This is a genomic window from Haloarcula marina, from assembly GCF_024218775.1.
GTDB classification, from domain to species: domain Archaea; phylum Halobacteriota; class Halobacteria; order Halobacteriales; family Haloarculaceae; genus Haloarcula; species Haloarcula marina.
This window is the reverse complement of the sequence record NZ_CP100404.1, coordinates 1,046,504-1,156,982: the sequence shown is the minus strand read 5'-3', so window position 1 is coordinate 1,156,982 and position 110,479 is coordinate 1,046,504. Positions and strand designations below refer to the sequence as shown.

Sequence of the window (110,479 nt, the reverse complement as noted above, 5' to 3'; positions counted from 1 at the left end):
GTGGACCACGTCGGCTTGGGCCTTCGCGACACCGGCCGCGATGGTCCCGATGCCGTCCTCCGCGACGAGTTTCACGTTGATGTCGGCCTCGGGGTTCGAGGCCTTGAGGTCGTGAATCAGCTGTTTCAGGTCCTCGATGGAGTAGATGTCGTGCAGCGGCGGCGGCGAGATGAGGCCCACACCGGGCGTCGCGTAGCGCACGTGGGCGATCATCTCGTTGACCTTCTTCCCGGGGAGGTGGCCGCCCTCACCGGGCTTGGAGCCCTGTGCCATCTTGATCTGGAGTTCGTCGGCCGCGGTGAGGTACTCCGAGGTGACGCCGAAGCGACCGGAGGCGACCTGCTTGGTCGTACACTCCTTCTCGGTGTCGAACCGCTCGGGCGGTTCGCCGCCTTCGCCGGTGTTGGCGTTGCCGCCTAGGCGGTTCATGGCGATGGCGTTGTTCTCGTGCATCTCCGGGGAGAGCGACCCGAGCGACATCGCCGCCGTCTCGAAGCGCGTGACGATGTCCTCGACGGATTCCACGTCCTCGATGGGGATGGACTCGCGGTCCGAATCGAGTTCGAGGAGGCCGCGAAGCGTCTGGAGTTGCTCGTTCTGGTCGTTGACGAGTTCGGCGAACTCCTTGTAGATGCCGTAGTCGCCCATGCGGACGGCCTGCTGAATCTTGCCGACCGTACTGGGGTTCCACTGGTGGTGGATGCCGTTCGAGCGGAACTCGTACTCGCCCTGCCGGGGCATGTCGGGTTCCTCCTCGCTCCACGCCACGTCGTGACGCTGGAGGAGGTCCTCTTCCACGTCCCCGATGTCGATACCTTCCGTCCGGCAGGTCGTCCCTTCGAAGTACTCGGCGATGAAGTCCGAGGAGAGGCCGACAGCCTCGAAGATTTGCGCGCCCTGGTAGCTCTCGACCGTCGAGATACCCATCTTCGCCATCGTCTTCAGGAGGCCGTCCTCGACGGCGGTGATGTAGGCGTCGATGGCCTCGGCGAGGTCCGCCCCGTCGGGACCGGCGACGAGGTCCTCGATGGTCTGGTAGGCCAGATAGGGGTTGACCGCGCCCGCTCCGTAGCCGATGAGCGTCGCGAAGTGGTGGACCGCACGCGGGTCGCCGGACTCGACGACGAGGCCGACGTGGTTGCGCAGTCCGTTGCGGACGAGGTGGTGGTGGATGCCGCCGACCGCGAGCAGCGACGGAATCGGGACACGGTCCTCACCGGCGTTCCGGTCGGAGAGGACGATGATGTCGTGTTCCTTTGCGGCGGCGTCGGCCTCCGCGCGAACGTCTTCGACGGCCTCGCGGAGGTCAGTGCCGCGCTCGTAGGTGATGTCGACGACTTCGGTCGACATGCCGTTGGCGTCTAAGTCCTTGATGCTGGCCGTCTCCTCGTCGGTGAGGATTGGCGAGTCGAGGACGAGTTGGCGCGCGTGCGCCTGACTCTCGTCGAGCAGGTTCCGCTGGTGGCCGAGTCGGGATTCGAGCGACGTGACCAGTTCCTCGCGGATGTAGTCCAGCGGCGGGTTGGTCACCTGCGCGAACAGCTGTTTGAAGTAGGTAAACAGCGGGCGGTTGAACTGCGAGAGGACCGACAGCGGCGTGTCGTCCCCCATCGACCCGACCGGGTCCTTGCCTTTCTCGGCCATCGGTTCGATGAGGTGGTCCACCTCGTCGTAGGTGTAGCCGTACATCGCCTGCTGGCTCCGGAGGCCGCCCACGTTGTGCAGGGGCGTGTTGTCCTCGCGGTCGGCCACGTCTTCGATGTCGACCTGTTCGTTCGCGACCCACTCGCCGTACTTCTCGTCGGCGATGTCCTCGAACACTTCGGCGTCGGGGATGACGCGACCTTCCTCGGGGTCGGCGAGGAAACACTGGCCGGGCTGGAGGCGTCCGCGCTCCGTAATCTCGCTGGCGTCGTGGTCCAGCGCACCGGCCTCTGAGGACATGACGAGCGTGTTGTCTTCGAGGATGTCGTACCGGCACGGGCGCAGACCGTTGCGGTCCAGCACCGCGCCGATTCGCTCGCCGTCGGTCGCCGCGACCAGCGCGGGCCCGTCCCACGGTTCGACCAGCGAGGCGTGGTAGTCGTAGAAGTCCCGGCGGTCGCCGGAGACGTTGTTCATGTCGCCGCGCCACGCCTCGGGGATGAGCATCCGGAGCGCGTGCGGGAGGTCACGGCCGCCCTGCAACAGGAGTTCGAGCGCGTTGTCGACGCTCGCGGTGTCGGACTGCTCGGGGTCGTCGATGATGGGCTTGATGGCTTCGATGTCCTCGCCGAAGCGCTCGCTCTCGATGTCCGTCTCGCGGGCGCGCATCCAGTTGATGTTGCCCTGAATCGTGTTGAACTCGCCGTTGTGGATGATGCGGCGGTACGGGTGCGCGAGGTGCCACGCGCCCAGCGTGTTCGTCGAGAAGCGGGCGTGGACCATCGCGAACGCCGAGGTGAATCGCTCGTCGGAGAGGTCGGGGTAGTAGCCCGGGAGTTGCTCGGCCTTGAGCAGTCCCTTGTAGACGACGACGTCCGTCGCGAGAGAGACGACGTAGAACCGTTCGTGGCCCTCTGGTCGGGCTTCCTCGACGGCGTTTTCGAGGACTCTGCGGCCGACGTAGAGTTGGTTGTCGAGGTCCTGTCCCGTCTCGCCGGACTGAGACGTGACCGCGAACTGCTCGACGCGGGGTTCCGATTCGAGCGCCGTCGCGCCGAGGTCGCTGTTGTCCGTCGGGACCGTCCGCCAGTCCAGCACATCGAGACCTTCGTCGGCGAGTTCCGACTCGACGAGTGCCTTCAGGTCCGCGGCGGTGTCGTCGTCCTGCGGGAGAAAGAGCGTGCCGATAGCGTACTCGCCCGGCGCGGGCAGGTCCGCGTCGAGTTCGTCGGCGAAGAACTCGTGAGGAATCTGCAGCATGATACCGGCCCCGTCACCGGTGTCCTTCTCTGCGCCCGTCGTCCCTCGGTGTTCGAGGTTTTCGAGCAAGTCCAGTCCGTCCGATACAGTCCCGTGGTCGCTGTCGCCGTCGAGGTCCATCACGACCCCGACACCACAGTTCGACCGTGCGTCTGTGGGGTCTACGAGCCCGGCCTCACTCGCAGACTGGTCAGTGGTGTGTCGCTCAACCATGTGTGCGCGCTTCTAGATGGAACTCCCATAAGAGGATGTTGATGAAGGTATTAGTGTTCTTTACCTCCACTCTAGGACATATATATTTATAACGAACGTTGGCGCTGTATGGCGTTTGACAGGAGATTGCGGCGGTTTTTCGGCTCGCTTCGACGGCGATGACGCGGCGATATTTGCGCCGGCAACCGGCGTTCAGGCGGGTGCGCGCGCCGGGTCAGTCTCGCCGATACCCGACAGGTAGGCGGTCAGGTCCGTCGTCGTCACCATTCCGACGACGCCCTCCGTCTCGTCGACGACCGGGAGGTGGTGCGTCCCGTGTTCGATGAGGCGCGTGGCGACGGCCTCGATGGACTCGTTGGCCGTCGTCGTCACGAGGTCCGTGCTCATGAACTCGGCGACGGAGGCGTCGACGGCCGACTCACCCTCGGCGGCGACGGCGACGAAGTCCGTCGAGGTCAGGATACCCTCCAATTGGTTGTCCTCGTCGACGACGACGACGGAACTGATTCCCTCGTCGAGCATCAACTGGGCGGCCGTCTCCGCTGGGGTGTCGGCGGCGACAGTAGTTACCGGTGAGGACATCAGTCGTCCGACGAATATGTCGTCCATGTCTATGAGTGACATACACATAGACATAAGGCTGTTGCTACCTGCAGAGGACACCGCCTGCATGCGGACTGTTCACAGATATCCACGTGAACCTATCCGAAACGTGCCCTCCCCGCAGATAATGTCAGTACGGTCACTAATACCGTCGCCGTCTGCCGTTTGTATGCCCCGAGTCTGACGCCGATTTATATGCACCCGTCTCACAGTCGACATCGGGGGCACGGAGAAAGTCACACGCTCCCTCGGCCCCATTCCGTTTTCCGACGCACCGGTCGTCACACCGAGTCCGTCCGCGCCGTGGGTACAGTTAGTTCGACTGTCGACCCGTCGGTCGTCCCCTCGATGTTCACCTCGCCGCCGAGCGAGGTGACGCCCCAGTACACCAGCCAGAGACCGAGACCGCTAGTGTGTTTCAGCGCCGTCTCTTCACCGTCGCGGATCGGCGTGATTTCGCACTCGGGGATGCCCGGTCCGTCGTCCGTGACCGTAATCCGGACCTCGTCGGCCACCGCGACCACCTCGACGTGAACCGTCGGCGTCGGTCCGGTGTGGACCACCGCGTTCTCGACGACTTCCGAGAGCACCATCGAGAGCAGTTCCCCGTTGGTCTGTCCGCTCTCGACGTCGACGGACGCCGTAATCGTCGTGTCGGGGTACCGCTCGGCGAACGTCGACACCAGTTCGTCGACGAGTGGGGGAAACGCGACCCGTTCCGTATAGCCCGCGCCTTTGAACACGCGTTCGACCTCCATCGCCTTCTCGCTGGTCGTCGTGAGTCGTTCGGCCTGCGTGGCGACGGTATCGGCCAGCGCCGCGACGTCGCCGTCCGCTTGCGCCTGAATCTCACCGGCCGCGCCGAACATCACCGTCATGCTGTTGCGGACGTTGTGCCTGAGGACACGGTTGAGGACCTGTAGCCGCTGTTGGCGGCGGTCTAACCGCGTCACGTCTCGGACGACCAGCGCGTAGCCGATGGTTCCCGACCGCCGCCCGGACATCGTCGAGGTGGTGGCGAGGAACGTCCGTCCGTCCCGCTGAAACCGCTGTGGGAGTTCGTCGAGGTCCGAGACGCCGATTCGCTCGAGCACCGGACAGACCGACTGGCCGACCAGTTCGTCGGCGCCGAAGTACGACAGGGCCTTCGGATTCGCCCGCAGGACGACTTCGTCCTCGCTGACGACGAGGATGCCCTCGTCGAGTTCGTCGAAGACGGTCCGTTCACCGATGCGAGCGACGGCCGGGACCAGACGGAGGAACTCCCGGCGGAACACCGCATACGCGAGTATCACCGACTGTCCGCCGACCGCCAACTCGATGAGCGGATAGCCCGCCACGGGCACGACTCCGAGTACCTGAAGCGCCCCCGCCGCGACGCTCACGAACGACCCGACAACCAGCGCGATTGACTGTCCCAGAAAGAACTCGTTCCCGTCGCGGACCATCTTCAGAATCACGGCGAACCCCCCGACGAAGACGCCGTAGAGGTACACGCCGAGCGCACCGCCGACTGGTCCAATGGTCGCCTGTACCACCGTTCCCGCCGAGATGGTCGTCTGCGTCACCTCCTCGATGAGGGGTGGCCACGTCGGCGAGAACACGTAGGCGAGCGACCCGGCGACGAGCGGTGCGGCGACGAGGCCGAACGGGAGCGGTCGGAGCCACCACTTGCGGCCCGCGTAATCGAGGACGAACGCCAGCCACCCGACTCCCGCGAGGAGGCTCAATCCCGTCGCGACGCCCCAGACGCGGAGTCGGACCGGCCCGGCGTCGAGCAACAGCCCCACGGCCGTCGTCAGAATCCACACCGCAGAGATTGCCTGTAAGACGGCGAAAAGCAGGCCTCCCGGTGTCGTCCGGTTCCGCCAGCCGACGGCGGCGAGACCGGACAGTGTCATCACGATACCGACGAGGACGACGACTGTCACGCTCATCCCACTTCGCCTCGACCAGACGTTTCACTTCGAGATACTTATCCCTTTGTCGTCATTTACACGCATCCGGAACGTGGAGACGACCCCGCCCGAATTCGGGCGAACCCGTCGGCGAAAAAGGCTGGCCCTCCCTCCGCTCGGGCCAGTACGCCCTCAGTAACTCTTCGCGAAGTACGCCGTCTCCTCCGCGTCCTCACCGCAGATGGCGCACTCGTCGTGGACCGGTTCCTCGTCGCGGTCCAGCGGAACCATCACGATTTCGGCGGCGATGGCCTCCTTGATTGGCTCCTCGCAGTCCTCGTCGCCGCACCAGCCACACTTCACGTAGCCGCCGTGTTGGCCGATGGTGCCGAGAATCTCCTCGCGGGACTCGGCTTCTCGAATCTCGCCTTCGAGCGTCTCCTCGGCGTCGGCGAGCAGTTTGCCGTGGATGGTGTCGAGGTGGTCGGCCGCGGTGACGTCGATACCCTCTCGGTCGACCGTCTCGCTCTCGCCGTCGGGGCGGTGGACCAGCGTCGCCTCGCCGTCCTCGACCTCGTGCGGGCCGATTTCGATGCGAAGCGGGACGCCGTTGAGTTCGTGTTCGTTGTACTTGAAGCCGGGGTTGCGGTGGTCGCGGTCGTCGAGTTCCACGCGGATACCCGCCTCCTCCAGTTCCGCGGCGAGGTCGGCGCTGTACTCCAGCACGTCGTCTTTCGTGTCCTCCTGCCAGATGGGGACGACGACGACCTGCGTGGGCGCGAGGGCGGGCGGGAGAACCAGGCCCTGGTCGTCCGAGTGCGTCATGATGAGCGCGCCCATCGCGCGCCACGAGAGTCCCCACGAGGTCGTGTGGGCCGTCCGCTTCTCCTCGTCCTCGTCGGAGTACGTGATGTCGAACGCCTCGGCGAAGGAGGTCCCGAGGTAGTGCGAGGTGGCTGCTTGCACGCTCTTGCCGTCGGGCATCAGCGCCTCCACCGTCGTCGTGGTGTGCGCGCCCGGGAACTTGTCGTGAGCGGGCTTGCGTCCCTTCAGCGGCGGCATCGCCATCACGTCGCGGTAGAGCCGTTCGTACTGGTCCAGACGGGTCATCGTCTCGTCCCACGCGTCCGCCTGGTCGGTGTGTGCCGTGTGGCCCTCCTGCCAGAGGAACTCCTTGGTGCGGAAGAACGGCTTCGTCTCGGTTGCCTCCCACCGGACGACCGAACACCACTGGTTCAGCCGCATCGGCAGGTCGCGGTGCGAGCGGGTCCACTGCGCCATGAACGGCGCGATGATGGACTCGCTCGTGGGCCGGACCGCCAGTCGCTCTTCGAGTTCTTCGTGGCCGCCGTGGGTCACCCACGCCACCTCGGGGTCGAACCCCTCGACCACGTCCTTCTCCTTTTCGAGGTAGCTCTCGGGGATGAAGAGGGGGAAATAGGCGTTGTCGACGCCGGTGTCCTTGAACCAGCCGTCGAGATGGCTCTGGATGCGCTCCCAGATGGCGTAGCCGCGCGGTCGTGTCACGATGAACCCGCCCATGGGGGCGTAGTCCGCGAGGCCTGCCTTCTGGACGACCTCGGCGTACCACTCGCCGGGTGAATACTCCTTGCTCTCGGTGATGCCGAGTTCCTGCTCGCCGCTCATTAGGGGAATCGTGGCCCACGCCGCTAATAAACTCCCCGAAGGGTCGGGACGATGTGTCACTACGCGCCGAGGGTCGCCAGGGACGCGACGGAGTCGGCGACCTGTCGGCGCATCCCCGCCCCGGCGAACGTCGGCGCGGGTGTCGCGCGCAGGGCGTACGTCTCCCCGTCGCGGTGCGCGAAGTCGACCCCGACCGCCCGGGCGTCGAAGCCGTCCAGCAGTTCCCGGACGCGGGTGGCGGTGGCCACGTCCACATCGGTCTGTTCGACGACCGGTTCGGTCCCCGAGAGCGAGGAGCGAATCCGCAGCGCGCGGACGTGCGTTTCGCGGCCGTCGTCGACCGCGTAGTACCGGTGTTCGACCGGGTCGTCCGCGACGGCTTCGACGTAGAGCGGTCCGACCGTCGCCGGGTCCTCGCCCCACGCATACCGGCGTGCGCGAACGTACTCCTCGTCCGGGCCCTCCGCGCCCATCTCGAAGCGGACCGCCGGGACCCGACAGCCGACGGCTTCCAACGCCTCGAGGGCGACGAGACGGGCGGACAGCGCCGTCGTCGCGGCGAACCCGTTCCACGTGGGGACGCCCGTCCGGTCGGCGTAGCGGAGCGCGTCGAACGCTTCGGGGTGGAGTCGCCCGTTGACGAGGGCCGCGAGGCCGTCGATATCGGCCCGCGAAATCGGGTCTGCCGGTCGGAGGAACTCCACGTCGAATCCCCGCGCCGACAGGCGTTCCGCGACGGGCCAGAAGGTCCCGTGGTCCGGTTCGCAGACGAACCCGAGCGTGTCCATGGCGGTAGGTCACAGGGAGGCAGTAAAAAACTCCGCTCAAACCGAACGAGTCAGGGGGCTTCGTGTCGTACGTGCGGGCATGAATCGGGCGCTCCACATCGGCGTCCACGTCGGCGAGTTACACGTGGACTTCGCCGCCCTCCTCGCGGTGTCTGCCGTGGCGACGGCGGCGCTCTGTGCGCTCGGCGTCGCCGTCTACCGGCGTCGCGGCTCGCGGTCCTATCTGTTGGTGGCGCTGGCGCTCGGTGCGCTGGCGATTCGACCGCTATTGGGCGGCCTCGCAATGGTCGGCGTCGTCGGCCCGGAAGCACACCACACCCTCGAACACGGGGCCGACGCGCTACTGGTGGTCCTCGTCCTCGGCGCCGTCTACTACGCGCGCACCGTCGAGAAGCAGCTTGAATCAGAGGAGGAAGACGTATGAGCGAGACGCGACGGCGCATCCGCGACCGAATCGAGCGCGACCCGGGCATCCACTTCCGGGCGCTGACGCGCGCACTGGACCTCGCGACCGGACAGGTCCAGTACCACCTGCGGCGACTCGACGACGTGACGGCCGAGACGGTCAACGGCCGAACCCACTACTACCCGCCGGGCTACGACGCGCGGGAGCGGCGCACGATGGCCCTGCTCCGCCGCGAGACGGCCCGCGACGTCGTGGCGACGCTGTTCGAGCGGGACACCGCCAGCCCCGCCGCGGTAGCCGACCACCTCGATATCGCGCGGAGCACGCTCGAACACCATCTCGACGGACTCGTCGCACAGAACGTCGTCGAGAAGCGCCGCGGCGACGGCGGCCGCGTCACCCTCGCGCTCGCTCGCCCCGAGGAGACGGCGACGCTTCTGCGGGCCGTGGAACCGAGCCTCCCGGAACGGCTCACCGACCGCTTCGAGCGGTTGGTCGACGGCTTCCTCGACGGGCCGGACGCCGACGACTGACGCCTCGAACCCGCGGGCGCGTTCGCTCAGTGTACCAGAATGGACTAAGGCAAGTACTCCTTAGGCGGCTTCGATGAGTAATCGCGGCATCTCCCGACGCGAGTTCGCCAAGAGCGCCGTCGCCATCGGCGGGGCCGCCGCCCTCGCGGCCTGTCTGGACCGCGGCGCGCCCGACGTGCCGACGGGGACCGACGACCCGGCGACGCTCCCGGCACGACAGCACGGCTGGAGCGAGTCGCTGGCGACGGACGACGCCGGGAACACCCGTCTCTCGCGCCACCACGTCCTCTTGTTGCTCGACTACGAGGGCGACGGGACGCCGACGGACGCCGACCGACGACAGGTCGAAGACGCCCTCAGGTCGCTCGAACGCGCCTACGAGTGGAGCACCGAGGGACTCCTCTTTACGCTCGGCTACAGCCCGGCGTACTTCGAACGGTTCGACGCCGCGCCCGCGGGCGCGGACCTCCCGGCCCCCGAAGCCCTCGCACCGTTCGAGGACCCCGAACTCGACACGCCCGACGCGCTCCTCCACCTCGCCAGCGACCACGAGAGCGCCGTCTTGGCCGCCGAGGAAGCACTGAAGGGGAACCGCGAGACGGTCAACGACGCCGAGATGGCCGCGACGTTCGACGGCGTTCTCTCCGTGACCGACCGCCGGACCGGGTTCGTCGGCGCAGGCCTCCCGGCCGAGAATCAGGACGTGGACGGTATCCCCGATTCCGCCCCCGTCCCGGAGGAATCACCCCTATTCATGGGTTTCAAGTCCGGTTTCGAGGGCAATCAGGCCAGCGAGGACCGCGTGACCATCGACACCGGTCCGTTCGCGGGCGGCGCGACCCAGCACCTCTCGAAGATTCGCCTGCACCTCCAGCAGTGGTACGACCAGGACACGCGGGACCAGCGCGTCTCCAAGATGTTCTGTCCGGCCCACGCCGACGAGGGAACAGTCGAGGGCGTCGGCGAGAACCTCGGCACGGACAGCGGCATGGACGGGTGCCCCGAGGACGTGGTCGAGAGCAGTCGCCGCGAGGGCGTCGTCGGCCACTCGCAGAAACTCGCTCGCGCCCGCGAGGACGGCAGTCCGACCATCCTCCGTCGGGACTTCGACTCGACGGACGGCGGCCAGGCGTCGGTCCACTTCCTCTCGCTCCAGCGCTCTATCGCGGACTTCGTGGCGACCAAGGAGGCGATGAACGGCACCGACGTGGCCGAGAACTCCGCCGTGGGTCAGCGCGTCAACAACGGCATCCTCCAGTACATGACCGTCGAGCGCCGCGGGAACTACCTCCTGCCGCCCCGGGAGTACCGCGCCCTGCCGTCGCCGAATCCCTCCTGAATGGGCCTCCCTCCCTCGATTCGCCCACCGTACCAGAACCGTCTTTGACGGGCCACGGCTAGCGGCGTGCATGAACCGCCGCCGCTTTCTCGCGACGACGGGCCTCGCTGGCGCGTCGCTGCTGGCCGGGTGTGGGTCCGTGCAGACGCAGTCGACGCGCGCACCGCCGCTGGTGGAAGGCCGACCCGACGCGACGTACCGCCCCACACACGTCGAGGGGATGGGCATGGCCGGGATGGCCGAGGCGGGCGACTACATGGTCGGCCTGACCTACTCGTACCCCCACCGCTTCTGGACCGTGACCGGCACGGACGCCGCACAGGTCGACATCCAAGACGGCGACAGCCTCCACCTGATGGCGACGGTGTGGGACCCCGAGACAGAGATGGTCCTCCCCGTCTCCGCTGGCGTCGCCATCACCGTCGAACGCGACGGCAAGACGGTCGACGACAAGTCCCCGTGGCCGATGATTTCCCAGAACATGGGCTTTCACTACGGCGACAACTACCAACTCGACGGCGACGGCCGCTACACGCTCCGGGTCCGCGTCAACGGCATGACCGAGCGCCGACTCGGCGCGTTCTCGGGACGCTTCGGCGAGAGCGCCGAGGCCAGCGTCAACTTCGACTTCGCGGCGGCCGCCGTACAGGACCTCTCCTACGAGGAGTTCCCCGAGACGCAGGGCGAGCGCGCCGCCGTCGACCTGATGGAGATGTCGATGCTGCCCACCTCACAGGCTCCCGCGACGGACGCCCTGCCGGGCACGCTACTGGGAACCCAGACCGGGAGCGACGGCGTCTACGCAGCCTCGTGGCTCTCGCCCAGTGACGCCGCCTTCCTCGCGGAGGGCGAATCCTATCTCGCCATCTCGCCACGGACGCCGTACAACCGCGTCCCCCTGCCGATGATGTCGCTGGACGCCACCGTCCAGCAAGACGGCGAGACGGCCTTCGACGACGCGCTCACCGCGGCGGTCCACCCCGAACTCGGCTACCACTACGGCGCAGTCGTCCCGACCGACGGGAGCGAGCCATCGGTCACCGTCGACGTAATCGCCCCGCCGCAGGTGTCCCGCCACGAGGGCTACGAGACGGCCTTCCTCGGAACCCCGTCACTCTCCTTCTAACGCGAACGGACTCGGTCCCTCCTGCCAGGGCCACCCCGGCAGGCGCGTCTGAACGCCCGCCGCGAGCGCCGCGTCGAGGTCGTCGGCGCCCGCCGCCTCGGACTCGTCGCCGTGCGTGCGAACGTCCGCGACGTGGAACGTCGCCTCAGCGAGCAGTCGGAGCGGTTGGTCGCCCGCGAGCATCCCCGCGAGTTCCCGACCCAGCAGTTCGTCGACGACGAACCCCGGGTAGTCGCCTTCGACATCGAGCGTTCGCAGGAGGCGAATCAGCGCCGCGACGTTGACCGCCCGGTCGCCGTCGGCGAACACCGCCGCCATCGTGTCCCGATACGCCGACCCGTCGATGTGGGCCACGTCGACGCCGAAGGTGTCCCCGAGATGGTCGCGCGTCTCGTTGACGAGAGGGACGACTACGTCGGCCCGGTCGCGCACCCACTCGTACTCCTGTGCGACGACCGCAGGTGTGACGTGCATGGGCACTTCTCGTCCGCCGACGCCTTCCGTGTGACGCCGGGCGAGCGTGGCATCGTTGCGGCGGGTCGGTCGCGTCCCGAACACGAGACTTATTCCGCTCGCGTTGGCAGGATGTGGCGACGATGGTCCCTCCAACACGCCGTCGCGTCCTCCACGGAGCCGTTGGCCTCGCCACCGCCTTGGCGGGGTGTGGCGACTTCTTCGCCGCCGAGGAGCGGACGCGATCGACGCCGACCGCCAGCGAACGGACGTTCGCCGACAGCGAAACCGACCCCGAGACCGTCGCCCTGCGAACCGACACCGACCGGCCGCCCGTCTGGTTCCGCGACGAGGACGAGACGGGCGACGAACGCCCGACAGAAGGGGAGCGGGCCTACTTCCGAACGAACGGCCTGCTCGACGGCAGCGAGGCCGTCCAGCGCCTCGGAATCGCAGACGTATCCGGTGCCGACGGGGTCAGGCAATTCCTCGACCAGACGGACTTCGATAGCGAGACGGTGTACACCGAGACCCGGCGACTCCCCGAGTGCTACCGACTGCAACTCTGTCGCGTCGCGTGGACGCGAGACAGCATCCGCACCGACTACGTGCGGACCCTCCGACCGTACGACGAGCGCTGTCGCGACGACCGGCAGGTGTACGAAACGCGCTTCGTCCGGATTCCGGCGGCGCTGGACGCCGATACGGTCAGGTCGTTCGCGTCCTCCGGCGGGACCGGTGGCTGTGACCGGCCTGGCCGTGCGAAAATGGCGTCCGGCGACGAGACGAACGACGCGAGCGCGAACGAGTCGGGAACGACGGCTGCGGCGGGTGAGCAGTGATGCCGGTCGGCGACGACCTGACCCGCCGCGGCGTCCTCGCGGCGGTCGGTGCGACGGCGCTCTCGGGGTGTAGCGCCATCGACCGCTTCGGGTCCGATGACCGGCCGACCATCGACCGGTACGGCCTGCCGTCCGTCGACGACGAGCAGACGCGGCCAGCGGTCGCCCCCGCCGTCCCCGTCGCTATCGCCGACGACCACCTCGGGGCCGCCCGCGACCGAACGACCGCACTCCTGTCGACGCTCCCCACGCCGCTGGGGCCGGGCGAGATTCCGAACGGCCACGTCCGCGAACACATCCTCGATTCGGCCGCGGAAGCGACGGCGGCCCTGGACGAGGCCCGCCGCGCCCGAACACAGTTCGCGGCGCTCGAAGCGCTCCGCCGGAGTCGAGAAGCCGCCCGATACGCCGCCGCGGGGTGGGCGTTCGCCGCGGGGACACAGTCGACGGACGCGCTCCAAGACGAGTCCTGGTCCGCGGCACAGGCCGCGCGGTCGTACCGCTCGTCCTACGAGTACCCCGGTGCGGACCCGGTTCGGGCCACGCTGGTCCACGCCCGCGTCGAGCGACTTCTCGACCGCGCCAGCGACACCGAGAATAGCCCCGGTGGACACAGTGAATCGGCGCTCCTGACGGCCGCCGAGACGGGCGAGACGGCGGAGTCGACACAGGCGCTCCTCGACGACGCGCGACACCTCCGCGAGCGATTCGACGCGTCGCTCCCGACCGACACCGGGTCGGTTGAAGGGCGACTTCGCCGCGCCGCCGAAACCCTGCTCGCCGACCTCCGCGACCGCCGAGCGACGCTCCCGCCGGAACCGACCGTCGACGACTGGGGCCTAACCGAGCGGACCGTCGACCGACTCCGGTCCGACGCGGCCCACGGAACCGAGCGACTCGCAGACGCGCCCGGACCCGCGAGCGCCCTCGTCGACGGGACCGAACGACTCGCCCAGTTCGACGCGCTCGGCGAAGTGCAAGCGCGCGTCGACGCCGGTGAGCTACCCGTCGAGAGCGCGGACGACGTTCGCCGGTACAGACAGGCCGCACGGGACGCGCTGACGGCGGCGCTGACCGACGACACCGCTCCCGGTCTGACGCGGACAGTCGTCGTCGACGCCGCGCGATACGTCTGGAGCGCGGACAGCGAACTGGCGCGACTGCGTGACGGCTACGGCGGCGACATCAGCGCCGAGCGATTGGCAGACCCCGTCTCGCGGTACGTCATCGCCGCCGAACTCGCCCGTGCCGCGCCAGCGGCCAGCGAGCGGACGGTCAGGGCGCTCGAGTCGGCCTGAGTCAGTCGAACAGTCACCCTGCCCGAGTGCGAAGTCTTTAATAATTCGAGCGGGGTACTCACGACTACAATCGGTTTTCCGGACCGTTCTTCGTCCGGAGGTCACTCACCGAACCACGGATAACTGTATGACCGTACGATACCCTCGGGCAACCTCACACCGCGGCGGACACGCCGACAGCAGGCCGCCCCTCTGACAGCATGAGCACCGTAGACAAACAACTCGAAGACGTACGAGCAACGATAGACGAAGAGGTTCCGAACCGCATCACCATCTCCGACGTGACCTACGAAGGGCCGGAACTGGTCATCTACACCCGCGACCCCAAGGAGTTCGCCTCGGACGGCGACTTGGTCCGACGGCTTGCGTCGAAACTCCGGAAGCGAATCACGGTTCGCCCCGACCCGGACGTGCTCACGCACCCGGACACCGCCGAAGACGAGATTCTCGCACTCCTGCCAGACGACGCTGGCGTCAGCGACATGGAGTTTCTGGCCGACACCGGCGAAGTCCTCATCAAGGCCGAGAAACCGGGCCGCGTCATCGGGCGGCGCGGCGAGACGCTCCGCGAGATAACCAAGGCCGTCGGCTGGACTCCCGACGTGGTCCGGACGCCGCCCATCGAGTCGCCCACCGTCTCGAACGTCCGCAGTTTCCTCACCCAGGAACGGGACGACCGGCGGGACATCCTCGAACGCGTCGGGCGGCAGATTCACCGCGACCCCATGTCCAAAGAGGAGTGGGTCCGCGTGACGACGCTCGGCGGGTGTCGCGAAGTCGGCCGCGCCGCGTACGTCATCTCGACGGCCGACACGCGCATCCTCGTCGACTGCGGCGACAAGCCCGGCGAGCGGACCGAACAGCCCTATCTGGACGTGCCCGAGGCCATCGGGTCCGGCGCGTCGTCGCTCGACGCCGTCGTCCTCACCCACGCCCATCTGGACCACTCGGCGCTCGTCCCGCTCCTGTTCGAACACGGCTACGACGGCCCCGTCTACTGCACCGAACCGACGCGCGACCTGTTGGGTCTCCTGACGCTCGACTACATCGGTCGTGCCGATTCGGCCGGACGAAAGCGTCCCTACGAGACCGAGATGGTCCGCGAGGCGGTCAAGCACTGCATCACGCTGGAGTACGGCGACGTGACCGACATCGCGCCGGACGTGAAACTCACGCTCCACAGCGCGGGCCACGTCCTCGGGAGTTCCGTCGTCCACTTCCACATCGGCGACGGCCTCTACAACGTCGCCTTCTCGGGCGACATCCACTACGACAGCACCCGCCTGTTCGACGGCGCGGTCAACGAGTTCCCCCGCGTCGAGACGCTGGTCCTCGAATCGACGTACGGCGGCCGGAACGACTACCAGACCGACCAGGACGATTCCGAGCGAAAGCTCAAACGCCTCGTCTCGGACGCCGCCGACGCCGACGGCACCGTCTTCGTCCCCGTCCACGCCGTCGGCCGCGCACAGGAACTGATGGTCGTCCTCGAAGAGGCGATGCGCGACGGCGACGTGCCCGAGATGCCCGTCTACCTCGACGGGATGGTCTGGGAGGCGACGGCGGTCCACACGACCTATCCCGACTACCTCCGCGACGACCTCCAGAGCCGTATCCACGACGCCGACCGCAACCCCTTCCTCGCGGACCAGTTCACGCCCGTGGAGGGCGGCGACGAGGCCCGCGAAGAAATCGCCGCCCGAGACGAGGCCAGCGTCGTCCTCGCGCCGCCGAGCATGCTCACGGACGGCCCGGCCCGGACCTGGCTGAAACTCCTCGGCGAGGACCCGGACACGACGCTCACGTTCGTCGATTATCAGGCCGACGGCACCCTCGGCAAGCGCATCCAGAAGGGGCGCTCGGAACTCTCCGTCGACGGCGAGACGATTCCGCTGAACCTCCGCGTCGAGACGGTCGACGGCTTCTCCGGCCACGCCGACCGGCAGGGCCTGGAGAACTTCGTGAAGACGATGCACCCTCGCCCCGAGAAGGTGCTCTGTGTCGACGGGAGCGAATCGGCCACGCAGGACCTCTCCTCGTCGCTGTACCACGACTACAACCTCCGGACGTTCACGCCCGAGAACCTGGAGACGTTCCGGTTCGTCTAGAGTACCACTTTTCGTTTGGAGGGGATTCCTCGGGCCTCCGGCCCTGCGGGAACCCGCCGTCTGCTCACGGGCGCTTGCGCCCGTTCGCATGGTTGCTCGATTGCAAAAACATGGAAATCGCGAATCACCGTCGGCGATTTGCGTAGTTTTTCGCGAGTACCGCGAACGCAGTACTTGTCACCGCTTCGCGCTGACGGTGAAACCGCTCGCTGCGCTCGCAGTAAGCAGACCGCCGCTCCGCCACCCGCTGTTCCCCCATACTGAACAGTTCGTCGGCAGATGCCGTGACCGGGCGCGATTCCCGTCGTCGATAGACGTGAGAACGGCGAACTCGTCCCGAAACCGGGAACGCCCCGAGAGCGCGTTCAGCGTGGCCGAAACCGGCGTCGATTGCCGAGCGCCACAGCGGTTTTTAGCGTCCCCCACGTTGGCCCGTACATGGAGTACACACGACTCGGGTCCACCGGGACGACAGTCTCACAGGTCTGTTTCGGCACGTGGCGCTTCGGCCGCGAGACCAGCGGCGTCGTCGAGACGGACCGCGAACAGGCCCACGAACTGCTGGACGCGGCCTACGACCGCGGCATCAACTTCATCGACACCGCCAACGTCTACGGGACGCCCAACGGCAAGAGCGAGGAGTTCATCGGCGAGTGGCTAGAGGATTACGACCGCGAGGACGTGGTGCTCGCCTCGAAGGTGTACTTCCCCTTCGACGGGTGGGGCGAACCCGGCCCGAACGACTCGGGACTCGGGCGCAAACACATCCGCGCCCAAATCGAGGGGACGCTCGACCGGCTCAACACGGACTATCTCGACCTCTACTACATCCACCGCTGGGACGACGAGAGCGACATCGAGGAGACCCTGCGAACGCTGAACGACCTCGTCCGCGAGGGGAAGGTCCACTACCTCGGCGCGTCGACGATGGCCGCGTGGCAACTGACGAAGGCCCTCTGGAAGTCCGACGTGGAGGGGCTGGAACGGTTCGAGGTTACCCAACCGCTGTTCCACGCTGGCTACCGCGACGACGTGAAAGACTACCTCGACGTGTGCGCCGACCAAGACATCGCCGTCTGTCCGTACTCGCCGCTGGCGGGCGGATTCCTCACCGGGAAGTACGAGCGCACGGACGACGACGACCCGACGGCGTTCGAAGGACCGGAGGGCGCACGCGGGTCGCTGGACGACCAGTTCGACGACTACTACCTCTCCGAACGCGGTTGGAAGGTCCTAGACGAGATTCGCGCCGTCGCCGACGAACTCGACGCGACGCCGGCACAGGTGGCGCTCCGCTGGGGCATCGAGCAACCCGACTTCACCTGCGTCCCCATCGTGGGCGCGCGGACCGTCGACCAGTTAGACGAGAACGTCGGCGCGACGGACATCTCGCTGTCTGACGAGCAGTTCAACCGCATCGTCTCCGCCCGGTACGCCGAGGACGGCGAGCGCTGGGGCCACCGGCGCTAAATCGGGGACGGCGACCGAGTCTTTTTCAGCACGGGTGACACAGGTGGCGTATGGCGACCATCGCGGAGTTCACCGTTCCCCCGCGAACGCTCGCGCTTGGGACGCTGTTCCAGCGGTTCCCCGAGGCCGCTCTCGAGATAGAGCGCGTCGTTCCGACGGGGGCGGCCGTCTTGCCGTACTTCTGGGTCGAGGGCGTCGACGGCGCGACCGCCTGCGAGTTCCTCGAATCGAAGGCGATATTCGAGGACATCACGCTGGTCGACGCCATCGACGGGCGAACGCTGTTTCGGTGTCGGTTCGACACCGAGGACCAGGGGCTCCTCGGTCCCGTCGTCGACAGCGGCGTCACCCTCCTGTCCGCGACCGGGACGGAAGATGGCTGGACGATACACGTCCGCGGCGACGAACAGAAGGCCGTCGCGGCGTTCGACACGGCCTGCCGCGAGAACGGCATCGCCCCGACGCTGGTCGAGATGCACGACATGGGGTCCGCCGAAAAGAACAGGCCGGTAGAGTTGACCGACCACCAGCGAGAGGCGCTGGTACTGGCCTACGAACGCGGCTACTTCGACGAACCGCGGGCGGCGACGCTCGACGAGATCGCGGGGGAACTCGACATCTCCAGACAGGCGCTCGCGAGTCGGTTACGCCGCGGCTACCGCACCCTAGTGGAGTCGAGCGTATTGCGGACCGAGTAACACCGGTTCAACGACATGAATTCCTTACATAGTCAACCCGTTTGTCTATGCGTCTCTACGGACTTCTCAACGATAATGGACGAGAGTATACGTTCGGAACAGGAGAGCGACGGCGGACGCGCTGAGGGGACTGAAGGGGTATCACACCCGACGAACGGCACGTCGACGCTCGCGGATTTCGACCCGCGAGAGACGCCGTCGAGCATCCTACTCTCCGAACTCGTCGCGGAACGGGAGGGCGTCGACCCCTGTTCCCTGCCACCGGTGTACGAGAGCGTTGAGCCAGAAGCCTTGGACAATCTGTTCACCGACGACCGGAGCAGGCGCTCGAACGTCGCGGTCACGTTCGAGTACCTGGGCTACGACGTACACGTGAGTCCCGGTTCGATGTCCGTGACGCTCGGCGAGTGATTCACTCCGACGCCTCGGCGGGGTCTACGACCTCGCCGCTGGCCGGGTAGACCCCGACTTGGTCACAGTGGTCCGCGAGCGGACACGCCTCCGGATCGTCCAGACAGGCCGGTTTGCGCGCGGTGCAGTACTCTCGACCGAACTGTATCATCGCGGTATGTCCGAACCCACATTTCTCTGCGGGCACGTCACGTTCGAGAAACTCGCGGACCGTCTCGTGGTCCGCGTCGGCGGGGGCCAGCCCCATCCGCCGGGCGATGCGGTGGACGTGCGTGTCGACGGGAAAGACGCCGCCGCGGCCGCCCGAAAAGAGGAGGACGCAGTCGGCGGTCTTCGGCCCGACGCCGTTCATCTCCAGCAGGCGGTCCCGCACCGCGTCGGGGTCGCCGTTCTTGACGAACTCGTCGAACCCCGCCGCGCCCCCGAACTCCTCGCAGATGTCGTCCGCGAGCGCGATGATTCGTTCGGACTTCTGGTTGTAGAGATGTGATTAGTGTAGACTTCGTATATACGCCCTTCCCACCTACAATCACCCGGGTGCGTAGCCTATCCCGACTCAAGACGACGGTCTTCGAAGCCGTAGATCGGGGGGTTCGAATCCTTCACCGCCTGCTACTTCCTTCGACCTCTCTACCCGCGAGCCAGCAGTGTGGCACACAGACGTTTAAGTAGGGGTACTGTCACAAGTGGAGATACAATGTCGAAGCCAGACGATATGACGTGGCAGAAGTACATTTACGACGCGTCGGAGGACGAGGAAGAAATCAAGTCCAAACAACCGGCGTTCGTTGAGTACCTCGTTCTGGAGACCGAGGAGGCCCTCACCGAGTCGAACGAGTTGGACGAGGGGCGTTTCGATGTGGCTGAAAGTAACCGTTGGGTGACGCTGGAGGCTGATGGGTGGCAGATGGATGATCAGGACGAGGCGGTGCGGATTCGAGACGCACTCCGCGAGCAAGATATCGGAGACGAGTCGGTGAGAGTGCGTGTTATGCCGTGGTGTGCAGAAGATGATGGGCCGGGGGCGCTGCCACCGGGTGACGCTTACGAGTATAGTGTGCAGGTGGAGTTGATGCGTGAGAGGCAGCTTTTTCAGGGGGCTGTCGAACAATCGAAGTTCTGACTGGTTTAGTCGTCGCGGTGGGATAGCCAGAGGTGCTTCGGTTCGTCGACGAGTTTGTGGGCGTGACTCTTGAAGCGGAAGTCCTCGTCGTCAGGCTGGTGGATCACCCCCTCGTCAACGGCATCGGCCACCTCGTCGATGTCTTCGAGGAGGATGTACCTGATCAAACGAGATGTCACCAAAATCAACAGATTGCGGGACACGTGAAACGTACCCCTCTTCCGAGCAGCCCACCAGCGCCGGCATTCAAGTGTGGATCGCGACGTCGAACATAACGGGTGGTGGGCGAGCAGGGTAACTCGCCCCGGGAGGGACGACCGTTCCACTCACGTGGGGCTAGGGAGGCCCCACACAGGACTCTCTTCTCCGAGGTCAGTAGCTGAGGAACGGAGTGACCGCCCACGCACGCACGTGGCCGATGACTCCCCAAGTCCACCGCCGGAAGCGGCGGCATCACTACCTGTCGTACGCCTGTACGAAAAGTGCTGCCTCGGAGGTCAGTCGTCGGCTGGTGACTCGTCGGGCCAGATGATGGCGAACCCTCTACCGATGGTGGCACCACGGTCGGCAGCCCGGTACGCCTCACGTCGGTCAAGGATCTTCCCCACGGTGTTGTGTGCGATTCCGGCTTCGCGGGCGACGGCGCGTTCACTCATCCCACCCTCAACGTTCTCGATGGCGTCGATGGCGTCGCCGATCTCCTTCTCGTCGGCGACGAGATACTTGCCGTGTGGCCCCATCGTGAGTCCGTACGGGATACCACCCTGCCAGTGGCCAGCGTCGACGCGCTTCTCGACGATCTCTCGGGCACGCTCCATCTCGGCCATCTTCGACAGGTGATCCATCCCCGCCTTCATCGACTCCATAATCGCACCTTGGATGGAATGAACGTCGGCTGGGCCACCCTCCTCAGCGACGTGAAGTTCCACTCCGTTCTCTCGGAGAGTGACGAGCAGACGAAGACGTTCGTCGAAGTCGCGGGCCAGACGAGCGCGGTCGCGGACTACGACCGCATCCAGTTCGCCGTTCTCGATTTTCTGACGGATGGTCTGGTACTTGCTCCTGTCGTCGTTGAACCCGCTCGTGTACTTCCCGTCCGAGAGGATGGTGACGAGGCGGAGTTCGTCTCGTCGACGGCAGTACCGCTTCAGCTTCTCGCGTTGATCCTCGATGGTGTCCTCTCGCCCGTCCTGACTCAGGCGGACGTAGCCCCACGTGTTGAGTTGCCCATCACTCATCGTCCTCCAGTTCGAATTCGACGACGATGTTGCGCGTCTCGGAGTCGATGCGCCACACCACTTCGACGTCTTCATCGACGGGGACACCTCGGGCGGCGAGGATGGGTTGGGGGATTGTGGTGGCGTGGGAGTTCTGCGAGCGTTTCCAGAGTTTGGTTCGGAAGGTGAGTTCGTTAACCATATTCTCTAAGTGAGTTGTCGGGTATCCAGAGGGGGTTCGGAGTGAATCTCCGATGCTCTACTGTGTGCTATATCACGTGCTATACTTTTTTATATTCTTGTGAGGATGCTGCTGAGGGTGCGAGATACCGGTCACGCTACCAACTCTCGTTGAGTCCCAACAGACAAGGTGGCAAGAGACCCATAGACCGGTATGGGTGAGGATGACAGGGATTTTGTTGATTTGATGGACGAGATGGGCGAACACGAATACGAAGGGGTCTCCAACAAACTAAGCGACATCCGGATCGTCCTCCATACACTTGAACGAAACTTCGAACTCCTAAGCAACTTCGTAGACGAGTACGTCCTCAACGAAGAGTACGTCCTCGATGCACCCCTGAGCCACAGGATGAGGGTGAAAGAGGAACTGTACCGACTCCTCCACAACTACCTCTCCGCATACGAGTCCCAGTACGAGTACACGAAAAGCCTCCGCGACCGCCGATTCAGCGAGGAGGGGAAAGACGAGTACAACCGACTGTTGCGCGAACACGACATCCGCCCAACCTCGGACTTCCTCAAAACGATGCGGAACCTCATCCAAAAGCACGTTCTCGTCAACGCAAACACGGTCTACTCGTGGAAAGCAGAGGATGCGGATGAGCGAGTCTCATTCCTCGTCTACCGAGAAGATATTGAGGAATGGAAATCAACGGGAAACTACTGGAGTCCGAAGACAGGCGAATTTCTCGAGGGGTACGGGGACGACAGAATACCGCTACTCAGTGTAATCGAGGAACACCACACAGATTTAATGGCGTTCCACGATGATTTCAGAGGCCTCGTGATCGATGAACACGAGGAAGAACTTGACGAGTACCTCGAGCTGCAGGAGAGAATGGTTGAGGATGCAAAGAAGACCCTCGGAACCGATGAGTCCTCGTGACAACGGCCTACCCCGATACCCTATCAGAACCAGAGGCCGGGGAGCCTATTCTCGCCGTGCTTCTGCACGAAGTCGCCACCGGGGTGACTACTCTCGGTTCGTCACAATGTGACTAATCCCACCAATCGAGTAACTCGTCTCGGGCGCGGTCGCTAATCTCGCCCTCATCGTATAGCTCTTGCACGACCGCCTCGAACGTCTCGTCCTCGTCCCAGCCCGGATCAACCACCCCGTTGGTCTCGTCGAGGTTCGCGGCACCGCGATACTTGAACTCTCGTTCTTCCATGTATCACGCCACTCACTCCCCCCAAATAGTCATTTGCGTAAAGTATTATGTGGGTGGGGGGTCAGACGAGGAGCACTTACCCCAGACACGGCCTCGACTCCCACATGTGATCGAAGCAGTCGAATCGCCCAGAGCGAAACTCGTCCTCCTCTACCTCGACGAGCGAGGCCCAGCCACACCCCGAGAAATCGCCGACGCGCTTGACCTCCCCCGACTCATCGTCCTCGAAGCCCTCGAAGTCCTCGGCGACGAAGGCCTCGTCACCCAAGACAGCGCAGATAGGATGCACGTGGCCACGCACGTGCAGTCCAAAACAGATGTTTGACTGAGTATCTACCACCAGTACGGAACCCATTTCTAAACTGTTTCTCGGAGCCTGAGCAGGTCAAACCCGTTATTCGCGTAGTGTGTACTTCAACACACGGAGAGCACAACACGGGCAAAAACGCCCTTTCCAACCCACACAGTTAAGGTGGTTGCGCAACTACGCCTTCAACAAGATGAGTCAATTAGTCAAACTCGAAGTCTCGGGCGACAATCCCACCGCTCACGCTCGCCGCATCCTTGACCAGTACGCATCCGACGAGACAATCACATCGGTGTCCATCACGATCAACACAGCCGATAGCAGCGATCAAGAGATGAAACAAGCCACAACCACGGACTACACCACGGACGCCTCCAACGAGCAAACACGCGAAGAGCGCGAAGCCGAGAAAGAGGCCAAGCGCGAAAAGGGAAACATCAAGACTAACACCAGTCACCACCGCGTCCTCGGCGAGGTTGCGGAACGGAGCAACAACGGCAGCACGTCCGTCTCCGGCAAGGAAATCAAGGAGGGGGTCGAAGGCGTGAACGAGTCCAGCATCTATCCCGCCCTCACCCAGCTGTGGGAGCGCAAGATGCTCGAACGCGAGCGCGTCGAGGACGTGGCGAACCCGTACTACAAGTACTATCTCACCGATCACGGTAAGCACACGCTCGAAGACCTCGGCAAGCCCGAACCACCGGAGGACGAGTAGCCACACGTGATTGGGCGTCTCAAGGAGGGCGACGAGGTCACGTTTGCCTGCATCGACGGAGAAGGATCCACACGTATCCGCGGCACCGTCCGCGAACGCGCAGGCAACTACGTCCGCATAACCGTCCACCAACCCCACGACTACCCCAGCGTAACGCTGGAAACCGGGACAGAGTATGGCCCGGGTATCACCGTGTGTCGTGACTATTCGATGGGCGTGCTGGGCCACGCGCCCTACGTCAACGTCGCCGGCGACGGCTACGAGACTGTAATCCACGCAAAGTGAGTCCACCCATGAGCTACATCACACACGTCAACTTCCGCGCCGACGACATCACCGACGAAGAGTACGAGGCAGCAATCTCGGAGCTGGAGGCGGTCGACGGCGTCGAAGTCGAAGAGCGGAAGCAAGACGCGGCGATGGTGGCCAACTCCGATGCTGGTGCTTCGCTTGCCCTGATGGCGGGCACACTCGCGGTCACGAGTGTCGATACGCTCGTCAACATCTACAAACTCGCCCGCTCCAACCCCGCGTTCTACCACATGTGGACGAGGAACGAGGATGGTCACCAGATCGAACCGTGGGCCGAAGATAGGATGGAGATGTACAGGGTAGAGGAGGACGACGAGATAGTACTCGCCAAAGTCGAGGGCGACAACAACGACGTCGACGTCCAAATCGACGGCCCGGTGTACTTCGTTGACTCGAACGGGGCGAGTATGTTTCCGGACGATGAGGCGGAGGAGGAGGACTGAGGATGGCGTACGGACAACCGGCGAGTGACCCCGATCCAACGACGGCTCAAGGAGTTATCGCTGGCTTCGCTGAGGGGATCGCACTCGCCTTCCTCAACAAGATCGTCGTCGTGGTGTTCGCCCAGCTCGCCGCCGTGCAGCAGACGCTCAACCCGGAACAGACGCTCGTAGACCTCGGCACCATCTTCACCGCGTGGGGAATCGTCTACTTCGTTCTCGCCTACATCGCACCCGTCCTTGCCGCCTACGTGTGGGCCGACAAGGCGGGTGTGGCCGTGTACTTCATCGGTTGGATGGGGACGACGCTCTTCCTCAGCGGTTCGTTCACGGTCGGAATGATCTTGCTTGTCGGCGCCTGCTTCCTCGTATTGCTCGTGGACGTGCTCAAGAACGCCGGTGGCCGCAACAGGCGACACCCACCGATCAGATAACAACCACATCAAATGCCGGAAATAGTCAACGTCGTCGCATCGGGGAATCTGGGCAGAGAAATCGAAGTTTCCAGCGTCGGCGAGGACGTGAACGCCATCGTCAGCTACCCCGAAAAGGACTACACAAACGACGTGGTGTACCTCCGACGCGACGAGGGCAGTCCGATGGTCACACTATTTCGCTCCGGAAGCTACCACATCACCGGCGGCAACAGTCTGGACGAGACGGAACGGATGAAGGACTGGATGGTGGACGTCCTCGAAGACCTTGGCATCGAAACGACGCCAACATTCGCCATCAAGAACGTCGTCCAGACCGGAGATCTCGGCCGTGAGGTCAACCTGAACGCCCTCTCCATCGGCCTCGGACTGGAGCAAACAGAGTATGAACCGGAACAGTTCCCCGGAGTCGTTTACCGCCCACCCGACATCGACTGTGTATTCCTCATCTTCGGGAGCGGCAAAGTCGTCATTCCCGGTGCATCAGACGTTGAAACGGGGACTGAAGGATTCGATATACTCAAGTCACGAATCGAAGACCTCCTCGATTAGCCCCGACTCACCAGACCTCGAGGAACTCTTCGACAGTGTTCTCGTCGGTGTCACCGAGCCCGTACACGTCACGAAGCACTATCTCGTCCAACTCGTCGCACAGTCGGTCGAACTCCTCTTTCAACTCCTCAATCCGTTCCATATCGCCGAGGTACTCGTCCATCAGCTCGATGACGGACTCTCGGGACGGAGTGTCCATATTGATGACTTCGGAACGGGAGAGCCGCCGGTTCTGGGCAGTCAGCAACTCGAACACGAAGTCTCGCACCCGCTCGTCACCGAACTCAATCTCGTGGTTCTGCTTCATCACCACCTGATACACCTCCTTGGTGGTCTCCACATCCATCTTCGCGTCCTTGCGAATAGGGCCCTGTCGGTAGTCGTCACCGTCGAGGTTGATGGACTGTGCGAGATCGAGAATGGAACTTTCCTTCTCGTAGTCTGGCAGGTAGTTGCGCACGTCGCTCGTCTTGTACTCCAAGTCCGTGCGCTCCGCACGGGAGCTCTGAATGTCCTCGGCGTACTCCGCCACGGTATCCTCCGGGACATCATTGGGGAGAGCGATGGGATGCGGCTCCAAGTACCTCTTGTTGTACGAGTAATACTTCCCGCCGAAGATTGGGGCGATGTGCTTGTGGTAGAACTCCAGCACCGAGGAGTTGAGGAGGGCGACGTAGTACAGGTGATCCTCAGACGTGGGTGCGTATTCGTCACGCAACTGAATCCCGTATCCGCCGGCATTTCCACCGCCGACGAAGTAGTACTCGCCCTCCGTGTCGGCGACGAATCGGTTGTAGCTGCTGAGGATGTTCGTCATAATCTTATCCGGATCGAACTTGGTGAGGTTCTTCGGATAGATGTAGCCGTACCAGTCGTCCTCACCCCTCATCTTGCCGGACTCCCGCCCCTTCAGCTTCTCCTCGTATTCGAGGAAGAAGTCCCACGCGTGCGGCATCTCCTCCTCCAACACAGACTGTGGAATCACGTCGAAGTCGTCGGCCGACACTTCGTAGGGCAGAATCATCCAGAGACCCTCCCAGTCGACGCCCCATCGGTCGATCTCTTTGCCCTTCAGCACGCGAGTAAGGATCTCCTCCTCGATGAGATGCGTCTCGTCGTACCCGCTCGGTGCGAACTCGACGACGCCCTCCTCGTCGGTCTGACCGACAATCTCTCCGATGTAGACCGTGTTCGCACTCGTCTGCGTCCCGACAAACACCTCAGCCGAAATCTCCCCCACCCGCATATCTCCCTGCTCCTCAATCTTGTCGAACAGACGACGTTCCGAGTCCGGCATCGGCTTCCAACTCGGTAGGTAATCGTCCGCGTTGTCCGCCCGCATCTGCTCCTTCTCGTAGGTGTACAGATCGTAGGCGTCGACGTCCGGGTTCTCCCAATCGTCTCGCCGGTGAATCTCTTCGAGTATCCTGTCTCGCTCCTCGGCGAACCTCGCGCACTGTACCGGCTCTTCCGGCGAGCGGTCTCTATCCACGGTGAAGATACACGGGTACGGAGTCGCCGCATCGAACACCTCCACGTCCTTGAAGTCGATAATGTGGGTGAGCGGCTCCTCGGCGAGTTGGTCACGAATCAACTCGCTGTACTCGTGAGAGAGCACGCGGTTCGGGCAAATGTACGAGAGGTTCCCGTCATCCTTCAACCAGTCCAGTCCGCGCTCGATGAACGGCACGTAGATGTCAAAGTTGCTCTCGACAGACGAGTACCGGGCCACGTAGTCCTCCTTCGGCCCGTTGATGTTCTGCACGCGGACGTACGGCGGGTTCGCAATCACCACGTCGAACTCCATCTCGTCCTTGATGCGGTCAACCGCGTCCCTGTCGTCAAGGAACGACTGCGCACGGCCATTATACTGGGCGAACTGGCCGATTTGTGACTGCTTCCCCTCGTCGTCAGTACTCCCCTCCTGCTGCTCCAACACGGTCGGCGTCAACGTGTCCGCGACGTGAATCTCGAACCCATCCATCGTGTAGGACGGGTCTTGCTCCGTCACCTTGTCGTAGAGATCGACGGTGCGGAACAGGAGGTTAATCTGGGTGATGTGGACGGCAAACGGGTTGATGTCGATGCCGTACACGTTCTCCTCAACACGCTCCAAAATCGTCCGCGCCTCCTCCGCGTCGAGGTAGTGAATGCTGGTCTTGCCGAACTTGTCGATGTAGTGCTGGATGAGTCGTTCCGTCGCCTCGGTCAGGAAACCACCACTCCCACACGCCGGATCGAGAATCTTCTGCCGGCCGATTCCCTTGTTCGCCTTGTACCCGGTCTCGTCCAACATGTACCGGATGACCTCGATGGGTGTGTAGTACTCCCCGAGTTCCTTCCGTTCCTCCTGCGGGAGGTAGTCCTCATAGACGTGGCCGAGAATGTCACGGTTGACGTACTCGAAGTCGAAGCGGTTCAATCGCTTGAATACCTCGCCGAGTCGGTAGTCCAGATCATCCTCGAGATCCTCCTGCTGACTTTCCTCGTCGGAGTCGAACCGCTGACGTTTGTCCCTCGACACCCACCACCAGTCGAAGATACCGAGTTCGTACAGGTCTGAGTAGTGATCGTCAATCCTGTCGTACGTGTCCATCAACGCCTCAAGATACGGACGCTCATCATCCTGATCGAGTGCGTCGGCCATCCCACGCCCGGACAGACGCGTGTTGCCAACGATTTCCTTGTCCTCGGCGATCCGCGCGAATAACGCCCGGTTCATCAGGATGTACGCCGTCTCCCGGCAGAACGTCTGCTTCGCGTCGTCGCTCTTGCCGGTGTACTCCCTCCAGTCCTTCCAGTCGGGGAAGGTCGTTTCCAGAAACTCCTTCGGGTAGGAACCATCCGGCCGATCACTGTAGTTGTCGAAGAATCGCTCCATTACGCTGGACAACTCGTCCAACGATTCCTTCACGGCCTCAAGGAACAGATCGTATCCCTCGTCATCCGTACCCGGCTGGTACTGAACCGGCACCTCCTTCGCTCGGTCACGGAAGTACTCCGCGTCCCCGACGTTCGTATAGCGGTCACGACGGAAGTACTCCAACTCGCCGAGTGCCTCCTGCTGCTCGGCGGTCAGATTCTCAACCGACTCCGAGTTGGCCACGAGGCCGATGTCGAAGTCGTTGATGGCGGATAGCGAACGATCATCCGCGGAGTACTCGTAGATGCGGAACTCGTGACCGTTCGTCAGAATTCCGTACTCTGCACTCCCAATGCCCACCATGTACGTCTCCAACTGCTCGACGTCGCCCAGTTCAAGCTCGTGAGAAGGTCGCTTCGTCTCGCACGCGATGACTGGGAACGGCGGATTACTGTCGTCGTAACAGAGGACGTCTTTCCTGTCGTCCTCGAAGTTGACGTGCCCCTCGCCCTCGGTGCGTGACCAGCCGAGTGCGTCCGTAAACAGATGATCGACGAGACTGTATCTGAAGTCGAATTCGCTCCCCTCGGAACGAATCTCGCCACCAATCTCTTGGAAGGCCTCGTGAATATCGACGAGGAAAGTATCCGGCATTAATTCCCCATTCAGATACAACCTTCTTAAAAATTCACTTACATCGGGACGACGGAGTGGATGTATGGAAGATGTTTCCTAGCCCACGAACGAACCTTACTCGGAGGGTGACGAGGTGCGGGCCTACCTCTCGGAGGATGATCCCGGCTCTAGCCACCACGGGACGGTCGGAGACGTGGTTTCAGCATCCTGACTTGGTGCCGGCTAACGGTGCGTAGAATAGTTCTCGCGACTGCCTGCACCGGAAACGATGGGGTGTCAAGCCTTCACTGTCGTCCAGATAATCGCGTCCCTCGGCGCACCCCGGGCAGAGGTACTCCCAACGGTTCTCGCTGACCTCGTACGCGAGACCACGCCAGTCCTGCACGTGACGTTCGCACTCGTCGCACGTGTCGCCAAACGGTTCTACCATCACTAACAAGTATGTCTATTGACAATTTAAGCGGCAGCCCGTGAACCTCACGACATCACACCGATAACCGCGTGACTCCGTCAACCCCACCCAGCGCCCTTATAACCGAGGAGGGGCGCTGAGCACGTATGGCGACGATCACCGACACGTGCGACGACTGCGGGCGAGAACAGAAATGGAACGTCGAAGGAGCCGGCGGTCGTGTGGACTGCCCCGAGTGCGGCCAGACACATCACGTGTGGAAACCGACGGCCACCGCCGACGAGGTGGGCCACGTTCCAGAGAGGAAGAAGGAGACGTTGGAGAAAGCACGCGAGGCGATGAACGCGTGACGGTCGCCGAGAAACAGCGGTTAGGTCAGTCGTCGCCGAAGGTGAACTCATCAGCCACGAGACCCGGGTTCTCGATCTTCTCGTCCATCTGGTACAGCTTCGTCTCCATCTCCTTGAGCCGCTCCTCCATCTCCTTGTTCCGCTCTGCCATCTCCTCGGCCTTCTCACGCATCTTCTTCGCGTTCTCCAACGCGCTATTCTTGACCGCCTTCGCCTGATTCAGCTCCTCCTCCAACTCGTCCACCCGCTCGCGGAGTGCGTCAATCTGCTCAATAGCCTCGTCGAGATCCTCCGGTTCAGGGCGATGAACCGCCCAGTACTCATCCGGAGTAATTGCCGCCTCAATCGCTAGTTCCACAGAGACGTTGAGGGCGATACATTTTGGCTCCTTGGCAGCACCTCGGTTGTCCCATCTCACCTCGTCAAGGACGTTGACAACGAGCCCAGCCGAGTGTAGTTGCCGCAGGTCACGGATGAGCTGTTTAGACCAGTCGATGGCATCACAAGCCCGTTTCACTTCCCCGGTGGTCACGCTGTCCTCCTTGACGGTGGTCTGCCACATCTTCTCGCCATCATCCATCTCGATGCGCTTCACAACGTGGTGAAGTACGAGCCGTTGCCGCCCGCTCAGTTCGACTCCGTTGAACGTGGTTGACAGTTCATCTTGTTCCATACCCCCACTAATTGATAGGTTCTGGACGTGTAAAAACCCCATCAGAACCCCGGACTACTCCCCGACACGTCAGGGTGAGCAGAGCGACTGCCTCTCAAAACCGCCTCGACATCCCCCCATCCACGTCAGGGAGCCGTCAGGGACAACGACATACTAAGAAACAAACGGTACCTGAATCCACCACCGGGGGTCTCCCGGGCCGCATGGCCTCGCCGCGAGAAAGGGCGCTCAGCGAGAGGAAGGCCGCGCCCCCAGTTCACCCCGGGCCGAACAGAGCATCCTCGAAGAGAACAGCGGCCCGAGACTCCAGTGGAACCACAGGGGTTCCGCGTCGCCGAGAAGGCTGGGTTCCCGATCACGAAGAGAGGATTTACATCGGAAGTCGAGGGGGAGGGGTTCCCCGACATCGACACACAGACAGGGTTCCCACATCGTCGCCGAGCAGAGCATCGACGTCGACGCCGAAGACAGGTTCCCGGCGACCGACGAAAAACACACCAACGAGCACACGCGCGCGAGACACCGAGAACAGTTTACATCGGAACCGAGGGGTGGGGGTACATGCCGTCCCTCGGCGCCGATAGAGAACATGGAATTCATATCGACGACGGTGTCTGATGCAATCCCGGTGACGAAACTCAAACACTCACTATCGCCGGGAAGGCACTCTCTACAACCACTTTACATCGGAACCCAAGGGGGTGTCTCTTAACTCGAAGTCAGGTGTCCCCCGAAGGTAGATTTACATCGGAAGTCGAGGGGGTGGGTTCCAGAAAGCCCACGACGGAGAACAGGGGCGCATCACCACGCGGAAGCACAGCGCCCACACCATCTATGGATAACAAAGGGTACAGGCGCTGAAACGCGAGAAAACCGCAGAAACGCTTAACTGGGTGGCGCGGCGCGACAGCCATATGACAGACGACAATTTCAATCTCGAACCCGCGTCTGGGTTCGCACCGCGCGAAGACTTCCGGAGCCTCTTACATCTCGTCCGAGAGACGCGAGAGGCGGTCGATGACGGAGACCTCGATCCCGAAGACGCTCTCACCGAACTGGAGCAGAAAGTCGAACACGTGTTCTCAGGCATCGACGAACGAGAACGGCGAGTTGGGGACGGACTGACCGAAGAAGAGAAAGCCCAACGTGAAACTCGAACGATCACGTTCAACGGACAAGAGTACGAGTTCCCGAAAGACCTGTAGTCACATCCTGACTGAACAGGCGAGACAGGCGGACGCGTCGCTTCGAGTCGCCCGTGGACAACACGACGGCGGAACACGTCGAACGCCGACAGACGCCGCCGTCCTCGCGGAGGCCGCGTCGAACGCCGCAGACCTCTCGCGGGTTGTCGGGTGACTCCCCGGAGGTTTTGGGAATCTCCTTTGGGAATCGTCGTTTGGGAATCCTCGGCTGTGAATATATTATCCGCGTCGTCTCGGTCGCTCGGTACACCCCCGCCGGGGTGTCGCGGTCAAACTCGCGGTCTCACGCCCTCAGCCCGCCGTTCTCTCGCCGGGCCTCTCCTCTTCCCTCTCCCTCCTTCTCGATCGTCCTACTACTACTGTACAAAGTCTACATTTTGTGTGTGTTGTGTTAGATGGGTGGGGAGAATATGACAGTTTACCGAGGGGTATTTACACACAGAGTGTCTACACCAGCGTGTAGATGGGTGATCGTACCCCTTACCGACAGCGAGTCGATGAAGACCTGCAGGAGTTCGTCGATGGCGTAGCAGAACAGACCAACCTCTCGAAAGCGGACGTGATGGACACGGCTCTTCGACGGCTGAAAGAGCAGTCCACGGTAACTGACGATGGAGCGTTCGAGATTGACGATTACGAGGTTGATGGTGATGGTGCTGGCCGCGACCGTCTCGACGAGATGCTCGATCAGCAGCGTGTGATGATGGAGAAACAGGACGAGATGATGGAGATGGTGGGGGGCACCCCATCCGACGACGACACCAGCTCGGATAATATATTCTCAGCCGAGGATTCCCAAACGGATTCCCAAACCGAGGATGGCGAAGACGTAGAGTCCGACATGCTCGCGACCGTCTCCGAGGACGACGAGGCGTCGCGACCGCCGGATGTGCTGGAAGCCTCCGAGACTATCGAGTCCATCGACGGGGAGATGACGACCGACGAGAAGGTTGACCCAGATGTCGTACGAGACCTTGAGCTGAAGGAGGACATAGCGAAGACGCACGAGCAGTGCATCCCGACGATCCGAGCGATGGTCAACCACATCGACGACGAGATGGATGACAGTCGAGTCGTCGGCGGTCAGACGGACTGGGATACACTAGAGCGTCTGATTACGTCCGAGTTGGGTCTATCCAGTTACACTGCTCGGTACAGTTACCGACCGATGATGGAGGCCGAGGGCGTGATTTACTCTCATCCTTCCTCGGACGACGAGATCGTCGGCGAAGAGGCCTACGAGGACGTGCTGTCGTTCGCTGTGGACAAGTGGGGTGACGTGCATCCGTCGGAGATTGAGCATCCTGAGTGCTATCCTGACGACGTGATAGGGTTCGTCAGTTGGGCGATGCCAGCGACTAACTGGGATCTTGACTCGCTGTACGTGGACGAGGAGGCGTATCTCGAGCAGGTGTGGGCAGTCGCCGAGGAGATTATCCGCAGTATCGCGGCGACACAGCCGAGCGACAACCGACCGTACGGTGAGAAGATGACTGCGAGCGAGAAGATTCGTGGGGCGAAGCGTGTGGTGGTGTTGATGGCGAAGCGTGCCGAGCAGCTCGTTGGCCGCTTCGACTCGCACCCGGTCATCGCTCTCGTCTCGGAGGCGGCAGACACTGACCCGTCGTCCGAGGATGATGTGGCGGAATTTGTCTCGGATTCGAGTGAGTACGTGGAGCAGATCGAGGAGATGGTGTTCGAGTCTGGTGACGACGATACCGTCGAGATTGACCGAGACGAGGTGGCCGGGGTTGTCGGTGTCTCGCCCGATGCCTCTGATCAGGAGCTTCACGCGGCGGCAATCCGGGCACTGAAGGAGCGACACCCAGACAAGGCGGAGTCCGATGATGAGGCGCTCGGGCCGGCGGAGATGGAGGTGGTGATGGACGCGATGCACGCCCTGTAGATTCGCAGGACGGCGCTACCCTTCTCGCAAGTCATTTAAACTGCTTGACAACTTACGTTTAGTTAGGACAAATGAAGTTTAACAAGTCCGTCATCGTGTGTGAGCGGTGCGGTGAAGTCCACATCGTCCGTGAGGGCGTTCTTGGATGTGACTGTCGCGAGGCCCCCGCGGAGGTGGCCAAGTTCCACACGATGCTCCCCGAGGGGTGGCGGGCTGACGGTCGTTTGTCGGTGTAATCTCACCTCGGCGAAGGCGGATTCGTGGTGCGGTAGTGGGGTGGTCTGCCCGTTTTCACCGGGTTTCTTGTCGGCGACGTTCATCGTCGTCACTATATGACTGCTGACGAGGAGTTGGTGGAAGAGTTGGCAGGTCTAGTTCCGGGCGCGACCGCCATCGTCGACGCTGGCGAGTACGAAGACGTGGAGATGATGATTGAGGGCGTTCAGTACCTCGAACCGACGAGGGACACGTATGGTTGGGATGAGGGGGAACTGTACGTCACCGCCACTGTCGATCAGGAGACCGCTGGGGGGTACGGGTGGGTGATGTGCGAGGTGAGTATAGTGAGCAAGACCGATCGGGGGGAGTGGCGACCGCCGACTGTCGAGTTCGCCGAGGAGTGGGCGGGGAACATCTCTTCGGCGGAGGAGGCCGATGACCCGTACACTGACTGGACAGGGGAGCAACTTGAGATCCAGAGTAGTCACATTGTGACTGCTGAGGCGACTCGGTACCGTCGTGAGGCCCTTCGCGCCACTGGGCCTGTCCGTCCGCAGTCGATGCGTAGGCTGGTGATGATAGACGCTGTGGTGCGTTACGTGGCCAATGAGGGCCGTGGGGATGTGTGGGCCGCATACGAGGAGGATGTGGAGGAGGCGTCGCTCTCGGGCCTGTTGGAGTGGTTGACGGCGGAGGGTCTGGTGCGGCTGTTGGAGGAGGAGTTCGAGGCCGTGTTCCCCGACCGGGTGGAGATGATCGACTGCACTCAACGGGTGGTGAGGGACGTGTTGCACCAGTTGCGGTACTTCCGTTCGTGACGAGATGGGTCAGCTCGCCGAGGCGGTTCGTCTAAACATCGGGCGCGTTCCGGTGCTGAGCTTCCCGCATCTTTTCATCTCGGAACTGGAGGTAGGTCTGCGTGGTGCTGATGTCGGCGTGCCCCATCAGATTCTTCAATGTCATGATGTCCGTGCCGTTGCGGACGTGAGTGACGCCGTACGCGTGCCGCAGTGCGTGGGGAGTGATTCGATTTCTCTTTCCCCCGCCCGCGTCCGTGTACATCGTCGACTGGATACCCGCTCGTTCAGCGGCTTTCACCACCATACTTGTCACACTCTTCGGCTTCAGCTGTTCCGAGCTGCGAGAGGGGAATAGGTAGTCTGAATCGTCCGAATAGTAGACCGGTTCGCGCTCGGTGTCGATCCAGCGGCGCAGTGGCCGAGCAATCCCGGATCCGAACCACATCTCACGACCGCTGTCACTCTTGACTGGGGGTGTCATCAGCTTGCTGTCATCGAGATTGATTGCCCCATAACGGTCTTGATGTTCCATTTGTGGAGTGATTTGGAGTTCGGCGACTTCCGACCGCCGCAACCCCATCCCGCGGAGCATTTTGAGGATCAGTTCGTTCCTGAACTTCGGCTCGGGCACGTTCTGCTTCAGCAGCTCGTACTCCTCGTCTCGCACCCAGACAATTCCGCCCTTCGCGTTCATCTCCTCTTCCTTGCGCGTCTTGCCGCGAGTGATGTACTCCGTGATGTCCAGATGTTTCGCATCAGTTGGGAGCACGTCACGGTCGCGGAAATACCCCTTACGAGCCTGCAGCCAAGCGATGAACGTGCGCAGATGGTTGTAACGTGTCTTGATAGACGACTCGGCGTACTCATCCACCATCGAGCTGATCCACGCGTCGATGTCCGTCCAGTCCACGTCCTCGAGCTCCGTCTCACGCTCGTCGAGGAACGTGAGGAATCCGTCGGATGCGACTCTATACCCCGTCAGCGTCTGGTTCTCGCTCTTGTTCCGCCGAGAGACGACGAACTCGTAACCCAGTTCGTGATTGAACTTTTTTCGGGTGATGTTCTTCATCTAAGCCACCTCGAAGAGAACGTCGTACTTCGTCGCTGTGACGTGCTCGACGCGCGATGAGTAGTCATCCAGCCGCTCAATCGCCTGTCTCATCTCGTACTCGTCTGCGCCCAGCATCCGACGATACGCCTCGACGATGGCATACCCCAGTTCGGGTTCCTCCTCGGCGAGGTCAGCCAGCGACCCATCCTTCTGTTCGAGCCAGTAGTCCGCGTCCTCGATGAAGTCGCGCGCCGCGCTCACCACCGTTTCCCGTTCGTCGAGTTTGCGGCGGGGGATGATGTCGTAGAGGCGGTCGGCCATCTCGTCAATCTCCTCGGAGTCGGCGAACTGTCCGGTCTCCAGTGCGTCCATCTGGGCGGCCATCGTGGACACGGTGTCGTCCAGTTCTTCAATCCGAGACAGCAGGGGAGCGAGGTCAACCTCGGCGTCTTGGGCGGATTCGGGTGAGTGGGTTCCCGCCATCTCGCGTTCGACTGCGAGGCGCATCAGGTGGCTCAGTGAGGTGTACTCCGCGCTCTCTTCTGCGTACTCGCACCAGTCCTCCTTCTTCGTCTCGTCGATCCGGATGTTGACTTGCGTCTTGTCGCCCATTTTCCGCTGCAATCGACATCACTGCTCGTATATAAGCTTCATAGACGGCACTGCAACTGTTATAGAAGGTTTCTACCCGGCGAAATCGTACAGAAGAGTGCTATACTGATTTGACCACTTCTGGTTGTAGAGGCCCGCCGACGAAATGGTCTCGGCGAGCGTCTGCTGGTCTGCGGCGGCGAGTGCGGCCGCGAGGTCGCTCTCTCGCGGGTCGGTCCCCCCATACCGCACCATCAGCGAGTCGTGGGCGGGTTGACTCGCCTTGTCCGACGTGTTCTGGCTGAGGACGGTCCGGACCAGACACTCGAAGGCGGGGCGGCCGCCGTAGGTCTTGGTCCAGTAGATGTCGCCGAGTCGGTCGATGACGGCTTCCGCGCGGGTTCCGGCGGTCGCCGGATCGAACGTCGCCGCGCGGCCGCCGCCCGACTCGCCCCCGCTGATGTTCTCCTCCGGTTCCGGGTCTGGCATGTGTGAGTCGTGGGGCTAGACCGTCTAAACCCCTTCACCGAACAGTGTGGGGACCGCGTGCGCGACGAACATCCCGGCGGCGGTCAGGCCGGGTCGACCGTCAGCGTCATCGTGAGGGCCGCCCCGTCGGCGAGTGCGGCCACGAGCCCCCTGTCCACGTCGCCCGCGGCCGCGTCCGCGCCGACCATCACCGTCCGGTCGTCGACGTAGTCGCTCGTACGGATGACGTGACTTCGGTCGCTCTCGAAGGAGAGGTCCGGGTGGCCCGACCCCTCGACGGTGACGCGGTGGCCGTCCGCTTCGAGCGTCGCCGTGACGGTCGCGTCGGCGTCCCGGCAGGCGGCGACGAACTCGTCGTCGAATTCTGCGGGAACGGTGTCGGCCTCGATGCCGAGGATACAGTCGCCCGCGGGAGTGAGGAAGTCGTCGCTGGTGACCTCCAGCGTGCTGGAGTGCTGTCCGCTGACGTGTTCGTGACCCTCCGCGCTGACGACGACTTCGAGTGACATAGCCGTCGATAGCCGAGCGGGGTACTTCAGCGGGACGACTCGGGGCGGGCGACGGTGACCGTCACCGAACCGCACGCACACTCGTGGGCCTCGCGACGGCCCGCGTCCGTCTCGAACACCAGCGCTGGCTCACCCAACGGGCGGTCGCAGTCACCGGCGTCACAGGTCGGCGTCGTCGCGTCGCGCAGGTCGCCAAACATACCTCCACGGAGGGACCGAACCCACCTTAATCCGACCCGTCCCCGGAGTGAAAGTGAAAGTAAAAGACGGCGGGCGCGTGACATCGCGGACTGCCGGGAGTGACGGGGGTAAAGGATATGCCCCCAGCGGACGGGCCACAAGGTATGTCGCTGGAGTGGCGCGGCGCGGCGGTACCGCCGGACGATGAGATGCCGGACCCCGACGAGTGGGACCCCGTGACGGTTCCGGGGCGGCCGACCGAACTCGTAGACGCCGATGCCGACGCCGTCGCCTACGAGACGACGTTTTCCGACCCCCGAGACGGCAACGACGCACACGCGGCGCTGGTTCTGCGCGGGGCGTACGCGCACACTCGCGTCTGGTGTAACGGCGAACGAGTCGCGACCCACGACAACTACGCCGCGCCGCTCCGCGTCCGTCTGCCCGACGCCGAGGAGTACCGCATCGTCGTGCAGTGTCGCGCCCCCGAGGACCGATTCGGCGGTCTCCACGCGACCGATGCGCTCCCGACCGAACGGTCCGTACCGGGAATCTGGTGGGACGCGGCGCTCGAAACGTATCCCGACCCGTACGTGAGCGCCATCCGCGCCCGGCCGCGGATAACCGACGACGGAGCGGCCGTCGACGTGACCGCCGAAGTCGTGACGAACGAGGCCATCGACGACCGACTGACGCTGACGCTCCGGCCAGAGGGGAGCGGCCGAGGCGGCGGGATGATGGACCGCACTCGGGTGGCGACCGGGTCGGGCCACACCACGGTCCAACACACCATCGACGTGCGCGACCCCTCGCTGTGGTGGCCGCACGACCGAGGCGACCAACCGCGCTACGTCGTCAGGGCGAAACTCGACGACGCCGCGAACGAGGTGACGACCGGCCTCCGGTCGGTCACCCGCGATGGCGACGGCTTCGTGGTCAACGGCGAGCGAGTCCCCGTCAGGGGCGTCACCCTGCTCGACCCGACCCCCGAGGACGTACCCCGCGCCGTCGCCGCGAACGCGAATCTCGTTCGCGTCCGGGCGCAAGCGGTTCCGCCCGCCGTCGCCGACGCCTGCGACGAACACGGCGTCCTCCTCTGGGCGGACCTGCCGCTCACCGGTCCCGGCGGGTTCGACGCCGACCGCGGGGCAGACCTCGCGACGGAACTCGTTCGAACGAACGGCAACCATCCGAGTCTGGTGGCCGTCGGCGTCCACGACGAACCGGTCGAACCGTACGCGAACGGCCTCGGGTCGGGGACGCTCGACCGCCTGCGCTTCCGGTGGCGGGCGTGGCGGGCCGACTACGACGACGCCTCGGCCCAGCGAGTCGCCGACGCCGTCGACGACCTACCGACGTTCTCCGTCGTCGGACCGCCGGGAATCGACCCCGACGCGGTGACGCTGTATCCCGGCTGGCAGTACGGCGGCGTCGGTGACCTGCCGTGGCTCTGTGACCACTTCGGCGTCGGTGACGTGGTCGCCGGTTTCGGTGCCGGGTCGCTCGGGAACGAGTCGCCGACCGACGAGACGGGGTTCGACCGGGCAGTCCACGACGCCCGCACCGACGGCGGAACCGCCGACTCGCAGGCGTATCAGGCCCGAGTCGTCCAAGCGCTCGCGGGACAGTTCCGCCACCGCGAGAGCGAAGTCGTGATTCTGGACAGCCTACGGGACGCCAGCGACGCGGGGATGGGCGTCGTCAACCAAACGGGCGTCGAGAAGCCCGCGTACGACGAACTCAGCGACAGCTACCAGCCCACGCAGGTCGTTCTCGCGTCGCCGAGGCCGGGCGAGAGCGACGTTGTCCTCTGTCACGACCGACCGGAGCGAGCGACGGTGACCGTGGAGTGGGACCACAACGGCGACCGCGAACAGGCCGAACACACCGTCGGCGCGTTCGGTCGGGTCACCGTCGGGTCGCTGAATCTCGCTGCTGGCGACGACGTGACGCTCGCCGTGGCCGTGGGCGACGGCGCAGTGAAAAATCAGTACGAAATCGCGGATATATAACCTCGCTCGAATCCGTGTGAACGCTTCACGAGGCCTGAAACGGGTGTGTGAGGGCGAGCCACGGTATCGAGTGCACCGGAATATTTAAACAATATCCCCGGGTACTATGAACTACCAGAACGCTTCCGCGTTCAGGCAGTATCGCTTCGCGCCCAACATGAGAGGGAATCATTGTTATTGGCGTCAGCCCCTCAGTAGCGGCGCATCTGCCTGCGCGAAGGCGGTGATGGCATAGAGGTTTCAACAATGGCAGACTCGATAGAAGAATCGAAGAACGTTACAGTAACAGAAGAGGATCTCGAAAACAAATCGAAAGGCGAGCTCATCAAACTCGCCGGTCAGCTCCGCGACCGACGGAACGAGCTGAACCAGATGGCTTCCGAGCGGGCCTCCAACCGCGACGACCTGAACGCGAAGACGCGCGAAAAGGTCGACGAGGCACAGGAACACCGCGAGAAGCGCGACGAGCTCAACGAGCAGGTCCAAGAACACAAGGACCAGCGCAACGAGCTCAACGCCGAGGCCAACGAGCTGTTCGACAAGGTCGACGGGATGAAAAACGACCTCGAACTCGACGAGGGAAAGTCCGTCGACGAACTCAAGGACGAGATTGAAGACCTCGAGTTCAAGCAGCAGACCGAGGTTCTCTCCTCCGAGGACGAGAAGGAACTCATCGAGAAAATCGAGGACAAGCGCGAGAAGCTCCAGCAGAAACAGGAGAAACTCGACCAGAGCGGTGACCTCGAAGGGCTCAAAGAGGAGGCCGAAGAGGTCCGCTCGGAAGCCTCGAAGCACCACCAGAAGGTGACGGAACTCGCCGACGAGGCCCAGAAGCACCACAACCAGATGATCGAGGCCTACCGCGAGGCCGACGAGATTCGCGACGAGGCCGACGAGATGCACGAGAAGTTCGTGGAGGCCCAAGAGGCCGCCGACCAGCACCACGAGGACTTCGTCCGCGTCCAGAAGCGCCTGCGCGAACTCGACAAGAAAGAGGAGCAGCAGGAGCGCTCCCAGCGCGAGGAGAAGCAGGAGGCCGCCCGCGAAGAGGCCGAGGAGATTTATCAGAAGTTCAAGGAGGGCGAGACGCTCGACACCGAGGACCTGATGAAGCTCCAGAAGGCTGGCAAGCTCTAATCGCCGCGACTATCTCTCTCTGTTTTCTAGGACCGTAGATGCATCACTGGCTCCCCCCGCTCACGAGTCACCCTGACGGACTCGCCCTCATTCCGACGGCCGTCGGCGGTATCGTCTTCGGACTCGCGTTGGCCGCGCCACCGGGGCCGATGAACGCCGTCATCGCCGAGGAGAGCGCGCTGCGCGGGTGGCGGGCGGGCCTGTTCGCCGGACTGGGTGCGATGACCGCCGACGCCTGTTTCTTCGTCCTGTCGCTCGTCGGCGTGACGACGCTCGTCACCGAACTGCCACTCCTCAGGGCCGCGATGGTCGGTGCGGGCGGCCTGCTGATGCTGTGGTTCGCCTACGGGGCCGTCGAGGAAGCGAGCGCGTTCACCGGTGAAGATGGGGTCGACACGGCAGATACCGAAAGTCGCGGATTCCGGAAGGCGCTCGTCCTCGCACTGACGAATCCCTATCAGGTCGTGTTCTGGCTGACCGTCGGCGTCGGCCTACTCCGACCCGGACGCGTCGACGCGCTCTCGTACCTGCCCGTCGTCGGCGCGGACCTCGCTGGCCTGTTGGTCGTCCGGACGGGGCATCCGGTGCTACTGGCGGGGCTGTTCGGCGGTATCGCCCTGTGGATAACGGGGTTCCCGGCGGCCATCGTCGCCGCGCGCAACCGGGTGGAACGGGTCGCTCCGGTCGTCGCCAGCGTCAGCGCCGTGGTCCTGGCGCTCTCGGGCCTCCTCTTTCTCACCCAGGCGTCGACGGCGCTGTTCGAGGCGGGAACGGCCGCCGTCGACAGCCTCCTTTCGGGACTGACGTAGCCTCAGGAGTCGCCCATGCCGGTCGCCACGTCGTCGAGGCTCTCTTCGGCCGCCATCTCCGAGACTTCCGTCTCCAGCCATTCCTGGAACCACCGCGTTCGCTTGAGTCGCTGGTGGACGATAGACTCCGCCGTATCGCTCTCGACGCGGTCTTTGGCGTCCTCGCCGCGTTCGATGACGCGGTCGACCATCTCGGCGGCGTCCATGTGGGTCCGGGACTCGTAGCCCATCCGCAGGAGCATGAGCGCCGTCCCGTTCGCGCCGACCTTATCCAGGATGTCGGCCTCGATGAGGCACTGCGTCTCCAGCGAGAGGTTCGAGAGGTCGCCTTGGTAGGAATGGTCCTCGACGGCCCGACAGACCTGTTCGATGAACGACTCCGGGTAGTCACCGTGAGTGAGGAGGTACTCGCGTGCGATGCGGGCCCCTGCTTCCGCGTGAACGTCCTGCTCGGCCTCCAGTTTCGCGATATCGTGGAACAGCGCGGCCACGCGGGTCACGTCGACGTTCGCGCCCTCCTTCTGGGCGATGCTCGTCGCGATGTCGACGACGTTGAGGATGTGGTTGAACCGATACTCCGCGGAGTGCCACGGGTACCAGCGCATCCGTCCGCCCTCGTCCTCGTTCTCGACACTGGCGGCGAGGTAGTCGTGGACGAACTCCTGCATCGCTTCGAATTCCTCGTCCGAGACTGGCGACTCCCTAATCTCGACGCCCACAACACCACCTCCGGCGATAGGTTCCGATATTCATCTTACAGATAGAAAGGCACGTTCGACTCTTTAGCGTTACGACAGGGCGAACCCGACAGTTCGATGCAACTATCGGTCAAATTCGATGGATAGCGACAGAACAAACGATTGCCGAGGCAAAGTCCACTGGTTGAGCGGAGCGACCGACCCAGACGTGGACGGTGATGGCGTCCGACGGCGCATCGTGTCGCTCGAGGGTCCCTCGGCAGGTGAGCTGACTCGGATAGGCCAGCGACACAGAAACACATTTAGGTAGTTTTAATCCCAATTACGGTCTTATTCATGAACCACCTTCACGATAACAGTATGTGCGTCCACCGTAATAATACTTTTCTCCATTTTTCGCAACGTTCGTGTTTGTTCGGGGTCGAAGGGGGTCGTGGGCGACGACGCCCGACGTGGTTGCTGTACGTTTATGACAGTTCCCGACCAGCATGACGGTATGGAACTTCGACCAGCGACTCCGGCGGACCGGCCCGCGATCCGGGACGTGGCCCGCCGGTCACTGCAGGCATCGTACTCGCTCGGCCCGCAAGCGATCAACAGCGCCATCGAAGAGTGGTACGACGAGGACCGGTTGGAGGCGACGTTGGCCGACGAGGAACGGCTCTTATTGGTCGCCGAGAAGGCCGGACAGGTCGTCGGCTTCTCCGAGAGCGTCATCTCGGCGGACAACACCGGGACGCTGCTCTGGCTACACGTCGACCCCGCGCACCGCGGCGAGGGTATCGCATCGTCGTTGTTCGACGCGACGTACGACCACCTCCAAGAACGCGGCGCGACCCACCTCCACGGCCGCGTGCTGGCCGACAACGTCGAGGGCAACGCCTTCTACGAGGCGCACGGCTTCGAGAACACCGGGACCGAGAGCGTCGAGATAGACGGCCGAACCTACGTCGAGAACCTCTACTCCGAGAGCGAGCAGTGGGGTCGCGAACCCGTCGAGACGGACGACGGTCGGACGGTGTACGTCGACCACGACAACCACGAGCGCGGCTCTATCGCGCCGTTCCACGTCGTCTATGCCGACGAAGGCGGCGACGAGCGGTACGGATACTTCTGTAGTAACTGCAACACGCTCGCCAACGCGATGGACTCGATGGGACGCATCGAGTGCGACACCTGCGGCAACGTCCGGAAACCGCTTCGCTGGGACGCCGCGTACCTCTAGTTCCCCGCGTCGCCCGTCGTCCGTTTTCGCTCTGTCCGCGCCTGTTCCGCTCGCATCTGTTCGGTCCGCTCCTGGTTCGCCCGAGTCCGCCTGGCCGGTTGGAGTACCAGCCGATAGAACAGGGCGAACAACAGCACTGCGATGCCGATACCGAAGGCCGTGTCGCCGAAGGCCGATCCGGTCGCGAGGTGTCCCGGAACCGGACCGCCAGCGGCAGACTGGAGACCGGTCGCTACCATACGTAAACGGTCGAGTGCTGGATATAAAACGGCGGCTGGTGTTCTCTCTCACTGGGAACGGCTAGCAACGACTCACGGCCGCCCGCGTCGACGACGTGAGTCGACGCCGTCGTCAGGGCTCGACGGACAGGATGTCCGAATGCCGGTCGTCGAGTTCGTACACGTCGGCCCCTTCGTCGTGCCTGAGCACTCCCGCTCGGCAAAGCTTCGGGAGGTGGCAGTGCCACAGGCCGACGCTCGCCTCACGCACCGAGAGCGACCGCTCTCGTCTGCTGACGACGCGTGCTAGTTCTGTGAGCGATTTGCACGAACCGTCGTCGAGCGCATCCACGACTGCGCGGCGATGCGGGTGTGAGAGAGCATCGAACAGTTCAGTCACTGCCTCTTCGGCGCACTCGTCCGTTTGCGTGGCGTCGGAAATCGTAATCATGTCTTCACCATTCGTAGTGGTGTCCAGTAGCGATACTATCTCATCCAAGTACAAATAGTTATGTATTCATCCCAACCATTGCCTGTGGCGTCCGAAGCCCATATTATCGCAAGCGGAGTATAACCGTTAATGAGTAGCGTTCGAGTGGGTCAGGGGCTGCCCGGGAGTGCGTAGATGGGGGGGCAACTCGTCGAGAATCTGCGTGAAATCGGCCTGAACGAGTACCAATCGCGGGCGTACATCGCCTCCGTCGGCTTGGGCGCCGCACGACTATCCACGCTGGCCGAGAAGGCCGAGATTCCCCAACAGCGTATCTACGACGTCGTCGACGACCTCGAGGGTCTCGGCCTCGTCGAAGTCAGAAAGGGGAGCAACGCGAAAGAGGCCGTCCCCGTCCCTCCGACCGTCGCGCTCGCCGAACTGAAAGCGCGACACCTCGACGATTTCAACTCGCACCTCGACGCGGCGACTGACGAGTTGAACGACCTGTTCGACGAAGTCGACAGCGGCACCGGGTCGATCAGTTTCATCAGCCAAGAGACCTCCATCCGCCGCCACATCGGACGCGCGATAGAGAGCGCCGAGTGGTGGCTGTTCGTCTCGCTCCCGGTGTCGTGGTATCCGGAGTTCGAACCCGAGATTCGCGCCGCCGCCGACCGCGGCGTCACGGTCCGCCTCCTCCTCGTCGGCGACGACGAGGACGCCATTCACCGGCGGGACTATCCCGATTCGGTCGCCGTCAACTGGCGGCCCGGTGCCGATACGCTCGTGGCCGCCGACCGAAACTACGGCGTCTTCCGCGCCATCGCCGCCCCGTCGATTTCGCGGCCAGCGCTCGTGACCGACGACAAGAACATCCTCGAAATGTTCCACCGCTACAGCGAGCAGTTCTGGTTGGCCGCGAATCCGGTACGGGCCGCCGAAACCCCGCCCCTTCGCTACCTCAACCCCTGCCAACTCGTGCAGCACCACGCCGACCTCCTCGATTCGACCTCCGACCTCGCCGTCACCGTCGAGGGCCACGCCACGACGACGGGACGGGCCGGGACGTGGCAGGGGACACTTCGGGACTACGTCTGCGAGCCACCAATCTCCGCGAACTCGGGATTCATCCCCCAAGTCGTCAGCCTCGAACTGTCGACGGCCGAGGGACCGGTGACCGTCGGTGGGTGGGACGCGACGCTCGAAGACGTCGCCGCCCACGGTATCGAACTCTCGTTCTCTGAGTGAGTCTACGGGGGATTCACACCGGAGACAGATTCGCGCGGTTCGTCTTTCAGGTCCCGAATCGTCCGTACGGTGCGAATTCGTGGCTCATCGTTCGGTTCGCCACAGAATTAGTAGTCCCGGGCGGATTCGAACCGCGAGGACTCGAATTCGCTCGTCCTCTGAATCCGAATCCACCGTCCGCTATTCGTCCTCACTTCGTTCGGACAGAAATAGTCCCGGGCGGATTCGAACCGCCGTCAAGGGCTCCAAAGGCCCTTATGATTGGCCGCTACACCACGGGACTGCACTTCACTCGTCCCCTGAGACTCGCAATCTCGTCGAGATTGCTCACCACCACGGGACTGCACGTCGTTCGCCTGTTCCGGCCGCGCCGTTCCGGAACGTATCAGAACCAATCGCCGGAACGCACTTGAACGCTTCGAGAATCAGTCGCCGGAAATCTCGGCTTCGACTTTGAGTAGTCCGCAGACGTCGTCCTCGGCGTTGAAGCAATCGGGACACTGCGGTTCGCGGTCGATGATGGTGTCGAGGCGTTCTGCGACCGTCTCGTCGATGACGCCTTCGAGTTGCTTGGCCTCGGTACGGAACTCCTCGACTTCCAGCACTTCGAGCAGGAATCGTTCGATGATGCAGTAGTTCTGGAGGGCGTCGCGGGCCTGTTGGATGCCGTCGTCGGTGAGGTCGACGCCCTTGTACTTCTCGTGGTCCAGCAGGCCGCGATCTTCGAGTTTGCCGATCATCTCGTTGGCGCTCGCCGGACTCACGTCGAGCAAGTCCGCGATTTTGCCGGTCGAGGCGGGACCGTCGGCCTGTTGCTGCGTGAGGTAGATAGCCTTCAGGTACTGGGCTTGCGTGTTCATTGTCGCGTCTCCATGAGGTCTGTCACTTCTTCGACGCCGTCGGCTTCCTCCGCCCGGATGGTCCGGAGGACCTCGAGCAGTCGCTCGCGGTCGATACTGAACGTCGTATCGGAGGCTTCGATGGAGGCGATGAGGTCGTCGTAGAACTTGTACGCCGTCTCCTCGTTGCACAGTTGATCGTACAACACGCCGTCGAAGTCCTTGTCGGCCTCGTACTGGGCCTCGACGAGCATCTGTATCTCCTCGAAGGGGACCGTCTCGGCTTCGAGGTCGTCGACGAGCGCTTCCAGCCGTCGGCGGTGGTCGGCGGACTCCTCGGAGGCGGACGCCAGAAGGGCTTCGAGGGCCGGGTCGGTCGCCTCGTCCGTCTCTTCGGCGTGCTTCCCGGCGCGGGCCTCGACCACCTCTTCGAGGACGATACCGATTTGCAGGAGGCGGGCGAGTTGGTGGTCGGACGCGACCGGTTGCGTCAGACTCACCGTGGCACCCCCGAGCGCGGCGATACTGTCATGCCGTGAGTTCGGAGAGGACCGAACGTAAACCCTTCCCTGTGGCCCGGGAGCGGCGATAGCTTTAGCCCACGGGCACTCGACGTGGATGACGAGCATCATGACGACACATCCCGATTGGTACCGAGATGCAGTCCTGTACTCGCTCGACGTGAAGACGTTCGCCGACGGGAACGGCGACGGTATCGGCGACTTCGTCGGCCTGCGGGACCGCCTCGACTACCTCGACGACCTCGGGGTAACGTGTCTGTGGCTCCTGCCGTTCTACCCGAGTCCGTGGCGGGACAACGGCTACGACGTGGCCGATTACTACGGTATCGACGAGCGACTGGGGACGATGGGCGACTTCCATCGGTTCCTCGACGACGCCCACGACCGCGGGATGCGCGTCCTCGTCGATATGGTATTCAATCACACGTCGACGGAGCATCAGTGGTTCCAGCGGGCGCGCGACGGCGACGAGAAATACCGGGAATACTACCTCTGGACCGACGACCCCGCCGACGCGCCCGAAGAGGACACCATCTTCCCCGGCGAGGAGGAATCTGTCTGGACGTACGACGAGGCCGCCGACGCATACTACTACCACCAGTTCTACCACTTCCAACCGGACCTGAACGTCTCGAACCCCGACGTGCAGGCAGAGATAGAGCGCGTCCTCCAGTTCTGGACCGAACAGGGCGTGGACGGCTTCCGCGTCGACGCGGCGACGCCGATGATCGGCGCGAAAGGGGCCGTCCCCGTCTCCATCGACGAACCCCACGTCCTGTTCAAGCAGATGAAGCGCGCCGTCAGCGAGGTCGACGACGAAACGGTCCTGCTCGCCGAAGCGGACGACGAACCCGCGGAACTCCGGCGGTACTTCGGCGAGGGCGACGAGTTCGACCTCCTCCTGTCGTTCGTTTCGAACGCCCACCTCCTGTGGGCGCTCGCCGACGAGAACGCAGACCACCTCGCCGAGGCGTTCGACCGCCTCCCGGCCTACGAGGACATCGTCGAGTGCGGACAGTGGGCGAACTTCCTCCGGAACTTCGACGAACTGAACCTCGGCCCCCTGCCCTACGAGCAGTTCCAGCGGGCCATCGAGGTCATCGGCGCCGACCACGACACCCGTATCTACGGCCGCGGCGTCCGCCGTCGCCTCGCGTCGATACTCGGCGGCGACACCGACCGTCTCGCCTGTGCGACGAGTCTCTGTTTCGCGCTGCCGGGCACGCCCATCGTCGTCGCGGGCGACGAAATCGGGATGGGCGACGAACTCTCGCTCCCGGGCCGAGACGCCGTCCGCACGCCGATGCAGTGGACCGACGACCCGACCGCCGGGTTCTCCACCGCGGACCCCGACTCGTTCGTCAGACCGCTCGTCGACGGCGAGTACGGCCCCGAGGCGGTCAACGTCGCCGCCCAGCGCGCCGACCCCGACTCACTGCTCGCCCGCGTCCGGGCAATCGTCGAGACGCGCAAAGCCTGCCCGGAACTCTCGCGGGGCCAGCAATCGGTCGTCGACACCGACGAGCAGACGGTGTTCGTCCACCGAAGCGAGTGGGACGGCACCACGCTCCTGACGGCCCACAACGTCGGTCCTGACCCGGTGTCGGTGTCACTCGACGCCCCGGGCGACGTTGCCACGCACCTGCTCGGCCCGGGCGACTACTCACTCGACAGTGACACGCTCTCTGTCGAACTGGGCGGGTACGACTACTGTTGGCTCCGCCTCGGTCAGCCGCGGACCCGGACGGCGTAGCCGTTGCTGGCGGGTCGAGAACGAAAGAAAGCGAGCGTCTCGACGGTTACTGCCGCAGTCGCTCGTAGATGAGGTCGTCTAGGTCCTCGCGGAGTTCGTCGACTTCGACTTCCTCCAACACGGGGACGAAGAACCCTTCGACGAGCATGTTCTTCGCGCGTTCGGGGTTGACACCGCGAGAGGTCATGTAGAACATATCCTCCGCGTCGACCTGCCCGACCGTCGCAGAGTGGGAGGCTTCGGTGTCGTGGTTGTTGATGATGAGTTTCGGCGAGGCGTCGGCCTCGGACTCGTCCGAGAGCATGAGGGTGTTCTCACGCTGGTAGGAGGACGTGTCCCACGCCTCTCGGCCGACGTCCTGAACGCCTTCGTACACCGACCGGGCCGCGTCGTCCAAGACGCCGCGGGTGACGAGGTCGGCGACCGTGTGTTCGGCCTCGTGCCAGACGCGAGCGGCGATGTCGAAGTGCTGGTCGTCGTGGCCGAAGAAGGCCCCGACGATCTGGGATTCGGAGGAGTCACCGAGCAGGCGGGTCTCGACGCTGGACTTCGTGAGCCGCGAGCCGATGTTGCCCTCTATCCAGTTGATGGTGCCGTAGGTGTCGGCGTGGCCCCGCTTGACCTGATAGTTGTAGCTCTCCTCGGAGAGGTTCTGGAGCGTGCCGTACTGGACGTAGGCGTTCTCGCCGGTGACGGCCTCGACGACGCCGGAGTAGTACCGGTCGCCGTCGACGTCGTCGCCGGTGGTCTGGCGTTCGAGGATGGTGACCGAGGCGGACTCCTCGGCGACGACGAGCGTGTAGTTGAACAGCGACTGGCTGTTCATCGTCGTCCGAATCTTCACGTCCTCGGCGTCCACTCCTTCGGGGACGTAGACGACCGTCCCGGCCGAGAACAGCGCCGTGGACAGCGCCGTCAGGTAGTCCCGCTGGGGGTCGACGACGGAGCCGAAGTGGTCCTCGATGAGGTCGCCGTGTTCGTCGAGCGCATCGCTCCACGAGAGGACGTCGACGCCCTCGGCGTCGATTCGGTCTTTCTCCTGGGCGTAGTCGAGCGGGTCGACCAGCGTCTCGTAGTCGAGCGCGTCGAGGTTGGTCCACTTGCGACCCGGCGTCTGGATGACCTCGGGCATCTCGAGGTCTTCGAGCGCCGCGAGGGCCTCCAGACGGGTTTCGAGGAGCCACTCTGGCTCGTCTAGGTCCTCGGAAATCTGTTCGACCTGGTCTTCGGAGAGTGTGGCGTGTACCTGCGTACTCATTGTTATCCGAGCGAACCCTCCATCTCCAGTTCGATGAGGCGGTTGAGTTCGACTGCGTACTCGATGGGCAGTTCCTCCGTGATGGGTTCGATGAACCCGGCGACGATCATCTGCTTCGCGTCGTCGTCGTCCAGTCCGCGCGACTGGAGGTAGAAGACGTCCTCGTCGCCGATTTTGCCGACGGTCGCCTCGTGGGCCACGTCGACCTTCGACTCCTGAATCTCCATGTACGGCATGGTGTCGGAGGTGGACTCGTTGTCGAACATCAGCGCGTCACACTCGACGGACGTCGAGGAGTTCTCCGCGCCGTCGGCGATGTGAACGAGGCCGCGGTAGTTCGTGCGGCCGCCGTCCTTCGCGATGGACTTGGACTCGATGGTGGACTTCGTCTCCGGGGCGTTGTGGTACACCTTCGCGCCGGTGTCGATGTCCTGACCCTCGCCGGCCATGGCGATGGTGATGTGGTTGTCCGTCGCGCCGGGGCCCTTGAGGACGGTGGAGGGGTACAGCATCGTGGCCTTCGAGCCCATGCTGCCCGAGACCCACTCCATCGTGCCGTCGGCCTCGCAGATGGCGCGCTTGGTGTTGAGGTTGTAGGTGTTCTTCGACCAGTTCTGGACCGTGGAGTACTGGACGTGGGCGTTCTCGCCGACGAACACTTCGACGCCGCCGGAGTGGAGATTGAACGCCGAGTACTTCGGAGCGGAACAGCCCTCGATGTAGTGGACCTCGGAGTTGTCCTCGGCGATGATGAGCGTGTGCTCGAACTGGCCCATCCCCTCGCTGTTCATGCGGAAGTACGCCTGTACCGGCATCTCGACGGTGGTGTCCTCGGGGATGTAGACGAACGACCCGCCGGACCACACCGCGCCGTGGAGCGCGGCGAACTTGTTGTCGCTCGGGGGGACGCACTTCGTCATGAAGTGCTCTTTGACGAGGTCTTCGTGCTCCTGGACGGCCTTGTCCATGTCACAGAAGATGACGCCTTTCTCCTCCCAGCGCTCCTGCATGTTCTGGTAGACGATTTCGGACTCGTACTGCGCGCCGACGCCGGAGAGGGCGTTCTTCTCGGCTTCCGGGATGCCCAGTTTGTCGAACGTGTCCTGAATCTCCTCGGGGAGGTCTTCCCACGATTCTGCGCCGCCGCGTGTCTCGATGTCCGGGCGGATGTACGGGACGATGTCCTCGATGTCGACTTCCGAGAGGTCGGGCGCACCCGGCCAGCCCTCGGGCATCGGCATCTCCTGGAACTGCTTCAGCGCGCGCAGGCGGCGCTGGAGCATCCATTCGGGTTCGTCCTTGTCTTCCGAGATGACCCGTACGGTCTCCTCGGTGAGGCCCTTCTCGGCTTCGAAGGCGGATTTCTCCTCCTTCTTGAACTCGAAGCGGGCTTCGGTGTCGGTTTCTTTGAGGTGGTCTTGGTCTGAGCTCATGATTGGGTGTTAGTGGTGGAGAGTGATGGGTGTTATGCGGCCTCGTAGGCTTCCTCGCGGACCCAGTCGTACCCCTCGTCTTCGAGTTGCTCGGCCAGTTCCGGACCGCCGGACTTGGCGATTTGGCCGTCGAGCATCACGTGGACGTGGTCGGGTTCGACGTAGTCGAGGATGCGCTGGTAGTGGGTGATCTGGAGGATGCCCGCGCCCTGCTCGTCGCGGAGCGCGTTGATGCCGTTGGAGACGTCCTGCAGTCGGTCGATGTCCAGCCCGGAGTCGATTTCGTCCAGCACGGCGATGGACGGTTCGAGGATGGCGGCCTGGAGGACCTCGTTCTGCTTTTTCTCCCCACCGGAGAAGCCAGCGTTGAGGTAGCGGGAGGCGAAGCGCTCGTCCATGTCGAGTTGCTCCATCTTCTCCTGCAGGATTTCCTGGAACTCGGCGACGCCGATTTCGCCTTCCTCGACGTTGCCCTCCATCGGGGAGGTGTCGTAGCCAGCGGCGTCCTCGTTGGTGTCGCCGCCCTCGGACTCGGCCTCCTCGTCTTCGTCCTCGAAGAGTTCCTCGCGCTCTTCGAGTTTGGCGTTGAGCGCCGTTCGCAGGAAGTTCACCATGGTGACGCCCTCGATTTCGGCCGGATACTGGAAGCCGAGGAAGATACCGAGCGCCGCGCGCTCGTTCGGTTCGAGGTCCAGCAGATTCCACGTGCGGAGGTCTTCGGGAATCTCGAAGTCCTCGCCGAACTCGTCGTCTTCGAGGTGAATGAGGACTTCGCCGTCGGTGACTTTGTAGGCCGGGTGGCCAGCGATAATCTTCGCCGTCGTCGACTTCCCGGAGCCGTTGGGGCCCATCAGGGCGTGAATCTCGCCGGATTCGACTTCGAGGTTCACACCTTGAAGGATTGTCTCACCGTCCTCTTCTGCGACTTCCGCGTGGAGATTGTTAATTTCGAGTACTGCCATAGTGTCTCTTAGGTCAACCGAAATAAGGTCCGTTCGACCCATCAACCTTTCGCATTGCGACGAAAACGTGTTTAGGGTATGGAAACAATATTTTCCGTACCCGGAAATCGGTGTCGGCGGTGGATTACATGTACTGGCCGAGTCCGGTCTGTTCCTGTCCGGACTTGACCTCGTCCCACGAGATATCCAGCGCTTCGAGAATCCGAGCGATGGGGCCCTTCAGCGTCTTATCCAGCATCTTGTCCCAGTCGACCTCGAACTCCTCGGGAATCTGGTCGGCGTACTCGAAGCAGATGACGTCGGGGTCGCGGCGGAACTCGCCGTACAGCGGGTCCCGCTTCGGGTCTAAGTCGAGTTCGTCTTCGACGCGTTCGAAGAAGTCCGCGTGGACCCGGCCGAGGTAGAGGCGCTTCGGTTTCGACCCGCTCTGGAAGTTCGTCCCCAACAGGAGGTTGGCGTACTTCGCGCCGCGGACCTGCGCCGTGTCGGTGTCGTAGTTGTCGAGTTTCTTCCCGATGCCGCCGGGGATACCCACGTCGTCGTAGTCGACGTTCCCGTCCTGATAGTCCTCGATGACGTCGCCGACGTACTCCTTTATCGAGTCGGCGTCCTCCCCGTGGACGATACGGTCGATGACCTCCTTCTGGACCCGTTTCGTGATGGGCGCGATGTCCGAGCGCTGGTACTCGAACCCGGTGATGTCGATGTCGTCGACGTGCTTGCCCTCCTTCCAGACGATGTGGCCCGCGTAGCGCTTCTTCTTGCCCGCTTGGAAGAACCGCCGGTACAGTTTCTCGAACTCGATTTGGAAGCGGTGGTCCTCAGCGTTCAGACGCTCGCTGGCGAACTCGTCGTAGGAGGCGTTGATAACGTCCTCCAACTCGAACCCCTTCTGAATGGTCGCGGCCACCGTCGTGAGTTCGGCGTCACTCATCTCGGGGTGTTTCTCGCGTATCTCGTCGGTGACCGCGACGTCGCCGTCGACGTCTTCCGGGCCGACATCGCCGACCTGTAACATCACCGAGTCGGTGTCGCCGTAGACGACCTCGTACCCCTCGTCAGCGACCACTTCGTCGGTGTAGTCGATGACCTCCCGCCCGGTGGCGGTGACGGCCGCGCCCATCTCCTTGTCGTAGAGGCGGAACCGGTCCCACCCCAGCACGCCGTACAGCGAGTTCATGATGACCTTCACGGCGGCCTGCTGGCGGTCGTACCGCTCGTACTCGGGGTCCGATGGGTCGTGGTCGTTTCGCAGGCCCTTCTTCTCCTCGCGTTCGGTCAGCAGTTCGTCGACCATCTCCCGGATGACGCCGTCCGGTTCCTTCCGGAAGTGAGTCCCGTTGGGGGCGACGTAGGTGTCGCCGTCGTATCTCTCCGGGTCGACTTTCGTCTCGGGACTCGCGTTCGTCGTCACCATGCACATCGGGTACAGCGACTTCAGGTCCAGTACCGTGACGTTCTCCCGGACGCCGGTGATGGGGTCGAAGACGGCCCCGCCCTCGTAGTCCTCGCTCGCCTGTTGACCCTTCGAGGGGAGCGCGTACTCGCCGAACAGTTTGTGGAGGACGTACATGTCCACGGCGTCGCCGGGCGTCGTCGCGTCCTCCAGTTTACACCCGACGAAGGTGCGGACCTCGTCCCAGAAGTCGATGATGTCCTGCTCCCTGTCGAGTTCGACGCACAGTTCCACGTCCCGGAGGTTGTACTCCAGCAAGCGCTCGGGGTTCTCCTCCCAGAGGTCGCCGATGTCGCCGGTGTACCGTTCCTTGCCGACGCCGAGTTCCTGTTCGCCGACCGCGTCGAGGCGGTAGGACTCCAGTTCGGTGAACTGCGTGCGTTTGTAGGCGTACAGCAGGTCGAAGACGACCCGGCCCTTGATGTCCGGCCCCTGCCAGTCGCTGCGCCAGACCTCGTTCACCCGCGAGAGGCGATTGATGTCGAGGTCGTAGTCGTGCATCGGACTCGATAGTTCGTCGAGTCGGTCCAGGAAGTACGGCGCGTCGAAGTCGTCGAAGTTCCACCCGGTCAGCACGTCGGGGTCCGTCTCGACGATGTAGTCGACGAACGCTTCGAGCATCGCCTCCTCCGCCTCGAAGACGCGTACGTCGGCCTCGAAGTCGACGTCCTCGTGGATGGGGTCGTATCCGGCGAGCGCCTCCGGCCCCTCGATGCCGTCGGGCGACTCGTACAACCAGACCACGTACTCGTCGTCGTAGGAGTCGTGGGAAGTGAGACAGACGATGGTCTCCTCGCCCTCCTCGGGGAACCCGTGGCGGTCGTCCACCTCGATGTCGAAGGTGTTGACTCGCGGGTCGGCGCTGGCCTCGACGGCCGCAATCTCCTCGTGATGGACCTTCAGGCTCCCGTCGTCGAGTTCGCGGACGGGGACGCGGACGCCGCTGGTGATGTCCTTGTCGATGAGCAGGCGGTTCGGGAAGAGGATGTCCGCCTCGTAGTGGTCGAAGTCGTCCCGCATCTGCCCCACGTCGCGCGGCGTCTGCCCGATTATCTTCAGCAGGCGTTCGCCGCGAATCGACTCGAAGGGGTCGCCGTTCGCGTCCTCGTAGTGCCAGTCGACGATGCGGTCGTACTGGCGCAGTCGGTCTTCGGTGACGCTGTCCGCGGGGACGTAGAAGTAGGGTTCGAACTCGTAGACCCGCGCGTGGACCGTCTCGTTGTCGTCGGTACGGCCGAAGACGTGGACGACTGGGAACTCGTCGTCGCCCCGACCCTCCACGGTGTAATCGACCTGCGTCACGACGAACTCGACCGTTTCGGAGACGTCGGGAAACTGCCGTTCGTCGATGTCGACGAGGTCCGCCGACCCACCGCCGTTCCCGGCTATGGCCGCCGCTTCGTCGGCGACCGGCCTGTCGTCAGCGCCCTCCGCTTGGAAATCCCCGAAGGTGCGCTGGCCTTCGTCACTCATGCTTGCCCTCCTTTCGAGAGGGCGGATAAAAACGTCGGCGGTCGGCGGTGTTTGTCGGGGACAGAAGATATATGGTACGTAATGTCATACCACTTGACGACGTCCCCATGTCGCACCACGCATCTCCCGACGGTCAGTCGGACAGGGCGGACGAAATTCGGTCCGAGCCTGCGCTGCCGAACGCAGTGCAGACGACCGAGACCTACGAGACCGAGGAGGGGACAGTGTTCTACGACGCCCAGCATCCGCTGGCGTGGATTCAGAGCGATACGACGGTGTCGCTCACCGACAGCGCGTAAGCGACTGCGAACGCCTATAATCGTCGCGTCCCGAGGGCATAGCGTGCCACCCGGTTCCGACGAACCCGACCCGGACAGTCCCCCCGGCGTGCTCTCCGAGAAGAGCCCCTACGAACCGGACGAGTTCGACCCCGAGAGCCTCGGTCCACCGGTTCCGAAAGCGCCGAATCCGCCCGACGGCGGTGCGAGCAGCGAGGCCGCCGGTCTGTTCTGGAAACTCGTCCTCGTGTTCAACGTCGCGCTACTGGCGCTCTCTGTCGGCCCCATGCTCGCGTACTTCCGGGGGCAGGTCGACCTCGGCATCCGCGTCTTCCTCGTCGGCGTCGTCGCGTTCGCCTACGGCACCGCGCGGTACGTTAAGTTCGAGCGCGAGCGGAAAGCGGACGAGGACGACACCGAGAGCGGAACCGACGACAGCGAAAGCGACGACACCGAGAGCGGAACCGACGACAGCGAAAGCGACGACACCGACGACCACAACGGCTAACCACGCACGCCCGCTACGGCGGGTATGCGAACCGTCCGCGACGCGTCGGGCACCCACTACATCCTGCTGAAAGAGTCCAAGGACGCGAGTCTGGTTCGGGACCCAGAGACGGGCGCCGAACGGCACGTCCAGAACGCCGACCTCGAACCCGTCGACGGCGAGTCGCCACTCGCGACCGCCGCCGGGGCCGTCCCGGACGCCGTCCGGACCGTCGTCACGGCCGCCCACGACGACCGGGCGCTGGGGCTGCTCGTCGAAGTGGCCGACCGCGGGCCGCTCTCGGTCCACGAACTGCTGGACAGTTACGACCTCTGTGAGAGCGACTTACACGGCCTGCTCGCGGAGTTCCGCGCGGCGGGTCTGCTCGAAGAAGTCGACGTGACCGGTCGACGCGGCTACGACACGACGCCGACGGCAGACCGCGCCGTCGACGCGCTCACCGACCGGTAAGCGTCAGGCCAGTTCCGCAATCGTCTCCTCGATTTGGTCCACGCGGTCGACGTGCGACCGGTTCGAGGTGGCGTCTTTCTCCACTCGGACGAGGTCGTCGGCCGCCCCGACGAGTTCGTCGTCGTGGCTGACGACGAGAATCTGCTCGACGCCCACGTCGTCGCGCATGTACTGTATCAGGTCCAGCAGTTGCGTGACGTGGCCCGAGTCGAGGAACACGGTCGGTTCGTCGAGGATGAGCGGGGGCATCGGCGCGGCCCCCTCGATGCCCTCCGCGAGCAGTCGGTAGATGGCACACCGCAGGCTGAGGTTGAACAGCGCGCGCTCGCCGCCGGATAGCTGTTCGGGTTCCAGCGGTTCGCCGTCCTTCTGGAACACGGTCAACTGATACTCGCCGTCGAGTTCGATGTGGGAGTAGGAGTCGTTCTGATAGACGAGCGAGAACGTCTCGTTGAGCATTCGTTCGAGCGTCTCGACGTTCCGCTGGCGCAGTTCCGCCCGGAGCGCGCCGTACATCTCCTGTAACTGCTGGGCCTCCTCGTATAGCGAGTCGAGTTTCGACAGCGACTCGGCGAGGTTCTCGCGCCGTTCCCGCAGTCCTTCCAGTTCCTCGATTTCGTTCTTGACGCCGCCGATGGCGCTCTGTCGGTCGTCGCGCTTCTCGCGGAGTTCGTCGAGTCGCGGGTCGACCTGTTCGATATAGTCGGCCGCGCGCTGCCTGTCGTCGCGGGCCTCCTCGATTCGCGACTCGTCGACCTGTTCGGCCAACTCCTGTTTCTGCTCGCGCTTCTCGGCGAGTCGGTCGCGTCGCTGGTCGTTCATCTCCGCGGCTTGGGACCGCTTCTCCCGGAGTTGGTCGAGTTCGCGCTCGTGGTCGTCGATAGCGTCGATGACCTCGGCGAGGCGTTCCAGTCGCTGAATCGACTGCTTGACCTGTTGGTGTTCTTGGTTGCACTCGCCGATGACCGACCGGCACTCCGCGGCCCGTTCGTTCGCTTCCGCCGCCGCCTCGCGCTTCTGTGCTGCTTCCTCGGCTAGTTCGTCGGCGTCCTCGCGCAGTTGTTCGATTCGCTCCTCGTCGGCCTCGATGCTCGACTCCTTCTCCTCGACGAGTTGGACGACGTTCTCGCGGTTCTGTTCCAGCGTCGCCAACCGGTCGGCGGCGTCGGCCAGCGACTCGGCGCGTTCCAGGTCGGTCTGTAGCGACTCGACCGTCTCACGGGCCGCCGACAGGGTCGACTCCAGTTCGGCCACGCGCTCCCGGTCGGCTTCGATGGACTCGACGTGCGGCGAGTCAGTCACGTCCTGCCCGCACTCGGGGCATTTCCCGGCGTCGAGGAGTTTTTCGGCTTCTTCGAGCGATTCGCGTTCGCTCCGGAGTTTCGTTTCCAACTCGGTCACGCGCTGTCGGGCCTCGTCGAGTTCGTCAGCGACGGTATCTCGGTGGTCCGTCGCTTCCTCGCGGGTCGTCTCGCTCCCCTCGAACGTCGTTTCGAGTTCCTCGATGTCCGCGTCGATATCGTCGAGTTTCGACCGCCGGTCGGCGATAGTCTCGCGGGCGTCGTCAAGGGCCGATTCGAGGTCGTCGGCCGTCTGTCGTTTGTTGGCCGCACGTGCTTCGAGGTCCTCCGCCTGCGATTCGAGCGAGTCGGCGTCGCCGCTGTGTTTCTGCGCTTCGACGCGCTGGGACTCGATGCGCGAGCGGAGGTCGTCGGCCCGGTCGTCGAGGGTTTCCAGGCGGTCCTCGACCGCCGCCGGGTCCGCCGCGTCGAGGTCCGTCTCGGCCACCGCCTCGTCGCGGTCCTCTTCCAGCGAGTCGCGTTCGGCTTTCAGTTCCGAAATGCGGTCCTGCAACCGCTCGCGCTCCCGTTCGGCCTCGGCGATATCTCCTTCCAGTTCCTCGATGTCGTTCGCCAACTCGGACAGTTCGGCCTGTCGCTCCTCGTGTTCTTCCAAGACCGACTTCGCGTTCTCCAGCGTCTCTGTGGCCGCTTCGCGCTGTCGCTCGAAGTTGTCGATTTTCTCCTGTATCTCGTTTCGCTCGGTCTCCAGCCCGTTCAGTCGCTCGTGGAGGTCCTTCGCCTCTTTCTCGGCTATCTGGTCGTCGAGCGTCGACAGCGAATCGTACTTGCCGTCGCGGACGCGCTTGACGCCGACGCGGGCATCGCTCGCTCGTTCGCGGTAGGTCTCCAGTTTCCCGAGTTGGAGCAAGTCGTCCAGCATGTCCTGCCGGTCGCTCGGCGAGGCGTTGATGAGTTTGTTCACCTCGCCCTGCCGGACGTACGCGCAGTTGACGAACGCCTCGCTGTCCATCCGCAGGAGTTCGGTGACCCGCCGACGGACCGCTCGCGCACCCTCGTACGTGTCGCCCTCGGGCGTCTCCATCACGCACTTGGCGTGCGAGGCGCGCTCGCCGGTGTTGCGCACCCGCCGCGTGATGTGGTACTCGCCGCCGCCGTGGCTGAACCACAGGTCGACCGTGCAGTCGTCGGCCCCGATGGTCACCACGTCTTCCAGCGTCTCGTCGATGGCCTTCGACCCGTAGAGGGCGAAGAAACAGGCCTCCAACAGCGAGGACTTCCCGCTCCCGTTCAGGCCGTGGATGACGGTGACCCCGGGGTCCAACCGCAGGTCGGCGTCGTCGTAGCATTTGAAGTTCTCCATCGCGACTCGCTGGAACCGCATCAGCGCTCACCCCTCACAGGAACTCCTCCATGCTGGATTGGTCCTCGCCGTCGCCGCCGTCGGCCGACGCCGCCGGTGCGGTCTCGGACTGCCCGTTCGGTGAGCCCGCTTCGCCCCCGTCGGCTTCCGTCGTCGCGGCGTGGTCGGCCGTCTCCGCATCGTCGCCCTCGCCGCTTCCGGCCAACGAATCGGGGTCTTCCTCTAAGAGTTCTCGAATCCGGTCTTCGACGGTATCGGCGACGTTCGCGTCGGCGACTTTCGACGCTCTGACCGTCTCGTCGATGTCGCGGGCGGCCCCGCTCAAGCCGAGTTCGCGCACGCGTTCGGTGACGGCGTCGTCCGGGTCGGCGAAACTCACCGTGGTCTCGCGCTCGTCCGCGCTCAGTTCCCGGTGGTCGGTGACGCGGGCGACGAGTGCGCCCGCCTCCAGCGCGTACTCCTCGACGCTGGCCGGGGCGATGGGGTCCCCGTCCCCGTCGATGCTGACGACGACCACCGCTCCTTCGAGGTCGTGTTGGCCGACTTTGCTCCGGACGCGTTCGACGCCCTCGCTCTCGGCCAGTTCCACGTCGACGAAGACGAACTCGCGCGTGTCGAGACCGCGGCGGGTGATGTGGGTCGTCTCGTCGAACGTGACGATGTTGTAGCCGCGGTCCTCGCGTTCGCTCGCGCTCGCGCGCTCGGTAGACCCGCAGTAGGTGACCCACTGGCCGTCTATCTCCTGTTTGCCGGGCTTGTGGTTGTCGCCGAGAAGCATCGCGTCGAAGTGGACCGACGACTCCGCGAGGACTTCGGCGGCGTCCCAGTCGCCGTGGTCGAACGGCTGAAAGAGGCCGTGCGTGACCAGTGCGGCGTGGTCGGCGTCGTGGGGCGCAAACTCGTAGTCGAGGTCGTCGCGCTTCGAGCGCGGGACGAAGTCCAGTCCGTAGAAGGCCGTGTCGCCGACGACGGTCGGTTCCTCCCCCAGGCGCGTCGCCAGACCGAGTCGCTCGTAGAGGTCCAGCCACTGTGCGTCCCGCTTGGCCTCGTGATTTCCCACGACGGCAAGAAACGGAATCCCGGCGGCGTCCAGGTCCTTCAGCACGTCGAGGGTCCCCATGATGTCGGTCAGCGTCGGCCGACGGTCGTGGAACAGGTCCCCCGCGTGAACGACGGCCCCCACGTCGTCGTCGACGGCATCGCTGACCACCTGTCGGAACGCGTCGAGGAAATCCGCCCGGCGCTCGGGTGCGTGGTACTGCTGATACCCGATGTGCGTATCGCCGGTGTGTATCACCCGTGTCATCTGTCAGGTCGTATGCCAGCGTCTCCTAAAGAGGTGTCGCGACCACGGTGGAAGTGGAACGTCGCCTCACGAGACTCACCCGTCACGCTCCTGACCACCCGCGGCCGCCCGGAACCGCTGGAAGGCGGCGAGCGCGTCCCGACCCTCCCGGGCGCGCCCGCTGACTTCTCGCTCGGCCCGTTCGACGGCGCGTTCGAGCGAGTCGAGACCCACCGAGTCGACGAACGCGGCGGCCGCCTCGACGTCCTCCGTCGCCCGTATCGCTCGGTCGATGACCGCGCGGTAGTCGCCCGCCTCGCCAGCGGGTTCCGAACGTGGGGCGGGTACGGGGTCAGTCTCGCCCCAAGCGGCGTCGCCGGGCGTCGATTCCTCGCCGTCTGCGAGCGCTCTGAGCGCCGCTTTCACCTCGTCGCTGTCGGACACGGGCCGACTGGCCGCGCGATCCGATATAAACGTTCGCGGCCTCGGCCGCTGGCGGACGAGGGTTCAAATACCGAGACGGGCGCAGGCGGGCCTATGACCGACGTAGAGACGCTGGCGGAACGCGTACAGACCGTCGAGCGAGCGGTCACCGACGGCGACCACGAGTTTCCCGAGGCCACGGACCTCGCGGAACTCGAAGGCCGCGTGGCCGCGCTGGAACGACGCCTGACCGGTATCGACGAGCGGACGACGGAACTCGAAGCGGCGACCCAAGCCCTGCGCGGGTACGTCGGTAACGTCGAGTCGGTCAACGAACGCGTGGAGGAGCGCGCGGACGCGGCGCTGGCCGCGACGGACCGACTCGAACGCCGTCTCGACACGGCGGTCAACGAGTCCGCTGGAACGACCGTCCGACCCGAGAGGCGGGAGCGACCCGCGCAGACGCCCGAACCAGACCAGTTCAGCGGGCCGGACGGCGACCAGCACCACCGGACACCGGCGACCCGTGACCCGCCGTCCGAGACGGCCGTCGCCGGAGTCCGAGAGGGCGGAATCGACCACTCGGCAGCGCCGACGGAGTCCGCGAAAGCGCCAGAATCGGCGGAGGAATCCGGCGTCATCGAACGGATTCGGGCGTTACTGTGATAGTCCGTCTCGTCGTCGGGACGGTGCTCGCCGCGACGTTGCTCGGAGTGGCCGCACAACCGCTCGCGACCGCGCGGGCCGACGCGGCCGACGCGGCGGTGGACCGACAGGTTACCGCCCTCGGCGAGCGGTTGCAGTCGATGGTCGCGACGGACGACCCGACTCGGGGCCGCGGCGCGCGGCGCGTCGCCGAGATTCGGCTCCCGGCCCGAACGTGGACGAGTGCGGCCGTCCGTCGCCTCCGGTTCCACACCCGCGAAGGCGTCGGCGTCGCCAGTTGGCGAGTCGGGGGTGCGACGAACCGGACGAAACGGCTAGTCGGGGTCCAGATTCGGCCGGTGGGCGAAGCGCTGACGCTACGAGAGTCGGGCACACACCGCCTCGCCTTCGGCTACCGGCGTCAGTCCGGCGCGCCGGTGGTGACGGTCCGACACGTCGGCCGACAGCGTGGCGACGGGGAGGTACAAGCCGATGCTTCGTGACTGGTTTCGGGAGGCAGACGACACCGCCGCCTGCCGCTGTCAGCCGACCTTCGACGGCGGGACGCTCACCGTCGACGCCGACGCCTGCCCCGGTGACGGCCGACTCGGGTGTTCGTCAGACTGTCTCGAAACCGTCGTCGACGCCCTCGGCACCGACGCGGTGGACGCCGTGGTGACGCGGAGCGACGGACTGGAGCGGGCGTACCTCGACGACAGAGCGGCGCTACTGGTCGCTACTGCTCGCTTCGCCACGCGGGTCGCCTCCCTCGACGACCGACTGGCCGAACGCGCCCGACGCGACCCGCTTGGGGCCGCGACGGAAGCGACTGGCCGGGCGGGTCACGTCGCCACACTAGCGGCAACGACCGGACTCGCTCGTCTCGCCGAACGAGCGACGGCCGACCCGCTCGAACCGTACGTCGGCCCGGCGATAAGCGACAGTCGACTGACCGAACAGCCCCCAGCGGACGCGGCGCTCAGAGACCGACAGGCGCTCGATAGCGGTGCCGTCGTCCGCCGCTACGAGACTGTCGGGTCGCTGGACGTGTACCACGTACGGCCTCGCGAACACGAGTTCGACGCCGCGACCGCCGCGACGCTGGCCGCGGCCGCCGAGCGACTGGTCGCCGGTGGTGACCGCTCGATGCCGACGGTCGACGAGGCCGCCGCGGCGGTGACCGGTGACGGCGCGACGGCGACCGAAATCGCCGAGGTCCTGCGGAAGCACACGCGTGGACTGGGAATTCTCGACGACCTGTTCGCCGACCCGCGCGTCTCGGACGTGTTCGCGACCGCTCCCGTGGACGAGACGCACCTCCGCGTGCGTGTCGGCGGCGAGACGATGCGGACGAACGTGCGACTGACCGACGACGGCGCGCGCGCACTGGCATCGACGTTCCGCCGGACCAGCGGCCGGGCGTTCTCACGGGCGAGTCCGACCCTCGACGCCACCGCGACTGTCGGCGACAGAGAGGTGCGCGTCACCGGCGTGACGGAGCCGCTGAGCGACGGCCTCGCGTTCGCGTTTCGTGCCCACGACGGCACTCGCTGGCGCTTGGCCGACCTGGTCGAGAACGGGAGCGTTCCCTCAGCGGTCGCCGGATTGCTCTCCGTCGCCGTCGAGCGCGGGGCCGCCTGCCTCGTCGCGGGACCGCGCGGGGCCGGAAAGACGACGGCCCTCGGCGCGCTCCTGTGGGAACTCCCGCGGGCGGTCCGAACGGTCGTCATCGAGGACACGCCCGAACTCCCCGTTTCGGAGTTACAGGCCGACGGGCGAGACGTGCAACCGCTCCGGACTGCGAGCGGGGACGGACCTTCGGTGAGTGCGACCGAAGCGCTGCGGACCGCGCTCCGACTCGGCGAGGGCGCGCTCGTCGTCGGCGAAGTCCGGGGCGAGGAAGCGAGCGTTCTCTACGAGGCGATGCGGGTCGGAAGCGGCGACGAGGCCGTCTTAGGGACGATACACGGCTCCGGCGGCGAGAGCGTGCGCGAACGCCTCGTCGCCGACCTCGGTGTGCCGAAAAGCGCGTTCGTCGCGACGGACCTCGTCCTGACGCTGGCCCCGCCGACTGCAGCGGGCGGTCGCGGCGTCGCGACGGTCGAAGAAATCGTCGACCGCGGCGACGAGGTCGGGTTCGAGCCGCTGTACGAACGAGGCGACGGTGACCGGGCGACGGCGACCGGCCGCCTCGACCGCGGAACGAGTCACCTCGTCGAGTCCCTCGCGACCCCCGGCGAATCGTACGCGAGCGTCCGCGGTGAAATCCAGCGGCGAGCGGCGTCGTTCGCCGGGAACTCGACTTCCCAGACAGCCCATCCGGGAGAGAATCGTGTCGAGTGAGTCGTCCACGTCGGCCACTCCGCTCGCAACGGCGATACCGGTCACCGAGCGATACCGACGGGCGTGCCGGACGCTCCGGGTTCCGCTGGCTCCCGAACGTCTCCTCGGCGCGAGCTACTCCCTCGCTGCCGTATCGTGGCTCTGTGGCCTCGCCATCCTCGGGTTCGTTTCCGGCCCAGTCGGGACTGTCGGCGGGGCTGGCTGTCTCGTCGGGGCCGTCGGCGTCGCCCTCCTCGGACGCTACGGGGCACCGCTGGCCGCACGGCTCCGACGCATCCGTGCCCTCGGTGCGGGACCTGCACTGGTCGCAACACTCGCGCTCGGGATGCGGCTGTGGCCGACGACGGAGCGGGCGGGGGCCTTCGCGGTCCGGGCGGGCGACGGTCGACTCGTGGAGCGTCTGGCCGCGCACAGACGACGGGCACGTGGCACCCCACGGGACGGCCACGGGACGTTCGTCGACGAGTGGGGCGACCGGTTTCCGGCACTCGAACGGGCGTTCGAGAGCGTCGAGCGCGCGGCGCTCGCACCTGCGAGGGAACGCGACGCGGTACTCCGACGCGCACGTCGGCAGATTCTCGACGGCACGCGCGACGAGATGGCCCAGTTCGCGGCCGCTCTCCGCGCGCCCGCGACCGGGCTGTACGCGTTCGGCGTCTTGCTCCCGCTGGCGATGGTGTCGCTGCTTCCGGCCGTGACCGCGGCTGGTGTCCCGGTGACGACCCCGATGCTGGTGGTTCTCTACGGACTCGTCCTCCCGGCCGGACTCATCGTCGCGAGCGCGTGGTTGCTCGGTCGTCGGCCGGTCGCGTTCCCGTCGGCAACGGTGCCTCGAAACCACCCCGACGTACCGTCGGGGCCGGAGCGAGCACTGGCGTCCGGTGGACTCGTCGCGGTCGGCGGTTGGACGATTGCGGCCGTCGTCGCGCCCGGATGGGCACCGGCCGTCGCGGCACTCGGAGGCGGGACCGGAACGGCACTCGTGGTCTACTACCGCCCCGTCAGCGCGGTCCGAGACCACGTCTCGGCCGTCGAGTCGGGCTTGCCGGACTTGCTCGACGCCGTCGGGCGACGAGTCGACCGCGGGGAGTCAGTCGAAGCCGCCCTCGAGGAGGCGGTCGGCGTGACGGCCGACCCGCTCTCGACCCTCCTCGCCGCGACACTCGACCGGCAACGACGCCTCGATACGGACATCGAAACAGCGTTCCGGGGCGAGTACGGGACGCTCTCGACGGTCCCGAGTCCCAGATTGGAGCGGACCGCGACGCTGCTCGCGGCCGCCGCCGACATCGGACCGCCCGCAGGCGAGACGCTTGCCGCGATGGGCGACCACCTCGCTGAACTCGACGCCGTCGAGCGCGAGACCCGCCGTGACCTCGCACAGATTACCGGCACGCTCTCGAACACGGGCGCGCTGTTCGGCCCGCTCATCGGGGGTGCGACAGTCGCGCTCTCGGCGACGATGGGGACTGGCGGACCCATCGAGTCGCCGCCGAGCGCCGCGCTGGGCCCCCTCGTGGGCTGGTACTGTCTCGTCCTCGCCGTCGTCCTGACGACGCTGTCGACCGGTCTCGAACAGGGGTTGGACAGAGCACGCGTCGGGTATCGGGTCGGACTGGCGCTGTGTGCCGCGACGGCGACGTACCTCACTGCCGCCGTCGCCACTGGTCTGGTACTCTGAGCCGAGCGTTTAAATCGGAGGCCGGGGCGACCCGGGCCTATGTTCGACACCCACGTCGAGACGCTGTTCGTGTGGGCCGCACTCGGCATCGCAAGCGTCGCCGTCTTCGGCGTCGTCGCCGGGTTACCTACGGCTGCACCGCCCGACGCCGCCGCACTGGCGGCGACGGCCGACGAAGTCGCCACGAGTCCTGGAGGCTCCGCGGTGACGCGCGACCTCTCCGCGGAGGAGTGGCGACTGTCCGCCAACGAGGTCGGACTTCGGAACGACGGTGGCACGGCTCACGCGACGTTTCTCACCGCTATCGTTCCTGCCACGGGGAGCGACCTCCGGGCCGTCCTCGACGGCCGCCGTCCGGGAACGGTTTTCGAGTCGAGTTTGGCCTTCGAACAGGCGTGTGCACGCGCACAGACTGACGGACCCGGTTGGCGGCCAGCGCCGAATCGAGCGACCGCTCGACGCGTCGTCTGGGGGGACGTAGATGTCACGCTCGTCGGATAGGGCCGCGACGGAACCGCTGGCGGCGCTGGTCGCGCTGTTCGCCGTCTCCGCTGGTGTGGCGCTGTACGCCGGGGTACTCGACGGCGCGATTGCGTCGACGGGGACCGACCGAAACCCGGCCGAACCGACCGCGGACGCCGTCGAGCGGCGGGTGAGTCGTGTTGGTGTGCTGGACCCCGAGGGGATTGGCGAGTCGCTAACTGCCGTCCCCTCTGGCTACGACGCCAACGTCACGGTGCGTGTCGGGCGGGCGAGACAGGTAACGCAGGCTGAACGGGGCTGGAGCGCGGGCCCTCGACCACCCGCGACGGCGGCCTATGCCGACCGACTCGTGAGTGTCAGAGTTGCGCCGGGAACGGTTCTGCGCGGGACACTGAGCGTACGGGTGTGGCGATGACCAGAGCGACGAGCACGGTGCTCGACGTAACGGTGTTCCTGTTGCTGGTCGGCGCGGCCGCGACGGCTGTCGTCGATACCGCGGCGGTGACCCCACCGGAAACCGGGACTCCCGCGGCCGACCGGGCGGAACTGCTGGCGACCACCACAGCCAGCGTCGACTACGCGCTGGACCCCGCCGGCGACCCGCCCGAGTGGGTCACCACCCCCTCCCTCAGACACCGCCGAACCGCACACGGGACCGTCGCGGAACTGCTCGGCGAGGCCGCGATGAGTGCGGTGGCCGTCGACGAACGGCGACTCTCGATTGCGAGCGAGGGCTTCGAGCGCGGGGTCGTGAACGCGACGCGGGACCGACTCGATGGACGGGGCCAGCGAACGGCGGTTCGCGCCCGCTGGGAACCGTATCGCGGCGCGCCGGTTGGCGGCGTCGTTCGGGTCGGACCGACACCGCCGCCAGCCGTCGACGTTCGGACTGCGACGCTCACCGTCGGCAGTCCGATGGCAGACGCGAGAGAGCAGGCGCTGTCGGCCGCGGACGTGGCCGGTCACCGCGGCGTCGCGGGCGTCGTCGCGTCGACGGTCGTCACCGGCCTCTTTCCCCCGGACCGGACGCGGATAGCGCTCCGCGGGGACTACCCGACCGACGCGCTCGTCGCGAATAGGTATCGGCGGTTCGGGGCCGCCGCGGGCGAATCGGTCCGTCCAAGCGAAAGGACGTCGCCCGAGGCGCTCAATCGCCGCCTGCGCGAGCGGTTGACGACGATGCTCGCGGCGGATCTGCGAGCGCGGTTCGACTCGCCGACCGCCGCGGCGCGGAGCGTTCGGACGGGAACCGTCAGCATCACCGTCAGGACGTGGTCTGCATGAGCGGCAGGTGGTGGTCCCGATGAGAGACGACACGCGGGGACGCGTCCCGTTCTCCCTGCTCGGCGTCCTCCTGCTGGTCAGCAGTCTCACGCTCGCGCCGACGCTCGTGCCCGACCCAGCGCCGACCGAGACGACGGTCGAGCGCGTCGTCGACCGGACGGCGGCGGCGACGCAGACGGCGATGCGCGGCGGCGTGGCGACGGCGGGACGCCGCGCCGCGTCGAACCCCGTCCTCACGACCGCGAACACGTCCGTCGGTCGCGCGTTGAACGAGTCACAGCCGTTCCGCGATGCGCTCCGACTCCGCATCTATCTGCGAGTCCGGGACCGCCTCGCCCAGGTCTCGGCGACGAGCGATTCGGTGACAGCGACGGCGACTCTCCCGTCCGTGGAGACGACTGCCGAGTACCGCGAAGCCATCGAGCGGGTCACCGTCGCGTCGGCCGGGCCGAACGGGACGCGATTGCGTGCCACCGTCGAGAACGTCACCGTCACCGTCCGACGGGACGCCCGCGTCGTCACACGTCGGCACGTTTCGCCGACCGTCGTCGTCGAGTCGCCGGTGCTCCTGCTCCATCAACAGGTCCAGCGATACGACCGGCGGGTGAACAACGGCCTCGCGAAACCGGGGCTGAGCCAGCGACTGACCGCGCGGCTGTACCCCATCGCGTGGGCGAGAGGGGGCGCGCAGTTCGGCGGCGCACCAATCGACAACGTGGTGGCGAACCGCCACGTCAGCCTCGCGACCAACGGAGCGTTGCTCGGCGTCCAGCGGTCGACGTTCGGACGGAGTGACCCCGACGGACGGCGGACGCTGACGGACGCGACGGCGGTGGTCGGCATCGAAGACGTTGTCGGGGGAAGTCGGGACACCGAGTTCGCCCAGTCACTGCTGGCCGAAACCTCCTACCACCCGCCGGAGCAGAGTATCAGCACCGCGCCGCCGCCCGGGAACCACCCGCAACCCGACGAGCCCATGCGCGTCGCGGTCAACGGCACCGCCGACGACGCCTTCCGAGCGGTCGCCGCTCCCGACGCCCTCGACGCGACGCTCGCCGACGCGTACACCGTCCAGACGCGGCTGGTGGCGAACGGGTATCGAATCGGCGGCGGGCGTCCCTCGCGACCGACGCGACCGGGCGAGAACTGGACCCTACTGACCGAGCGGCGGACCAGCGATGCGACCGTCGTCGACGACGCGACCCCGCGGCCGGACGTGCCTCGCGACTGGCACGAACTGGACAGTTTCGGCCGCGTCGTCGCCGTCGAACACACGCGGGTCGCGGTCTGGGAGAACGGCAGCGACGAGACGACCACGGCGTCCGCACGCACCGAGCGGCGGCGCGTGAGCGTCGCCCTCGTCGGCCGACACGAGGACGACACGCCAGCACCGGACCGTCGAATCAGGACCGCCCACGAGCGAGACGGGAGTCCCGTCGGCGGCCCGAACTTGGCGGATGTCGAACCGCGCGCGGAACGGGAGCTACTCGACCGAGCGGGCGGCCGCGACGCCGTCGCCGAACGGGCGGCAGTCGGGCGATTGCGGACGAACGCCATCCACGTCACCGGCGAGCACCCCAACGAACTCCGGCCGTGGGTGTACCGGGACCTCCGTGACCTCCGCGAAGAAGTCCGGGAGACGAACGTCACGGTCGAGCGCGGTGCCGTCGGAAGTTTCGACGCGAATCCCGCCGGACAGTTGCGCGACCGACTCGCCGAGCGACGCGCGACGTTCGTTGACGCGCCGACGCGCTACGACAGCACCGCACAGAAAGCGCGCGTCGCCGCCCGCATCGCGTACCTCGACGCCGTCACCGACCGACTCGCCGCCGGTGAGCGACACCACGCGGGGGCCAGCGAACGCGTCGGTCGGGTGCTCGCGAACCGGACCGGTGGGTCGCTCGCCGACCTCCGTCGGTCGTTGACCGCCCGTGAGACGCGCATCCCCCGGTCGCGGCCAGCGCCGGTCAGTCCTGCGGGACCGGTCACGACGCGGGTCGACACCGGCCCGCAGTACCTCACGCTCGGGCGGGTGAACGAGTCCGCCCACCCATCGTTGGAGGGCAGCGAGACGCCGCTCGTCGCCCGCAACGTCAACCTGTTCACGGTCCCGTACGACAACGCCGCTGCGGCGGTCACCGGCGAGGGGACGGGACAGGTCGACCGAGTCAGGTTACTGACGGCGGCCGCCACGCTCCGCGCGGCAAACGTGACCCGCAACACCAGCAACGAGACGTTGGCGAGACAGCGCGCGACCCTTCGGCGACGGGTCGAGCGCGCGAACGCGTACGTCCTCGAACAGATGGCGACGACGGTACACGAGGAGACGAGCGCGGGACCGCAGCGGAGTCGCGAGATAGTCGAGACGGCGACGGCGCGGTGGAACGGGACCGGCGTTCGCGGCCGGGCGCTCGCGAACGGGTCCGCCGCCGAACGAGTCGCTCGCGTCACCGCCGAGCGACGGGGACTGTCGCTCGTCGAGCGAGACTGGCTCTGGATTCGGCTCGACGGCGCGACCGAGGACGCACTCTCGCGACCTATCGCGCGGCCGCGGACGCCCGTCGTGAACCAGACCGCGACGGCGGTCAGGCGGATTTCGCGGGCACAAACCCGGCAACTGCTTGCCGACGCCGGTCGGGAGCAGACGGAGCGACTGGTCGAGAAGAGGTTAGGGACGAAGACGCTCCCCGCCGGATTGCCGATACTCCCGTCGTTCGTTCCGGGCGCGTACTGGGCGATAACGATGAACGTCTGGTGGGTCACCGTCGAGGGGGAGTACGCCCGCTTCGCGGTCACCGCGAACCGCGGGACGCCGGCGACGCCGAGTGCGAGCACGACGTACGTCCGCGACGGCGACCCCGTCCGCCTCGATGTCGACGGCGACGGGACCCGCGAGGGACTGGGAACGAGCGATCGACTCTCGTTCCGGGCAGAGGCAGGCATCGTAGTCGTCGTCCCGCCGCGACTCCGCGGCGTCGGCGACAAGGACGGTGTCGCCGTCGAAACCTCCGCCGGATGGCCCGACGCCGGAGCGCCCGGAGAGTGACACCGACTAATACCCCCCGGCCCTACCGACGGGCATGCTCAGAGCGGAGTTTCCCGACGCCGGGGAGCAGACCCCCGAGGCGTTGCTCGCGGCCTACGAGTCGGTGCTCGCCGACGCCGTCGCGACGGTCGGCGTCGAGTCGGTTGTCGAAGCGACGGGGTTGGACGAGCGCGTCGTCGAAGCGGTCGCTGACGGCGACGCGGCCGACTGCTCGCTGTCCGACGCGGCGGCGATTCTGTCGACCGACCCCGACCGACCCGACGCCGACGCCATCGAGGCCGAGGCGCGGGACATCCTCCTGATGGGGATGACGACGGCCGTGATGGACGTCGAGACGCTGTCCTCGGGTATCGACACCGAGATGGAACCGAAGGAGATCCAACAGAAGATAGAGGGGCGCTATCCAGTGACGCTGCGTGAGTTCGCCGTCCTGCACAGCTACATCGAGAGCCAGCAGCGATGACGCGCGTCGCTATCCTCGGGTGTGGGTACGTCGGCCTCGAACTCGGGCGGCAACTGCGGGGCGACCACGACGTAGTCGGCGTCCGCCGCTCGGCGGACGGCGTCGCGGCGGTCGAGGACGCCGGGTTCGAGGCGGTACAGGCCGACGTGACAGACGCCGAGTCGCTGGCCGCCGTGCCCGACGCCGACTGGGTCGTCTTCGCGGCCAGTTCCGGCGGTCGGGGGGCCGACGCCGCTCGCGAGGTGTACGTCGACGGTCTACGAACCGCTATCGACCACTTCTGGGCGCGCGAGGACGCTCCCGAACGACTCGTCTACACATCCAGCACGGGTGTCTACGGCGACCACGACGGCGAATGGGTCGACGAAGAGACGCCGCTGGACCCGCAGACCGAGAAGACGGAAGTCCTCGCGGAGGCCGAACGCGTCGCGCGCGAGCGACCGACCGACTACGGCGGCCACGGGAGCGTCGCGCGCTTCGCCGGGTTGTACGGTCCCGACCGGTATCGGCTCTCCCGGTATCTAGAGGGACCGGTAACGGCGGGCTATCTCAACATGGTCCACCGCGACGACGCCGCCGGAGCCGTGCGGTTTCTGCTGGAGGGGGACCACCGCGCCGAGGTGGTGCTGGTCGTCGACGACGAACCCGTCGAGAAGTGGGCCTTCGCCGATTGGCTGGCCGAGCAGTGCGACGTGCCGTTCCCCCCGAAACAGACGAAAGCGGAGCGACTGGCCGACGAGAGCCTCTCGGCGACGGCGACCCGGCGCATTCAGACCAGCAAGCGCTGTTCGAACGAGCGCCTCCGCTCGCTCGGGTACGACTTCGTTTACCCGACGTTTCGCGAGGGCTACCAGAAAGCAATCGATACGTATCTCAGAAACTAACCGTGGGGAACCTTCTTATCGCATCGCGGAGCATCTACCAGTATGTCACTGGTGGCTGGCGGTGACCTCGCGACGCGGGCGGAGCAGGTCCTCGCGTTCGCCAGCACGAACCCGGTAGCGGCCGCTGTCGGCGTTATCGCGCTCCTCGTCGTGTTCAGCGTCGGGGTCATCGCCTACCGGTATCTGACGCGCACGCCGGGCGACCGCTTGCAGTCGGTCCTCGGCGCGTGCGAGGCCGTCGCGGTGTTGATGCACCCGAATCCCGACCCCGACGCGATGTCGTCGGCGTTGGCCGTCGAGCGGTTGGCCTCGGCGGTGGGCACGGACGCGACGCTGTACTACACGGGGGAGATTCGACGGCCGGAGAACCGCGCCTTCGAGACGGTACTCGATATCGACATCAGTCGTATCGAGACGCGCGGCGACATCGAGGAGGAGGATATCGTCCTCGTCGACCACAACGAAGCCCGGGGGTTCCCCGGAGCGGGGGGAATCGACCCGCTGGCCGTCGTCGACCACCACCCCGGTGACGGGACCGGCGAGGAGTTCACCGACGTTCGGCCCGATGTCGGTGCGTGTGCGACCATCTTCGCCGAGTACTTCGAGTCGCTGGACTGGGAGTTCTACGAGGTGAACACGGCCGTAACCGACGGCGGCGTGAACACGAACGCGCTCCCCGACGACACGGTCCCGAGTCACCTCGCCACGGGCCTCATCTACGGTATCCAGTCCGACACGCGCTCGCTGACCAACGGCTGTGCCGCCGACGATTTCGCGGCGGCGGCGTATCTCTACGAGGGGATGGACCCCGACCTGTTGAACCGCATCGCGAACCCGCAGATAGACGCCGAAGTCCTCGAAGTGAAGGCCCGCGCGATAACGAGTCGCATCGTGAAGACCCCATTCGCCTACAGCGACGTGGGTGAAGTGTCCAACACCGACGCGATTCCGCAAGCCGCCGACGAACTGGAGACCTTAGAGGGCGTCTCGGCCGTCGTCGTCCTCGGGGAGTGCAACGGGACGATTCGCATCGCGGGCCGGTCCCGGGACGACCGGGTCCACATCGGGCGCGTCATCGAGTCGGTCGTCAGCGAGATACCGATGGGCGAGGGCGGCGGCCACGCCCGGATGGGCGGCGGGCAGATTCCCGTCGAGTACATGGCCGGTATCGGCCCCAGCAGCGGCATCTCTCGCGAGGACCTGCGCCAACGGGTGTTCGAAGCGATGTCGGGCGAGCGCTGACCCGGCGGGAATCTCGCCCCTTTTGTCCCCGCGCGCCGAACCGCGGGTATGGCTACACGGGCGGCGACATGGGCGTACCGGGACGACCACGACGACTTCGCGCGCACGTTCTTCCGCCGGTTCGGCAGCGGCGTCGTCTCCAGCATCGGCGTCGGCACGTACCTCGGCGACCCGACCGACGAACGCGACGCGGCGTACCACGACGCCATCGTCACGGCGCTCGAAGGGGGCGTCAACGTCGTCGACACCGCCATCAACTACCGCCACCAGCGCTCGGAGCGCGTGGTCGGGCGAGCGATAGCGGACGCCGACGTGCCGCGGGAGGCCGTCGTCGTCGCGACGAAGGGCGGGTTCGTCCCGTTCGACGGCGAGCGACCGGCCGACCCCGGCGCGTTCGTCCAGTCGGAGTACGTCGACACCGGCATCGTCGACGCCGACGAGCTGGTGAGCGGCCAGCACTGCATCGCGCCGCAGTTCCTCGACGACCAGTTGGACCGGTCGCTGTCGAACCTCGGCCTCGACACAATCGACTGCTACTACGTCCACAATCCCGAGACGCAACTGGCCGACCACGGCCGCGACGAAGTGTACGACAAACTCGAAGCCGCGTTCGAACAGTTAGAGCGACGGGCGGCCGACGGCGACCTGAACCACTACGGCGTGGCGACGTGGGAGGCGTTCCGGGTGCCGAAGGACCACGAGAGCTACCTCTCGCTCCCAGAGGTGGTCGAACGGGCGCGGGCGGCCGCGAAGACGGTGGGAAACACGGCGACGCACTTCCGGGCCATCCAGTGTCCCTTCAACGTCTTCATGGCCGACGCGTTCACCGTGGAGGCCCACGACGGGCCGGACGGCCCGCAGTCGGCGCTGTGGTTCGCCCACGAGGCGGGCCTGAACGTCTTTACGAGCGCCTCGATACTGCAGGGGCGGTTGGCGAACGAGATGCCCGAGTCCGTCGAAGCGAAACTCGACGGGGAGACGCGCGCCCAGCGCGCGATAAACTTCGCACGGAGTGCGCCGGGCGTGACCTGCTCGCTGGTCGGGATGGGGTCGGTCGAGCACGCAAAAGAGAACGTCGAGGCGGGGCGGTACGAACCGCTCGGTGCGGACGCCTTCGACGCGGTGTTCGAGTGACGGGCGGTCGGTCGGCGGTCAGCCCAGTTCCTTCCACTCGCTCCCGCAATCGGGACAGACGCGTATCTTCCCGATTTTGTCGGGGTTGTTGTCCGTCGACAGCGGTTCGTCGCAGGTGACACACGACAGTCGCCCGTAGCCGTCTTTCTCGACGTCCCCCGCTCGTAACGCCTTCCTGACCGAGTCCATGCACGGACCTGCGACACGGACGGGTAAAAAGGCCGCGGGCGTTTCGGAACCTTGTTCGGGGCAAGCGACGATTGTCCGGTGTGTCCAGACGGTCCGTGTTCGGGTCCCTGCTCGGGTTGGTGTTTCTCATCAACCTCTCGCGAGTCGTCTTCGCGCCGCTCATCGAACCGATTCGAGCGGCGACCGGCGCGAGCGACGCCACGCTCGGTCTGTTGGCGACGCTCGTCTGGGTCGGAAGCGCCGTGCCGCGCCTGCCGACCGGCTATCTGCTGACCCGCATCTCTCGGGCGCAGGCCATCTTCGGGTCCGGTGTCGTCCTCACCGTCGGGACGACGTTCACCGCGCTGACGACCGACCCCACGCTGTTGCTCGTCGGTGGCTTCACCATGGGACTCGCGAGCGGCGTCTACATCGTCGCCGCCAACACGCTCATCAGCGAACTGTACCCCGACTCACCCGGCAAAATGCTCGGTCGGCACGGCGTCGCGAGTCAACTGGCCGCCGTCGGCGCGCCTGCCCTCGTGTCGGCCGCGCTCCTGTTCGGCGACTGGCGGACGACGCTGCAGGTGATGGCCGTCGCCGCGGCGGTGATGACCGTCGTGTTCACCGTCATCGCGAAGCGGACGGCGTTTCCCGAGGCCGGGGCCGCAGACACGGACTTGGTGGGCGCGGTGCGAGCGCAGTGGCGCATCATCCTCACTGGCGTCGTGACCCTCGGATTCATGACGATGGTGTGGAACGGCCTGTTCAACTTCTACGTCACGTATCTGGGAACTATCGGCGTGAGCGAGTCGACGGGCCGGATACTGCTGCAAGTGGTGTTCGGCACGGGCGTCCCCGCCTTCTACGTCAGCGGCCGACTGGCCGACCGGTTACCCGCCGTGCCGTATCTGCTCGTCATCGTCGCCGCGTTCACGGGTTGTATCCTCGTGCTCCCCGTGGTACGCGGGTTCTGGCCGTTGGTCGCGTTCAGCGCGGTCACGGGCTACGTCATCCACAGCAGTTTCCCGGCGGCCGATACCTATCTGCTCGGGTCGCTCCCGGACCACCACCGAGCAAGCGCGTACGCGGCCTACGGCGCGGGGATGATGGTGATACAGGCCCCCGGCAGCGTCGTCGTGGGAACGCTCCGAGACGCTGGCATCTCGTTCGCGACCATCTTCGAGTGGATGGGCGGTGGCCTCGTGGTCCTGCTGGTCCTCTTACTCGCGTTGCACGCCGACGGTCGACTGCCCGAGACGGCAGAAGCCTGACCGGTTCCGGAAACCCTGTACCGGTTCGGCGTGACGGGGACGTATGGACCTGACACCGGACGACCTCGCGGGCGTCGTCGACCTCTTCGGCGCGCTGACCCGCGCGGAGTGCGGACAGGCGTGTGCCGAACTCGCGTTCAAGCGGGGCGAGGACGACGACGTGGACGCGTTCGGGAGCCTCGTCGACGAGGCGCTGGCGTCGTACCACCTCGTCAGCGTCGCCGACCACGACGCGGGCGTCGACGACCCGCTACTGGTCGTCGGCCCGACGGCGTTCCCCACACTTCCCGACGGCGCGACCGACCTGCCACACATCATGTCCGTGCCCGAGCGCGAGGTTTCGAGCGAGACGGTCGCCGAGGCCGCCGAGGCGCGCTTTCGAGAGGACGCCGTCCTCGCGGTTCGGGCGGACGACGACGAGCGTATCGCCGACCTGCTGGACGTGAGCTACGACCTCGAAGCGTGGGGGTCGGTCGACCTCGCGTCGGCCCGCGACCGACTCGACGACGCGTAGCCCCGCCGCCGGACCCACCCGAGTTAAGAACGTACGCCCCTTCGTATCGGATATGGACCTCGACCGGTTGCGCACGCGCGACGCCCTCTCCGTCGAGGACGAAGAGCGTGAGGCCGCCGTCGTCGTCCCGGTCGTGACCCGACAGGGCGGCGAGGCGATTCTGTTTACCAAGCGGGCGGACCACCTCACCGACCATCCGGGACAGATGTCGTTTCCCGGCGGCGGCTACGAACCCGAGGACGAGGACTTGCTCCAGACGGCACTGCGCGAGGCCAACGAGGAAATCGGGCTGGACCCCCAGGCCGTGAACGTCGTCGGCAGACTCGACGACATCCGGACGATTACGAACTACTCGGTCCGGCCGTTCGTCGCCCGCATTCCCGACCGAGAGTACCTTCCGAACGACGAGGAGGTGGCCGAAGTCGTCACGCTCCCCGTCGCGGAACTTACCGACCTCGACAACTACGAGTCCGAACACCGCGACCACCCCCACTACGGCGAGATTCGCCTGCACTTCTTCTACGTCGACGGCTACACCGTCTGGGGGGCGACGGCACGGATGCTCGTCCAACTGCTCGAACTGACCACCGACTGGGAGATGCCCGCGGAACCCGACCGCTACGCCGGGCCGGACGACGAGTTGCCCGAGAGCGTCCGCGACGAGGCGCAGTAGAACGACAGGGCTTTGCACCCGGACGCCCGAAGATGGGACCGAATGAGCACACGCTCGACGCGGACGCTTTCGGCCGTGGGCATCGACGCGGTGGCGCTCAAGCCGATGGAAGTCGACCCGCGACGAGCCACCGGTCTCGACGTCGAGACGGTCGTCGTCGACTACGAGGGCCACGAGTACGTTCCCGATTTCGACACCCTCCGAGCGCTCGCCGACAGCGCGTCGGTACGCCTGACGACGCCCGTCCGGGCCGACGGCTACGACCCGCTCGGCGACGACTCGGCGCTCGCGGCCCTGCCCGACGCTGTCGAACGCGTGCTGGTAGCCGGGCACAGCGCCTATCTCACCGAGTCCGAAGCGTCGCGGGCGGTCGCACCGCGACTGGAAGCCGCCACCGCGGACGCCGCCGACCCGTGGGTCGGGACCGAGGGCATCGAACGCCTCGCGATGGCCGTCGGCGGCACGCAGTACGAACTGCTCGCTCGCTCCACCGAACGCGACATCCGGGCACTTCGCGCCGCCGGGTTCGACGGCGACATCGCGCTGTACGCCCCCGTCGTTCTCACCGACGACACGGACGCGATTCTCGACGCCGTCGGCGCGTACGCCGCCCGGCGCCGCCCCGTTCGCGCGGCGCTTCCCGACGACGCCGCCACCGACAGCGCGGCGACTGGTCGCGCCCGCGAGGTTCTCGAACAGGCCGTCAGCGACTATGCCCTCGTGGGAACTGGGGGGGAAATCGACGCGCGAATCGACCGACTTCGCGAGGTCGGCGTCGACACCGTCGTCGGTTACCCGGCCCGTGGGCTGGACCCGCTCCTCGAATAGATGCGCGTCGCCGTCGTCGGCGGTGGCGCGGTCGGACTGGTCGTCGCCGGTGACCTCGCGCGGCGCGGCGTCTCGGTCACGCTCTACGAACGTGACGAACTCGGGAGCGGCGCGACCGGTCGCGCCGCGGGCATCGCCTACGACGCCTTCGCCGACCCCGTGGACGCCGCCGTCGCGGACCGCGCCCTCGAACGGTGGCGCCAGTGGGGCCTGCTCGACCCGTGTCCGTACGTCTGGGTTGCCCGCGAGGACGGCGACGGAACCGCAATCGACGGACAGGTCCGCGAGATGCGAGCGAACGGACGGGACGTAGAGCGCGTCGACCCGGAAGCGCTCGGCGAGCGGTACCCCACGCTCGAAACCGACAATGTCGTCGCGGCGGGCGTCGCCAACGCGGCCGGTCTGTTGGACGCCGAGTCGGTCGTCGACTCGCTCGCAGACCGGGCACGGCGGACTGGCGCGGACGTGCGGACCGGGACGCCTGTCTCGCTGAACGGGCCGACGGCAGTCGAGTCGCCGACCGGAACCGAATCGTTCGACGCCGTCGTCGTCGCGGCCGGTCCCGCGACGAAACCCCTGGTCGCCGACGCGGGCGTCTCGCTGGCGCTGAAAGCCTACCGCGCGCAGGTCCTCGTCACCGAGTCCGTCGACGCCGCTCTCCCGTCGTTCTACGATGCCACCAGCGAGTTCTACTGGCGGCCACAGGGGGACGCCCTCCTCGTCGGTGACGGCGCACACGAAGTCGACCCCGCCGACTGGGACCGCGACGCCGACCCCGAGTTCGTCGACGCGACGCTCGACCGGGTCCGGGAAGCGACGACGCTTTCCATCGGCGTCGACCGCTCGTGGGCGGGCCTGTGTACGGCGACGCCCGACCGTGACCCCCTCGTCGGCCGCGCCGCCGACGGCCTCTGGGTCGCGACGGGGTGGCAGGGCCACGGTCTGATGCGCGCGCCAGCGATGGGTGAATTCGTGGCACGGCGACTCTGTGGGGAGCCGTCGCGACTCGACGGGCGGGTGGGCGAACGGTTGGACCCGACCCGGTTCGACGGTGACGAGTCCTTCGACGCGCTCGGCTACCCGACAGCGGACTGGTGAGGCGCATGCGTCGTAAAACAGCGTAAACGGCGACCGGCTATTCTTCGGCGTCGGCCGCGTCGTCAGCGTCGGTTCCTTCGTCAGCAATCTCGTCGGCCGTCTCGTCCGAAACCTCGACCGCGTCCTCGTCCCCTCCCTCCTCGCCCGCCGCCTTCGGAACGCGCACGTGGAGCGTGCCGTTGTCCTTCAGCGTCGCCGAGGCCGTCGAGGGGTCGACGCGGGCGTCTTCGGGCAGGGTCACGGCTCCGTCGAGGGCGAGGCCGCGGCCGGGGTAGCGCATCTCGAATCCGTCGTGGAAATCGCGGAAGCGGTCGACGCGCACCTCGACGCGGTCGTCGACGTAGCGGACCTGAATGTCGCTCGCGGTCGCACCGGGGGCGTCGAAGACGACGAGGTAGGCGTCGTCGGACTCCAGCGTGTCGGCGGGCAGCGGCTTGTTCTCCTGCACCCGACCGGCCGCCCGGCCGAGGTTCTCGAACAGCGCGTTGCCGATTGACTCCCCGATGCCGCGCATCATAGCTCGACGGCCTCCAGACTGTCGACGCCGCCGCAGTACGGACACGTGAAGTCCGTGACGCCGACGTCCTCGGGCATGTCGTACGTGTAGTGTAGCTCGAACATGTCGAGCATACAGTCGTCGTCGGTACAGACGACTTCGAGCGTCGTGGGCATGGGCGAAGGTAGGTCCGTGAGCGACAAACCGCTTTCGGAGACGGAACTGCCGTCTGAACGGTCAGAACTTTCAATACGGTGCAACTGGAGTTCGTTGACATGAGTGCCGGTGTCTTGGGTGTGGACTTCAGCGGGGCCGCCGCGGCGGGCGACGCGCTCTGGGTGACGGAGGCCACCCGGACGGCCGACGGCCTGGTCGTCGACGCGTGTTACCGCGGAACAGAGCGATGGGGGCGGGACAGGGAGAGCACGCACGCGGGCCTCGTCGAGCGAATCCGGACCGACGAGATAGGGACCGTCGGCCTGGACTTCCCGTTCAGCCTCCCCGAGGCAGTCCTCGACGCGCAGTGCGACGGGACGTGGCGGGGATTCCTCGAGTGGGTCGGCGGGAGCGACGGACCGACGGACCCCGGCGCGTTCTCGACGGCCTGCCGGGAAACCGCCGAGCGGGTCGCCGGGAAGCGCGACGTGCGGCGGGAGACGGACGCCCGACGCGGCGCGCTCTGCCCGTACACCAACCGCGTCCGGAGCATGACCTACCACGGCGCACGGGACGTGTTGGGCCGACTGGCCGACGACTCCGAAACGACCGTCACGCCGATGCAGGGCGACGGCACGGACGCCGAAACGGTCGTCTGCGAAGTGTACCCCGCCGCGACGTTCGGCTGGCTGGGGTGTTACCGCGAGGGGTACAAGGCGACCGACGGCGCGCGCCCGCGCCGGGAGATGAACCTCGAAACCGTCGCGGCCTGCAGCGTCGACGTGGCCGACCATCGCGAGACGTACCTCCGGAACCACGACGCGTTGGACTCACTCGCGGCCGCCCTCTCGGCCGGTCGGGTGGCCGACGGCGCGCGTCCGGCGGCCGTCGGCCCCCGCGAAGAAGGCCGCATCTACGTATAAGCGAGCCGAACATTTTACCCCCGGTCCGGCCCACACTCCCGTATGGACACCGAACCGAAGGCGCTGGGGCGAATCCGAACCGTCGCCCGACTACTCGACGAGAGCGTTCGCGTCCCCGTGGTCGGGATTCGCGTCGGTATCGACCCGATTCTGGGCGTCCTTCCGGTCGCCGGTGACCTCCTCGCAGGCGTCTGCTCGCTGTACATCGTCGCCGAAGCCGTCCGTCTCGGCGTCTCCAAGCGAACGCTCTTCCGGATGCTCCTGAACGTCGCCCTCGACGTGGCCGTCGGCGCGGTTCCGCTGGTCGGCGACCTCTTCGACGCGTTCTGGAAGGCGAACGTCCGCAACGCCGAACTGGTGGCGGCCGAACTAGAGGCGTCGGCCTGACCGCCGGACAGAGAGAACGAGCGAGAGCAGACACGTCGGACGGTCGAGCGCGTCTCGCTACGTGCGAGGACGGTGCTACTCGGCGAGGACGGTGTTGACCGCGTACAGGAGCGCCCGTCGCTTATCGCCGTGGAAGTCCCACATCGTCATGCCGCCGAACTCCTCGTCGGCGACGAACTGCGCCTTCTCGCTGACCGACCGCATGTTGTCGTAGGTGACGAACACGCCGTCGGACTCGGAGTAGAGGAACGGCGCGGCGGCGTCGTCGTGCCAGTGGTACTCGTAGTCGTTGTCCGCGTTGACGTTGTACTCGATGTCCCAGTAGTCGTAGGTCCCGGACTCCTCCGAGGGAACCGTTCCCGGCGGCGTCCCGTCGAAGGGCTGGTCGAACCCGCGGTTCTCCGGACCGACGCCGGTAAAGCCGCGCCCGTAGGAGGCGAACGCGAGGTTCAGTTTGCTCGGGTCGATGGGTTGCTCGCGCCACGCACTCATCGCGTTGGCGACGTAGTAGGCGTTGTCCGGCGAGTCCGGGAACGGGTTGTACAGCGGGGCGTTGAACCCGGTGCGTTCCTCCCACGGCCCGGTGTAGTCGAACGCCATCACGTTCACTCGGTCGATAGCGTCGGCGAACCCGGCCACGTCGAGGCCCTCGGTGAACTCGGGGTCGATGGACGCGGAGATGCTGAGTTCGTAGGTCGTGCCGTCTTCGCTCCCGGCCGCGTCCAGTTGCCGTCGGACCTCCTGCAACAGGAGCATGAAACGGTCCACGTCGCCCTCGCGGGTGAAGGCGTTAGGGTTCCCGCCGCCCGGGTAGCGCCAGTCGAGGTCGAGGCCGTCGAAGTCGTATTCGCGCATGATTTCGATGGCGGTCCGAGCGAAGCGCGCGCGGCGCGTCGAGTTTTGCGCGGCGTTCGAGTAGTATTCCGACGCGAAGAAGCCCCCGATGGAGAGAATCATCTTCGTGTTCGGGTGGTCGCGCTTGCGGTCGCGGAACGCCGCGAGGTTCCGCCGGTCGGCGTAGCCGTCGGCGAAGGCGACGCTCCCGTCTTCCTCGACGCTCAGGAAGGCGTACTGGAGGTGCGTGACTTGGTCCAGCGGGACCCGGCCCGGCATGTAGTTGCGTTCGTAGCGGGACCACGACGGGTAGATGCCGATGACTGTCTTGTCGGTCGGCGGCGCGTTCTGCTCGTCGAGCGGTGCGTGAATCGGGTCGGCCCGGGCGTGGCCGACCGCCCCGAGAGCGGCGGTGGCCCCGAGGGCCGTTAAGAAGTCTCTGCGTGAGATTGCTGCATTCATAATCTATGTAATAGATATGCAAATATAATATATAAGGTTTGTGATAAGTGTGATACGCGTGAACAGTTCGGCGTGATGCCACCGTCTCCGTGACCGACAAGACACCGTTTTAGGCGTCGAGCGACAACCTGCGACCCATGACCGTAGACCCCGAGACGCTCGACGTGACCATCGTCGACGGCTACGTCGACGAACCCGCCCACTTCGGGGTTCCGCCCTACATCTCGACGTATCCGCGGTACGCCGCCGGTGCACTGGTCGACGCGGGCGTCCCGAACGAACAAATAACGTACCACACCATCGACGCCCTCCGGGAGGAGAACGCGCGGTGGCGCGACGTGGAGGACGCGGACCTCATGGTGTACGTCGGCGGGATGACCGTCCCCGGGAAGTACGTCGGCGGGACGCCCGCCGAACCCGACGAGGTGCGGAAACTGGCGTGGACCGCCGACGGGACGAGCGTCATCGGCGGCCCCGTCCGCTTCGGCGTCGGCGAGGCCAACGAAGGGGCCAGCGAGACGGCCCGCGACGACCTCGATTTCGACTTCCTCGCGATGGCCGACGTGGAAGCCGCCGTCTACGACCTCGTCGATTCCGGACTGGGGGGGTTCGAGAACCGCTATCGCTCCGTCGAGGAGGAGACTCGCTGGGCGCGGGCGGGCGCGTTCGTCGTCGAACAGCACCCCAACCATCCGGAGTACCTCATCTGCGAGATGGAGACCTCGCGCGGGTGTCCCTACCGCTGTTCGTTCTGCACGGAACCGATGTACGGGAATCCCGACTTCCGCCCGCCCGAGAGCGTCGTCGACGAGGTGGACGCGCTCTCGGACCGCGGCGTCAAGCACTTCCGCCTCGGGCGGCAGGCCGACATCCTCGCGTACGGCGGCGACGGCGAGGCCCCGAACCCGGACGCTCTGCGCCGACTCTACGGCGGTATCCGCGAGGTGGCTCCCGACCTGGAGACGCTCCACCTCGACAACATGAACCCCATCACCATCGTGAAGTGGCCCGAGAAGGCCCGCGAGGGCATCCGCATCATCGCCGAACACAACACCCCCGGCGACACGGCCGCGTTCGGCCTCGAATCGGCCGACCCCGAGGTGATGAGCGACAACAACCTCAACGTCACCGCCGACGAGTGTTTCGAGGCCGTCAAAATCGTCAACGAAGTCGCTGGCTGGCGACCCGGTGGCGAGGAAGAGACGGCCCCGAACTTCGGCGACGACGCGGCCCGCCGCCTCCCGAAACTCCTGCCCGGCATCAACCTCGTCCACGGTCTGAAAGGCGAGCGCAAGGAGACGTTCGAGCACAACAAGCGGTTCCTCCAGCGGGTGTACGACGAGGGACTCATGCTCCGCCGAGTGAATATCCGACAGGTGATGGCCTTCGAGGGGACGGACATGGCCGACACCGGCGCAGACATCGCCCGCGACCACAAGAAACTGTTCAAGCAGTACAAGCGGGAGGTCCGCGAGGAGATAGACAACCCGATGCTCAAGCGTGTCGCGCCGCCGGGAACCGTCCTGCCCGACGTGCATCTGGAGTACCACCAAGACGGCAAGACGTTCGGCCGCCAACTCGGGACCTATCCCCTGCTGGTCGGCATCCCGGGCGAGCGAGAACTCGGGCAGACGCTGGACATCGCCATCACCGGCCACGGCTACCGTTCGGTGACCGGGGTTCCCTATCCGTTGAACGTCAACAGCGCCTCGATGGACGAACTTCAGACGATTCCCGGTATCGGCCGGAGTCGCGCGGGCGATATCCTCGTCGGCCGCCCCTACGACTCGCCGAACGAGGTGGGCGAGGACCTGCGGAAGTTCGTCACGGCGGACCCCTCGAAGGGCGCTGACTGAAACCGCGGCCCGAGCGAACAGAAGGTACTTTTGACTCGCTCTCGGATTCGGAGACAATGAGTAGCGTCGAGGTGAGCGTCGTCCTCCCGGCCTACAACGAGGAGGCCACCATCGAGGACACCGTATCCGTCACGCTGGAGACGCTGGCCTCGTTTCTCCCCGACGACACGTTCGAGGTCATCGTCGCGGAGGACGGGTGCGACGACCGGACACCCGAAATTGCGACCCGACTCGCGGCCGAAGACGAGCGCGTGCGACACATCCACGCCGAGGAGCGACTCGGCCGGGGCGGAGCGCTGGAGTACGCCTTCGAACGCGCCGACGGGGAGACGCTCGTCTACTTCGACACCGACCTCGCGACGGACATGCGCCACCTCGAAGAACTCGTCGAGAGCGTCCGCTCGGGCGAGTACGACGTGGCGACCGGGTCACGGTGGCTCCCCGGGAATCGGGCCGACCGGCCACCGAAGCGCGGCGTCCCGAGTTTCGGCTACAACACGCTCGTCCGGGCGATGCTTCGCTCGGACCTGAAAGACCACCAGTGCGGGTTCAAGGCGTTCGACCGGGCCGCGTTCGAGTCGCTGGCCCCCGACGTGGCCGACGACCACTGGTTCTGGGACACCGAACTGCTCGTGAAGGCCCAGCGTCGCGGTTTCCGCGTCAAGGAGTTCCCCGTCGACTGGACGCCGAAGGGCGACTCGAAGGTGGACATCGTCCGCGACGTGTTCGGCATGGGCAGCCAAATCCTCCGCACGTGGTGGGAACTGTCGGTGAGTCCGCGCATCACCCGCCGCGTCTCGCTGGGCGCGGGGACGATGCTCGTCGTCGTCGCGCTCCTGTTGATGACGCAGTACCTGAATCCGCGGACAGTGCTGGAAGAGATGGCCGGTGCCGACCCGATGCTCGTGGGCGTGAGTGCGGTCGTCTACGCCCTCTCGTGGCCCCTCCGTGGCGCGCGGTATCGAGACATCCTGAACTCGATGGGGTATCGCGAGCGGTGGGGCTTCCTCACGGGCGCGGTGTTCATCAGTCAGACCGGCAACCTCGTCTTTCCGGCGCGACTCGGCGACGGGGTGCGCGCCTACGTCGTGAAGGCCCGGCGGTCGATTCCCTATCCGTCCGGGTTCGCCTCGCTGGCGGTCGAACGCGTCTTCGACCTGCTGACTATCACGCTGCTTGCTGGCGTGGTGCTGGTGGGACTGGCCGCCACGGGGTCCGCCGACCAACTGTTGGCCGCGGTCACGGGCGACGTGAGCGGCGGCGACGCCGCGGCGAGCGGACAGACCGCTATCTTCGTCGCGGCGGGCGTCGGGGTGGCGGCTATCGCGGCCGTCGCCGCCATCGTCGCCAGCGCCCGCACCGACCGGAACTTCGTCCGGACGGTCGTCGGCCGCCTCAGCGATGACTCCTACGCCGACTACGTCGCGGGCGTCGTCGAGCGATTCGTCGGGGACGTACAGACCGTGACCGGCGACTGGCGCTCGTTCGCCCGCGTCGGGTTCGGAAGCCTGCTCATCTGGGGGCTGGACGTGGTGACGGCGCTCCTCGTCTTCGTGGCTTTCGGCTACGACCTGACGCCCTCGCTCGTCGCCGTCGGATTTTTCGCCGTCAGCGTCGGGAACCTCGCGAAGGTGCTCCCGCTGACCCCCGGTGGCGTCGGCCTCTACGAGGGCGCCTTCACCGTCATCGTCGTCCCGCTAACTCCCGCCGCAATCGGCGTTCCGGTGGCGCTGTCGGTGGCTATCGTCGACCACGCCGTGAAGAACTTCGTCACCGTCGCTGGCGGCGTGGCGTCGATGGCGTGGCTCAACGTCTCGCTGACGAAGGCCGTAGAGGAGTCTCGTAGTGCCGGAGACGTGGAGTCGAAAGCCGGAGACTGAGCGAGCGTCGGCCTCGACCCGACGACGACCTCAGGCGGTCCCGTCGGTGAAGAACGGCCCGAATGCGCCAGCGACTGCGTCGGCGAGCGCGTCCGTCCGCGTGACGCGGCCGTCGGTGTAGATACCGACCGCGCCCTCCTGTTCGCTGACCGCCTCGCGGCCGAGTCTGTCGTCCAAGACGGGACCGAGTTCCTCGCCCGCCCGAACCCGGTCGGCGACGGCCTCGGGGAGCCGAATCGACGGCCCGGCCCCGAAGTGGACCGACTCCCCGTCGGTCACGGCGGCCCACATGATGAGCCACAGGCCCGCCGGATGTTCGCGGCTCTCGACGCCGCCCTCGATGCCCACGCCGAACGCCGCGTCCGTCGCCGACAGCGAGGCGCGAGCGCGGTTCTCCGCCCCGCGGACCGTCTCGCGGCGACCCCGTGGTTGCTCGGAGACACCCGAGTCGACGCCGACCGCCTCGACCCGCCCGTCTATCGTTCGTTCGACAGCGACCCGTTTGACCGGGTTCTCGCTCCCGACAGCGACGTACATGGTGGTGGAAACGTTCGTCCGATTCATCACTGTTGTTATTTGAATGGTCTTTCACAGAGGACAGAAACGCGTGTTTCGTGGCGTGAGGCGGTACTCCACGATGCGATACCACAATTTTTAAATCTCTTTCGAACGGACTCAGTCTTACCGATTGCCTCCGGGTTCTACGGTCCGTCTTACCCGGTGAGCACCCGCCCTCGCAACCAATGAGCGAACACACACGAACGCGACAGCGAACAGACGAACAGACGAGCGAAGAGTCGGCATCGACAGCCACGGCCTGCCCGGAGTGTTCCGGGTCCCTCGTCATGGACGACGAACACGGCGAGACGGTCTGTGAAGACTGCGGCCTCGTCGTCGAGTCCGACGAAATCGACCGCGGACCGGAGTGGCGCGCCTTCGACTCCAGCGAGAAGGACGAGAAGTCACGCGTCGGTGCCCCGACGACGAACATGATGCACGACAAGGGGCTCTCGACCAACATCGACTGGCGCGACAAGGACGCCTACGGCAACTCCCTGTCGGGCAAGCAGCGACAGAAGATGCAGCGCCTGCGCAAGTGGAACGAGCGCTTCCGTACTCGCGACTCCAAAGAGCGCAACCTGAAGCAGGCGCTCGGCGAAATCGACCGGATGGCGTCGGCGCTCGGCCTCCCCGAGAACGTCCGCGAGACGGCCTCCGTCATCTATCGCCGCGCCCTCGACGAGAACCTCCTCCCCGGACGGTCCATCGAGGGCGTCTCGACGGCCTCCGTGTACGCCGCCGCTCGGCAGGCGGGTGTCCCCCGCTCGCTCGACGAGATTACGGACGTGTCCCGCGTCGAGAAGAGCGAAATCGCCCGGACCTACCGCTACGTCGTCCGCGAACTCGGCCTCGAAGTGAAGCCCGCAGACCCCGAGAGCTACGTTCCCCGCTTCGCCTCCTCGCTGGACCTCTCGGACGAAGCGGAACACCGCGCCCGCCAACTCCTCCAGAACGCCAAGGAACAGGGCGTCCACTCCGGGAAGTCCCCGGTCGGACTGGCCGCGGCCGCCGTCTACGCCGCCGCCCTCCTGACCAACGAGAAGACCACGCAGGCCGCCGTCAGCGAAGTCGCCGACATCTCCGAAGTGACGATTCGGAACCGCTACCACGAACTGCTGGAAGCCGAGCAGGACATTCCGGTCGCCTGAAGCGCTATCGAGGCGAGACTCGTTCGGGCCGTATCCGCGTAGAATCACCGTTGATAACCACAGAGGTACGTTTAATTCGCTGGGCCGAACGGGTAGAGATATGCCTTCAGATTCGGGGACTAGTGTACAAGGGATTGCCAATTCGAGCGACCGGGAACTGGGAACGGCCATAGACGAACTGCTCCGTACCTCGGAGAACGTCTCGTCGAGTTCACAGGAGATAAGCGACCTCGCGAATCAGCAGTCCGAGAACATGCGAGAAGTAGCCGGTGAAGTCTCTAATCTCTCTGCGACGGTCGAGGAAGTCGCCTCTAGCGCGAGTCAGGTCCGACAGGTGAGCGACCAGGCGCGCGAACTCGCCGACGAGGGGCGAGAGGTCGCCGACGACGCCATCGACGCGATGGAGTCAGTCGACGACGCCAACGAGAACGTCTCAGAGGACGTCGAGCAACTACGCGACCGCATCGACGAAATCGACGACATCGTCGAGGTCATCAACGACATCGCCGACCAGACCAACATGCTGGCGCTGAACGCCTCCATCGAGGCCGCCCGCGCCGGTGAAGCGGGCGAAGGGTTCGCCGTCGTCGCCGACGAGGTGAAATCGCTGGCCGAAGAATCCCAGCAGAACGCCACCGAAATCGAGCAACTGGTCTCGAACATCAAGGCCGACACCGAGGAGACCGTCGAGAGCATCGACGACGCGAACGAACAGGTCGAAGAAGGCATCGAACAGGTGAACCGCACCGTCGACATCCTGCGGGACATCGACGAGGCCGTCGAGGAGGCCGCCCGCGGGGCCGAGGAAGTCGCCTCCGCGACCGACGAACAGGCCGCCTCCACCGAGGAAGTCGCCAGCATGGTCGACATGACCGCCGAGAACGCCGAAGAGGTCGCCGACGAAATCGAGCGAATCGCCGCCTCCAATCAGGAGCAGACCGCGAAGATAAACGAGATTCAGAGTCTCCTGAACGCACAGTAACCACAAGACACGAGTCACGTCGACTTCTGCGGACCGTATGGAGACGAGTCACCGGGTCGTCACGGGCGATGCGCGCGAGTTGCCGTTGGCAGACGACAGCGTCGAACTCGTCGTCACGTCGCCGCCGTATCCGATGATAGAGATGTGGGACGATATCTTCGCTTCGCTGGACCCCGCTATCGGCGAGTCGCTCGACGACGGCGACGGGGACCGCGCCTTCGAGTTGATGCACGACGTGCTGGATACGGTGTGGGCGGAACTCGAACGGGTACTGGCCCCCGGCGGCATCGCCTGCATCAACGTCGGCGACGCCACGCGCTCGCTCGACGACGGCTTTCGGTCGTATCCGAACCACGCGGCGATAACGGACCGACTGACCGACCGCGGTTTGCGGGCGTTGCCGGACATCCTGTGGCGAAAGCCGACCAACAGCGGCGCGAAGTTCATGGGGTCGGGGATGGTCCCGCCCAACGCCTATCCGACGCTCGAACACGAACACATCCTCGTGTTCCGCAACGGCGAGCGCCGCCGCCTCGAACCCGGCGCGGACCGCCGCTACGAGAGCGCGTACTTCTGGGAGGAGCGCAACGAGTGGTTCTCGGACCTCTGGGAACTGCCCGGCGAGACGCAAGCGCTCGATGCGGGCCTGCGCGAACGGTCCGGAGCGTTCCCGCTGACGGTCCCGTACCGCCTCGTTTCGATGTTCTCGGTGTACGGTGACACCGTTCTGGACCCCTTCCTCGGCACCGGCACCACGACGGTGGCGGCGATGGCTGGCGCTCGGAACTCAGTCGGTGTCGAACGGGACCCGGACCTCGTCGCGGCCCTCGCCGACCGGGTCGAGGGCGTTCCGGACCGCTCGGAACGGCTAGCACGCGAGCGACTGTCCGACCACCGAGCGTGGGTCGACCAGTACCGGGACCAAGGGAACGAACCGAACTACGAGGCTGAACACTACGACTTCCCCGTCAACACCAAACAGGAGCGTCGCATTCGACTGTACGCCGTCGACAGCGTCGAACGGACCGGCGAGGGCTACCGCGTGACCCACGCCCCCGTCGAGTGAATCTTCTCGGAGGGCCGGTATCGCCGGAGTATATGACAATCTGAAATGCATTCTGTGCTAAGTGTTAACATATTACAACGGGAAGAGTCACACTAGGGAGTACCGCGATGACGCTGTCAACCGTTCCGAGGTACGACCGCGACCGAATCGACGCTGTCGGGGGGCATGCGGTGGTCGTCGGTGCGAGCGTGGCGGGGTTGGTGACCGGACGCGTCCTCGCCGACGCCTTCGAGACAGTCACGGTCATCGACCGTGACACGCTACCCGACGACCCGGCCACCCGCCGTGGCGTGCCACAGGGTGCACACGTCCACGCCCTGCAGGAAGCGGGTCGAGCCACCCTCGAAGACCTGTTTCCGGGGTACGTCGAGGACCTCCTGTCGGCCGGTGGCCTGTTGATAGACGCCATGTCCGACTTCGTCCACTACGAGAAGGGCGGGTTCCTCGCCGAGGGGGAGACGCGCCGCCCGATGTACACTGCGAGTCGACCCCTCATGGAGCAGGTAATCCGCCGACGCCTCGCCGAGCACGAGGGCGTCACGTTGCGTCCGAACTGCCAGCAGACGGGCTACCTGACCGACGGTGACGCGACGACCGTCCGCGGCGTCGAAGTACGAGACGACGGCGAGGCGGACGAACTCCGCGCCGACCTCGTGGTCGACGCGACCGGCAGGACGAGCAAGACGCCGAGATGGCTCGACGACCACGGGTACGCGGCCCCACCCGTCGACGAGGTCACCATCGACATCGCGTACAGTACCGTCATGGTCGAGCGAGCACCCGACGACCGACGGGCCTTCTTCGTGCCGCCGGACCCGCCCCGGACCCGCGGTGCCGGCGTCTTCCCCATCGAAGACGGCCGGTGGCAAGCGACACTGGTCGGTGTCCACGGGGACCACCCGCCGACCGACCCGGGAGCGATAGCGGAGTTCGCAGCGACCCTTCCGGTGTCGGAACTGCGACAGCTATTCGACAGCCAGAACTGGGTGTCCGAGGACGTCTCCCACTACCCGTTCCCCTGTAACCGCCGCCGCCGGTTCGAAGACCTAGACGAGTTCCCGAATGGGCTGGTCATCACGGGCGACGCGCTGTCGAGTTTTAACCCGATATACGGTCAGGGCATGTCTGTGGCCGCCCTGGAAGCACTCGTCCTCCACGAGACGCTGGCGACGGCCGACCGCTCCGAACTGCCGCTTCGGTTCTTCGACGAGGTCGAACCAATCGTCGACGTGCCGTGGTCGATTGCGGTCGGCGGTGACTTCGAGTTTCCGTCGACCACCGGCCCCAAACCTCGCGGCACCGACCTGTTCAATCGGTACGTCGCTCGCCTGCTCCGGAAAGCACAGACGGACTGGCGGCTACGAGAAGCGATCGCCCGCGTGTTCATGATGGAGAAGTCGCCGAGTTCGCTCCTCCGCCCCGGCGTCGCGTGGCGCGTCCTCAAACCGGCCCGACCAGACATCGTGATGTGTTCGGACGCCCACCCCACGGCTGACCGCGGGAGCAGTCCGTAGCGGTCCGTGGGGGACTCGGCACTGTCCCGCAGGCGGCGTCTTTTTAGGCCGTCTGTGCAGATTGTCGCGTATGGATTTCACCTCGTTCACGCTGCTGGCGGCTGGCGCCGACCTCTCGATAGAACCGGCCGCCCGCGGGGACGCCGACGGCGTCGAACTCCGGATGGACTTCGCCGACGACCCGCTGGGCCAACTCGACGCCTACGACGGCGAACTACCCGTCCTCGTGACCAACCGTGTCGAGTGGGAGGGCGGCGAGGCCGCCGACGCGGCCGGGCGACTCGACGCGCTGGAGCGTGCCGTCGAGTACGACGCCGTCACCGCCGTCGACCTCGAACTCGCCGCGCTGGAGGGCGAGGGTGACCACGACGCCGCCCGCGTCGCGGACCACGCTCGCGCGAACGGCGCGTCGGTGGTCGTCTCCACCCACGACTTCGAAGCCACGCCGGACCGGGCGGCCATCGTCGACCGACTGGAACGGGCCTGCGAACACGGCGACGTGGGGAAGATGGCGTCGACGGCGCACACGCCCGACGACGTGCTGGCGATGCTCGGCGCGACCCGCGAACTGTCGGCCGACGGCCAGCGAGTGGCGACGATGTGCATGGGCGAGGCCGGGCGACACTCGCGGGCCGTCGCTCCGCTCTACGGGTCGCGAATCGGCTACGCCCCGGTCGACCCCGCCGAGGCGACCGCCCCCGGCCAGTACGACCTCGCGACGCTCCGCTCGCTGGTCGAGCAGTTGGAGAGCGAGGACTGACCACCGGAATACCGAACTGTCGGCGGCCGACTCGTCGCCACCGGCGAGGACGGCGGCTACTGGCGTTTCTTCTTCGCGACGGCGCTGTCCTTCCGCCCGCCGCTGGCCCCCGGTATCGGGACGGCGTCGATGCTCCCGACCGTCGTGACCGAGGCCCGCCGCTCGTTCGTCGACGACGTCGAAGCCCGCGGATTCGAGGACGTGGAACGCGGCCGGAGCCAGCGAGTTCGGACGGACGCGGGCGATCGGGCGCGCCTCGCGAAGATGACCGCGACGTATCCGTTCGGGGCGGACGCACCGACCGATGCGTTGGACGTGGAGGGGTGGCTGGGCGTCTGGAGTCACGGCGGGTCGCTCCGCATCGCTGGCGGGGCGTACCCCGTCCGCGGAGTGGACGCGTTGCTCGCGGAGGGAGCGTCGGGGAAACGGCCCGAAACATCGCCGAACGAGTTTCGCTCGGAACTGCTGGACCTGATTCGCGCCGTCGAGTGAGCGGTCGTGGGGTCGCCCCGCGCTGACCGAAGACGGGTGCTACTGCGCGAGGTTCCGGAGTTCCTCGCCCGCCGCGAGGCGGTCGACGTTCTCCGCGATGATGTCGGCCATCCGGTCCCAGTACTTCGGCGTGTGCCCGGCGTTGTGTGGCGTAATCAGGCAGTTGTCGAGGTTCCAGAGCGGGTGGCCGTCCGGGAGCGGTTCGGGGTCGGTCACGTCGAGGGCGGCCCCGCGGAGGTCGTTCGTCTTGAGCGCCGACACCAGCGCGTCGGTGACGACGACTTCCCCGCGGGCGATGTTGACGAGAACGGTGTCCGGGTCCAAGAGGTCGAACGCCGCCTCGTCGACGAGGCCCTCGGTCTTCTCCGTCAGCGGGCAGGCGAGGACGAGATAGTCCGTCTCGGGAAGGCGCTCGTCGAGGCCGTCGAAGCCGATTATCTCGTCGGCCGGGCCGCCCTTCGAGGGCGTGTTCCGGACGCCGATGGTGTCGACGCCGAACGGGTCGAGGCGTTCGAGGATGGCGCTCCCGATAGCGCCGGTTCCCACGACGGTAACCGTCGACCCCCGCAGTTCGTCTGCGCGGTAGTGCTGCCACGTGCCCTCGCGGCTCTGGTCCCACCCGCGGTCTAAGTGCCGGGCGAACGAGAGAACGTACGCGAGCACTTGCTCGGCGGCGTTCGGACCGTGGACGCCGGAGGCGTTGGTCACTTTCACGCCCCGGTCGGCGAACGCCTCGGTCGGGAGGTGGTCCGTCCCCGCGAAGGTACACGCGAAGATTTCGAGGTTCTCGGCTCGCTCGACCGTCTCGGCGTCTATCTCGAACCCGGTGACGATGCGCGCCTCGGTCACGAGTTCCTCGTACTCGCTGGGTTTCGAGGCGAGTCGCACCGTCTGCTCGGGGAGTCGCTCGGCCAGCGTCGCCCGGTACTCACGCGGCGACATCCCGTGAATCGGCTGGTTCAACACGAGAACGTCTGTTTCTGGCATCACCGAACGGTCACGCAGAGACTACAAAAAGATAGTGCCGCGGGCGCACCGGGGCGGCAGTCCGCGGTTACCGGCCGTACGTGAGTCGCGTCGCCACGTCGTCCAATCGCGTCTTCAGCCCGCTGAGCCACGCCCCGGGCGAGACGGCGCGCGCCGCCTCGTCCGACACCTCGATGCGGTCGCCGTCGAACGGGTTCGACCCCTCGCCGTCCGCCGTGTCGACGACGGTGGACAGACTGCATCGGCCGCAGGCCTCTGTCTCTTTGCCCATAGTATATCGTGATATATGCCGTCTGAACAGAATAAAGGTTGTCACTGCCTCCCCCCGCACCAGCGACACGGGGGTCGAGATGCCGGGCGTTGCGAGCAGACGTTTTAGGTAGGACGGTCACGAGTGTCTGGTATGGGATACCGCCACATCGTCGTCGACGACATCGACCCGACACCCGACCGCCCCAGCACGCAGCGTTCGGTCAGCGACGCCGCGGACCTCGAACAGTTGGCCGCGAACGTCTACGAGGTCGAACCCGGCGAACAGATTCCGCTGGCGTACCACTATCACGACCAGCAAGAGGAGGTGTTCTACGTCCTCTCGGGGACGCTCTACGTCGAAACGCCCGAGGAGACGTTCGAAGTCGGGGCCGACGAGGCGTTCGTCGTCGAACCCGATAGCCCGCAGCGAGCGTACAACCCGGAATCGGCGTCGGAACGAGTCAGGGCCTTCGCCGTCGGCGCACCGGCCGTCAGCGACGACGCCCACGCCTACGACCCCGACGCATGAGCGATACGCACGAGCGGCCCGCGACGGAGGAACGAGGCGACGGACAGGAGGTACCTTCGTGGGAAGACGACTACCTCCAGCGCGTCGCCGACCGCCTCCAGTACAACTACGACTTGGAACGCGACTACGCCGCCGGGGGAGAGGACTTCGAGATGTACGGCCGCCTGTTCGTCGAGAGCCAGAAACAGTTCTTCCACCAGTCCATCAACTGGGCCAACTATCAGACCGAAGAGCACCTGTTCGTCCGGCGGACCGACGGCGTCTCGACGGCGGATTTGGACGCGCTCGTCGAGGTGGGCCACGAACTCGCCGACGAGTGGATAGACGCGAACGAGGAACACCAGGGGACCGACTTTACCTTCGTCGTCGTCGTCCCGAATATTCCCGAGTCGGTCCGGTCGTACGTCGACGGCTTCCGCGACCGGACCCTGCTGAAGTACGGTTACTACGGGAGCTACGATGTGAACCTCGCCGTCGTCGCACCCGACCACGAGGCGGCCGTCGCCAGCACCGAGGCGGACGTGGCCGCGGCGTTCGAACTGTGGAAGGACTTGACGGGTGAGCCTCGCGGGCTGGTCGGTCGGCTTCGCGCGTGGCTCGGATAACGTCCGCGACGAGGGAGCGTCCAACTGACGGACGGTGACGGCGTCGAAAAAACGAGTCGTCGGTCGAAACGGGCGTCGTCTCAGTCGTCGGCCGGGGCCGCACCGGGCCGTTCGCGCACCGTGCGGATGTTCTTGTAGCCGATCCACACCAGCGAGAGCGCGAGGCCGACCAGCACCAGCGCGAGGACGATTTGGACGGCCACCGAGATGCGGGCGAAGATGCCCGCGCTCTCGGCGAAGCCGCCCTGGATGAACTGCTGGTACAGGTTCTGGTACAGCGAGAGGTATAGCAGCGCACAGACGGTGATGACGGTCATCAGCGCCATCGGGACGCCGGTGCTGATGAGTTGCTTGTTGTCGTCCCAGTTGGCCAGCCACACCGTCGCGGTCAGGAGCGCCAGCGCCGCGAGCAACTGGTTCGCGCCGCCGAACAGCGGCCAGAGGCTCGCCCACGACCCGCTTGCGACCAGCGCGTACGCGACGAGACACTGAATGATAGCGTTACTGTAGCGGTTGATGCCGATTTCCTGTGCTTGGCGGACGGTCGTGCTGCTAGCGTCGGGCGTGCCGACGATTTCCTCGGCCATGTATCGGCCGAGTCGGACCGCGGTGTCCGTCGACGTGAGGAGGAAACTCACGAGGACGAGCGCCATGAACGGCGCGCCGACGGACGTGGGGATGCCGAAGCTCGTCAGCATCACGCTCCCACCGGACGCGAAGTTCGGAAGCGCGCGACCGATACCGCCACCGGCGGTGACGCCCGCGATGGCGACGGTGCCGAGCGCGACCGTCGCGAGGAGGCCTTCACCGAGCATCCCGCCGTAGCCGATGGGGCGGGCGTCGGTCTCCTTGTTCAGTTGCTTCGCCGTCGTGCCCGACGAGACCAGCGAGTGGAACCCGCTGATGGTCCCACAGGCGATGGTGACGAACAGCAGCGGGAACAGCGGCAGGCCCGCGGTCCCCATGAACCCGTAGTACGGTTCCAGCGAGATGGTCAGCGGTTGCGCCGACGTGCCAAAGAGCGTGCCGACGATGACCGCCAGCAGCGCCCCGCCGACCCCCGCGTACAGGAGGAACGACGAGAGGAAGTCACGCGGCTGGAGCAGCATCCACACCGGCAACACCGACGCGATGGCGGCGTACAGCAGGATGACCGGAATCCAGCCAGCGGTGTTCGCTCCGAGGGTCCCCGCCGCGGGGACTATCGACGCGAGTCCCGACCCGAACAGCACCATCGTCCCGGCGGGGTAGGTCCCCGCCTCGGCGGCCGGGAACAGCGCGACCGGGAACTCGATACCGACGAAGACGCCACCGAACACCGCGAGGACGAACGCCGCGGTCCCCGGGATGAACGGCAGGTCCAGTTGGTACAGGTACACGCCGAACACCAGCGCGAGGGCGATGTAGACGAAACTCGCCGTCGCGGCCTGCGGGTAGGCGTTGAACACGATGGCGACGACCAGCGCGAACACCGCCACCACGAGGATGATGGTCAGGAACGCGAACCACAACAGCATGTTCTTGCCGCGGTCGCCGACGTACTCACCGATGATGTAGCCGATGGACTTCCCCTCGTGTCGGAGGCTTCCCGACAGCGAGACGAAGTCGTGGACGGACCCCATCAGCGGGTTGCCGATGGCGATCCACAGCAACGCGGGGACCCACCCCCAGACGACGCCAGCGGTGATAGGCCCGACGATGGGCGCACCCCCGGCGATGCTGGAGTAGTGGTGGCCCAGTAACACCGGCTTCTTCGCGGGGACGTACTCCTGCCCGTCCTCGTACTTGTGGGCCGGTGTCTCGTTCTCGTTACTCAACTCGACGAACTGTGCGAGGTATCGCGAGTACCCGAGATACCCGACGCTGAACGTGAGTAGTGTCGCTACCACGAGCCAGATTACTTGTACCATGGTTGTGACCCTCACGCGTAGGTGTGTGCAAAAAGTATTTAATGATTATGGACAATCCCCTCAAAATTCGAGAGAGATAGCCTTAGCCGCGGCTACGCCGACGCCGGTCGCTCGTCGACTCAGGCCTGCGGCGGCGACGCCTCGGTATCGATGCCGAGTTCGTCGGTGACCTCCGAGAGCAGGTCGCCTTTCACCTCCGAGACGCGCTGTTCGATGACCGCGACGACCGGTTGCTCGAACTCCGTCCGGATGCGCTCGAGGCGCTGCTGTTCGGTCCGGTGGCGCTCTCGCAGATACGTCGCACCCTTCCCCGTCTCGTCGTCGTCCGGTTCCGGCGCGACTTTGTTGACGACGAGGCCGCCGACCGCCAACCCGGCCTCCGTCAGGTCGTCGAGCGCCCGGTGGGTCTCCTCGATGGAGAGTTCGTCCGGGTTCAACACGATGTAGAACGCCGCCTCCTCACGGAGCGTTCGCCCCGCGAACTCGAACATCTCCTTGCGCTCGGAGAGCCGATTGATGATGGGGTCGTCTCGCAGTTTCTGCCGGGCCTCCTTGTCGCCGATGGCGGCCTTCTCGAAGAGGTCGACGCTCTCCTTTCGCTTGGCGGTGAGACGGTCTATCCACGATTCGAGGAACTCCGGGAGCGCCAGCAGTCGGAGCGTCCCCCCGGTCGGCGAGGTGTCGAAGACGACGCGGTCGTACTCCTCGCTGTGTTTCATCACGTCGATAAAGCGGTCGAACATCGCCGCCTCGTAGGCCCCTGGCGTGCGGTGAGCCAACTCGATTTGGTTCTCTATCTCGTTGACGATGGACGGACTCACTTGGTCGGACATCGCCTGCTTTATCTCCAGCATGTGCCGCTGAACCTCCTCGTCCGGGTCCAGTTCCATCGCCCAGAGGTCGTCGTACCCCGCGACCGCTTTGGGGTCGTCGTCGAACTGCTGGTCGAACACGTCCGAGGTGCTGTGGGCCGGGTCCGTCGAGACGAGCAGCGTCTTCAGACCGTCCCGAGCGCACTTCACGCCGTACGCGCTGGAGACGGTGGTCTTGCCGACGCCGCCTTTCCCGCCGAAGAAGACGAACTTGTGCATGTTAGAAGTGGTACTGTTGGCCCTTGCGTTCTAGCAGCGACTCCCGGTCCCACATCCGCCGCTCCCACTGGACGAACTCGTCGGTCAGATACGGGAGCAGTTCGGCGGTGTAGTACGACACCGGACTGGGGATGCCGAACGCGTCGGCGAAACACGCGAACATGAACACGTCCGCCGTGTCCTCGGCTTCCTTCTCTATCTTCTCGAAGGATGGGTGCTCAATCATGCCGTGATAGAGGCCGTGCAACCACTCTTCGACGGTGTCGAGGTACGCGTCGATTTTCTCAGCCACGGTCATGTGTAATGGTAACTAGGGGGTCACAGATACGTATTCCGGCGGTCAGCACGCGCATCCGGTCGAGGTCGCGGACCGCTCGAACCGCATCTCGTCGCCGCAGGACGGACACTCGGGGGCCTCCTCGCCTTCGACTTCGATATCGCGGATGCGCTCGCCGCAGTCGTCACACCAGTACGCCCCCTTCGACGTCTCGTCGGTGACGGACCCGCGGTTGGCCGACTGCGTCGACGCCCGCAGAATCTCCTTGACTGTTGTCAGAACGCTCATAGCCGAATATCCCTCGTGTATCACATAAACGTTCATGCTGTTCTGCGCGGGCGGCACACGACCGCCGGTCCCCAGTTTCACACCTCGGCGGCGAGGCCGTCCAGCAACCGGTCGAGTTCGCCGCGCCGCTTCCACGCGGCGAGGCGGTCCGATAGCGCGGGGAGTGGGAGGCCGAGGCTGACGGTCGACCGGACCCGAACCTCGCTCCCGTGATTCTCGGCGGCGTAGGTGAGCGTCGTCTCCATGAACTCAAACGGTCCCCGCTGGCCGACCTGTCGATACTCGAAGCCGTCGTCGAGCGTCTGGAACGCGAACATCGCTTCGACCCCACCGCCGCGGGCGGTGACCCGCGTTCCCTCGTCCCCGGCCGTGGATTCGACCGTCGAAAACGTCCCTTCGTGTTCGAGAATGGCCGACGGTGAGAGCAGGCGGTCGAGTTCGGCGGGCGTCGCGTCGACGAAGCGTGTCCGTTCGACCGTGCGCATGGATAGGCCGTCACCGCCCCACCGGATAGTTCTACGGGCTACTGCGCCACGAGGGGGAGCGCCAACACCGCGACGGCGAGGAACCCGCCGACGAGGCCGTAGATGAGACGGCGGAACCGCGCCGCCGCCGGTATTTCGCCCCGCAGGCCCGGCCGCTCGGTCCAGACGTAGCGGTGGTAGGCGACAGCGGCCGTCCCCAGCGTCGCGACGGCCGCGGCGGCCAGCGACACCGGGAACGACGCGCCGAGTTCCATCACGTAGATGGGGCCGAACGAGAAACTGACGGCGAACCCGAGACCAGTCACGACGAGGAAGGGAACCGGGTCGACGGCGATTCCCTCGCAGTTCCGAAACATCGGTTACGGATAGGGCGCATGGACGTATGAAACACGCCGAAACCGGCGTATTTGACGCAAGTATTACGCAACCGGACCCGTACGGCTAAGGGCGCGCCGCGTCCACTGTCGCCTATGGCATCCGACGGAGACATCCGGGTCTTGCTCGTCCTCGACCTCCTGTTGTCGCTCGCGTTCAGCACCGTCGTCGTCTGGGGGCTGAGTTTCTTCGGCCTCGCGACGTTCACCGCGCGAACCGTCGGCGTCACGGCGTTCTTTCTCGCCGTGTTGACCTATCTGCTCGTCCTCCGCTAGCTGTCGAGCCAATCGGGGTTCGGACGCGGCGGACTGAACACGTCGATAGCCAGCAGTTCCGCCTCGCCGCGGTTCTCGGCGGCGTGAACTTCGTGACTCTCCAGTCGGTAGGACTCGCCAGGACCGACGGTGACCGCTTCGCCGTCGTCCAAGACGAAGGTCTGTTCGCCCTGATAGACGAACCCGACCTGCTCGTGGTGGTGACTGTGTTCGGGGACGCGCCCGCCGGGTTCGATTCGGAGGTGCTGGATGCTCATCTCCGAACCGGCGGCGAGTTGCGCGAGGTAGACGCCCGGTTCGACTTCGACTTCGTCCGCGTGAGTGTCTGACACGACATCCATGGTTCCAGAACGGGCGGGTCGTTCAAAACAGTACCTCCGGCCGCCGGATTCCGTCCTTCGGAAGATATAGGGGTTTGCGCGTTCGATTTTTTCAGTATGACTCAGACAGGGCGCAAGCGGCCGTGGCTGGCCGCAGTGCTCGCGTTCCTCTACCCGGGGTTGGGACACGTCTACCTGCGGGAGTGGTTACGGGCCATCCTCTGGTTCGGCCTCGTCGTCAGTACGACGACGCTACTGGTCGGCGAGAGCACGACAGCGCCGCTCAGCGACGGATTTTCTCTCGAAGGCGTTCTTGCCGTCTCGCAGAACATGCCCATCGAGGCGACAGCGGCACTGCTCGCGATTACCGCGCTGAGCATGGCCGACGCTTACTGGATGGCGACCCGCGGGAACACGGTGACCGAAGTGGTCGAAGGCATCAAGTGCCCGAACTGCGGGAAAGAACTCGACGAGGACATCGACTTCTGTCACTGGTGTACGGCGGAACTCGACCAGTACCAGACGCCGTCCGAACAGGAAGGAGAGCGACCGGAAACCGACGGCGACGACGCTACTTCTCGATGATGCTCTCTTCTATCTTCTCGCCGAAGTGCGTGGCCGTGTCCTCGTAGTGGACGAGAATCTCGTCGCCGACTTCGAGGTCGGTGACGGCCGTGCGGCCGTCGCGCGTGTGGACCTTGATGGTCTCGGCGTTCTGGAGGAGCGTCTCGATTCGGTCGCCGTCCTGGGTCTCGGCCTGCACGCGGAACATCGGGCGTTTCTCTATCTTCGCGCGGCCGACGATGGCCTCGCGGGTGTGGCCCTCGGCGTCAACTATCTGGACCTCGTCGCCCGACTGGAGTTCCGAGAGGTACTTCGTCCCGCCGTCGGGCGTGCGGACGTAGGCGTGGACCGCGCCGGCGTTGACTCTAAACGGCCGAGAGGCGACGTAGGGAGATTCGGCCGTCTCGGCGTGGACGAAAAAGAGGCCCCGCGCCATCGACCCGACGAGCATCCCCTCGTCGTGTTCCATCAGGTTGCCCGTGTCGATGCAGACGCGGTCGGCCGACCCCGTCTGTTCGATAGCGGTGACCTCGGCGTACTCCAGTTCGACCTGTTCGCGGCCGACTTCGTCGCGGACCTCGACGGTCTTGCGAATCTCGTCCACGTCGTCGCTGTCGAGTAAGACGCCGTCCGCGCCGCGTTCGAGCGTCTCGTAGGCCGTCCGGGCGTCCTGGGCGGAAGTGACGCCAGCGATGAGGTGCGTCTCGTCGCCGACGCGGGCGATGAGGTTCTCTAAGGGGATTATCTGCCAGTTCTCGCTGACGACCATCGTGTAGTCGGCCTCCGTGGCGACGGCCTCGGCGAACGCCTCGTAGTCCTCGTCGAAGATGCGGACGTAGCCACCGTCGGGGGCCGACCCGTTCTGTCGGAGCGCAGAGAGGTCCGCAGACCCGGAGAAATCCGACGGGAGGTCGACGGTACCGTCGCCCTCGCCGTCCTTGCCGACGATGGTCGCGTCGGCCTCGGACTCGTCCGCTTCGGCGTCCATCACGTGAACGTCGCCGTTCGAGAAGGCGGCGACGTTGACCGCGCCGAGGTCCTTCACTCGCTCTACGTCGGATTCGTCGACCAGTACCCAGTCGACGCCGGCCTCGAGTCCGGCCGTGATGCGCCGTTTTCGCGTCTCCCAGTCGCCGACCTCGTCGTCGGCTTTGAGCCACACGGTTCGTGTCATAAACCCACGTCCGCGACGGTGGGGCTTGAACGTGGCGGAACCCGAAACCGACCCCGGAACACGATTCGGGATGTTGCCGTCTGTCAGCCACCCGAACCGGCCTCGGCCGACTCGGAACACGAGGAACAATTGTTATCATCAGTGAAATTGTAGCCAACATACTTATCAGTGAGACTTACAAAAATTTCAATTGATACGTACCAAGTGGGAGCTAAGGATGAACGAAACTCACGTCTACACGGTGGCTGGTGCGAAGGGAGGAGTGGGCAAGACGACGACCAGTATCAACCTCGGCGCGTCGCTCGCGGCCGCGGGCTACTCGACCGTCGTCGTCGAACTCGACCTCGCGATGGCGAACCTCGTTGATTTCCTGGACGTAGACATCGACGTCAGCGAGGCGGCAACGCTTCACGACGTTCTCGCCGGGACCACCGACCTCGATACTGCGACCTACGAGACCGACCCCGGTTTCGCCGTCGTCCCGAGTGGTACTGACCTCGGTGGCTACGCCGCGACCGACCTGGAGCGGCTTCCGGACGCCGTCGAGACGCTCCGGTGGCGCTACGATGTCGTCCTACTGGACACGCCTGCCGGACTCAGCGAGGAGACGGTGCGGCCGCTCCAGTTGGCAGACGAAGCCCTCCTCGTCTCGACACCGCGAGTCGCCTCGATTCGCAACGTTCAGAACACGATGGAACTCGCCGACCGCGTCGACACGCCCATCCGCGGCCTCGTCCTGACGAAGTCCGGCACTGGTTCTTCGCCCGGTGCGGACCGCATCGCGGCGTTCCTCGACGTGGAACTGCTCGGCCACGTCCCCGAGGACGAGGCCGTCCCGCACTCACAGGACAAGGGCCTGCCGGTCGTCTCGAACGCCCCACGCAGCGGCGCGGCCATCGCGTACCGGAAAATCGGGCGCGCGCTGGTCGACCTCGACCCGACGGAAGTCGAACGCGTCGACGAGTCGGTGGCTCGTTCTCCCGCCGAACCGAACGGCCCCGACCGGAACCCTTCGGGCGGGCCGGAACGACCCGCTACCGCCCGCCACGGTACCACGGACGGCGGGCGCGTCATCGAACCCCAGGCTGTGGTGGGCGGCGAAGGCGCGGCTGCCGAGAGAGATGAAGATGACGACACACCGGCAGACGAGTACGCGACGGCGGATGCGGGGGACCACACCAGCACCGAGAGCGAGACGGAAGCGCCGGAAGGAACCGACGCCGAAACCGACGCACCTCCCGTCGGCGTGTCGGACGGCGACGAGTCACGGCCTATCGTCGGCCCACGCCGTCCCGAGTCCGATGGACACGAAGAAGCCGATGGAGTTGTCAACGACGAGGGCGCGGAGGGCTACGATAGCGACGTGACGGCCGGCGAGGGCGCTCCCGAACGGGCCGGTGACGACGACCGAGCAGACAACGATGACACCGTCGTCGACGAGACGACGGACGACAACGCGTCAGAATCGACCGATGCGGATCTCATCGTACCGGATACTGAGTCGAGTGACTCCACCGAAGACGGTGCCGACTCCGGGTCCGACGGTGAAGCGATCGGTCCCGAGACGGAACCGGAGCAAAGAGAGAACGAGATATCCGGTGTGACCGCGAGCGCCGAAACCGGCGGTCGGTCGGTCACCGAGCGAGTGCGGTCGCTGTTCGGGTTTTAGGCCTCGACGGCCAACTCGGCGTCGCGGAGCGCCTCCGCGGCCTCGGCGTCGTCGTGGACGACGCTGGCGACGGCGCGGGTAATCTTCTCTGGGTCCTCGTGCTGGAAGATAGAGCGGCCCATCGAGACGCCGGCGGCCCCGGCGTCGACGGCCCCGCGGACCATATCGAGCGTCTCCTCGTCGGTGCCTTTCGCGCCACCCGCGATGACCACCGGGAGCGACGTGGACTCGACGACGTGCTGGAAGCTCTCGGCGTCGCCGGTGTAGCCCGTCTTTACCACGTCGGACCCGAGTTCCTCGGCGAGTCGGACAGCGTGGCCGACGTACTGGTTGTAGTCGTCGGCTTCGGGGTCGATGTCCGGGCCGCGGGCGTAGGCCATCGCCAGCACCGGCATCCCGTACCGCTTGGCTTCGGTCGTCAGTTCGGAGAGTGCGGCTATCTGTTCGCGTTCGTACGTGCTGCCGACGTTGATATGGAAAGAGACGGCGTCGGCACCGACGCGAATCGCGTCCTCGACGGTGCCAGTAGTCCGCTTGTCGTTCTCGTCGGGGCCGATGGTCGTCGACCCGTTGAGGTGGGCGATGTAGCCCGCGCCGTTCTTGTTCGGGTGGACGCGGTCGGCGACGCCGCGTTGGGTGAGGACGGCGTCGGCCCCGCCGCGCGTAATCGCGTCGACGGTCCCTTCGAGGTCTTTGAGGCCCGTTACGGCCCCCATGGTGATTCCGTGGTCCATCGGGACGATGACGTACTGCCCGTCTGTCCCGATGCGGTCGAGTCGTGCGCGTGTCCCTGTGTTCATGATATGCGAGAGTGTGGCAAGAACGATTATGTGCGTTCCGGTTGCGGCCGCTCCTGCGCCCCGCGGAGCGCCCCTTCCTTGAGTTCGCGGGCCAGCGATTCGAGGCGGTCGGCCGTCGCCTCGGTCGGGTCGCCGTTCGCCTCGCCTTCGGCGACGATGTCGACCAGCGCGGACCCGACGATGATGCCGTCGGCCCCCGCGGCGACGATTTCCGCGGCGTGGTCACCGGTCTTGATGCCGAACCCGACGGCCTTCGGCACGTCCCAGTCGGAGAGTCGCGCCAGCGACGCTTCGGTGGCGTCGTCCACGTCGTCGCGTGCGCCGGTGACGCCCAACCGGGCCTGCACGTAGACGTAGCCGGACACCTGCTCCATCATGCGTTCGAGGCGGTCCCCCCGCGTCGTCGGCGCGACGATGAACACGAGGTCCAGTCCGAACTCGTCGCAGGCCTCGCGGAGCGGTCCGGCCTCCTCGGCGGGCAGGTCCGGGACGACGAACCCCTCGATGCCAACTTCGGCGGCCTTCTCGACGAACGGCCGGGGACCTTCCTCGTCACCGTACTGGTAGATGAGGTTGTAGTAGGTCATGCAGACGAGCGGCACGTCCACGTCGAGGTCTCCGACGAACTCGAAGAACCGTCCGGGAGTCATCCCCGACTCCAGCGACCGAACGATGGCGTCTTGAATCGTCTTCCCCTCGGCGATGGGTTCCGAGAAGGGCAGGCCGAGTTCGATGACGTCGGCCCCGCCCGCGGCGAGCGCTTCGACGTATTCGAGCGAGTCCTCGTAGTTCGGGTCGCCAGCGGCCAGGTACGGTACGAACGCCGGTTCGTCGGCGAAGGCGCGTTCGAGGCCCATCAGAGGCCACCCCCGACGCGGTTGAGGATAGACATGTCCGGCGCGATGTCGAGGTCCCGCTTGCTCGTCTCCTCGATGACCGTCTCTAAGTCTTTGTCGCCGCGACCGGAGACGTTCACGACGACGATGTCTCCCAGTTCGTCGTGGTTTTCTTCGAGATAGCCAAAGGCGTGCGCGGTTTCGAGCGCCGGGATGACGCCCTCGTCCTGCGAGAGACGGTGGAACGCTTCGAGCGCCACCTCGTCGTCGACGTTGACCGGCGTCACGCGGCCCTCGTCGACGAGGTGGGCCAGTTCCGGACCGACGCCCGCGTAGTCGAGTCCCGCCGAAACGGAGTGGGACTCCATAATCTGCCCGTCCGAGTCCTGCAGGAGTTTCGTCCGCGCACCGTGGAGAACGCCCTCGTTCCCGGTCGAGAGCGTCGCCGAGTTGGGGGCGACGCCCTGTTCTTCGTCGACGGTGAGCGAGGACCCTCCAGCCTCGACGGCCACGAGGGCCACGCTCTCGTCGTCGACGAACTCGGCGAACGCGCCCATCGTGTTCGACCCGCCGCCAGCGCAGGCGACGACCGAATCGGGCAGGCCGCCCGTCTTCTCGATGGCCTGTTCGCGGGCCTCTTCGGAGATGACCGCCTGAAAGTCCCGGACCATCTTCGGGAACGGGTGCGGGCCGACGACGCTCCCGATTACGTAGTGGGTGTTCTCGACGGTGGTCGCCCAGTCGCGCATCGTCTCCGAGATGGCCTCTTTCAGGGTGCCGCGACCGACGGTGACGGGGTTGACCTCGGCCCCGTTGATGCGCATCCGGAAGACGTTGGGTCGCTGTCGGGCGATGTCCGTCTCGCCCATGTATATCTCACAGGGCATATCGAGGTGGGCGGCGGCCATCGCCGTCGCGGTGCCGTGCTGACCGGCCCCCGTCTCGGCGATGATGCGCTCTTTGCCCATGTACTTCGCCAGCAGGACCTGTCCGAGCGCATTGTTGAGTTTGTGCGCGCCGCCGTGGAGCAGGTCCTCGCGCTTCAGATACACCTCGGTGTCGTAGCGCTCGGAGAGTTGCTCGGCGTACTGGAGCGGCGTCGGTCGGCCGCCGAAGTCCGCCAGTCGCTCCCGGAAGTCGTCCATGAAGCCGTCCTCGTTGTGCAGTACGTACCGCTCGTAGGCGTCTGTCAGCTCTTCGATGGCTGGCATCAGCGCCTCGGGAACGTACTGTCCGCCGTACTCGCCGAACTTGGGGTCGTGTGCGTCGTCAGTGCTCATGTCTGTGTCTCGCGTTCTGCGTCCGTCAGTCGCCGCGTGTTCTCGGTCACGTCGGAGTCGCCACCGTGGTCCATGATGGCCGACCCGACGAGCAGTGCGTCCGCACCGGCCGCGCGCATCGCCGCGACATCGTCCGGTGTGCCTATGCCGCTTTCCGCAATGAGCGTGACGCTCTCGGGGGCCGCTGCCGCCGCGGCGGGGAACGTATCCAGGTCCACCTCCAACTTCGCCAAGTCGCGGTTGTTCACCCCGACGATGTCGGCACCGGCGTCGACCGCTCGCTCGACTTCGTCGGCCGTGTGGGCCTCCACGAGCACCTGAAAGCCGCGTTCACGGGCCGCCGCCAACAGGTCCGAGAGTTCGTCGGTCCCCTCCTCGTCCAGAAACCGGACGATGAGGAGTATCACGTCGGCCTCGACCACGTCGAGTTGGGCCTCGTGGAGGACGAAGTCCTTGCGGAGGACCGGCACGTCGACGGCCGCGCGGACCCGTTCGAGCGTCTCCGCCGACCCGCCGAAATGCTCGGGTTCGGTCAGCACCGAGAGGGCCGCCGCTCCGCCTGCGACCATCTGCTCGGCGAGTTCGACGGGGTCGTCCGTCCGCTCGCCGTCGGCCGTCGGACTGGTCGGTTTCACCTCCGCGACGACGGGCACGCGCCCGTCCGCTTCCGCTCGTTCGAACGCCTCCGGCAGTGACCGGGCGTCGACGGACACCCGCTCGCCCCCGCCGCCGCGCTCGCGCGCCGCCGCGAGTATCGACTCGACTGCCGGAGCCATCCCCGATTCGGTTTCCATTACCGAACACTAACGTACAGAAGTGTACATAAGGCTTGCGCAGTAGCGCGGTGCACCCCGCCCGCCACCCGTCGGCGTATCGTCTCGCGATTCGGGCCACGGCCCGCCTGACTGGCGAACGTTCAAGGCGCTGCCCGTCCAGAGTGGGGGTATGAGCGCTGGGCCCGCAGAGGCAGGCATCTACGCACGCGAGTCGGCGTATCTCGACCGATTCGTCCAGTTCGGCGAGGCCGGTGACAGGGTTATCTCGGTGTCGTTCCCGGCACAACCAGAAACCGATAGTTCCGACGACCACCCGCTGTTGGACCGAATCGAGCGCTACCTCAACGGGGCCAAAGACGAGTTCGAGGACGTGACCGTCGGCCTCACCGTCCCGACCGACCAGCGAACGGTCCTCGAAGCCGTCCGGGAGATTCCGTACGGCCGAGACGCCACCGTCGAGGAAGTTACGCAGATGACCGCCGGTCTGAGCGCGACCGAACAGGAGGACCTGACGGCCGTCCGCGAGGCGCTGGCCGCGAACCCCGTTCCCCTGCTCATTCCGGACCACCGCGTCCGCGACGGTCCGAGCGCCGTGCCGCCGCCGGTCGAACAGAAGTTACGAGCCGTCGAAGGACTCTGAGCCGTCCGTTGTTGCTCGGTTGTCGGCCGAACCGAATCGTCCCACGCCCAGCCCTTCGTGGACGACTAGTTCCAGCGCATTCACCAGGTAGTGTGCGACGACCACGGCGAGGAGGCTGTTCGTGAGGACGAACAGCACCGCGAGGGCCGCGCCGAGGACGCCGGTGACGACGATACCGACCCGTCCTTGCGCCCCGTGGCCGAGCGCGAACGCCGCCGACGAGACGACGACCATGAGGGCTGGCGGCGCGCCCAGTCCCGCGACGGGGACACCGACGGCCGCCGCGCGAAAGAGCAGTTCCTCGACGACAGCGATGGTCGGCAGGACGAGGCCGAGGAGGACGACCCACCCGCCGACGGAGTCGGGTGCGAGCATCTCCCTGAGGGACTCGTCGAAGGTGATACCGAACCCGTCGGCGAGAACCGCGGCCGCCTCGTTCCCGACCCAGAAGCCGACGCCAGCGGCGAGGCCGACACCCAGCGCAGGCAGGCCCGTCGAGAACGGCGCGTTCGTGACGCCGAACGCCGACGCCGGGATAGCGAAGTAAACCGCCCCGGCGACGAGCAAGACGCCGAACAGGCCCTGTGTGAGCGCGACGTTGACCAGCAACGCGCCCGTCGAAAGCGAGTCGGGCGTCAGTTGCGCTTCGAGGTGTCGTCGCTGGCGGGCCGCCGCTGCCGTCTCGAACCGCGGATACGTCGGGTCGGTGGGGCCGCCGGAAGTGGCGCGGCGTAACTGGTCGCCCGTGGCGGTGAGGCCGCCACTGGCCGTAGAACTCGATTCGGAACCGGAGAGCGCCTGCTGTGAGAGTCGTGCGAGCGCGAGCAGCGCGGTCAAAAGGAGGCCCGTCAGGCCGACGAAGGCGGCCCACTCGGGCATCGGTCGTTACTGCGGACTGGGACTGCCGCTTCCCTGTCGGCCGACCTCGTGTTCGAGCGCCTTGCCCGTGATGGACTTGAGGCGGTCGACCAGCGAGTCCTTCTCGGGTTCGCCCGCGAGGGCGACTTCCAGCACTTCGGAGATGTGGGAGACGGGGATTATCTCTATCATGTCCTCGTACTCCTCTTCTATCATCACGTCCTGCGTGTTCGCTTCGGGGATGATGACCGTGTCCAGTCCCGCTTTCGCGGCGGCCTCTATCTTGTGCGTGACGCCGCCGACCGGGAGCACGTCGCCGCGGACCGAGAGCGACCCGGTCATGGCGATGTTCTGCTCGACCGGCACGTCCTCCAGCGCGGAGATGACCGCGGTGGCGACGGTGATGGAGGCGGAGTCGCCGTCGACGCCGCCCTCACCCGCCTGCACGAACTGGATGTGGACGTCCTTCTCGGAGATGTCCTCGTCGCTGAACTTCTTGATGATGGCCGAGACGTTCTGGACCGCCTCCTCGGCCATCTCCTGGAGTTGGCCGGTGGCGATGACCTGTCCCGGACCCTGCGAGGGCGTGACTTCGGCCATCACCGGGAGGACGATACCGCTGTCCTCACCCATGACCGCGAGGCCGTTGACGCGGCCGACCACGTCGCCCGCGTTGACGGTGAGTTCGTAGTCCTTGCGGCGCTCGATGTAGTTGTCCGCGAGCTGTTGCTCGATGGAGCGCGAGCGGCGCTTGGCCTGCAGCACGTCCTTGCGCTCGGTGAACTCGCGGTCCTCCGAGCGGGCGATGTCGCCCGCGACGCGGACCAGACCGCCGAGGTTCCGGAATTCCAGCGTAAGGTGGCCCTTCCGGCCGGCGCGACGCCGGGCTTCGAGAACGACTTCCTCGACGGCCGCCTCGGTGAAGTGGGGTAGCCGTCCGTCGTTCTCGACCTCTTGGGCGACGAACCGGGCGTACTTCCGGCGCATCTCGGGGGCGTCCTCGATGGTGTCGTCCATGTACACCTCGTAGCCGTACCCCTTGATACGGGAGCGCAGCGCGGGGTGCATGTTCTCCATCGCGTCGAGGTTCCCCGCCGCGATCATGATGAAGTCACAGGGGACGGGTTCGGTCTGGACCATCGCGCCCGAGGAGCGCTCGGACTGGCCCGTAATCGAGAACTCGCCCTCCTGAATCGCCGTCATCAGTTTCTGCTGGCTGCGGATGTCCAGCGTGTTGATTTCGTCGACGAACAGGACGCCCTTGTTGGCCTTGTGAATCGCGCCCGCTTCGACGCGGTCGTGGCTGGGCGTCTCCATCCCGCCGGACTGGAACGGGTCGTGCCGAACGTCGCCGAGCAGCGCACCGGCGTGCGCGCCCGTCGCGTCCTCGAACGGAGCCGTCTTCTGGTTGGCGTTGTTGAGGAGCAGGTTCGGAATCATCGCGTCGCTGCCGCGGGAACCGTAGCGGAAGGCGAGGTAGATGACACCGGCCGCGAGGATGCCCAGCAGAATCTGCTGGACGATTATCAGCGAGTACCCGATGACGATGGCGATGATGATCCACATCAGGAAGGTCCGCATCTGGTTGCGCTTGCGGGCCTCCTCCTTGTGAGCTTCGACGATTTGCTCGCCCTTCCCGCCGGGGACGGTCCGAACCTTCGGTTCGTTCCCGTCGTCGGGGTTGTGGTAGACGAGTACGTCCTGTAGTTCCTCACGCGGGAGGAGTTGGCTCATCGCCTTCGCGAGCATCGACTTCCCCGTCCCGGGGGAGCCGATCATCATCACGTGACGGCGCTGTTTGGCCGCCTTCTTGATGACGTCGCGTGCGTGGTCTTGCCCGATGACTTGGTCCACCAATCGTTCGGGCACCTCAATCTCCGCGGTCGAGTCGATGTCGAGGCCGCCGAGGAGGTTCTCCTCGTCGTCTTGGAGGCTGGACTCGCCCTCCACCTCGACGTCGCTGCCGAGAGTCGTATCGGACGAAGCACCGTCGCCGGTCGCCGACTCGTCGGCCGGAGGCGACGCCTGCTCGTCGGCCTGGTGGCCGTCGTTGGCGTGGTCCTCCGGGCCGGCTTCGGGGGCCCCGTCAGTGTCGGTGTTGTCGCTCATACAAACGTTGCTAACACTCTGTTGGAAGGACTGTCGACTGATATACTTTCTCCCCGCGTCCGTCCTTGCCACACCCCCGTAATCGCCCGACTGCGTCGGGGTAAGCGGTTCCGAACCACAGTCGCCGTCCCGTCGTCGGGTTTATCAAACCACCAATCGCACAGTCGAGTATGCGCGGGTTCTACATCGGCCGGTTCCAGCCGTACCACGACGGCCACCACGCGATGGTCGAACGCATCGCCAAGGAGGTGGACGAGTTGGTGCTGGGTATCGGCAGCGCCGACGACTCACACACCACGCACGACCCCTTCACCGCCGGCGAGCGAATCATGATGATTACGAAGGCCGTCGCGGGCTTCGACCTGCCCACGTACGTCGTCCCCCTAGAGGACATCAACCGCAACGCCGTCTGGGTGAGCCACGTCGAGAGCATGTGTCCTGACTTCGACCTCGCCTACTCGAACAACCCGCTCGTCGTCCGCCTCTTCGAGGAGAGCGGCATCGAGGTGCGTCAGTCGCCGATGTTCGAACGGGACCGATTGGAGGGCAGCGAGATACGCGAGCGGATGATTCACGACGAGTCGTGGCGCGACCGCGTGCCCGACCCCGTCGTCGAGACTATCGAGGAGATAAACGGCGTCAAGCGGCTTCAGCACGTCTCCGACTCGGATTCGCTGGACCGTTACACCGCCGAAAACGAAGCGCTCGACGAACCGGATATCGGCGACGAGGAATGATTACGCTCGCCTCCGACTTCGGGTCGCCGTACCCGGCGGCGATGAAGGGCGTCATCTGCCAGCGGAGCGACGCCCGCATCGAAGATATCGCCCACGACTTCCCGCGCCAAGACGTGCGAACGGCGGCGTTCTGGTTGACCCAAACC

General features: G+C 65.6%; 113 protein-coding genes, 1 tRNA gene and 5 pseudogenes (2 of these 119 cut by a window edge). 67 read left to right on the top strand and 52 right to left on the bottom strand.

Going from position 1 to position 110,479, the window contains the following annotated elements:
* The 5 genes from gltB to NJQ44_RS05990 all read right to left on the bottom strand — a co-directional run.
* Positions 1–3,117, bottom strand: partial view of a glutamate synthase large subunit gene (gene gltB, locus NJQ44_RS06010; protein WP_254273774.1) — the 5' portion only. Its footprint begins 1,434 nt before the window's first position; 3,117 of the gene's 4,551 nt are visible here — the first part of the coding sequence; it begins with the start codon at positions 3,115–3,117; the stop codon falls past the left edge of the window.
* Between the two features lie 192 nt (positions 3,118–3,309).
* Positions 3,310–3,726 carry a CBS domain-containing protein gene (locus NJQ44_RS06005; RefSeq protein WP_254273773.1) on the bottom strand — a complete coding sequence of 139 codons (417 nt, stop codon included), beginning with the start codon at positions 3,724–3,726 and terminating at the stop codon, positions 3,310–3,312.
* 275 nt (positions 3,727–4,001) lie between these two features.
* Positions 4,002–5,657: a sensor histidine kinase gene (locus NJQ44_RS06000; protein WP_254273772.1), complete on the bottom strand. Its 1,656-nt coding sequence runs from the start codon at positions 5,655–5,657 to the stop codon at positions 4,002–4,004.
* Between the two features lie 153 nt (positions 5,658–5,810).
* On the bottom strand, positions 5,811–7,265 hold the full coding sequence (proS, locus tag NJQ44_RS05995) for a proline--tRNA ligase (protein ID WP_254273771.1): 1,455 nt from the start codon (positions 7,263–7,265) through the stop codon (positions 5,811–5,813).
* 59 nt (positions 7,266–7,324) lie between these two features.
* Entirely contained in the window at positions 7,325–8,053 is a 729-nt protein-coding gene (locus tag NJQ44_RS05990) for a hypothetical protein (protein ID WP_254273770.1), read from the bottom strand.
* Positions 8,054–8,132: 79 nt separating this feature from the next.
* Between NJQ44_RS05990 and NJQ44_RS05985 the strand changes: the two genes are divergently transcribed.
* From NJQ44_RS05985 to NJQ44_RS05970, 4 genes are all read left to right on the top strand, one after another.
* Positions 8,133–8,477: a DUF7471 family protein gene (locus NJQ44_RS05985; protein WP_254273769.1), complete on the top strand. Its 345-nt coding sequence runs from the start codon at positions 8,133–8,135 to the stop codon at positions 8,475–8,477.
* Positions 8,474–8,992: a winged helix-turn-helix transcriptional regulator gene (locus NJQ44_RS05980; protein WP_254273768.1), complete on the top strand. Its 519-nt coding sequence runs from the start codon at positions 8,474–8,476 to the stop codon at positions 8,990–8,992. The genes NJQ44_RS05985 and NJQ44_RS05980 overlap by 4 nt, the downstream gene beginning before the upstream one ends.
* A 73-nt stretch (positions 8,993–9,065) precedes the next feature.
* Positions 9,066–10,331, top strand: a complete 1,266-nt coding sequence (locus tag NJQ44_RS05975; RefSeq protein WP_254273767.1) for a Dyp-type peroxidase — start codon at positions 9,066–9,068, stop codon at positions 10,329–10,331.
* A gap of 70 nt (positions 10,332–10,401) precedes the next feature.
* On the top strand, positions 10,402–11,457 hold the full coding sequence (locus NJQ44_RS05970) for a DUF7350 domain-containing protein (RefSeq protein WP_254273766.1): 1,056 nt from the start codon (positions 10,402–10,404) through the stop codon (positions 11,455–11,457).
* Here NJQ44_RS05970 and NJQ44_RS05965 read toward each other — a convergent pair.
* The gene (locus NJQ44_RS05965) at positions 11,443–11,931 is read right to left on the bottom strand and encodes a DUF7984 family protein (RefSeq protein WP_254273765.1); all 489 of its coding nucleotides are present in this window, start codon (positions 11,929–11,931) and stop codon (positions 11,443–11,445) included. The two genes, NJQ44_RS05970 and NJQ44_RS05965, sit on opposite strands and share 15 nt — an antisense overlap.
* Before the next feature lie 122 nt (positions 11,932–12,053).
* Between NJQ44_RS05965 and NJQ44_RS05960 the strand changes: the two genes are divergently transcribed.
* The 6 genes from NJQ44_RS05960 to NJQ44_RS05935 all read left to right on the top strand — a co-directional run bounded on the left by NJQ44_RS05960 (position 12,054) and on the right by NJQ44_RS05935 (position 18,737).
* Positions 12,054–12,752 carry a hypothetical protein gene (locus tag NJQ44_RS05960; RefSeq protein WP_254273764.1) on the top strand — a complete coding sequence of 233 codons (699 nt, stop codon included), beginning with the start codon at positions 12,054–12,056 and terminating at the stop codon, positions 12,750–12,752.
* Positions 12,752–14,050, top strand: a complete 1,299-nt coding sequence (locus NJQ44_RS05955; protein WP_254273763.1) for a hypothetical protein — start codon at positions 12,752–12,754, stop codon at positions 14,048–14,050. Before NJQ44_RS05960 ends, NJQ44_RS05955 begins: the two co-directional genes overlap by 1 nt.
* 200 nt (positions 14,051–14,250) lie before the next feature.
* Positions 14,251–16,158, top strand: a complete 1,908-nt coding sequence (locus NJQ44_RS05950) for a beta-CASP ribonuclease aCPSF1 (protein WP_254273762.1) — start codon at positions 14,251–14,253, stop codon at positions 16,156–16,158.
* A gap of 438 nt (positions 16,159–16,596) precedes the next feature.
* Positions 16,597–17,628, top strand: a complete 1,032-nt coding sequence (locus tag NJQ44_RS05945; protein ID WP_254273761.1) for an aldo/keto reductase — start codon at positions 16,597–16,599, stop codon at positions 17,626–17,628.
* Between the two features lie 50 nt (positions 17,629–17,678).
* Positions 17,679–18,326, top strand: a complete 648-nt coding sequence (locus NJQ44_RS05940) for a helix-turn-helix domain-containing protein (RefSeq protein ID WP_254273760.1) — start codon at positions 17,679–17,681, stop codon at positions 18,324–18,326.
* Between the two features lie 75 nt (positions 18,327–18,401).
* Positions 18,402–18,737 (top strand): HalOD1 output domain-containing protein, encoded by a 336-nt coding sequence (locus tag NJQ44_RS05935; RefSeq protein ID WP_254273759.1) that lies wholly within the window; start codon positions 18,402–18,404, stop codon positions 18,735–18,737.
* A gap of 1 nt (position 18,738) precedes the next feature.
* On the opposite strand, the pseudogene NJQ44_RS05930 reads toward NJQ44_RS05935, so the two are convergent.
* Positions 18,739–19,221: pseudogene (locus tag NJQ44_RS05930) on the bottom strand (endonuclease III domain-containing protein); the annotation flags it as partial.
* A 213-nt stretch (positions 19,222–19,434) separates the two neighbouring features.
* On the opposite strand from NJQ44_RS05930, the gene NJQ44_RS05925 reads away from it, so the two are divergent.
* Positions 19,435–19,860 (top strand): hypothetical protein, encoded by a 426-nt coding sequence (locus tag NJQ44_RS05925; protein ID WP_254273758.1) that lies wholly within the window; start codon positions 19,435–19,437, stop codon positions 19,858–19,860.
* Positions 19,861–19,865: 5 nt separating this feature from the next.
* On the opposite strand, the gene NJQ44_RS05920 is transcribed toward NJQ44_RS05925, so the two are convergent.
* The 3 genes from NJQ44_RS05920 to NJQ44_RS05910 form a co-directional block, all read right to left on the bottom strand.
* On the bottom strand, positions 19,866–20,039 hold the full coding sequence (locus NJQ44_RS05920; RefSeq protein ID WP_254273757.1) for a hypothetical protein: 174 nt from the start codon (positions 20,037–20,039) through the stop codon (positions 19,866–19,868).
* Between the two features lie 318 nt (positions 20,040–20,357).
* Positions 20,358–21,098: a recombinase family protein gene (locus NJQ44_RS05915; RefSeq protein ID WP_254273756.1), complete on the bottom strand. Its 741-nt coding sequence runs from the start codon at positions 21,096–21,098 to the stop codon at positions 20,358–20,360.
* The gene (locus NJQ44_RS05910) at positions 21,091–21,279 is read right to left on the bottom strand and encodes a hypothetical protein (protein WP_254273755.1); all 189 of its coding nucleotides are present in this window, start codon (positions 21,277–21,279) and stop codon (positions 21,091–21,093) included. The genes NJQ44_RS05915 and NJQ44_RS05910 overlap by 8 nt, the downstream gene beginning before the upstream one ends.
* Positions 21,280–21,471: 192 nt before the next feature.
* On the opposite strand from NJQ44_RS05910, the gene NJQ44_RS05905 reads away from it, so the two are divergent.
* Positions 21,472–22,206, top strand: coding sequence for a hypothetical protein (locus NJQ44_RS05905; protein ID WP_254273754.1), 735 nt, complete (start codon positions 21,472–21,474; stop codon positions 22,204–22,206).
* Positions 22,207–22,318: 112 nt separating this feature from the next.
* Here the strand turns inward: NJQ44_RS05905 and NJQ44_RS05900 are convergent, their stop codons facing one another.
* The gene (locus tag NJQ44_RS05900; protein ID WP_254273753.1) at positions 22,319–22,492 is read right to left on the bottom strand and encodes a hypothetical protein; all 174 of its coding nucleotides are present in this window, start codon (positions 22,490–22,492) and stop codon (positions 22,319–22,321) included.
* A gap of 106 nt (positions 22,493–22,598) precedes the next feature.
* On the opposite strand from NJQ44_RS05900, the gene NJQ44_RS05895 reads away from it, so the two are divergent.
* The 6 genes from NJQ44_RS05895 to NJQ44_RS05870 all read left to right on the top strand — a co-directional run bounded on the left by NJQ44_RS05895 (position 22,599) and on the right by NJQ44_RS05870 (position 25,252).
* Complete coding sequence (locus NJQ44_RS05895; RefSeq protein WP_254273752.1) at positions 22,599–22,817, top strand: helix-turn-helix domain-containing protein; 219 nt, start codon at positions 22,599–22,601, stop codon at positions 22,815–22,817.
* 175 nt (positions 22,818–22,992) lie between these two features.
* Positions 22,993–23,514 carry a PadR family transcriptional regulator gene (locus NJQ44_RS05890; RefSeq protein ID WP_254273751.1) on the top strand — a complete coding sequence of 174 codons (522 nt, stop codon included), beginning with the start codon at positions 22,993–22,995 and terminating at the stop codon, positions 23,512–23,514.
* Between the two features lie 6 nt (positions 23,515–23,520).
* Positions 23,521–23,799, top strand: coding sequence for a hypothetical protein (locus NJQ44_RS05885; protein WP_254273750.1), 279 nt, complete (start codon positions 23,521–23,523; stop codon positions 23,797–23,799).
* Between the two features lie 8 nt (positions 23,800–23,807).
* Complete coding sequence (locus NJQ44_RS05880) at positions 23,808–24,269, top strand: hypothetical protein (protein ID WP_254273749.1); 462 nt, start codon at positions 23,808–23,810, stop codon at positions 24,267–24,269.
* 2 nt (positions 24,270–24,271) lie between these two features.
* Positions 24,272–24,700 (top strand): hypothetical protein, encoded by a 429-nt coding sequence (locus NJQ44_RS05875; RefSeq protein ID WP_254273748.1) that lies wholly within the window; start codon positions 24,272–24,274, stop codon positions 24,698–24,700.
* A 12-nt stretch (positions 24,701–24,712) separates the two neighbouring features.
* The gene (locus NJQ44_RS05870) at positions 24,713–25,252 is read left to right on the top strand and encodes a TATA-box-binding protein (protein WP_254273747.1); all 540 of its coding nucleotides are present in this window, start codon (positions 24,713–24,715) and stop codon (positions 25,250–25,252) included.
* 7 nt (positions 25,253–25,259) lie between these two features.
* Here NJQ44_RS05870 and NJQ44_RS05865 read toward each other — a convergent pair whose 3' ends face one another.
* Complete coding sequence (locus NJQ44_RS05865; protein WP_254273746.1) at positions 25,260–28,769, bottom strand: Eco57I restriction-modification methylase domain-containing protein; 3,510 nt, start codon at positions 28,767–28,769, stop codon at positions 25,260–25,262.
* 103 nt (positions 28,770–28,872) lie between these two features.
* On the opposite strand from NJQ44_RS05865, the pseudogene NJQ44_RS19615 reads away from it, so the two are divergent.
* Together NJQ44_RS19615 and NJQ44_RS05860 are read left to right on the top strand one after the other, a co-directional pair.
* Positions 28,873–28,962: pseudogene (locus NJQ44_RS19615) on the top strand (DUF8139 family protein); the annotation flags it as partial.
* A gap of 347 nt (positions 28,963–29,309) precedes the next feature.
* On the top strand, positions 29,310–29,513 hold the full coding sequence (locus NJQ44_RS05860) for a hypothetical protein (protein ID WP_254273745.1): 204 nt from the start codon (positions 29,310–29,312) through the stop codon (positions 29,511–29,513).
* 25 nt (positions 29,514–29,538) lie between these two features.
* On the opposite strand, the gene NJQ44_RS05855 is transcribed toward NJQ44_RS05860, so the two are convergent.
* A complete protein-coding gene (locus NJQ44_RS05855; RefSeq protein WP_254273744.1) occupies positions 29,539–30,186 on the bottom strand; it encodes a hypothetical protein in 648 nt (215 codons plus the stop codon).
* A 914-nt stretch (positions 30,187–31,100) separates the two neighbouring features.
* Here NJQ44_RS05855 and NJQ44_RS05850 point away from each other — a divergent pair.
* The 3 genes from NJQ44_RS05850 to NJQ44_RS05840 all read left to right on the top strand — a co-directional run bounded on the left by NJQ44_RS05850 (position 31,101) and on the right by NJQ44_RS05840 (position 34,334).
* Positions 31,101–31,391: a hypothetical protein gene (locus tag NJQ44_RS05850; RefSeq protein WP_254273743.1), complete on the top strand. Its 291-nt coding sequence runs from the start codon at positions 31,101–31,103 to the stop codon at positions 31,389–31,391.
* Between the two features lie 463 nt (positions 31,392–31,854).
* On the top strand, positions 31,855–33,297 hold the full coding sequence (locus NJQ44_RS05845; protein WP_254273742.1) for a J domain-containing protein: 1,443 nt from the start codon (positions 31,855–31,857) through the stop codon (positions 33,295–33,297).
* A 332-nt stretch (positions 33,298–33,629) separates the two neighbouring features.
* Positions 33,630–34,334, top strand: a complete 705-nt coding sequence (locus NJQ44_RS05840) for a hypothetical protein (RefSeq protein ID WP_254273741.1) — start codon at positions 33,630–33,632, stop codon at positions 34,332–34,334.
* Between the two features lie 31 nt (positions 34,335–34,365).
* On the opposite strand, the gene NJQ44_RS05835 is transcribed toward NJQ44_RS05840, so the two are convergent.
* From NJQ44_RS05835 to NJQ44_RS05815, 5 genes and pseudogenes are all read right to left on the bottom strand, one after another.
* Entirely contained in the window at positions 34,366–35,385 is a 1,020-nt protein-coding gene (locus tag NJQ44_RS05835; RefSeq protein WP_254273740.1) for a tyrosine-type recombinase/integrase, read from the bottom strand.
* Complete coding sequence (locus NJQ44_RS05830) at positions 35,386–35,979, bottom strand: hypothetical protein (protein WP_254273739.1); 594 nt, start codon at positions 35,977–35,979, stop codon at positions 35,386–35,388.
* A gap of 117 nt (positions 35,980–36,096) precedes the next feature.
* A pseudogene (locus NJQ44_RS05825) lies at positions 36,097–36,447 on the bottom strand (endonuclease III domain-containing protein); the annotation flags it as partial.
* Positions 36,448–36,530: 83 nt separating this feature from the next.
* Entirely contained in the window at positions 36,531–36,956 is a 426-nt protein-coding gene (locus tag NJQ44_RS05820) for a DUF371 domain-containing protein (protein WP_254273738.1), read from the bottom strand.
* 26 nt (positions 36,957–36,982) lie between these two features.
* The gene (locus NJQ44_RS05815; protein ID WP_254273737.1) at positions 36,983–37,156 is read right to left on the bottom strand and encodes a hypothetical protein; all 174 of its coding nucleotides are present in this window, start codon (positions 37,154–37,156) and stop codon (positions 36,983–36,985) included.
* A gap of 144 nt (positions 37,157–37,300) precedes the next feature.
* On the opposite strand from NJQ44_RS05815, the gene NJQ44_RS05810 reads away from it, so the two are divergent.
* From NJQ44_RS05810 to NJQ44_RS05800, 3 genes are all read left to right on the top strand, one after another.
* A complete protein-coding gene (locus NJQ44_RS05810) occupies positions 37,301–39,148 on the top strand; it encodes a glycoside hydrolase family 2 protein (protein ID WP_254273736.1) in 1,848 nt (615 codons plus the stop codon).
* 246 nt (positions 39,149–39,394) lie between these two features.
* On the top strand, positions 39,395–40,285 hold the full coding sequence (locus NJQ44_RS05805; RefSeq protein WP_254273735.1) for a coiled-coil protein: 891 nt from the start codon (positions 39,395–39,397) through the stop codon (positions 40,283–40,285).
* A gap of 38 nt (positions 40,286–40,323) precedes the next feature.
* Complete coding sequence (locus NJQ44_RS05800) at positions 40,324–41,094, top strand: LysE family translocator (RefSeq protein WP_254273734.1); 771 nt, start codon at positions 40,324–40,326, stop codon at positions 41,092–41,094.
* 2 nt (positions 41,095–41,096) lie between these two features.
* Here NJQ44_RS05800 and NJQ44_RS05795 read toward each other — a convergent pair whose 3' ends face one another.
* On the bottom strand, positions 41,097–41,813 hold the full coding sequence (locus NJQ44_RS05795) for an HD domain-containing protein (RefSeq protein WP_254273733.1): 717 nt from the start codon (positions 41,811–41,813) through the stop codon (positions 41,097–41,099).
* A 475-nt stretch (positions 41,814–42,288) separates the two neighbouring features.
* Here NJQ44_RS05795 and NJQ44_RS05790 point away from each other — a divergent pair, with 475 nt between their 5' ends.
* Positions 42,289–43,017: a GNAT family N-acetyltransferase gene (locus NJQ44_RS05790; protein ID WP_254273732.1), complete on the top strand. Its 729-nt coding sequence runs from the start codon at positions 42,289–42,291 to the stop codon at positions 43,015–43,017.
* On the opposite strand, the gene NJQ44_RS05785 is transcribed toward NJQ44_RS05790, so the two are convergent.
* Positions 43,014–43,256 (bottom strand): hypothetical protein, encoded by a 243-nt coding sequence (locus tag NJQ44_RS05785; RefSeq protein ID WP_254273731.1) that lies wholly within the window; start codon positions 43,254–43,256, stop codon positions 43,014–43,016. The genes NJQ44_RS05790 and NJQ44_RS05785 overlap by 4 nt on opposite strands.
* Positions 43,257–43,368: 112 nt before the next feature.
* Positions 43,369–43,686 carry a winged helix-turn-helix domain-containing protein gene (locus NJQ44_RS05780; RefSeq protein ID WP_254273730.1) on the bottom strand — a complete coding sequence of 106 codons (318 nt, stop codon included), beginning with the start codon at positions 43,684–43,686 and terminating at the stop codon, positions 43,369–43,371.
* Positions 43,687–43,860: 174 nt separating this feature from the next.
* Between NJQ44_RS05780 and NJQ44_RS05775 the strand changes: the two genes are divergently transcribed.
* Complete coding sequence (locus tag NJQ44_RS05775) at positions 43,861–44,916, top strand: TrmB family transcriptional regulator (RefSeq protein ID WP_254273729.1); 1,056 nt, start codon at positions 43,861–43,863, stop codon at positions 44,914–44,916.
* Between the two features lie 210 nt (positions 44,917–45,126).
* Here the strand turns inward: NJQ44_RS05775 and NJQ44_RS05770 are convergent.
* From NJQ44_RS05770 to NJQ44_RS05760, 3 genes are all read right to left on the bottom strand, one after another.
* Positions 45,127–45,199 (bottom strand) — tRNA-Gln (locus NJQ44_RS05770).
* A gap of 142 nt (positions 45,200–45,341) precedes the next feature.
* Complete coding sequence (locus NJQ44_RS05765; RefSeq protein ID WP_254273728.1) at positions 45,342–45,776, bottom strand: metal-dependent transcriptional regulator; 435 nt, start codon at positions 45,774–45,776, stop codon at positions 45,342–45,344.
* Entirely contained in the window at positions 45,773–46,255 is a 483-nt protein-coding gene (locus NJQ44_RS05760; protein ID WP_254273727.1) for a ferritin-like domain-containing protein, read from the bottom strand. Before NJQ44_RS05760 ends, NJQ44_RS05765 begins: the two co-directional genes overlap by 4 nt.
* Before the next feature lie 130 nt (positions 46,256–46,385).
* On the opposite strand from NJQ44_RS05760, the gene NJQ44_RS05755 reads away from it, so the two are divergent.
* On the top strand, positions 46,386–48,029 hold the full coding sequence (locus NJQ44_RS05755; protein ID WP_254273726.1) for an alpha-amylase family protein: 1,644 nt from the start codon (positions 46,386–46,388) through the stop codon (positions 48,027–48,029).
* 46 nt (positions 48,030–48,075) lie between these two features.
* Here the strand turns inward: NJQ44_RS05755 and sufD are convergent, their stop codons facing one another.
* From sufD to NJQ44_RS05735, 4 genes are all read right to left on the bottom strand, one after another.
* Complete coding sequence (gene sufD, locus NJQ44_RS05750) at positions 48,076–49,287, bottom strand: Fe-S cluster assembly protein SufD (RefSeq protein ID WP_254273725.1); 1,212 nt, start codon at positions 49,285–49,287, stop codon at positions 48,076–48,078.
* 2 nt (positions 49,288–49,289) lie between these two features.
* Positions 49,290–50,720, bottom strand: a complete 1,431-nt coding sequence (gene sufB / locus NJQ44_RS05745) for a Fe-S cluster assembly protein SufB (protein WP_254273724.1) — start codon at positions 50,718–50,720, stop codon at positions 49,290–49,292.
* A gap of 32 nt (positions 50,721–50,752) precedes the next feature.
* The gene (locus NJQ44_RS05740; protein ID WP_254273723.1) at positions 50,753–51,682 is read right to left on the bottom strand and encodes an ABC transporter ATP-binding protein; all 930 of its coding nucleotides are present in this window, start codon (positions 51,680–51,682) and stop codon (positions 50,753–50,755) included.
* Positions 51,683–51,806: 124 nt separating this feature from the next.
* Positions 51,807–54,611, bottom strand: a complete 2,805-nt coding sequence (locus NJQ44_RS05735) for a DNA-directed DNA polymerase (RefSeq protein WP_254273722.1) — start codon at positions 54,609–54,611, stop codon at positions 51,807–51,809.
* A 107-nt stretch (positions 54,612–54,718) separates the two neighbouring features.
* Between NJQ44_RS05735 and NJQ44_RS05730 the strand changes: the two genes are divergently transcribed.
* Genes NJQ44_RS05730 through NJQ44_RS05720 form a run of 3 tightly spaced genes read left to right on the top strand, consistent with a single transcriptional unit; the run spans position 54,719 to position 55,847 of the window.
* Positions 54,719–54,910, top strand: a complete 192-nt coding sequence (locus NJQ44_RS05730; protein WP_254273721.1) for a DUF7331 family protein — start codon at positions 54,719–54,721, stop codon at positions 54,908–54,910.
* Positions 54,911–54,953: 43 nt separating this feature from the next.
* Entirely contained in the window at positions 54,954–55,397 is a 444-nt protein-coding gene (locus tag NJQ44_RS05725; protein WP_254273720.1) for a DUF7322 domain-containing protein, read from the top strand.
* A gap of 24 nt (positions 55,398–55,421) precedes the next feature.
* Positions 55,422–55,847 (top strand): DUF7346 family protein, encoded by a 426-nt coding sequence (locus NJQ44_RS05720; RefSeq protein ID WP_254273719.1) that lies wholly within the window; start codon positions 55,422–55,424, stop codon positions 55,845–55,847.
* A gap of 3 nt (positions 55,848–55,850) precedes the next feature.
* On the opposite strand, the gene rad50 is transcribed toward NJQ44_RS05720, so the two are convergent.
* The 3 genes from rad50 to NJQ44_RS05705 all read right to left on the bottom strand — a co-directional run bounded on the left by rad50 (position 55,851) and on the right by NJQ44_RS05705 (position 60,240).
* Positions 55,851–58,532 carry a DNA double-strand break repair ATPase Rad50 gene (rad50, locus tag NJQ44_RS05715; protein WP_254273718.1) on the bottom strand — a complete coding sequence of 894 codons (2,682 nt, stop codon included), beginning with the start codon at positions 58,530–58,532 and terminating at the stop codon, positions 55,851–55,853.
* 13 nt (positions 58,533–58,545) lie between these two features.
* Positions 58,546–59,817 carry a DNA double-strand break repair protein Mre11 gene (mre11, locus tag NJQ44_RS05710; protein ID WP_254273717.1) on the bottom strand — a complete coding sequence of 424 codons (1,272 nt, stop codon included), beginning with the start codon at positions 59,815–59,817 and terminating at the stop codon, positions 58,546–58,548.
* Positions 59,818–59,892: 75 nt separating this feature from the next.
* Positions 59,893–60,240 (bottom strand): DUF7966 family protein, encoded by a 348-nt coding sequence (locus NJQ44_RS05705; protein ID WP_254273716.1) that lies wholly within the window; start codon positions 60,238–60,240, stop codon positions 59,893–59,895.
* Positions 60,241–60,333: 93 nt separating this feature from the next.
* On the opposite strand from NJQ44_RS05705, the gene NJQ44_RS05700 reads away from it, so the two are divergent.
* Genes NJQ44_RS05700 through NJQ44_RS05645 form a run of 12 tightly spaced genes read left to right on the top strand, consistent with a single transcriptional unit; the run spans position 60,334 to position 73,424 of the window.
* Positions 60,334–60,885 (top strand): DUF7310 family coiled-coil domain-containing protein, encoded by a 552-nt coding sequence (locus tag NJQ44_RS05700; RefSeq protein WP_254273715.1) that lies wholly within the window; start codon positions 60,334–60,336, stop codon positions 60,883–60,885.
* A complete protein-coding gene (locus NJQ44_RS05695; protein ID WP_254273714.1) occupies positions 60,882–61,367 on the top strand; it encodes a DUF7311 family protein in 486 nt (161 codons plus the stop codon). The genes NJQ44_RS05700 and NJQ44_RS05695 overlap by 4 nt, the downstream gene beginning before the upstream one ends.
* On the top strand, positions 61,357–63,207 hold the full coding sequence (locus tag NJQ44_RS05690) for an ATPase, T2SS/T4P/T4SS family (RefSeq protein ID WP_254273713.1): 1,851 nt from the start codon (positions 61,357–61,359) through the stop codon (positions 63,205–63,207). Before NJQ44_RS05695 ends, NJQ44_RS05690 begins: the two co-directional genes overlap by 11 nt.
* Complete coding sequence (locus NJQ44_RS05685; RefSeq protein WP_254273712.1) at positions 63,197–64,888, top strand: type II secretion system protein; 1,692 nt, start codon at positions 63,197–63,199, stop codon at positions 64,886–64,888. The genes NJQ44_RS05690 and NJQ44_RS05685 overlap by 11 nt, the downstream gene beginning before the upstream one ends.
* A 39-nt stretch (positions 64,889–64,927) precedes the next feature.
* Entirely contained in the window at positions 64,928–65,389 is a 462-nt protein-coding gene (locus NJQ44_RS05680) for a DUF7283 family protein (RefSeq protein ID WP_254273711.1), read from the top strand.
* Complete coding sequence (locus NJQ44_RS05675; protein WP_254273710.1) at positions 65,370–65,786, top strand: DUF7285 family protein; 417 nt, start codon at positions 65,370–65,372, stop codon at positions 65,784–65,786. The genes NJQ44_RS05680 and NJQ44_RS05675 overlap by 20 nt, the downstream gene beginning before the upstream one ends.
* Positions 65,783–66,655 (top strand): DUF7284 family protein, encoded by an 873-nt coding sequence (locus NJQ44_RS05670; protein ID WP_254274317.1) that lies wholly within the window; start codon positions 65,783–65,785, stop codon positions 66,653–66,655. Before NJQ44_RS05675 ends, NJQ44_RS05670 begins: the two co-directional genes overlap by 4 nt.
* A 19-nt stretch (positions 66,656–66,674) precedes the next feature.
* Positions 66,675–69,701, top strand: coding sequence for a DUF7286 family protein (locus tag NJQ44_RS05665; RefSeq protein WP_254273709.1), 3,027 nt, complete (start codon positions 66,675–66,677; stop codon positions 69,699–69,701).
* 34 nt (positions 69,702–69,735) lie between these two features.
* Positions 69,736–70,164: a DUF5791 family protein gene (locus NJQ44_RS05660; RefSeq protein WP_254273708.1), complete on the top strand. Its 429-nt coding sequence runs from the start codon at positions 69,736–69,738 to the stop codon at positions 70,162–70,164.
* Positions 70,161–71,048 carry an SDR family oxidoreductase gene (locus tag NJQ44_RS05655; RefSeq protein ID WP_254273707.1) on the top strand — a complete coding sequence of 296 codons (888 nt, stop codon included), beginning with the start codon at positions 70,161–70,163 and terminating at the stop codon, positions 71,046–71,048. Before NJQ44_RS05660 ends, NJQ44_RS05655 begins: the two co-directional genes overlap by 4 nt.
* A gap of 42 nt (positions 71,049–71,090) precedes the next feature.
* Positions 71,091–72,290, top strand: coding sequence for a DHH family phosphoesterase (locus NJQ44_RS05650; RefSeq protein WP_254273706.1), 1,200 nt, complete (start codon positions 71,091–71,093; stop codon positions 72,288–72,290).
* Between the two features lie 48 nt (positions 72,291–72,338).
* Positions 72,339–73,424, top strand: coding sequence for an aldo/keto reductase (locus tag NJQ44_RS05645; RefSeq protein WP_254273705.1), 1,086 nt, complete (start codon positions 72,339–72,341; stop codon positions 73,422–73,424).
* An 18-nt stretch (positions 73,425–73,442) separates the two neighbouring features.
* Here NJQ44_RS05645 and NJQ44_RS05640 read toward each other — a convergent pair whose 3' ends face one another.
* Positions 73,443–73,613: an HVO_0758 family zinc finger protein gene (locus tag NJQ44_RS05640; RefSeq protein WP_254273704.1), complete on the bottom strand. Its 171-nt coding sequence runs from the start codon at positions 73,611–73,613 to the stop codon at positions 73,443–73,445.
* A 116-nt stretch (positions 73,614–73,729) separates the two neighbouring features.
* Here NJQ44_RS05640 and NJQ44_RS05635 point away from each other — a divergent pair, with 116 nt between their 5' ends.
* The 5 genes and pseudogenes from NJQ44_RS05635 to NJQ44_RS05615 all read left to right on the top strand — a co-directional run bounded on the left by NJQ44_RS05635 (position 73,730) and on the right by NJQ44_RS05615 (position 77,979).
* The gene (locus NJQ44_RS05635) at positions 73,730–74,866 is read left to right on the top strand and encodes an MFS transporter (protein WP_254274316.1); all 1,137 of its coding nucleotides are present in this window, start codon (positions 73,730–73,732) and stop codon (positions 74,864–74,866) included.
* 43 nt (positions 74,867–74,909) lie between these two features.
* The gene (locus tag NJQ44_RS05630; RefSeq protein WP_254273703.1) at positions 74,910–75,380 is read left to right on the top strand and encodes a DUF7109 family protein; all 471 of its coding nucleotides are present in this window, start codon (positions 74,910–74,912) and stop codon (positions 75,378–75,380) included.
* Positions 75,381–75,423: 43 nt separating this feature from the next.
* Positions 75,424–76,053: pseudogene (locus tag NJQ44_RS05625) on the top strand (NUDIX hydrolase); the annotation flags it as partial.
* 42 nt (positions 76,054–76,095) lie between these two features.
* Positions 76,096–76,881, top strand: a complete 786-nt coding sequence (locus NJQ44_RS05620; RefSeq protein WP_254273701.1) for a DUF7388 family protein — start codon at positions 76,096–76,098, stop codon at positions 76,879–76,881.
* Positions 76,882–77,979, top strand: coding sequence for an NAD(P)/FAD-dependent oxidoreductase (locus tag NJQ44_RS05615; protein ID WP_254273700.1), 1,098 nt, complete (start codon positions 76,882–76,884; stop codon positions 77,977–77,979).
* A 37-nt stretch (positions 77,980–78,016) separates the two neighbouring features.
* On the opposite strand, the gene NJQ44_RS05610 is transcribed toward NJQ44_RS05615, so the two are convergent.
* Positions 78,017–78,496 (bottom strand): Hsp20/alpha crystallin family protein, encoded by a 480-nt coding sequence (locus NJQ44_RS05610; protein ID WP_254273699.1) that lies wholly within the window; start codon positions 78,494–78,496, stop codon positions 78,017–78,019.
* Positions 78,493–78,651, bottom strand: coding sequence for a DUF7559 family protein (locus NJQ44_RS05605; RefSeq protein ID WP_254273698.1), 159 nt, complete (start codon positions 78,649–78,651; stop codon positions 78,493–78,495). Before NJQ44_RS05605 ends, NJQ44_RS05610 begins: the two co-directional genes overlap by 4 nt.
* A 99-nt stretch (positions 78,652–78,750) precedes the next feature.
* Between NJQ44_RS05605 and NJQ44_RS05600 the strand changes: the two genes are divergently transcribed.
* Together NJQ44_RS05600 and NJQ44_RS05595 are read left to right on the top strand one after the other, a co-directional pair.
* On the top strand, positions 78,751–79,554 hold the full coding sequence (locus NJQ44_RS05600; RefSeq protein ID WP_254273697.1) for a DUF429 domain-containing protein: 804 nt from the start codon (positions 78,751–78,753) through the stop codon (positions 79,552–79,554).
* Positions 79,555–79,596: 42 nt separating this feature from the next.
* Positions 79,597–79,941 carry a DUF4112 domain-containing protein gene (locus NJQ44_RS05595; RefSeq protein WP_254273696.1) on the top strand — a complete coding sequence of 115 codons (345 nt, stop codon included), beginning with the start codon at positions 79,597–79,599 and terminating at the stop codon, positions 79,939–79,941.
* A 75-nt stretch (positions 79,942–80,016) separates the two neighbouring features.
* Here NJQ44_RS05595 and NJQ44_RS05590 read toward each other — a convergent pair whose 3' ends face one another.
* Positions 80,017–81,237 carry a glycoside hydrolase family 18 protein gene (locus NJQ44_RS05590; RefSeq protein ID WP_254273695.1) on the bottom strand — a complete coding sequence of 407 codons (1,221 nt, stop codon included), beginning with the start codon at positions 81,235–81,237 and terminating at the stop codon, positions 80,017–80,019.
* A 137-nt stretch (positions 81,238–81,374) separates the two neighbouring features.
* Between NJQ44_RS05590 and NJQ44_RS05585 the strand changes: the two genes are divergently transcribed.
* Together NJQ44_RS05585 and NJQ44_RS05580 are read left to right on the top strand one after the other, a co-directional pair.
* Positions 81,375–83,093, top strand: a complete 1,719-nt coding sequence (locus NJQ44_RS05585; protein ID WP_254273694.1) for a radical SAM protein — start codon at positions 81,375–81,377, stop codon at positions 83,091–83,093.
* A 56-nt stretch (positions 83,094–83,149) separates the two neighbouring features.
* On the top strand, positions 83,150–84,973 hold the full coding sequence (locus NJQ44_RS05580) for a flippase-like domain-containing protein (protein WP_254273693.1): 1,824 nt from the start codon (positions 83,150–83,152) through the stop codon (positions 84,971–84,973).
* 30 nt (positions 84,974–85,003) lie between these two features.
* Here the strand turns inward: NJQ44_RS05580 and NJQ44_RS05575 are convergent, their stop codons facing one another.
* Complete coding sequence (locus NJQ44_RS05575) at positions 85,004–85,510, bottom strand: DUF84 family protein (protein ID WP_254273692.1); 507 nt, start codon at positions 85,508–85,510, stop codon at positions 85,004–85,006.
* 206 nt (positions 85,511–85,716) lie between these two features.
* Here NJQ44_RS05575 and NJQ44_RS05570 point away from each other — a divergent pair, with 206 nt between their 5' ends.
* The 6 genes and pseudogenes from NJQ44_RS05570 to NJQ44_RS05545 all read left to right on the top strand — a co-directional run.
* Positions 85,717–86,682 carry a transcription initiation factor IIB gene (locus tag NJQ44_RS05570; RefSeq protein WP_254273691.1) on the top strand — a complete coding sequence of 322 codons (966 nt, stop codon included), beginning with the start codon at positions 85,717–85,719 and terminating at the stop codon, positions 86,680–86,682.
* A 100-nt stretch (positions 86,683–86,782) separates the two neighbouring features.
* Positions 86,783–87,664 (top strand): methyl-accepting chemotaxis protein, encoded by an 882-nt coding sequence (locus NJQ44_RS05565; protein ID WP_254273690.1) that lies wholly within the window; start codon positions 86,783–86,785, stop codon positions 87,662–87,664.
* Positions 87,665–87,701: 37 nt separating this feature from the next.
* Complete coding sequence (locus NJQ44_RS05560; protein ID WP_254273689.1) at positions 87,702–88,730, top strand: DNA-methyltransferase; 1,029 nt, start codon at positions 87,702–87,704, stop codon at positions 88,728–88,730.
* 107 nt (positions 88,731–88,837) lie between these two features.
* Positions 88,838–90,244 (top strand): FAD-dependent oxidoreductase, encoded by a 1,407-nt coding sequence (locus NJQ44_RS05555; protein WP_254273688.1) that lies wholly within the window; start codon positions 88,838–88,840, stop codon positions 90,242–90,244.
* Between the two features lie 70 nt (positions 90,245–90,314).
* Positions 90,315–91,004: a type I 3-dehydroquinate dehydratase gene (locus tag NJQ44_RS05550; RefSeq protein WP_254273687.1), complete on the top strand. Its 690-nt coding sequence runs from the start codon at positions 90,315–90,317 to the stop codon at positions 91,002–91,004.
* Between the two features lie 54 nt (positions 91,005–91,058).
* Positions 91,059–91,496 (top strand): annotated as a pseudogene (locus NJQ44_RS05545) (DUF6517 family protein); the annotation flags it as partial.
* A 39-nt stretch (positions 91,497–91,535) separates the two neighbouring features.
* Here the strand turns inward: NJQ44_RS05545 and NJQ44_RS05540 are convergent.
* Together NJQ44_RS05540 and NJQ44_RS05535 are read right to left on the bottom strand one after the other, a co-directional pair.
* A complete protein-coding gene (locus NJQ44_RS05540; RefSeq protein WP_254273685.1) occupies positions 91,536–92,483 on the bottom strand; it encodes a D-2-hydroxyacid dehydrogenase in 948 nt (315 codons plus the stop codon).
* Between the two features lie 67 nt (positions 92,484–92,550).
* Complete coding sequence (locus NJQ44_RS05535) at positions 92,551–92,754, bottom strand: DUF8007 family protein (RefSeq protein ID WP_254273684.1); 204 nt, start codon at positions 92,752–92,754, stop codon at positions 92,551–92,553.
* A 132-nt stretch (positions 92,755–92,886) separates the two neighbouring features.
* Between NJQ44_RS05535 and NJQ44_RS05530 the strand changes: the two genes are divergently transcribed.
* Complete coding sequence (locus tag NJQ44_RS05530; protein WP_254273683.1) at positions 92,887–93,264, top strand: cupin domain-containing protein; 378 nt, start codon at positions 92,887–92,889, stop codon at positions 93,262–93,264.
* A complete protein-coding gene (locus NJQ44_RS05525; protein WP_254273682.1) occupies positions 93,261–93,869 on the top strand; it encodes a DUF8052 family protein in 609 nt (202 codons plus the stop codon). The genes NJQ44_RS05530 and NJQ44_RS05525 overlap by 4 nt, the downstream gene beginning before the upstream one ends.
* Positions 93,870–93,949: 80 nt before the next feature.
* Here NJQ44_RS05525 and NJQ44_RS05520 read toward each other — a convergent pair whose 3' ends face one another.
* The 6 genes from NJQ44_RS05520 to NJQ44_RS05495 form a co-directional block, all read right to left on the bottom strand.
* Positions 93,950–95,779 (bottom strand): carbon starvation CstA family protein, encoded by a 1,830-nt coding sequence (locus tag NJQ44_RS05520; protein WP_254273681.1) that lies wholly within the window; start codon positions 95,777–95,779, stop codon positions 93,950–93,952.
* A 119-nt stretch (positions 95,780–95,898) separates the two neighbouring features.
* Positions 95,899–96,870 (bottom strand): ArsA family ATPase, encoded by a 972-nt coding sequence (locus NJQ44_RS05515; protein WP_254273680.1) that lies wholly within the window; start codon positions 96,868–96,870, stop codon positions 95,899–95,901.
* 1 nt (position 96,871) lies between these two features.
* Positions 96,872–97,168, bottom strand: a complete 297-nt coding sequence (locus tag NJQ44_RS05510; protein ID WP_254273679.1) for a DUF7990 family protein — start codon at positions 97,166–97,168, stop codon at positions 96,872–96,874.
* A gap of 42 nt (positions 97,169–97,210) precedes the next feature.
* Positions 97,211–97,435: a hypothetical protein gene (locus NJQ44_RS05505; RefSeq protein WP_254273678.1), complete on the bottom strand. Its 225-nt coding sequence runs from the start codon at positions 97,433–97,435 to the stop codon at positions 97,211–97,213.
* Positions 97,436–97,512: 77 nt separating this feature from the next.
* The gene (locus tag NJQ44_RS05500; RefSeq protein ID WP_254273677.1) at positions 97,513–97,920 is read right to left on the bottom strand and encodes an SRPBCC family protein; all 408 of its coding nucleotides are present in this window, start codon (positions 97,918–97,920) and stop codon (positions 97,513–97,515) included.
* 38 nt (positions 97,921–97,958) lie between these two features.
* On the bottom strand, positions 97,959–98,276 hold the full coding sequence (locus NJQ44_RS05495) for a hypothetical protein (protein WP_254273676.1): 318 nt from the start codon (positions 98,274–98,276) through the stop codon (positions 97,959–97,961).
* A 114-nt stretch (positions 98,277–98,390) separates the two neighbouring features.
* Here NJQ44_RS05495 and NJQ44_RS05490 point away from each other — a divergent pair, with 114 nt between their 5' ends.
* Positions 98,391–98,570, top strand: coding sequence for a DUF8107 family protein (locus NJQ44_RS05490; protein WP_254273675.1), 180 nt, complete (start codon positions 98,391–98,393; stop codon positions 98,568–98,570).
* Here the strand turns inward: NJQ44_RS05490 and NJQ44_RS05485 are convergent.
* Positions 98,567–98,911 (bottom strand): cupin domain-containing protein, encoded by a 345-nt coding sequence (locus NJQ44_RS05485; RefSeq protein WP_254273674.1) that lies wholly within the window; start codon positions 98,909–98,911, stop codon positions 98,567–98,569. The genes NJQ44_RS05490 and NJQ44_RS05485 overlap by 4 nt on opposite strands.
* A gap of 96 nt (positions 98,912–99,007) precedes the next feature.
* On the opposite strand from NJQ44_RS05485, the gene NJQ44_RS05480 reads away from it, so the two are divergent.
* Positions 99,008–99,475: a DUF6677 family protein gene (locus tag NJQ44_RS05480; protein WP_254273673.1), complete on the top strand. Its 468-nt coding sequence runs from the start codon at positions 99,008–99,010 to the stop codon at positions 99,473–99,475.
* Here the strand turns inward: NJQ44_RS05480 and NJQ44_RS05475 are convergent.
* A complete protein-coding gene (locus NJQ44_RS05475) occupies positions 99,462–100,628 on the bottom strand; it encodes a 3-dehydroquinate synthase II (protein WP_254273672.1) in 1,167 nt (388 codons plus the stop codon). The two genes, NJQ44_RS05480 and NJQ44_RS05475, sit on opposite strands and share 14 nt — an antisense overlap.
* A 217-nt stretch (positions 100,629–100,845) precedes the next feature.
* Here NJQ44_RS05475 and NJQ44_RS05470 point away from each other — a divergent pair, with 217 nt between their 5' ends.
* Complete coding sequence (locus NJQ44_RS05470; RefSeq protein ID WP_254273671.1) at positions 100,846–102,297, top strand: P-loop NTPase; 1,452 nt, start codon at positions 100,846–100,848, stop codon at positions 102,295–102,297.
* Here NJQ44_RS05470 and NJQ44_RS05465 read toward each other — a convergent pair.
* From NJQ44_RS05465 to trpC, 4 genes are read right to left on the bottom strand one after another with little or no spacing between them, the layout of a single operon-like run.
* Entirely contained in the window at positions 102,294–103,097 is an 804-nt protein-coding gene (locus NJQ44_RS05465; protein ID WP_254273670.1) for a 2-amino-3,7-dideoxy-D-threo-hept-6-ulosonate synthase, read from the bottom strand. The two genes, NJQ44_RS05470 and NJQ44_RS05465, sit on opposite strands and share 4 nt — an antisense overlap.
* A 26-nt stretch (positions 103,098–103,123) precedes the next feature.
* Positions 103,124–103,954, bottom strand: coding sequence for a tryptophan synthase subunit alpha (gene trpA / locus NJQ44_RS05460; protein WP_254273669.1), 831 nt, complete (start codon positions 103,952–103,954; stop codon positions 103,124–103,126).
* Positions 103,954–105,213: a tryptophan synthase subunit beta gene (gene trpB, locus NJQ44_RS05455; protein ID WP_254273668.1), complete on the bottom strand. Its 1,260-nt coding sequence runs from the start codon at positions 105,211–105,213 to the stop codon at positions 103,954–103,956. The genes trpA and trpB overlap by 1 nt, the downstream gene beginning before the upstream one ends.
* Positions 105,210–106,007, bottom strand: coding sequence for an indole-3-glycerol phosphate synthase (gene trpC, locus NJQ44_RS05450; protein WP_254273667.1), 798 nt, complete (start codon positions 106,005–106,007; stop codon positions 105,210–105,212). Before trpC ends, trpB begins: the two co-directional genes overlap by 4 nt.
* 151 nt (positions 106,008–106,158) lie before the next feature.
* Between trpC and NJQ44_RS05445 the strand changes: the two genes are divergently transcribed.
* On the top strand, positions 106,159–106,629 hold the full coding sequence (locus tag NJQ44_RS05445; RefSeq protein ID WP_254273666.1) for an MGMT family protein: 471 nt from the start codon (positions 106,159–106,161) through the stop codon (positions 106,627–106,629).
* On the opposite strand, the gene NJQ44_RS05440 is transcribed toward NJQ44_RS05445, so the two are convergent.
* Together NJQ44_RS05440 and lonB are read right to left on the bottom strand one after the other, a co-directional pair.
* On the bottom strand, positions 106,606–107,508 hold the full coding sequence (locus NJQ44_RS05440) for a CPBP family intramembrane glutamic endopeptidase (protein WP_254273665.1): 903 nt from the start codon (positions 107,506–107,508) through the stop codon (positions 106,606–106,608). The genes NJQ44_RS05445 and NJQ44_RS05440 overlap by 24 nt on opposite strands.
* A gap of 6 nt (positions 107,509–107,514) precedes the next feature.
* On the bottom strand, positions 107,515–109,596 hold the full coding sequence (lonB, locus tag NJQ44_RS05435; RefSeq protein WP_254273664.1) for an ATP-dependent protease LonB: 2,082 nt from the start codon (positions 109,594–109,596) through the stop codon (positions 107,515–107,517).
* Positions 109,597–109,766: 170 nt separating this feature from the next.
* Here lonB and NJQ44_RS05430 point away from each other — a divergent pair, with 170 nt between their 5' ends.
* Positions 109,767–110,333: a nicotinamide-nucleotide adenylyltransferase gene (locus NJQ44_RS05430; protein WP_254273663.1), complete on the top strand. Its 567-nt coding sequence runs from the start codon at positions 109,767–109,769 to the stop codon at positions 110,331–110,333.
* Positions 110,330–110,479 carry the 5' portion of an SAM hydrolase/SAM-dependent halogenase family protein gene (locus tag NJQ44_RS05425; protein WP_254273662.1) on the top strand. It continues 606 nt past the right edge of the window, so only the first 150 of its 756 coding nucleotides appear in the window; the start codon lies at positions 110,330–110,332; the stop codon falls past the right edge of the window. Before NJQ44_RS05430 ends, NJQ44_RS05425 begins: the two co-directional genes overlap by 4 nt.

Bases quoted from the DNA above. Each gene is read 5' to 3' on its own strand.
- NJQ44_RS05740 (WP_254273723.1), bottom strand. From the start codon at position 51,682: ATGGCAGTACTCGAAATTAACAATCTCCACGCGGAAGTCGCAGAAGAG.
- NJQ44_RS05905 (WP_254273754.1), top strand. From the start codon at position 21,472: ATGGGTGAGGATGACAGGGATTTTGTTGATTTGATGGACGAGATGGGC.
- NJQ44_RS05640 (WP_254273704.1), bottom strand. From the start codon at position 73,613: ATGGACTCGGTCAGGAAGGCGTTACGAGCGGGGGACGTCGAGAAAGAC.
- NJQ44_RS05915 (WP_254273756.1), bottom strand. From the start codon at position 21,098: ATGAGTGATGGGCAACTCAACACGTGGGGCTACGTCCGCCTGAGTCAG.
- NJQ44_RS05940 (WP_254273760.1), top strand. From the start codon at position 17,679: ATGGCGACCATCGCGGAGTTCACCGTTCCCCCGCGAACGCTCGCGCTT.
- NJQ44_RS05650 (WP_254273706.1), top strand. From the start codon at position 71,091: ATGTCACTGGTGGCTGGCGGTGACCTCGCGACGCGGGCGGAGCAGGTC.
- NJQ44_RS05700 (WP_254273715.1), top strand. From the start codon at position 60,334: ATGACCGACGTAGAGACGCTGGCGGAACGCGTACAGACCGTCGAGCGA.
- NJQ44_RS05430 (WP_254273663.1), top strand. From the start codon at position 109,767: ATGCGCGGGTTCTACATCGGCCGGTTCCAGCCGTACCACGACGGCCAC.
- NJQ44_RS05540 (WP_254273685.1), bottom strand. From the start codon at position 92,483: ATGCCAGAAACAGACGTTCTCGTGTTGAACCAGCCGATTCACGGGATG.
- NJQ44_RS05775 (WP_254273729.1), top strand. From the start codon at position 43,861: ATGGGGGGGCAACTCGTCGAGAATCTGCGTGAAATCGGCCTGAACGAG.
- NJQ44_RS05890 (WP_254273751.1), top strand. From the start codon at position 22,993: ATGAGTCAATTAGTCAAACTCGAAGTCTCGGGCGACAATCCCACCGCT.
- NJQ44_RS05485 (WP_254273674.1), bottom strand. From the start codon at position 98,911: ATGGATGTCGTGTCAGACACTCACGCGGACGAAGTCGAAGTCGAACCG.
- NJQ44_RS05835 (WP_254273740.1), bottom strand. From the start codon at position 35,385: ATGAAGAACATCACCCGAAAAAAGTTCAATCACGAACTGGGTTACGAG.
- NJQ44_RS05500 (WP_254273677.1), bottom strand. From the start codon at position 97,920: ATGCGCACGGTCGAACGGACACGCTTCGTCGACGCGACGCCCGCCGAA.
- NJQ44_RS05950 (WP_254273762.1), top strand. From the start codon at position 14,251: ATGAGCACCGTAGACAAACAACTCGAAGACGTACGAGCAACGATAGAC.
- NJQ44_RS05590 (WP_254273695.1), bottom strand. From the start codon at position 81,237: ATGAATGCAGCAATCTCACGCAGAGACTTCTTAACGGCCCTCGGGGCC.
- NJQ44_RS05525 (WP_254273682.1), top strand. From the start codon at position 93,261: ATGAGCGATACGCACGAGCGGCCCGCGACGGAGGAACGAGGCGACGGA.
- NJQ44_RS05600 (WP_254273697.1), top strand. From the start codon at position 78,751: ATGAGTGCCGGTGTCTTGGGTGTGGACTTCAGCGGGGCCGCCGCGGCG.
- sufD (WP_254273725.1), bottom strand. From the start codon at position 49,287: ATGAGTACGCAGGTACACGCCACACTCTCCGAAGACCAGGTCGAACAG.
- NJQ44_RS05810 (WP_254273736.1), top strand. From the start codon at position 37,301: ATGTCGCTGGAGTGGCGCGGCGCGGCGGTACCGCCGGACGATGAGATG.
- NJQ44_RS05985 (WP_254273769.1), top strand. From the start codon at position 8,133: ATGAATCGGGCGCTCCACATCGGCGTCCACGTCGGCGAGTTACACGTG.
- NJQ44_RS05565 (WP_254273690.1), top strand. From the start codon at position 86,783: ATGCCTTCAGATTCGGGGACTAGTGTACAAGGGATTGCCAATTCGAGC.
- NJQ44_RS06000 (WP_254273772.1), bottom strand. From the start codon at position 5,657: ATGAGCGTGACAGTCGTCGTCCTCGTCGGTATCGTGATGACACTGTCC.
- NJQ44_RS05665 (WP_254273709.1), top strand. From the start codon at position 66,675: ATGAGAGACGACACGCGGGGACGCGTCCCGTTCTCCCTGCTCGGCGTC.
- NJQ44_RS05910 (WP_254273755.1), bottom strand. From the start codon at position 21,279: ATGGTTAACGAACTCACCTTCCGAACCAAACTCTGGAAACGCTCGCAG.
- NJQ44_RS05580 (WP_254273693.1), top strand. From the start codon at position 83,150: ATGAGTAGCGTCGAGGTGAGCGTCGTCCTCCCGGCCTACAACGAGGAG.
- NJQ44_RS05845 (WP_254273742.1), top strand. From the start codon at position 31,855: ATGGGTGATCGTACCCCTTACCGACAGCGAGTCGATGAAGACCTGCAG.
- NJQ44_RS05560 (WP_254273689.1), top strand. From the start codon at position 87,702: ATGGAGACGAGTCACCGGGTCGTCACGGGCGATGCGCGCGAGTTGCCG.
- NJQ44_RS05960 (WP_254273764.1), top strand. From the start codon at position 12,054: ATGGTCCCTCCAACACGCCGTCGCGTCCTCCACGGAGCCGTTGGCCTC.
- NJQ44_RS05660 (WP_254273708.1), top strand. From the start codon at position 69,736: ATGCTCAGAGCGGAGTTTCCCGACGCCGGGGAGCAGACCCCCGAGGCG.
- NJQ44_RS05570 (WP_254273691.1), top strand. From the start codon at position 85,717: ATGAGCGAACACACACGAACGCGACAGCGAACAGACGAACAGACGAGC.
- NJQ44_RS05655 (WP_254273707.1), top strand. From the start codon at position 70,161: ATGACGCGCGTCGCTATCCTCGGGTGTGGGTACGTCGGCCTCGAACTC.
- NJQ44_RS05755 (WP_254273726.1), top strand. From the start codon at position 46,386: ATGACGACACATCCCGATTGGTACCGAGATGCAGTCCTGTACTCGCTC.
- NJQ44_RS05970 (WP_254273766.1), top strand. From the start codon at position 10,402: ATGAACCGCCGCCGCTTTCTCGCGACGACGGGCCTCGCTGGCGCGTCG.
- NJQ44_RS05955 (WP_254273763.1), top strand. From the start codon at position 12,752: ATGCCGGTCGGCGACGACCTGACCCGCCGCGGCGTCCTCGCGGCGGTC.
- NJQ44_RS05785 (WP_254273731.1), bottom strand. From the start codon at position 43,256: ATGGTAGCGACCGGTCTCCAGTCTGCCGCTGGCGGTCCGGTTCCGGGA.
- NJQ44_RS05945 (WP_254273761.1), top strand. From the start codon at position 16,597: ATGGAGTACACACGACTCGGGTCCACCGGGACGACAGTCTCACAGGTC.
- NJQ44_RS05980 (WP_254273768.1), top strand. From the start codon at position 8,474: ATGAGCGAGACGCGACGGCGCATCCGCGACCGAATCGAGCGCGACCCG.
- NJQ44_RS05585 (WP_254273694.1), top strand. From the start codon at position 81,375: ATGACCGTAGACCCCGAGACGCTCGACGTGACCATCGTCGACGGCTAC.
- NJQ44_RS05475 (WP_254273672.1), bottom strand. From the start codon at position 100,628: ATGACACGAACCGTGTGGCTCAAAGCCGACGACGAGGTCGGCGACTGG.
- NJQ44_RS05515 (WP_254273680.1), bottom strand. From the start codon at position 96,870: ATGCACAAGTTCGTCTTCTTCGGCGGGAAAGGCGGCGTCGGCAAGACC.
- NJQ44_RS05855 (WP_254273744.1), bottom strand. From the start codon at position 30,186: ATGGAACAAGATGAACTGTCAACCACGTTCAACGGAGTCGAACTGAGC.
- NJQ44_RS05805 (WP_254273735.1), top strand. From the start codon at position 39,395: ATGGCAGACTCGATAGAAGAATCGAAGAACGTTACAGTAACAGAAGAG.
- lonB (WP_254273664.1), bottom strand. From the start codon at position 109,596: ATGAGCGACAACACCGACACTGACGGGGCCCCCGAAGCCGGCCCGGAG.
- NJQ44_RS05735 (WP_254273722.1), bottom strand. From the start codon at position 54,611: ATGAGTGACGAAGGCCAGCGCACCTTCGGGGATTTCCAAGCGGAGGGC.
- NJQ44_RS05440 (WP_254273665.1), bottom strand. From the start codon at position 107,508: ATGCCCGAGTGGGCCGCCTTCGTCGGCCTGACGGGCCTCCTTTTGACC.
- NJQ44_RS05505 (WP_254273678.1), bottom strand. From the start codon at position 97,435: ATGAGCGTTCTGACAACAGTCAAGGAGATTCTGCGGGCGTCGACGCAG.
- NJQ44_RS05790 (WP_254273732.1), top strand. From the start codon at position 42,289: ATGGAACTTCGACCAGCGACTCCGGCGGACCGGCCCGCGATCCGGGAC.
- NJQ44_RS05680 (WP_254273711.1), top strand. From the start codon at position 64,928: ATGTTCGACACCCACGTCGAGACGCTGTTCGTGTGGGCCGCACTCGGC.
- NJQ44_RS05875 (WP_254273748.1), top strand. From the start codon at position 24,272: ATGGCGTACGGACAACCGGCGAGTGACCCCGATCCAACGACGGCTCAA.
- NJQ44_RS05965 (WP_254273765.1), bottom strand. From the start codon at position 11,931: ATGCACGTCACACCTGCGGTCGTCGCACAGGAGTACGAGTGGGTGCGC.
- mre11 (WP_254273717.1), bottom strand. From the start codon at position 59,817: ATGACACGGGTGATACACACCGGCGATACGCACATCGGGTATCAGCAG.
- NJQ44_RS05690 (WP_254273713.1), top strand. From the start codon at position 61,357: ATGCTTCGTGACTGGTTTCGGGAGGCAGACGACACCGCCGCCTGCCGC.
- NJQ44_RS05510 (WP_254273679.1), bottom strand. From the start codon at position 97,168: ATGACCGTGGCTGAGAAAATCGACGCGTACCTCGACACCGTCGAAGAG.
- NJQ44_RS05765 (WP_254273728.1), bottom strand. From the start codon at position 45,776: ATGAACACGCAAGCCCAGTACCTGAAGGCTATCTACCTCACGCAGCAA.
- NJQ44_RS05480 (WP_254273673.1), top strand. From the start codon at position 99,008: ATGACTCAGACAGGGCGCAAGCGGCCGTGGCTGGCCGCAGTGCTCGCG.
- NJQ44_RS05465 (WP_254273670.1), bottom strand. From the start codon at position 103,097: ATGAACACAGGGACACGCGCACGACTCGACCGCATCGGGACAGACGGG.
- NJQ44_RS05990 (WP_254273770.1), bottom strand. From the start codon at position 8,053: ATGGACACGCTCGGGTTCGTCTGCGAACCGGACCACGGGACCTTCTGG.
- NJQ44_RS05830 (WP_254273739.1), bottom strand. From the start codon at position 35,979: ATGGGCGACAAGACGCAAGTCAACATCCGGATCGACGAGACGAAGAAG.
- NJQ44_RS05880 (WP_254273749.1), top strand. From the start codon at position 23,808: ATGAGCTACATCACACACGTCAACTTCCGCGCCGACGACATCACCGAC.
- NJQ44_RS05490 (WP_254273675.1), top strand. From the start codon at position 98,391: ATGGCATCCGACGGAGACATCCGGGTCTTGCTCGTCCTCGACCTCCTG.
- NJQ44_RS05780 (WP_254273730.1), bottom strand. From the start codon at position 43,686: ATGATTACGATTTCCGACGCCACGCAAACGGACGAGTGCGCCGAAGAG.
- rad50 (WP_254273718.1), bottom strand. From the start codon at position 58,532: ATGCGGTTCCAGCGAGTCGCGATGGAGAACTTCAAATGCTACGACGAC.
- NJQ44_RS05840 (WP_254273741.1), top strand. From the start codon at position 33,630: ATGACTGCTGACGAGGAGTTGGTGGAAGAGTTGGCAGGTCTAGTTCCG.
- NJQ44_RS05550 (WP_254273687.1), top strand. From the start codon at position 90,315: ATGGATTTCACCTCGTTCACGCTGCTGGCGGCTGGCGCCGACCTCTCG.
- NJQ44_RS06005 (WP_254273773.1), bottom strand. From the start codon at position 3,726: ATGGACGACATATTCGTCGGACGACTGATGTCCTCACCGGTAACTACT.
- NJQ44_RS05595 (WP_254273696.1), top strand. From the start codon at position 79,597: ATGGACACCGAACCGAAGGCGCTGGGGCGAATCCGAACCGTCGCCCGA.
- NJQ44_RS05860 (WP_254273745.1), top strand. From the start codon at position 29,310: ATGGCGACGATCACCGACACGTGCGACGACTGCGGGCGAGAACAGAAA.
- NJQ44_RS05610 (WP_254273699.1), bottom strand. From the start codon at position 78,496: ATGATGCGCGGCATCGGGGAGTCAATCGGCAACGCGCTGTTCGAGAAC.
- NJQ44_RS05975 (WP_254273767.1), top strand. From the start codon at position 9,066: ATGAGTAATCGCGGCATCTCCCGACGCGAGTTCGCCAAGAGCGCCGTC.
- NJQ44_RS05720 (WP_254273719.1), top strand. From the start codon at position 55,422: ATGCGAACCGTCCGCGACGCGTCGGGCACCCACTACATCCTGCTGAAA.
- NJQ44_RS05615 (WP_254273700.1), top strand. From the start codon at position 76,882: ATGCGCGTCGCCGTCGTCGGCGGTGGCGCGGTCGGACTGGTCGTCGCC.
- NJQ44_RS05495 (WP_254273676.1), bottom strand. From the start codon at position 98,276: ATGTTTCGGAACTGCGAGGGAATCGCCGTCGACCCGGTTCCCTTCCTC.
- trpC (WP_254273667.1), bottom strand. From the start codon at position 106,007: ATGGAAACCGAATCGGGGATGGCTCCGGCAGTCGAGTCGATACTCGCG.
- NJQ44_RS05820 (WP_254273738.1), bottom strand. From the start codon at position 36,956: ATGTCACTCGAAGTCGTCGTCAGCGCGGAGGGTCACGAACACGTCAGC.
- NJQ44_RS05630 (WP_254273703.1), top strand. From the start codon at position 74,910: ATGGACCTGACACCGGACGACCTCGCGGGCGTCGTCGACCTCTTCGGC.
- NJQ44_RS05530 (WP_254273683.1), top strand. From the start codon at position 92,887: ATGGGATACCGCCACATCGTCGTCGACGACATCGACCCGACACCCGAC.
- trpA (WP_254273669.1), bottom strand. From the start codon at position 103,954: ATGGGCCTCGAACGCGCCTTCGCCGACGAACCGGCGTTCGTACCGTAC.
- NJQ44_RS05670 (WP_254274317.1), top strand. From the start codon at position 65,783: ATGACCAGAGCGACGAGCACGGTGCTCGACGTAACGGTGTTCCTGTTG.
- NJQ44_RS05620 (WP_254273701.1), top strand. From the start codon at position 76,096: ATGAGCACACGCTCGACGCGGACGCTTTCGGCCGTGGGCATCGACGCG.
- NJQ44_RS05925 (WP_254273758.1), top strand. From the start codon at position 19,435: ATGTCGAAGCCAGACGATATGACGTGGCAGAAGTACATTTACGACGCG.
- NJQ44_RS05900 (WP_254273753.1), bottom strand. From the start codon at position 22,492: ATGGAAGAACGAGAGTTCAAGTATCGCGGTGCCGCGAACCTCGACGAG.
- trpB (WP_254273668.1), bottom strand. From the start codon at position 105,213: ATGAGCACTGACGACGCACACGACCCCAAGTTCGGCGAGTACGGCGGA.
- NJQ44_RS05445 (WP_254273666.1), top strand. From the start codon at position 106,159: ATGAGCGCTGGGCCCGCAGAGGCAGGCATCTACGCACGCGAGTCGGCG.
- NJQ44_RS05605 (WP_254273698.1), bottom strand. From the start codon at position 78,651: ATGCCCACGACGCTCGAAGTCGTCTGTACCGACGACGACTGTATGCTC.
- NJQ44_RS05870 (WP_254273747.1), top strand. From the start codon at position 24,713: ATGCCGGAAATAGTCAACGTCGTCGCATCGGGGAATCTGGGCAGAGAA.
- NJQ44_RS05645 (WP_254273705.1), top strand. From the start codon at position 72,339: ATGGCTACACGGGCGGCGACATGGGCGTACCGGGACGACCACGACGAC.
- NJQ44_RS05470 (WP_254273671.1), top strand. From the start codon at position 100,846: ATGAACGAAACTCACGTCTACACGGTGGCTGGTGCGAAGGGAGGAGTG.
- NJQ44_RS05935 (WP_254273759.1), top strand. From the start codon at position 18,402: ATGGACGAGAGTATACGTTCGGAACAGGAGAGCGACGGCGGACGCGCT.
- proS (WP_254273771.1), bottom strand. From the start codon at position 7,265: ATGAGCGGCGAGCAGGAACTCGGCATCACCGAGAGCAAGGAGTATTCA.
- NJQ44_RS05850 (WP_254273743.1), top strand. From the start codon at position 31,101: ATGACAGACGACAATTTCAATCTCGAACCCGCGTCTGGGTTCGCACCG.
- sufB (WP_254273724.1), bottom strand. From the start codon at position 50,720: ATGAGCTCAGACCAAGACCACCTCAAAGAAACCGACACCGAAGCCCGC.
- NJQ44_RS05865 (WP_254273746.1), bottom strand. From the start codon at position 28,769: ATGCCGGATACTTTCCTCGTCGATATTCACGAGGCCTTCCAAGAGATT.
- NJQ44_RS05575 (WP_254273692.1), bottom strand. From the start codon at position 85,510: ATGTACGTCGCTGTCGGGAGCGAGAACCCGGTCAAACGGGTCGCTGTC.
- NJQ44_RS05535 (WP_254273684.1), bottom strand. From the start codon at position 92,754: ATGGGCAAAGAGACAGAGGCCTGCGGCCGATGCAGTCTGTCCACCGTC.
- NJQ44_RS05520 (WP_254273681.1), bottom strand. From the start codon at position 95,779: ATGGTACAAGTAATCTGGCTCGTGGTAGCGACACTACTCACGTTCAGC.
- NJQ44_RS05800 (WP_254273734.1), top strand. From the start codon at position 40,324: ATGCATCACTGGCTCCCCCCGCTCACGAGTCACCCTGACGGACTCGCC.
- NJQ44_RS05815 (WP_254273737.1), bottom strand. From the start codon at position 37,156: ATGTTTGGCGACCTGCGCGACGCGACGACGCCGACCTGTGACGCCGGT.
- NJQ44_RS05555 (WP_254273688.1), top strand. From the start codon at position 88,838: ATGACGCTGTCAACCGTTCCGAGGTACGACCGCGACCGAATCGACGCT.
- NJQ44_RS05675 (WP_254273710.1), top strand. From the start codon at position 65,370: ATGTCACGCTCGTCGGATAGGGCCGCGACGGAACCGCTGGCGGCGCTG.
- NJQ44_RS05730 (WP_254273721.1), top strand. From the start codon at position 54,719: ATGTCGCACCACGCATCTCCCGACGGTCAGTCGGACAGGGCGGACGAA.